The organism is Phycisphaerae bacterium, from assembly GCA_018003015.1.
In the GTDB taxonomy this organism is placed as follows: Bacteria; Planctomycetota; Phycisphaerae; order UBA1845; family PWPN01; genus JAGNEZ01.
Genome location: JAGNEZ010000023.1, coordinates 1 through 91088 on the forward strand (window position 1 = coordinate 1; position 91088 = coordinate 91088).

At 63.0% G+C, this 91088-nt stretch carries 72 protein-coding genes, 1 tRNA gene and 2 pseudogenes; 29 read left to right on the forward strand and 46 right to left on the reverse strand.

The features are described 5' to 3' along the window. The first annotated feature begins 260 nt into the window (after positions 1-260). Positions 261-581, forward strand: a pseudogene (locus KA354_11885) (transposase). A 538-nt stretch (positions 582-1119) separates the two neighbouring features. Further along, entirely contained in the window at positions 1120-3108 is a 1989-nt protein-coding gene (locus KA354_11890) for a hypothetical protein (GenBank protein MBP7935338.1), read from the forward strand. Between the two features lie 515 nt (positions 3109-3623). Here KA354_11890 and KA354_11895 read toward each other — a convergent pair. The 3 genes from KA354_11895 to KA354_11905 all read right to left on the reverse strand — a co-directional run bounded on the left by KA354_11895 (position 3624) and on the right by KA354_11905 (position 5429). Then, positions 3624-3696, reverse strand: a tRNA-Glu gene (locus KA354_11895). Between the two features lie 279 nt (positions 3697-3975). After that, a complete protein-coding gene (gene bioF, locus KA354_11900; GenBank protein ID MBP7935339.1) occupies positions 3976-5148 on the reverse strand; it encodes an 8-amino-7-oxononanoate synthase in 1173 nt (390 codons plus the stop codon). Then, positions 5145-5429 carry a hypothetical protein gene (locus KA354_11905; protein ID MBP7935340.1) on the reverse strand — a complete coding sequence of 95 codons (285 nt, stop codon included), beginning with the start codon at positions 5427-5429 and terminating at the stop codon, positions 5145-5147. The genes bioF and KA354_11905 overlap by 4 nt, the downstream gene beginning before the upstream one ends. Before the next feature lie 194 nt (positions 5430-5623). Here KA354_11905 and KA354_11910 point away from each other — a divergent pair, with 194 nt between their 5' ends. The 4 genes from KA354_11910 (at position 5624) to KA354_11925 (ending at position 8915) form a co-directional block, all read left to right on the forward strand. Then, positions 5624-6544, forward strand: coding sequence for a hypothetical protein (locus KA354_11910; GenBank protein MBP7935341.1), 921 nt, complete (start codon positions 5624-5626; stop codon positions 6542-6544). A 78-nt stretch (positions 6545-6622) separates the two neighbouring features. Continuing rightward, positions 6623-7039 (forward strand): nickel-responsive transcriptional regulator NikR, encoded by a 417-nt coding sequence (nikR, locus tag KA354_11915; GenBank protein MBP7935342.1) that lies wholly within the window; start codon positions 6623-6625, stop codon positions 7037-7039. Between the two features lie 14 nt (positions 7040-7053). Further along, complete coding sequence (locus KA354_11920; protein MBP7935343.1) at positions 7054-8148, forward strand: AI-2E family transporter; 1095 nt, start codon at positions 7054-7056, stop codon at positions 8146-8148. Positions 8149-8165: 17 nt separating this feature from the next. Next, positions 8166-8915 (forward strand): 4'-phosphopantetheinyl transferase superfamily protein, encoded by a 750-nt coding sequence (locus tag KA354_11925; protein ID MBP7935344.1) that lies wholly within the window; start codon positions 8166-8168, stop codon positions 8913-8915. Between the two features lie 487 nt (positions 8916-9402). Here the strand turns inward: KA354_11925 and KA354_11930 are convergent, their stop codons facing one another. The 8 genes from KA354_11930 to KA354_11965 form a co-directional block, all read right to left on the reverse strand. Further along, positions 9403-9630, reverse strand: a complete 228-nt coding sequence (locus tag KA354_11930; protein ID MBP7935345.1) for an MbtH family protein — start codon at positions 9628-9630, stop codon at positions 9403-9405. 31 nt (positions 9631-9661) lie between these two features. After that, complete coding sequence (locus KA354_11935) at positions 9662-10750, reverse strand: efflux RND transporter periplasmic adaptor subunit (GenBank protein MBP7935346.1); 1089 nt, start codon at positions 10748-10750, stop codon at positions 9662-9664. A gap of 109 nt (positions 10751-10859) precedes the next feature. Then, positions 10860-11576, reverse strand: coding sequence for an ABC transporter ATP-binding protein (locus KA354_11940; protein MBP7935347.1), 717 nt, complete (start codon positions 11574-11576; stop codon positions 10860-10862). Positions 11577-11580: 4 nt separating this feature from the next. Beyond that, positions 11581-12717, reverse strand: coding sequence for an ABC transporter permease (locus KA354_11945; GenBank protein ID MBP7935348.1), 1137 nt, complete (start codon positions 12715-12717; stop codon positions 11581-11583). Positions 12718-12825: 108 nt separating this feature from the next. Continuing rightward, entirely contained in the window at positions 12826-15243 is a 2418-nt protein-coding gene (locus KA354_11950; protein MBP7935349.1) for a M6 family metalloprotease domain-containing protein, read from the reverse strand. A 154-nt stretch (positions 15244-15397) separates the two neighbouring features. Next, on the reverse strand, positions 15398-17836 hold the full coding sequence (locus KA354_11955; GenBank protein ID MBP7935350.1) for a hypothetical protein: 2439 nt from the start codon (positions 17834-17836) through the stop codon (positions 15398-15400). Between the two features lie 363 nt (positions 17837-18199). After that, a complete protein-coding gene (locus KA354_11960; GenBank protein MBP7935351.1) occupies positions 18200-19810 on the reverse strand; it encodes a response regulator in 1611 nt (536 codons plus the stop codon). Between the two features lie 192 nt (positions 19811-20002). Then, positions 20003-22798 carry a hypothetical protein gene (locus KA354_11965; protein ID MBP7935352.1) on the reverse strand — a complete coding sequence of 932 codons (2796 nt, stop codon included), beginning with the start codon at positions 22796-22798 and terminating at the stop codon, positions 20003-20005. A gap of 522 nt (positions 22799-23320) precedes the next feature. Here KA354_11965 and KA354_11970 point away from each other — a divergent pair. Then, positions 23321-23521, forward strand: coding sequence for a hypothetical protein (locus KA354_11970; GenBank protein ID MBP7935353.1), 201 nt, complete (start codon positions 23321-23323; stop codon positions 23519-23521). 160 nt (positions 23522-23681) lie between these two features. On the opposite strand, the gene KA354_11975 is transcribed toward KA354_11970, so the two are convergent. The 3 genes from KA354_11975 to KA354_11985 all read right to left on the reverse strand — a co-directional run bounded on the left by KA354_11975 (position 23682) and on the right by KA354_11985 (position 29186). Beyond that, complete coding sequence (locus KA354_11975) at positions 23682-25334, reverse strand: trypsin-like peptidase domain-containing protein (protein MBP7935354.1); 1653 nt, start codon at positions 25332-25334, stop codon at positions 23682-23684. A 142-nt stretch (positions 25335-25476) separates the two neighbouring features. Continuing rightward, the gene (locus KA354_11980; GenBank protein MBP7935355.1) at positions 25477-28266 is read right to left on the reverse strand and encodes a YfhO family protein; all 2790 of its coding nucleotides are present in this window, start codon (positions 28264-28266) and stop codon (positions 25477-25479) included. A 188-nt stretch (positions 28267-28454) separates the two neighbouring features. After that, the gene (locus tag KA354_11985) at positions 28455-29186 is read right to left on the reverse strand and encodes an acetyltransferase (GenBank protein ID MBP7935356.1); all 732 of its coding nucleotides are present in this window, start codon (positions 29184-29186) and stop codon (positions 28455-28457) included. A 278-nt stretch (positions 29187-29464) separates the two neighbouring features. On the opposite strand from KA354_11985, the gene KA354_11990 reads away from it, so the two are divergent. The 4 genes from KA354_11990 (at position 29465) to KA354_12005 (ending at position 38387) form a co-directional block, all read left to right on the forward strand. Then, positions 29465-30289: an exosortase-associated EpsI family protein gene (locus KA354_11990; GenBank protein ID MBP7935357.1), complete on the forward strand. Its 825-nt coding sequence runs from the start codon at positions 29465-29467 to the stop codon at positions 30287-30289. Between the two features lie 32 nt (positions 30290-30321). Beyond that, entirely contained in the window at positions 30322-35730 is a 5409-nt protein-coding gene (locus tag KA354_11995; protein ID MBP7935358.1) for a tetratricopeptide repeat protein, read from the forward strand. 36 nt (positions 35731-35766) lie between these two features. Continuing rightward, a complete protein-coding gene (locus tag KA354_12000) occupies positions 35767-36666 on the forward strand; it encodes a hypothetical protein (protein MBP7935359.1) in 900 nt (299 codons plus the stop codon). A 311-nt stretch (positions 36667-36977) separates the two neighbouring features. Then, on the forward strand, positions 36978-38387 hold the full coding sequence (locus tag KA354_12005) for a hypothetical protein (GenBank protein MBP7935360.1): 1410 nt from the start codon (positions 36978-36980) through the stop codon (positions 38385-38387). A gap of 40 nt (positions 38388-38427) precedes the next feature. On the opposite strand, the gene KA354_12010 is transcribed toward KA354_12005, so the two are convergent. The 6 genes from KA354_12010 to KA354_12035 all read right to left on the reverse strand — a co-directional run bounded on the left by KA354_12010 (position 38428) and on the right by KA354_12035 (position 43905). Next, a complete protein-coding gene (locus KA354_12010) occupies positions 38428-39330 on the reverse strand; it encodes a hypothetical protein (protein ID MBP7935361.1) in 903 nt (300 codons plus the stop codon). Next, the gene (locus KA354_12015) at positions 39327-39641 is read right to left on the reverse strand and encodes a PqqD family protein (GenBank protein ID MBP7935362.1); all 315 of its coding nucleotides are present in this window, start codon (positions 39639-39641) and stop codon (positions 39327-39329) included. Before KA354_12015 ends, KA354_12010 begins: the two co-directional genes overlap by 4 nt. A gap of 2 nt (positions 39642-39643) precedes the next feature. Further along, positions 39644-41002 carry a DsbA family protein gene (locus KA354_12020; GenBank protein ID MBP7935363.1) on the reverse strand — a complete coding sequence of 453 codons (1359 nt, stop codon included), beginning with the start codon at positions 41000-41002 and terminating at the stop codon, positions 39644-39646. 23 nt (positions 41003-41025) lie between these two features. Continuing rightward, on the reverse strand, positions 41026-41364 hold the full coding sequence (locus KA354_12025; GenBank protein ID MBP7935364.1) for a hypothetical protein: 339 nt from the start codon (positions 41362-41364) through the stop codon (positions 41026-41028). 73 nt (positions 41365-41437) lie between these two features. Further along, a complete protein-coding gene (locus KA354_12030) occupies positions 41438-42742 on the reverse strand; it encodes a nucleotidyltransferase family protein (GenBank protein ID MBP7935365.1) in 1305 nt (434 codons plus the stop codon). A gap of 110 nt (positions 42743-42852) precedes the next feature. Further along, positions 42853-43905: an alcohol dehydrogenase catalytic domain-containing protein gene (locus KA354_12035; GenBank protein ID MBP7935366.1), complete on the reverse strand. Its 1053-nt coding sequence runs from the start codon at positions 43903-43905 to the stop codon at positions 42853-42855. Positions 43906-44225: 320 nt separating this feature from the next. On the opposite strand from KA354_12035, the gene KA354_12040 reads away from it, so the two are divergent. Together KA354_12040 and KA354_12045 are read left to right on the forward strand one after the other, a co-directional pair. Beyond that, positions 44226-46031: a hypothetical protein gene (locus tag KA354_12040; protein ID MBP7935367.1), complete on the forward strand. Its 1806-nt coding sequence runs from the start codon at positions 44226-44228 to the stop codon at positions 46029-46031. After that, positions 46028-46981 carry a hypothetical protein gene (locus KA354_12045; GenBank protein ID MBP7935368.1) on the forward strand — a complete coding sequence of 318 codons (954 nt, stop codon included), beginning with the start codon at positions 46028-46030 and terminating at the stop codon, positions 46979-46981. The genes KA354_12040 and KA354_12045 overlap by 4 nt, the downstream gene beginning before the upstream one ends. A gap of 9 nt (positions 46982-46990) precedes the next feature. Here the strand turns inward: KA354_12045 and KA354_12050 are convergent, their stop codons facing one another. The 6 genes from KA354_12050 to KA354_12075 form a co-directional block, all read right to left on the reverse strand. Then, positions 46991-48223, reverse strand: coding sequence for a hypothetical protein (locus KA354_12050; protein MBP7935369.1), 1233 nt, complete (start codon positions 48221-48223; stop codon positions 46991-46993). 14 nt (positions 48224-48237) lie between these two features. Beyond that, positions 48238-49284 carry a phosphotransferase gene (locus KA354_12055; GenBank protein ID MBP7935370.1) on the reverse strand — a complete coding sequence of 349 codons (1047 nt, stop codon included), beginning with the start codon at positions 49282-49284 and terminating at the stop codon, positions 48238-48240. An 11-nt stretch (positions 49285-49295) separates the two neighbouring features. Next, on the reverse strand, positions 49296-50336 hold the full coding sequence (locus KA354_12060; protein ID MBP7935371.1) for an LOG family protein: 1041 nt from the start codon (positions 50334-50336) through the stop codon (positions 49296-49298). Positions 50337-50460: 124 nt separating this feature from the next. After that, complete coding sequence (locus KA354_12065) at positions 50461-52134, reverse strand: hypothetical protein (protein ID MBP7935372.1); 1674 nt, start codon at positions 52132-52134, stop codon at positions 50461-50463. A 108-nt stretch (positions 52135-52242) separates the two neighbouring features. Continuing rightward, a complete protein-coding gene (locus KA354_12070; protein ID MBP7935373.1) occupies positions 52243-52707 on the reverse strand; it encodes a RidA family protein in 465 nt (154 codons plus the stop codon). 10 nt (positions 52708-52717) lie between these two features. Then, positions 52718-53725, reverse strand: a complete 1008-nt coding sequence (locus tag KA354_12075) for a segregation/condensation protein A (protein ID MBP7935374.1) — start codon at positions 53723-53725, stop codon at positions 52718-52720. A gap of 72 nt (positions 53726-53797) precedes the next feature. Here KA354_12075 and KA354_12080 point away from each other — a divergent pair, with 72 nt between their 5' ends. Further along, a complete protein-coding gene (locus KA354_12080; protein ID MBP7935375.1) occupies positions 53798-54577 on the forward strand; it encodes an ABC transporter ATP-binding protein in 780 nt (259 codons plus the stop codon). Positions 54578-54621: 44 nt separating this feature from the next. Here KA354_12080 and KA354_12085 read toward each other — a convergent pair whose 3' ends face one another. Together KA354_12085 and KA354_12090 are read right to left on the reverse strand one after the other, a co-directional pair. Continuing rightward, a complete protein-coding gene (locus tag KA354_12085) occupies positions 54622-55479 on the reverse strand; it encodes a PEP-CTERM sorting domain-containing protein (protein MBP7935376.1) in 858 nt (285 codons plus the stop codon). A gap of 524 nt (positions 55480-56003) precedes the next feature. Then, positions 56004-56348 (reverse strand): hypothetical protein, encoded by a 345-nt coding sequence (locus KA354_12090; protein MBP7935377.1) that lies wholly within the window; start codon positions 56346-56348, stop codon positions 56004-56006. Positions 56349-56896: 548 nt separating this feature from the next. Here KA354_12090 and KA354_12095 point away from each other — a divergent pair. Continuing rightward, on the forward strand, positions 56897-57142 hold the full coding sequence (locus KA354_12095) for a hypothetical protein (GenBank protein ID MBP7935378.1): 246 nt from the start codon (positions 56897-56899) through the stop codon (positions 57140-57142). 447 nt (positions 57143-57589) lie between these two features. On the opposite strand, the gene KA354_12100 is transcribed toward KA354_12095, so the two are convergent. After that, positions 57590-58117 carry a helix-turn-helix transcriptional regulator gene (locus tag KA354_12100; GenBank protein ID MBP7935379.1) on the reverse strand — a complete coding sequence of 176 codons (528 nt, stop codon included), beginning with the start codon at positions 58115-58117 and terminating at the stop codon, positions 57590-57592. Between KA354_12100 and KA354_12105 the strand changes: the two genes are divergently transcribed. The 5 genes from KA354_12105 to KA354_12125 all read left to right on the forward strand — a co-directional run bounded on the left by KA354_12105 (position 58044) and on the right by KA354_12125 (position 62655). Further along, on the forward strand, positions 58044-58343 hold the full coding sequence (locus KA354_12105; GenBank protein MBP7935380.1) for a hypothetical protein: 300 nt from the start codon (positions 58044-58046) through the stop codon (positions 58341-58343). The genes KA354_12100 and KA354_12105 overlap by 74 nt on opposite strands. After that, complete coding sequence (locus KA354_12110) at positions 58328-59101, forward strand: radical SAM protein (GenBank protein ID MBP7935381.1); 774 nt, start codon at positions 58328-58330, stop codon at positions 59099-59101. The genes KA354_12105 and KA354_12110 overlap by 16 nt, the downstream gene beginning before the upstream one ends. A gap of 149 nt (positions 59102-59250) precedes the next feature. Next, positions 59251-60684 carry an adenosylmethionine--8-amino-7-oxononanoate transaminase gene (gene bioA, locus KA354_12115; protein MBP7935382.1) on the forward strand — a complete coding sequence of 478 codons (1434 nt, stop codon included), beginning with the start codon at positions 59251-59253 and terminating at the stop codon, positions 60682-60684. 74 nt (positions 60685-60758) lie between these two features. Beyond that, a complete protein-coding gene (locus KA354_12120) occupies positions 60759-61538 on the forward strand; it encodes a 3-ketoacyl-ACP reductase (protein ID MBP7935383.1) in 780 nt (259 codons plus the stop codon). 16 nt (positions 61539-61554) lie between these two features. Then, positions 61555-62655, forward strand: a complete 1101-nt coding sequence (locus KA354_12125) for a sugar kinase (protein MBP7935384.1) — start codon at positions 61555-61557, stop codon at positions 62653-62655. Between the two features lie 72 nt (positions 62656-62727). Here KA354_12125 and KA354_12130 read toward each other — a convergent pair whose 3' ends face one another. After that, positions 62728-63543 carry a M55 family metallopeptidase gene (locus KA354_12130; protein MBP7935385.1) on the reverse strand — a complete coding sequence of 272 codons (816 nt, stop codon included), beginning with the start codon at positions 63541-63543 and terminating at the stop codon, positions 62728-62730. Positions 63544-63689: 146 nt separating this feature from the next. Here KA354_12130 and KA354_12135 point away from each other — a divergent pair, with 146 nt between their 5' ends. From KA354_12135 to KA354_12145, 3 genes are all read left to right on the forward strand, one after another. Beyond that, on the forward strand, positions 63690-63890 hold the full coding sequence (locus KA354_12135) for a hypothetical protein (GenBank protein ID MBP7935386.1): 201 nt from the start codon (positions 63690-63692) through the stop codon (positions 63888-63890). A gap of 239 nt (positions 63891-64129) precedes the next feature. Beyond that, positions 64130-65143 (forward strand): redoxin domain-containing protein, encoded by a 1014-nt coding sequence (locus tag KA354_12140; GenBank protein MBP7935387.1) that lies wholly within the window; start codon positions 64130-64132, stop codon positions 65141-65143. Positions 65144-65349: 206 nt separating this feature from the next. After that, the gene (locus KA354_12145; protein MBP7935388.1) at positions 65350-66333 is read left to right on the forward strand and encodes a redoxin family protein; all 984 of its coding nucleotides are present in this window, start codon (positions 65350-65352) and stop codon (positions 66331-66333) included. 51 nt (positions 66334-66384) lie between these two features. Here KA354_12145 and KA354_12150 read toward each other — a convergent pair whose 3' ends face one another. The 9 genes from KA354_12150 to KA354_12190 all read right to left on the reverse strand — a co-directional run bounded on the left by KA354_12150 (position 66385) and on the right by KA354_12190 (position 76110). Next, on the reverse strand, positions 66385-67728 hold the full coding sequence (locus tag KA354_12150) for a phenylacetate--CoA ligase (protein ID MBP7935389.1): 1344 nt from the start codon (positions 67726-67728) through the stop codon (positions 66385-66387). 68 nt (positions 67729-67796) lie between these two features. Further along, positions 67797-68231 (reverse strand): amino acid-binding protein, encoded by a 435-nt coding sequence (locus tag KA354_12155; protein MBP7935390.1) that lies wholly within the window; start codon positions 68229-68231, stop codon positions 67797-67799. Between the two features lie 64 nt (positions 68232-68295). After that, entirely contained in the window at positions 68296-69630 is a 1335-nt protein-coding gene (locus KA354_12160; protein MBP7935391.1) for a phenylacetate--CoA ligase, read from the reverse strand. A 39-nt stretch (positions 69631-69669) separates the two neighbouring features. Next, positions 69670-70155, reverse strand: coding sequence for an indolepyruvate oxidoreductase subunit beta (locus tag KA354_12165; protein ID MBP7935392.1), 486 nt, complete (start codon positions 70153-70155; stop codon positions 69670-69672). 17 nt (positions 70156-70172) lie between these two features. Further along, positions 70173-71789: a thiamine pyrophosphate-binding protein gene (locus tag KA354_12170; GenBank protein MBP7935393.1), complete on the reverse strand. Its 1617-nt coding sequence runs from the start codon at positions 71787-71789 to the stop codon at positions 70173-70175. 53 nt (positions 71790-71842) lie between these two features. Beyond that, positions 71843-72172, reverse strand: a complete 330-nt coding sequence (locus tag KA354_12175) for a hypothetical protein (protein ID MBP7935394.1) — start codon at positions 72170-72172, stop codon at positions 71843-71845. 62 nt (positions 72173-72234) lie between these two features. Then, positions 72235-73848 carry a hypothetical protein gene (locus KA354_12180; protein ID MBP7935395.1) on the reverse strand — a complete coding sequence of 538 codons (1614 nt, stop codon included), beginning with the start codon at positions 73846-73848 and terminating at the stop codon, positions 72235-72237. A gap of 68 nt (positions 73849-73916) precedes the next feature. Further along, positions 73917-75830: a sodium:solute symporter family protein gene (locus tag KA354_12185; GenBank protein MBP7935396.1), complete on the reverse strand. Its 1914-nt coding sequence runs from the start codon at positions 75828-75830 to the stop codon at positions 73917-73919. Positions 75831-75939: 109 nt separating this feature from the next. After that, the gene (locus KA354_12190) at positions 75940-76110 is read right to left on the reverse strand and encodes a hypothetical protein (protein ID MBP7935397.1); all 171 of its coding nucleotides are present in this window, start codon (positions 76108-76110) and stop codon (positions 75940-75942) included. Positions 76111-76724: 614 nt separating this feature from the next. On the opposite strand from KA354_12190, the gene KA354_12195 reads away from it, so the two are divergent. The 3 genes from KA354_12195 to KA354_12205 all read left to right on the forward strand — a co-directional run bounded on the left by KA354_12195 (position 76725) and on the right by KA354_12205 (position 80750). Continuing rightward, positions 76725-77771, forward strand: a complete 1047-nt coding sequence (locus tag KA354_12195) for a PKD domain-containing protein (protein MBP7935398.1) — start codon at positions 76725-76727, stop codon at positions 77769-77771. A gap of 178 nt (positions 77772-77949) precedes the next feature. Next, complete coding sequence (locus KA354_12200) at positions 77950-79662, forward strand: glutamine--tRNA ligase/YqeY domain fusion protein (GenBank protein MBP7935399.1); 1713 nt, start codon at positions 77950-77952, stop codon at positions 79660-79662. A gap of 347 nt (positions 79663-80009) precedes the next feature. After that, positions 80010-80750, forward strand: coding sequence for an RluA family pseudouridine synthase (locus KA354_12205; protein MBP7935400.1), 741 nt, complete (start codon positions 80010-80012; stop codon positions 80748-80750). A gap of 76 nt (positions 80751-80826) precedes the next feature. Here the strand turns inward: KA354_12205 and KA354_12210 are convergent, their stop codons facing one another. Next, complete coding sequence (locus tag KA354_12210; protein MBP7935401.1) at positions 80827-82017, reverse strand: M20/M25/M40 family metallo-hydrolase; 1191 nt, start codon at positions 82015-82017, stop codon at positions 80827-80829. 33 nt (positions 82018-82050) lie between these two features. Further along, complete coding sequence (locus tag KA354_12215; protein ID MBP7935402.1) at positions 82051-82530, reverse strand: metallophosphoesterase family protein; 480 nt, start codon at positions 82528-82530, stop codon at positions 82051-82053. A 150-nt stretch (positions 82531-82680) separates the two neighbouring features. Here KA354_12215 and KA354_12220 point away from each other — a divergent pair, with 150 nt between their 5' ends. Both KA354_12220 and KA354_12225 read left to right on the forward strand, forming a co-directional pair. Then, complete coding sequence (locus KA354_12220; GenBank protein ID MBP7935403.1) at positions 82681-83445, forward strand: metallophosphoesterase family protein; 765 nt, start codon at positions 82681-82683, stop codon at positions 83443-83445. Between the two features lie 60 nt (positions 83446-83505). Next, positions 83506-85620 carry a YidC/Oxa1 family insertase periplasmic-domain containing protein gene (locus KA354_12225; GenBank protein MBP7935404.1) on the forward strand — a complete coding sequence of 705 codons (2115 nt, stop codon included), beginning with the start codon at positions 83506-83508 and terminating at the stop codon, positions 85618-85620. A 122-nt stretch (positions 85621-85742) separates the two neighbouring features. Here the strand turns inward: KA354_12225 and KA354_12230 are convergent, their stop codons facing one another. Further along, positions 85743-86462: a hypothetical protein gene (locus KA354_12230; protein MBP7935405.1), complete on the reverse strand. Its 720-nt coding sequence runs from the start codon at positions 86460-86462 to the stop codon at positions 85743-85745. A gap of 127 nt (positions 86463-86589) precedes the next feature. On the opposite strand from KA354_12230, the gene bcp reads away from it, so the two are divergent. Next, positions 86590-87093, forward strand: a complete 504-nt coding sequence (gene bcp, locus KA354_12235; GenBank protein ID MBP7935406.1) for a thioredoxin-dependent thiol peroxidase — start codon at positions 86590-86592, stop codon at positions 87091-87093. A gap of 42 nt (positions 87094-87135) precedes the next feature. Here the strand turns inward: bcp and hisB are convergent, their stop codons facing one another. The 4 genes and pseudogenes from hisB to KA354_12255 form a co-directional block, all read right to left on the reverse strand. Further along, positions 87136-87750: an imidazoleglycerol-phosphate dehydratase HisB gene (gene hisB / locus KA354_12240; GenBank protein ID MBP7935407.1), complete on the reverse strand. Its 615-nt coding sequence runs from the start codon at positions 87748-87750 to the stop codon at positions 87136-87138. Between the two features lie 20 nt (positions 87751-87770). Further along, a complete protein-coding gene (gene hisC / locus KA354_12245; GenBank protein MBP7935408.1) occupies positions 87771-88820 on the reverse strand; it encodes a histidinol-phosphate transaminase in 1050 nt (349 codons plus the stop codon). 24 nt (positions 88821-88844) lie between these two features. Further along, positions 88845-90164, reverse strand: a complete 1320-nt coding sequence (hisD, locus tag KA354_12250) for a histidinol dehydrogenase (GenBank protein MBP7935409.1) — start codon at positions 90162-90164, stop codon at positions 88845-88847. Between the two features lie 90 nt (positions 90165-90254). Continuing rightward, positions 90255-91049, reverse strand: a pseudogene (locus KA354_12255) (DUF342 domain-containing protein). Positions 91050-91088 lie beyond the last annotated feature (39 nt).

A 91088-nucleotide genomic window follows, 5' to 3' on the forward strand; every position in this document is an offset into this window, starting at 1 on the left:
GGGGCTGGGCAGGTGAAATGGAGCCACCTTGAGGGGTACGTGATTCGCGGTAAAGGCTTCCTTGGCCCATGGTGGACGGGAGGGGTAACACATGCAGACGCAGCGGGGGCCCCAAGGCGAGGTTTTTTGACCACACCCCCCGGCGGGTACCTCTGATGCAGGACTGGTCGCGTACCGCGAACTCGATGAAGCCCTGGGACGGACGGCGATGGCGGACGACTTGTTCCGCGATCCTCGCCGAGGCATGAACACCCAGCACGAGTCAGATGGGGCTTTTTGAGACGGAGATTCTGACGTCCCGAAAGAACCTCAAGGCCCTGATGGACCTGCCGGGGATGTGGATTGACCGTGTTCGCGAGCGCCGCGCCCTGGACAAGTTGATCCTTGACCTGGATAGCTCAGTGAGCGAAACCTACGGACGGCAGGAAGGCTCGGCATACAACGGGCACTTCGAGTGCACCTGCTACCATCCGATCTTCTGCTTCAACCACCTGGGCGACCTGGAGCGGGTGTTTTTGCGGAACGGCAACGTGGCCAGTGCCGACGAGTGGCGTGCGGTGCCCGCCCTGGTGCTTTCATGATGGCTGGACAAGCCCCTCAGAATGGCTTCCGTTGCGATGTTCCCTGGGGATGCTCTGCGCCGACCCCAAGAAACGAGACCGAAAAGCCACCCTGGCACGCGTTGGAGGGGGCGTTTCAGCCGTCGGGGCCAGAAAACACTCGAAAAGATGATTGGCGCAACGGGGGGGGGCGCTGGTACAATGGTGGAACACAACCCGGCGGTGTATCCAGGTGGAGGTCAAGTGGGAAATGTCGGTCTACTGAAGAGGATCCCAGAAACGGCAGTGACTAGGTAAGATGGCTACGAGCGGCCCGATGGCGGACGTGATCCGGGCAATCCAGGATCACCGAGCGCGAAAGCCGGGTTGGGACCGATGGCACGCGGGAATTGCCTCCTTTCTTTGTTGTGTATGTGAGCTTGGGGCGCCGACCGGCGCCTCCCGTTCCGCATTGACCCAGCCAGCACCTCCGGCGCGGACCGAGACAATGCTGTCACCTGTTGGCCGGGCCGACGAAGGCACTTCGCAATTCAATGCATCAGCAGAAAGGATGGGTTCAATGAGCAGCAACAGATTCCTCAATCCTGCGGTGATCGTGTGTTTCACCGCGTTGCTCGCAGCGGGCCCGGCCTTCGCTCAAACGCCCGTGGGTACAGCCTTCACGTACCAGGGCCGGCTGACCAATGCAGCGACGGTGGCGAGCGGCCCGTATGACTTCGAGTTCCGCCTGTTTGACGACGTGGCCGCCGGCGTGCAGGCAGGACCAACCCTGACGGTGAATGACGTGACGGTGACCGGCGGCCTGTTCACGGTGACGCTCGACTTCGGCAGCGTCTATAACGGGACCAGACGCTGGCTGGGCATCGCGGTTCGGCCGGGCGAGAGCGTCGAGCCTTACACGCCGCTGACGCCACGCCAGGAGCTGACCGGCACGCCCCATGCGCTGTTCGCGCTGAACGCCCAGGCCGCCGATGGTCTCCGCCTGCCTTTCGGCGCGAGCGCTTCGGCGGGAATCCCGATCTTCTCAATCCACAACACGGGCACGGGCCTGGCGATCTCCGGCACCGCAGTTGGCACAGGCGTCTCGGGGTCATCAACAGCGGCCACCGGGATGACCGAGGGCGGACTGTTCCGCAGCAGCAGCACCTCAGGCCGAGGCGTCTTCGGGATTGCCAGCGCTGCCGCGGGCAACACCAGCGGCGTGTATGGCCAGAGTGACAGCGCCACCGGCCGCGGTGTATTTGGAACAGCCACCGCCACCACGGGAGCGAAGAACTACGGCGGCTGGTTCCAGAGCGACGGCACCGGCGGCGTGGGCGCATTCGGTTGGGCATCCTCGGGGTCGGGCACGACCTACGGCCTCTACGGCCTGAGCGACAGCACGCAAGGAGGTGGGGTTCAGGGGGTGGCGAAACCTGACTCCGGCGAGACCTCCGGCGTGTTCGGCCAGAGTAACAGCACGTCAGGCCGCGGCGTCTACGGAATCGCGGCTGCGTCCACGGGGCAGAGCTATGGCGGATATTTTCAAAGCAAGAGCAGCGAGGGAACGGGCGTCTATGCGTCTGCGGAGACGGGCCGGCCGGCGGTGGTGGCCGATCACATGCTTCACGTCGGCTCGGACACCCGCGAGGGCTGGCTGCGCGTGTACGGCACGGCCTCGAAAGAGTCCCTCGTGAACATTTTCGCGGATCGCGATGGCGGAAATGTGGTTGTCCTCGAGAGTGAGGGTCGCCCCGCGGCGGTGTTGGAGGCGAGTCAGGACCTTTCGGGCGGCCACCTCCGCGTGGATCGCGGGAGCGGCAATCCCGGCTTCGAGGTGCGGGGCAACGCGGGCAGTGAAGAACCCATGGTGCGCATCACCGGCAGTTCGCGTTCGGCCATCTTCAATATGCGGACGACCATTCCAGACGATGACACCGTCATCCTGCCGGAGGGTGCTGTGTGCGCATCGGAGATCGGCGACGAGCCCGGGATTGCCGTCGGCTACGACGCCAGCCACTCATTGACCGAGTCGCTCACCACGCTGCTCTCCGTAGACATCACGGCGCCGGCCGTGGGCTATGTCTTTGCGATCGCGACGGCCAACGCCCGTGTGGAACACGGCATAACCGGGGCCAGCTCGGCTGAATTCGGCTTGAATGACGGGATTTCACCCTCGTACTCGGCCGCCGCGTTCGTGCACGCGGGTCTGCCCGCTGGCCCCTTCCTCATCCCGGTCACGGTTCAGCGTGTCTTTCCAGTGAACGCCGGCCTCACCACCATTTCGGTCATCGGGCGGGAGATCCTTGATGGGTGGACCGCTAAGAACATCAGGCTTACCTTGATCTACTTCCCCACTGCCTACGGCGCCGCGACCGCGAGCGCGTCGGCAAGCATGCCAAAGACCACCGCTGGTCAAGTCGTATCGGCTTCCGGCCAACCCGCACCAACGGCCAAGGCGCCTGCTTCTGACCGCGCCCCCATGGAAAGCGAATTGAAGGAAGTGAAGGCCAGGCTGGCCAGGCTGGAAGCTATGCTGGAGCAGGAACGCAAAGGAGCCGGCCGATGAGAATTGGGTGCCAAGGCGAGCGGATCGCGGCCTTGCTCCAGGTGCGACCGGCGCGGCCCTCGAGTTGGTGTGCCGGGAGCCTTGGCGAAGGGTCAAAGTGCTCGATCTGCCGGACGGTGCCGAGTACCTCGTCAGTAAGCGGTACCGAACGGGCTCTCAAAACCTGCGAACGCAGTTCAAGCGCATACTCGACCGGGCCGGGGTCGATCCGTGGGAGAAGCTGTTTCACAACATGAGGGCGACCCGACAGACCGAGCTGGCAGCAATCTTCCCGCTACACGTGGTCTGCACCTGGCTGGGCAACCGGGCGGCGATCGCGGGGGAGCACTACTTGACCGTCCGGGACTCCGACTTCGCCAAAGCCGTCGGAGAAGCGACGCAAAATCCGACGCAGCAGCCACACGCTGGGTGTCACAATGACTCGCAGGACTCGCTCCCGGAAATGAAAAACCCCGCGAATTGCGGGGCTTTTCGTAAACCTGCGTGGTCTTGCGACTACCCTAACAAAAACCTTATACCCCCAACGGGACTCGAACCCGTGTCTTCAGGATGAGAACCTGATATCCTAGGCCGCTAGACGATGGGGGCCTCGTACCGTGCCGGTCTGGTTCGGCCTCCAACACGATCGCGCCAGATTACCGGCATCGATGGTTGTCGTCAAGCCCGGCTGGAGCCGGAGGAAGGTTCGGCCGCATCGACACGGCGCGGGCTCGCCAGCAGCACCAAGCCGCCAGACGTTTCGGACTCCAAGCTTCGGCCTACACCCTGCGGCGGCTCCGCCTCGCTTCGGTGTTCGGCTTGGCCGGTCAGTGCTTGGCCCCGGCCGTGCTCCCTCAGCCCTGGCGTTGTTGGCCCGCATTGGCCCAATCAACACGCGTCCCGATGACGCTCGAGGGCCTCCACGAGCACGGCGACGTCCTCGGGTTCATGCTCCGCCGACAGGCTGATCCGCAGCCGGGCCCTCCCCGTCGGAACAGTGGGTGGGCGAATCGCGGGAACGAGGATGCCCTCGCTCTCCAAGGCTGCCGACAATCGAAGCGCCCGTTCGGACGAACCGACGATCACCGGCACGATCTGGGTGCACGAGGGACCGGTATCCCAGCCCCGAGATGCCAGCGCACTCCGCACCCGTTCCGCCAGATCGAGCACTTTGACCCTTCGCCAAGGCTCCCGGCACACCAACTCGAGGGCCGCGCCGGCCGCCGCACATGCCGCCGGTGGCAACGCCGTCGTGTAGATGAAAGCACCGGACGTATTGACCAGCCAATCGATCATGAGCCGCGAGCCGGCCACGAATCCACCGAACCCGCCCAACGCCTTGCTCAGCGTGCCGACGGTCACGTCCACTTGGGCCGCGACATTCATCAGTTCGGCCGCGCCCCTTCCCCCCTGGCCGAGCACGCCGGTCGCGTGGGCTTCGTCAATACAGAGGATCGCCTCGTATCGCCGCTTCAATTCGACCAGTCGAGGCAGATCCGCCAAGTCGCCATCCATGCTGAACACGGAGTCGGTTACGATAACCCGCCGGCGGAACGCTCCACCTCGCTCCAGCAGTCTCTGAAGCTTGGCGTAATCACGGTGAGGACAGATCCTGACGACCGCCCCGCTGCCGCGTGCCGCGTCGATGATGCTGGCATGATCGAGCTTGTCGAGGAGTATCACATCGCCCGGTCCGGCCAGTCCCCGAATCGCCGCGAGATTCGCCTGGTAGCCAGTCGAACAAACCAGGGAGGCTTCCGCCGATTCGAAGGCTGCCAGGCGGTCTGCCAGTTCGGCATGGGCGGCGGTGTGTCCGGTGATCAACGCCGACGCGCCGCTCCCCCACCCCCATCGCTCGATCGCCGCCTTGGCCGCCAAGGCGACAGCGGGATGGGCGGCCAAGCCCAGATAATTGTTACTTGAGAAGCAGACCAGCCGCCGGCCGTCAGCGGTCAGATGGCGACCCTGGGCAGATTCGACGGTTCGCAGCGACCGATGCAAACCGCGCGCGGCCAGATCCGCAAGCTGCTCCGCCCAAGGGCTGTCTTCCCTGACGGTCATGACGGCTTGGCCAAATCGGACGCTGACGAGGTCGACGCCGTTCGGCTGTTGGCTAGCCGCGTCGCCCCGGCGACCACATGCTCACGAGGAATAACCGGCCGCGCCCCAAGTTCGGCCAGGTTATCGGGCCGCCGGTCGCGGGCCCCGCACAGACCCCGTCCGCAACACCCGCCCCCCCCCTGCTGCCCCTTCAACCAGCGACGCAGGGCCAGGGCAAGATAGCCTCCGGCGCCTCCAACCAGCAGAACCACGGCGATAGTCTCTCCAACGCTCGCAAGCATCTGGACATTGTTGTCCAGTTCGCCTTTCCAGGCAAGTCGCTCGGTGCTCTGAAATGAGTGGTCTCAGGGCTCCTGCAGGCCTCCGCGGCGGCAAGACAACGTCCGGTATCCGGTTTCAGGTCCACCGGGAGCGGTTATAAGCCGATCATTGGACTGACCGGAGGGTGATGCCTGTTCCTTGCGAGAGGCCTTGCATGACGCTCATCGTACGATCGCCGGCGGTCGCTGCCATCCTGATGGTGTTTCCCCCTTCGCTGCTCGCCCAGGATTCGGGCCAAGTCAGCATCCAGATTCTGAGCAGTGGCCAGAGCAGCATGACCGTGGCTCCAGGCCCGGTGGACCTTCAGCTCGATCTCAAGATGAGCACCACTGTCGGACTTGTTGCCGCGGAGTTCGCCCTCGATTGTTCCTCGCCCGCCCTTTTCGTCTATGCCGAGCCCACGGTCTCCAACGGCTCTCCGTTTACCGAGACCGACCTCAACTTCGTCCCTATTAAGCCACCCGCCAACGATGGGACACCGCTCTCCGACCACCCGAGAATCACTTTCTTTCGACTGGAGGCGGGCAGCTACGAACCGGCGCTCTTTCCCTCGGTAGTGCTAACTTACCACGTGCGCTCGATCGGGACTCTGCCATCTGGAGCCTCCTACACATTCTCCCTGACCGAGGATGATGAACTGCCGCTCTGGATCAGCGATTCAGGCCCAACCGAGCTTCTCAGCGGGAAGATCGCGGTCGGAACGGAGGGCATATTCACCCTTCAAGTCTCCGCTGGCGACAACGGCGGAACGCCCTCCGGCGAAAGTGAAACAACGCCGGGTGATGGGAGCGATACCCCAGACGACGGTGGAACCACTCCCGGCGACGGTGAGACCACCCCGGACGATGGAGGAACGACGCCTGACGACGGCTCGATCACCCCGGGCGACGGCGACGCCACGCCGCACGACGAAGGGACCACCCCGGGTGACGCGCCCAATCAGCCGTCGGAGGGAAGCCCCGCCACGACGCCGACCGGGACCACGGCATTCTGTGGCGCCGGCGTCGGTCCGGCCTCCCTGTCCGCCGTCCTGCTCGGCCTGTGGCTGATCTCCCCCCGACCCCGGCGGCGATAGGGACGAGTGGCTCGGGAGCTGCATTCACGCCTCGACAAGCGGTCGCTTCGGCTGCATAGTATAGGCAGGAGAACCGCAATGCCCGATCTCGTCAGACTGAGTCTCTCCATCGAGAAGCCGCTCTACGAGCGATTGGAGAAGATGGTCAGGCGCTCAGGGTACACCAACCGCTCCGAGTTCGTGCGCGACATGATTCGCCAGCAGCTCGTGGAACGCGAGTGGGATGCCAATGCCGAGGTCGTCGGCACCGTGACGCTGGTCTACGACCACCACCGCCACAACCTGACCGAGAAGCTTACCGACCTCCAGCACGAGCATCACACCGCGGTTCTGGCGACGACTCACGTGCATCTCTCGCACGACTTGTGCGCCGAGATGATCCTGATGCGCTCCAAGGCCAGGCACATTCAGGAACTAGCCGACTCGCTGCGCCAGCAGAAGGGTGTACTGCACGCGGGCCTGACCATGACCAGTACGGGGCATTCACTCGCATGAAGAAAAACGCGGGGATGAAAGAGACCGACGAGGCCCGAGCCGACCGGCCGGTCCAGACTTTCTGTCTGCTGGTGTTGACCCTGATCGCGTCGGGCTTCGCCCTCTACGCGCTCAAGCCGGTGCTGGTGCCTTTCGTGCTGGCCGTCTTCTTCACCTACTGCCTCACTCCAGTGATCGACTTTCAGACCCGCTTGCTGCGGTTTCCGCCTACCGTAGCCCTGGCGGTCACGGGCTTGCTCGGCATGGCCGCTCTGGTGGCCATCGCGTTCCTTGTCGCGGCGGCGGTCGGGGCCATGTCTGACAGCCTTCCAGTCTACCAGGCGCAGTTCAACCGGCTCACGGAGGATCTCGCTCAGCTCGTCCCGCTGGATCGACTCGGGATCAGGGTGGACCCGCAGACCGGTCCGATCATTCGGGTGCCGGAGAACGCCAGCGTCAGGTTCGTCTCGGCCGTGCTGGCCGAGACCACCGCCCTGATCTCGAACGGGGCCATCGTCCTGATCTTCATGATGTTCATTCTGCTGGGCCGCACCGGAACCAGTAAAAACCAGGATGGACTTCTCGCCGAGATCGAAAACCGAGTGAAGCGATACATCAGTCGGACCGTGCTCATGTCCGTTCTAACCGGGGTGCTGATCGCCGCAGTGCTCGCCATCCTGCGTGTACCGTTCGCCAGCGTCTTCGGTTTTCTCGCCTTCCTGCTCAACTTCATCCCCAACATCGGCTCGGTCGTCGCCACGATTCTGCCCCTTCCCGTGGTCCTGCTGAGTCCGGAACTGTCGCCGACCGCCAAAGTGCTGGCCCTGGCCATCCCGGCCGCGATTCAGGTCCTGCTCGGCAGCATCATCCAGCCCAAGCTGCAGGGAAGCGCCCTGAATCTGCATCCTGTCGCAGTCCTCATGTCCCTGATCTTCTTCGGCATGATCTGGGGCATAGTCGGTGCGTTCCTGGCCACGCCCATCGCGGCGGTAATCCGGATCATCTTCGAGCGAATTCCCGCCACGCAACCCCTGGCCGAGCTACTGGCCGGCCGCTTGGACGCGGTGTCCGTCGGCGGCAATACTGGCAAACCCCCGGCTGGCGGCGCCCGCGCCGAATCCGGGCGATAGGAGGCGGTACGCAAACGATGGACGAGCCTTCACAGACACCTGGAACGTCGACCTCGGCATTGGCCAAGGGGAGCATCCACGTCTGGCGGTGGCCACTGACCGTCCCACCCAGGCGGGTAGAGTCCCTGGCTGGCTCGCTGAACGAGATGGAACTGGAGCGCGCCGGCCGCTACCACTTCGAGACCCTTCGCCACAAGTTCATCGTCGCCCACGCCGGTCTGCGAGCCGTCCTCGCCGGCTATACCGGCATCCCGGCCGAACAACTCTCCTTCCGCTTCGGCGTGCAGGGCAAGCCGACGCTCGTGGACCGCGGCGCCGCCCCCGGCCTGGAGTTCAACCTGAGCGACTCCCAGGATATCGCCCTGGCCGCGGTCACGCTGCATCAGCCCATCGGCGTGGACATCGAGCGCGTTCGCGAAATCCCGGAGCTCGATAGCATCACCACGTCCATTCTCGCGCCGGAGGAACTCAGCTTCCTGCGAAGCCACGAAGGACCTGAACGCCTGGCCGCCTTCCTCCGATTCTGGACCTGCAAAGAAGCGATCATCAAGGCCATGGGCGTGGGCCTCTCGGCCAATCTGAAGCGAATCGTGGTCGACGCCCAATCGGCGGCGGCCAGTCGCTGGTTCACCGTCCACGTTCCGGCGTCCGGCCGCACCTGGAGCGTCCGGAGCCTCCCGATCGATGGCGGATACCAGGCCGCCCTGGCCATCGAAGGAAGCGGGGGCGACGTCGACGTGCGCGAGTGGACCTTCCCTATCCCATGACGGCGTTTGCACACTGTGGCAGACGCAGGTCCAACGGGTCCCTCACCATTTCAACATGGGGATGGCTGAGCATCGTGCCGTGGAAGCCGGGTATGCGACGGCCCCCAGACCTCCGCGGCAGAGCCGCCGCCAGTCAACCAGAGGATCGCCCGTGTCATCCCCGGATCCTGCTGAACGGAAGACCGTGATCGGACCGGTGTATTCGGCGGGCCGATCACGATGAAACGCCGGCATGTTGGCATTCAGCACCCGCGGATAGCGGTCCATCTTGTCCATGCCGACATGGTGTGGAATCTGACCGGTCTCGCAGTGAAACAGACCTCGATGGAGTCCGGCAAGTGTGACGGCGAGTTGCCGAACAAGGACGCGCCACCACTCGAATAGGGCAGAGAGAACGCGCGTGTTCTTTCATGAGGGATGACAACAGGAGCGGGCGAGCCAGGGCATCAGCACGTGGGGCCTTGCCGAGGGAAGTGACGAACACGCCTTACGGCTTGTCCTTCGCGGCTTGGTCCATCTGCTTGCGGAGGCTCAGCGGCCGCATGTCCGTCCAGACCTCCTTGATGTAAGCCAGGCACTCCTCTTTCGTGCCGTCCTTGCCCGCGTCCCGCCAGCCCAGAGCATTTTCTCGCTCGATTGGCCAGATAGAGTACTGTTCCTCATGGTTGACCACGACCTTGTAGTGCTTGAAGACGTCTTCCTGTTCCTCGTTCATCGTCCCACCTCGCTCGTACCCTCTCGTTGTTTCACTGCGCTGATGCCCTGCCGGTTGCCGGCCACGTGGCCGTCCGATCGCGAAGAAACCATACCGACATCTGCAACTCCAAAGGCAGATCCCGGCCGTCGTCCAGGGCGATGACCACTTCCAGAATCTTCGTATCGGCTTTTTCTGTGGGTCGATCCGTCCGGAAGTTCTTGCGGCCCAGGGTCTGGGCGATCTGGACCACCATGCCCCCGAACCGCCGCGTGCCGAACGCGTCGCACGTGGCGAAGACCCGCTGGCCCTTCCTGACCTTCGACAGATCCATCTCATCCACGTCAGCCCGGATGTGCAACGTGTCGCGGTTGCCGATCGAGATGATCGGGGCAGGCACGTTCGGGAAGACCGACTCACCGGGCTCGCGAAACCGGTAGATCACCATGCCGTCGATGGAACTGCGGATCCGTGTCTTCTCCAGTTGGGTTCGGGCGACGTTCAGTTGGGCCTCTGCTTCGACGACGGCGGCCCGGGCGACGGCGATCTCCTCGGGCCGGGGACCGGCAGTCGACCGCTCGTAGCGAGCCTGCACGGCCTCAGCCCGGGCCCGGGCGGCGGCCACGTCGTTACGCGTGTCGTTGAGTTCCTTGTCAGAGACGGCCGAGCCGCTCTGAAGTGACTCAAGCCGTCGCAGTTCAAACTCCGCCCGCTGGAGCAAGGCATTGGCCTCATCCCATTGAGCCTTGGCCATCTTCCGATCTTCGGGGCGCTCCCAACTCTCCAGCTTGGCCAGATCGGCCTTCGCCCGAGCCACCTGGGCCTCGGCCCGGGTGACCTCGGCCATCTGCGAGTCGTTCACGAGCTCGAAGAGGAGCTGTCCAGTCCTGATACGATCTCCCGGCTCAACTTCAATCTTGCCGATGGTCCCCGGAAGCTCGCTAAACACCTGGATGGCCCGCGAAGCCGGCTCAGTCACACCCGGGGCGCTGAAGAGCACATCCGGATCGTCGCTCGGCCACTCGACGGCTGCTTCCGCCAGCTGGGTCTGGGCGCTCTGGGTCCGCGAGGCGGCGTATTGTGTATACCCCACCCAGGCGATGCCCGCCAAAACCACGCCGATGATGAGACCTCGTACCAAGCCATCGCTCCTGTACCACCTTCATGATAGCTCGATTGACGCATTCCGCAACGTGGAGACGCATGGCCGCATCATCCTCCGCCCGACGACGGCCCGGCGGAGTGGGCAGTCAGGCCGCTGCACCGTCGTGCCGTTCGACGATGGTCCCGTCCCTCATCCGGACCACGCAATCGGCGTGCTCTTGCAGGCTAAGGTCGTGAGTGACGACAAGGACGGCCCGGTTCTCCTTGTGGGCAAGATGGCGGAGGATATCCACCACCTGGGCGGCTGTCCTGGAATCGAGGTTGCCCGTCGGCTCGTCGGCCAGGATGAGTTCCGCCTGGCTGGCCAGGGCTCGGGCAACGCCCACGCGCTGTTTCTCACCGCCGCTCATCTCGTCGGGCAGGTGGCTCCAGCGATCAGCCAGGCCGACATGGTCGAGCAGGGCCATGGCCTGCTTGCGGGCGGCGCGGCCGTAGACACCCTGGAGTCCGAGCACGACCTCGACGTTCTCGGCGGCGTTCAAGGCCCCTAAGAGGTTGAAGTTCTGGAAGATGAAACCCACGTGCCGACGGCGCAGGGCAGGCAATGCGGACTCATCCAGGCGGGTCACGTCGCGGCCGAGCAGCTCGACCCGGCCGGAGGTCGGCTTCATCAGCAGGCCCATGATGGTCAGGAGGGTGGTCTTGCCTGAACCGCTGGGCCCCATGAGCAGAGTCAGATCGCCGCGGGCAATGCCGAGGTTGACACCATGGAGCACTTCAAGCGCATGTGCGCCTTCGCGGTAGCTCTTGTGCAGATCCCACACGCGAACGGCCGTACCAGAATGGGCTGTCATCTCTGCCATCGGGTCAGCTGCGGAACACCATGGCCGGCTCCAGCCGGAAGACGCGGAGCACGCTGGTGATGCTCGCGCTCACGCAGATTCCCACGGTCACGAAGAACATCGCCCCCACGAGGGCGGGCGGTACATGCAGAGGGACGTTGTAGGCCGGCAGACACTTGCCCATGTAGTAGGACAAGGCACTGGCCATGATGTAGCCGAGTAGACCGGCGATGAGCGATTGACGCAGGATGATCATCCCGAGTGTATAGTTGCCCATGCCCAGCGCCTTGAGCGTGCCATACTCGCGCAGCCGCTCGACCGTGGCGGAGTACATAGTCTGGCTGACGATGACCACGCCGACGATGACGCCTAGGACGGCTCCGAACATGATCCCGATGCCCATACCCGTGCCATACATCCAGTACCAGCGGGTCTTGCGGGAGAACTCGTCGGCGGTGTAGGCCTCGGCCTCAGTGAGTCGTTCGCGAACCCGGTCGCGGAGTTGCTCGGGGGTGACGCCCGGCCTGGCCTTGAGGACCACGTATTTGGTCTGCCGCTGGGTCATGCCGCTGAAATCCAGTCCGCGCTTGTAATCGCAGAACACATAGGGGGAGGTCGTGAAACTCCCTACGCCGCGGCAGAAGCCGACCACGCGGGCGGCCCGGCCGAGGATCTCGGTCTGCTCGTTCAAGGAAAGCGGCAAGCCCTCGTTACCGAAGCGGACGCGTTCCCGTTCGTCGATAATGACGCCGTTCATCGCCCAGATCCGGTCCCGGCTGCCAGCGATCATCTCCCAGGGCAAGTTCAGCCGCGAGTTGGGGTATAGGCCGACGATCTCGACGTTCTCCTGGCGGCCATCAACCAGCTTCCACCGAGTGAACTGCACAATCAGCCGCTCGCCCCAGGCGACCCCGGGCGTGGCCACGGCCTGGTAGTAGCGGCGGTCGAGCATGACATCGCACAGGTCCAGGTTGCGGGTGCTCTTCTGCATGACCCAGACATCGGCCCCGGCGTGATCAATGATCCCGCTGGCGTTGCGCATGGCGCCGATCAGCAGGCCAAGCTGGAGCGTGACCAGGGCGACGGAGAAGACAATCCCCACCAGGGCCATGATCAGCTTGACTTTGTCGTGGAATAGATTGCGTCGAGCGATGGCCGGCATCAGTGATTTCCCTGCCGGTGTTACTCCATGAACCACGGCACGACCATACAGCATGGTAGCGAGGAGAACGGAGTCGGGTCAACCCCGGTGGGATTCGCCTCGAGCGGCTTACGGTATGCAGTCGGCATCGGCCCAGACGCCCGGGCCGCTCAGACACTGACGGAAAAGGAGGAAGTCGTTGCGGTCCACGAAAGGATCGGAGTTCAGCATGGCATCCGCGCAGTCGGGGTCGGCCTGAATCACTCCCATGGGGGTCATGCATCGCTGGAAATGGGCATAGTCCTCCATGTCGACGTCACCGTCGGCATCGTAGTCCACCTTGGCCACGGGACAGCCGTTCGATTCCGCCACTCTCCAACAATGGGACGTGCCAGGACAGGCATCACAGGCGTCGATGACGCCGTCGCCGTCTGCATCCGGCTGCAGTTCGTCCGGCACCCCGTCCTTGTTACAGTCATTGCCCGAGGAAGGGTAAGCGTAAGGGCCGGTTAACTTCAGCTGGAAACTACCCGTCGCGCCGGCGGCTCCAGCCACGCGAATGTAGTAGACCGAACGGGTGGTCACCGAGAGGGTCAGCGTCGACTGCTTGTCACAGCCGTTGTCGTTGCATCCCAGCTGACGATTGTTGCCGGTGCTCGGACAAGCGGAGTGAACGGATACCACGGTGTCATAGCTGGAACCACACAACGAAACGGTCAGCGTACCCGAGGCGTACGGGCTGTATTTGTACCAGACATCGGGCGAGCCACCCGAACTGCCACAGGAGGAGAAGTAGACGTTGGTCATGCCCGCGGTGGAACCGGTGTAGGTCTTCCCCGGACCGACCCACTGGGCATACGCGCAGCTGTCCTGGGCGACGGCATCCGGCGCGACCGGAGCAGGCCGCTGACACTCGTCAGGGATCGCGTCACCGTTGCAGTCCGCACTCGTCCCGTGAGCGATGTCCGTCTCGTCGCCCACGTTGTTCGCGTTGCAGTCCGCGGAATCCAGGTACGTGAAGGTCATGGTCGAACCGGAAACACTGACGTTCTTGAGGTACAACTTGGAGGCCGTTCCGTCCCACCACCGGGTGTTCGGGGAGGAATCGGGGGTGCAGAGCGTGTACGTCGGAGATGACCACAAGTCGTTGGAGTCACCAGAGTTGCGGTTGTTCTCCATGTCCCACAGGCCGTCCGCCTGGACGAGGGTCACCTTGTAGTGAGAAGCGGCGGTCATTTCATTGTTGTCGTTACTGCCGTTCTCGTCGACGTGCCAGATGGCCAGACCGTCATCGGGCAGGCCAACGTCGCGCCCGGTCCGTTGGCGATTCTCGAGCAGAAAGTACTCCTTGGTGCTCGAAGGTCTGGAGTACTTGTAGATCGCGTTGCTGTTCGAGATGAGGGGGAGGTTTGCCTGCGAAGTGAGCAGTTCGGTCACCGTACACCATCCTGCCTTATTCCGCATATAGGCGCATGGCCGGCACGGATTCGTGCTGCTGGTACCGAACGCCATGAGGCAGAAATGGCCCACCCCGGTGGAATCGTAGTCATAGTCATACAGGTCCGGCCAGCCCAGCAGCATGTGCCCGTTCTCGTGACAGAAGGTGCTGATCCTGAGGCTGCTGCCCATGTCGGTGATCTGATAAGGACCGGCGCACACTCCGCCGGCGCAATAGGACATCCAACTGGCGTGCGGCCAAAGCCCCTCGGACCAGGGCGAGTTGCTCGACCCGGCATAGAGGCAGTTCAAGGCATCGATAGTGCCGTCGCTGTTGGTGTCACACTGCCCGAAGTTGAAGCCACTGGCCTTCAGGCGGTCGAGAGCCTCGGTGATGAGCTCCCGAGCCCGAGTACCGTAGTCGATGCTCTGGTCGGTGTAGTACGTCTTGGGATGCTTCGCCCGATGGTAGGCGGTCGGCACGTAGTTGGTGTAGGTCAGCTTCCCGCCGGAGATGTCGTAGAAGTAGTCACGAACCGAGCCGTTGTTGCCGTTGGCCGTGTATCCGATCTTGTTGCAGAAGTCCGCGACCGCGCTTGCGGGAATCGTAGCCACATCGTCCGAGAAGTCCACGATCAGGCAGAGCCCCTTGGGGGAGCCGATGGTGATGCCCTCCTGGGCCAGGCTGCCCTTTTCAGTCGCAAGAAAGGTTGCCTTCTGGGCCTGCTGCAGCTGACGGTTGGCGGCGATCCTGGACTTGGCGGATTCGACAGTGATGCGGATGTGCTGGTCGATGCCGACCGGAGCAGCCTCATTCTGGCCGGCCACGATGCCGGTCGGCTCCAGCCGGGTGCCGTCCGCCGACAACCTGGCGTAACAAGCCGCTCGTGTGGCTGGATCCTCGACCAGCGTGTAACCATCCAGCGTCTCGGCCACAGCGTAGAACTCGTCGCCCCAGACCCGGACCTCGATCACCGTCCCGTCCGGCTGCCGGAACGGCATGGTCTCGCCGACAATCGGATGGGCCCGCGCCGTCGTGGTCAGTCCCAGCAGAGCACCCATCACCAAGAGCAGGGAAACACGCTTCTGGCGGCCGACCGCGAAGACCATCTCGACTTCTCCAGGGAATTCGACTCTAAACCTGGCTCAAGTATACCAGAATCTCCCCCGGATCGGCCAGCCCGGGCGGCCCGCCTCCAGGCCCGATAACCACCCGACCGGGCGGTTTCGGTGCGAGGATCGCAACCGCTGATTCTGGCGATCGTTAGCCAGGCTTCTCACCGACGAGGTACGCGTCGCTGATCTCGAGTACATTGTCCTCGCTCTCGGTGTTCAAGCCAAACGAGACGGAGTGAATCTGGTCCGCGTCAAGCCGGCCATTCCCATCGGGTGAGCTGGCGAGTGAATCCACATCGCGGAGCGGTATCAAGACCACGTGCCAGCGGCCGTCGGCCGGGATCAGCGGGCGACGGGATAGGTAACCGGCCTGACTGTCCTCCCAGGCGATGAAACGAACCGACGCCGGCTTGTCGCATTTGGCCCGCAGGAGCAGGTACTTGGCGCGCCCCCATTTCACGTCTTCGCCCAGCCTGAGCTTCGGGTAAACCCATCGATCCCCCGCTCCGAAGTGAACTTCCAGCCGCCACCCCCCCTCCTTCGTCTTGGACATGGTCATGCGCCCCCGACTGGCAACATTCTCCTGCCAGGCCTCCAGCTGGGCGATGGGTAGCGCCATCCTGACCGGAAAGCGAGCCAGGTGGGCGTCCACCGTCTTCTCCACGAACACATCCACAGCCAGCGGACTGATCCACGGGGCCATGGTGCCCCTGGCCACCACCTGGATGGTCAGCGGCTGGCCGTCCGAACCCCCCTGCCTCACATCGACTTCCCACGCAACTTCAGTGCAGCCCCGAGGGGCAAGTTCAAGGCTTCTGGGCTCGATCGCGACGGGAGAGGCCACCCCCCTGATCGATGGCGTCAGGTCGACTCTCCCAGCCTGATCAGCCAGATTGTGGACGACCACGCGAAAAGGAAAACGCGCCGCAGTCTCATGGGTCACGTGATAGCCCTTACAGGTGAAGTCGCCTATCGAGGGGTCCCACGCATGCCGCAGGATGACCGGGGATGGAGCCGGTCGCGAGGGCGGAGGTCGCCTGCTCACGGAGTACATTCCGGCGGCTGGAGTGTCCTTGACCACGGCATCGGCCATCGAGCCGGCATCAAGCCATACGTAGGTGAGACCGTCGGGAACGGGAAGACCGCCCGCAGTATCCGCCCTGAGCGTGCGACCGTCGATACCCTCCAATCGCCCCCCGGGCACGCCCAGCCTGACTCTCGCGTCCCGATTCACCGACCCCGTATACAACACCGCCACCGTCCCGCCGGTGCCCATGAACACCCTGGCCCGCTTGACGGCCGGATCCAAGGTCTTCAAATCTCCAACGTATGCCTTGTTCGCCAACGCCCTCACCATCTGGGCATAGGCGGCCATCGAACGAAGCGGGGTGACTTCCCGCCCCATCATCCCGAAGTTGTTCTGGTTCTCCTCGTAGTACACGCAGACGAAGGCGAAATACGCAGCCACCCCACAGGCCTTCGACTCAATGGCCTTCATCACGATGTCCAGGGCGCTGACCGCGTCTTCGCTCATGGCCGGCCGCGGCTCCCCCTTGGGCCAGGGCCGTCCACTCTCGGTAATCCACAGGGGCATGGACTCCTTGCCATAGGCCTTGAGCCAAGCTCGGTACCGCTTCACCATGTCCTCAACAGTCGTAGCCTGCTGATAGGTGTGGAAGCTGATCGCGTCGACCTGATCGAGCAGGCCGTTCTCGGCGCATGCCCGACGGTATTCGTCCGGAGCAATGTCGGTGAGAACACCGCCGACCAGCGGGACCGCCGGCAGGTGGTGGCGGAGCCCCCAGGCCGCGGCCTTGGCGAGGGGCACATACTGGTCGGCCGGAAGGTGGGCACCGAACTGGACGTCGGGCTCGTTCCAGATCTCCAGCCCGCCCCATGTGCTCCCCCAGCGACGGCCGAGATCGCCGATCGATCGTGCGGCTAGAAGCAGGTTTGTGGGATACGGGTTGGCGTCCGTCCGGCCCAGCCATGTCGGACTATCATGGAACATCTCCAGAACCTTGACCCCGCGCCGAGCGTACGTGCGGCGGAGGGTCTCAAACTGACAATCACCCTCCCAATCCCACACGTCCTCGGACTTGTTGACCACATTCCAGCGGAGCCGCTCGCGCGATTGGCCGATGCCAAGCCGTTTGAGCACCCTGGCGAGTCCGTCGCGGATGTCCTCCCGCTTCTCGAGCCAGGAAAGAGCGCTGTCGATACAGAAGAACGCGTCCTCAGGCCCGGCGTGTTCCGGCAGCACGACGATACCGCTGCGGTGACCGAGTTGCGGCAGGGCCACTTCGTAGAAGCCCCCAGGCAAGTTGACCGAGATTGAGATGGCCCCGTCCCGATCGGCGACAGCCTCACCCGTGGCCACCTCGCGAGCCCAGTAGTCGGAAATGACGTAGCCCAGATCCGACCGGCGGGCGGGCGGATCTGCCCTCCATGCCAGACGCGCCGGCCGCTCAGGCGGAATGAAAAACCCCTCGCAGTCGGCCGAGCGAACCTCGCCCAGGCACCCGGCCGCACCGACAAAAACCTCGATGACCCCCAGAAATAACGATCGGAAACGGGTATCAGACATCTTCACTTCTCCCGCAATACCCCCCTCTGAACCGTCCAAAGCAGGAAGGAACCGCCAGGTGTCAGGAACTCAAAGACAGCGAGGAGTATAGAAAGGGCCGCGTCATTCCGCCATCGGACGATCCGGGGAAGCCACGAGCCTCAGGAAAAGACCGGGGGCGGGCGGGATCACCGAACGCGAGAGCGCTGTTTGGAGGCCAGGAACCCCAGGGGGGTGCACTTATCCATCAGCACGCTGCCCCGGACCGGCTTGACGAGGAAGCCGCTCCAATTACCGGCCGGCGCGAGACAGACGTTCAATGGCGAGCTGTCGGCCAAGGCGACGATCTTCCCAGCGCGCGGGCGACGAGCGGACCACAACCCATCACGACGGGGCGGCCTCGGCCGTCCGGCTCCTGGGAAACGATCGACCGTGCCACTTGTGCAGTGTCGCCAAGAGGGTAAGACGATCGATCGGCTTGGCGACATAGTCGTCGCACCCGACTCGCAGGCACTTCTCCCGGTCGCCGGCCATGGCGTGTGCGGTCAGGGCCACAATCGGCTCTGCATATCCTTGCTCGCGCAGCCGGGTCGTGGCTGTGTAGCCGTCCATGGTGGGCATCTGCATATCCATCAGTATCAGATCGAACGGATGACCCGCCCTCTGAGCCTCCAGGGCGAGTTCCACCGCCTTGCCGCCGTTGTCGGCCAGCGTCACTTCGGCCCCCGCTTTCTTGAGGACGAAGGAAATGAGTCGTTGATTGTCGATCCCATCCTCGGCCAACAGCACGCGCGCATCAAGCGGCTTCTCCTCCATGTTCACCGTCGCTTCGACGAACTCAGGCTCATCCTCGGCGATGATCCGCTCGGTCGGTCCTTCAGTCATCTCCACCCCATCCAGCGGACCGGTGGCGATGACCAGCCGGAACGTCGTCCCCTGATCCGGAACGCTGTCCACGCTGAGGTCACCCCCCAGCAGGCTGGCCAGGCGCTTGCAGATCGTGAGACCGAGCCCGGTACCGCCAAACTGTGGAGCCTCGGGTCCTGAGGAGTTGGAGAACGGATCGAACAACACGGCTATCTGACCTTCCGTCATGCCGACCCCGGTGTCAATCACCTCGAACTGCAGAACCGGCTCCAGGCCGGAGTCGGAGAAATGCACGGCAAGTCGTACGCCGCCAACCTGAGTGAAGCGGATCGCGTTTCCAACCAGCTTGCTGAGGATCTGGGCAAGCCTGGCCGGGTCGGTCTGAATCGTCTCAGGCACCTGGCCGACGAAATCGACGGACAGATCAAGTCCCTTCCGGCTCGCGACACACTTGGCCGCGGAAAGGATCTCGCTCACGATCTGGAGTGGCGAACAGACGGCGTGCCGGATTTCGAGACGTCCGGTTTCAAGGTAGGCGATATCCAGGAGGCTGCACAGGTTGGTCATCAGTTCCTGGCCATTCCGCTTGATGGTCTCAAGGGCTCGCTCCCGGTCATCGCTGGTCATGACCGGATCAGACAGGTTCTCGGCGAATCCGATGATCGGCGTCATCAAGGTGCGGGCTCGATGGCTGAAACCAGCGAGAAACTCATACTTGCTGTGCGAGGCCACCTCCGCAGCAACTTCGCTGCGGTCCGCGCGCTCGGTGGCGTCCTCCAGTTCCTGGCAGACCCGCCGGAGCTGCTCGTTGGCGTCCTCGTACTGATGGCGTATCACCTCGCCCGCCGCGCTCACCTCGGTGAGGGCAGACTCCGCCTCCAGGCGGGCGGCCGCTTCCTCGCGAATTCGGAGCTGACAATCACTGAGCTCCTGCTCGCAGCGACCAGCATCGGCCCGCCAGCGTCGGGTGAAGGCCAGCAGAGATCCCAGACCCGTCAGAACGATCAGCGTCGTCAGAAGAGGGTAGCTGCCCAGAGCCATCGCCCCTGCCGCCGCCACGGAAGCGGCGCACAGGGCGACGAGAACCCACGGGCCGGCTTGGTGTCTACGGTCTGTCGATATGGTCATCGCGACTATGCCCGTCGGTTAGAAAGCCATGGACATCCACGACTCTGAATCGGCTAGTCGGAGCGCCGACATAAGCGCGGAACCGGGACGGCCGACAGATCAGGACGACGGGTCGGACTTGAGGAAAGTCCTCGTGGATACCCGGGAGCGAACGGTTTATCGGTCGCCAGCCCCGCTACGAACCGGAACGAACTAGTTCTCGGGCTTGATACCGGTCGAGGCTCCGAGCTTCGTGTAGCGGCGATTGCCGATGGCGGCCTGCGGAGCACCCTCCGGCCAGACCGAGAGGCCAAGGCTCAGATCGTCGGCCTGCTCGTCCACGGCAAACGTCAGGGCGGCATACCACCGGGGGAACTTGCGAACCACAGTAACCTCGAGCTGATCCAGCTTGCCCCGCTCGATGTCATAGAAGGCCCTCAGGGCCAGACGATGCTTGGCGTTGAGCTCATAGTTGGCCCCCCCACCGATCAGGTTCGAGTCGGTGGGCTCGATCCGCCGGTACCCCACGAAATAGGACAGACGAGGAGATCGCTCGACCGCATAGGACAAGTTGAACAGATCGAGGCTGCCATCGCTCAAGTCCCAATTGGCGTCGGAGAGAACCGAGGTCGTGTCGCTGATGCGATATTGGAAGTCGGAGCGCACGTGGTTGCGGGCAACGCTGTTCTCCGGTCGGGCGTTGTCGTAACGTCCGATCGGCAGCTCCTGCTCGGGATGGTCGCCAAAAAGGTTGAGTTCCACATCAAACAGGATCCAGTCCACCACCCGCCAGCCTCCCGGCAAGCCGCGCTTCGTCTGCCAGCGCTGGCGGACGGCCAGCGAGGCCCCGTAGAAATCGTCGATATCCTCGACGCCCGGGCTGAACGGGTGCAGCTCCAGGCTGTTCGTGTTGGTGGTACTCATCCAGGCGGTGGCTTCCGGTCGAATCACGTGCCGCACGCCGTGTACGTCCAGCAACTCCGAGTTCATCGTGTCGAACAGTCGCCAGACCTCGGTGCCGGTGCGCACACCCGCCATGCCGAAGAGCCGGTCACGCGAGCCGCCCGCCGCGGAACCATCCCAGTATCCCGCCCGTCCGGTCGCGAACGGCACAATGTTCGCGCTGCCCAACTTAATCGGCACATCGAACTCGTTCCGGGTTTCGCTCTGGAAAGTCATGTCGCTCGCCCCGGTGTTGTCCACAACCCATTTCCGATCCCACAGTCGACGCGAATCAGGACGATACCGGGCCATTCCGAGGTGCGATTCGCTGTAAAAACTGGCGATTTCGGCGAGTGGTTCGCCGGCCAGGTAGTATGCCAGCTCCGGGAAGTGCTCCGTTTGGGTCAGAAAATCGAGAACCCGGGCCTGCACCAGACCTGTCACCGCCCAGTTGTCCTTCTGCTTCTTCAGGTAGGCGAGCGTCTCCTGCTCCTTGCCTTCGTCGTACTCACCCTCGAAGTACTGCTCCATGAACGTCGGATCGCTCAGGTAGGACCCCTCGAGAGTTAATTCCCACCCCTGACCTAGAATCTCCCGATGCCGCCAGGTGAGCCGCCCCCGGTTCTCGGTATCCGGGTCATTGTCCCGAAACGAGCCGAGGCTGTCCCGGCCGGTGTCATGAATGTAGTACCCGCGAAACACGCCGAACGAATTCTCGGTCTCATAGTCCACGTCCGTACCCACACCCGGGCCGTGCTCGCTGAAATAGTCCAACCGCAACGTACCGTCCACACCCTTGGGCTTCTCCAGCCCCAGAAGATTGAACAAATACCATTTCGATTCCAGGGTGACGCCGTACTTCTCACTGTAGCCCGTCCGGACGCTGCGAATGGAACTCTCACCCTCCTTGAGATCCCCAGTGACGTACGGCCAGTAGGCCAACGGCACGCCCTCGACATTCAAGGTCGCGTCACGTACCTGGTAACGTCCGGCCTGAAGCCCCGCCACCTGCCCCGACTCGTCCCTGGGCGTGGCATCAATCAACCGAACCTGCTCGGCCCCGATGTGCACGTGAGGCGTGTGAAACTCACTGGTCGTGACTATGGCCTTGTGAGCCAAGTACTCCGTGGTCGACAATTGACGCACCTGCTGAGCGCGAACATAAATAGGGAGTTCACCCCCTGGAGCCAGAGCCCGCATCACCACATCAAGAATCAAGGCGCGATCATTCTCGAAATCGTAGTACAGCTCGGATGCCCGAATCATCCGCTCACCACGGGTTAGAACCACATCGCCCTGGAGGTAAACACCTGATACTCCCTCGCCAACGCTGGCACCCAGACTACCGACTCCGGCCACACCGGCGTCCGTCTCCCGGCTCTCACCCTCCGCCCGTTCCGGCGGAAACGCCTGGGTCTCAGCGGAGGGGCTGACCGAGGAAGCGGATGATGCTTCCTTCGGTCTACGGCTCAGAAAGATGACGGCGGCATCCGCCCGAATCTCCAGAAAGTCGCCACTGTCAACCAGTCCCTGAGACACATACACCTTGCCAATGGCCGTGACGGTCCCCCGCCCCTCGTCGATCGACGTCTGGTTTCCATGGTAATGGACCAACGGACGGGCCTCGGGCCGCGGCTTGAGCTCAGGCTGCTCCAGATCCACAATCTCCACGCCCCCAGGCTGCGTTGTCGGCCCCGTCCTGGCCAACACAACCTGCCTGATCTTCACGGCTTCGGCATACAGCGGCGTCTCTGCCGAGGATTCACGTGTCGTCACGTCCGCCTGGAGAACCGGAGGATCCTTGGTGTTGAAGGTCACGAAAAGCACCGGACCCGTCGTCACCGTCCCCCCAGCATCCTGAACCCTGGCCTGCTGAGAGAGGAACACCTCGAAATGGTAGTAGGCCTGCCCCTGCCAACGGCACTGCTGCATCCAGGTAACTGCCTCTCGGGCGGAAAGCCGTCGATCACCCAGATGGACCGCCAGATCCCCGTAGTACTGGACAACCTCACAGCCGTCAGGAAGAGCCCAGACATGGGCATAGTCTCCGAAAAACTCTGGGGCCACACGACTCACCTCAACCGGCAGCATCGGGTTGGTGGTTTCAGGATCGTCCAGGGGGACAAGGGAAGCGCCCCGCGCGGAGAGGCAGACACAATACAAAAAGACGGCCGCGAGCCGGCCGGAGGCAAAAACACGTGCTATACTTCTCACGAAGCTCAAGATGTCCCGGCCTTTCGCCCAGAAGAGACGCGGCCCTCCGGGATCCGCCACCTTCCGGCCCGCGTCGGCCGAATATCGGCACGGAAGCCCTTGACGAGGTAACGGCTGGCATTATATTGTTGAGCCAGTCCAAGTCAACGCACGGGGCTGTGGGCACAAACAGACCGGACGCGCGACCCGAGGATAGCCGAGCAGCCGCCTCCAGCTGCCAACGGATGAAGGAAGCGACCCGGCCGAGCGAGGACCCGAGAACAAATCGGGAATCAGGGAGCCCGGAATAAAACGCCGAGCACCCCTGTGGATTCATATTTCTGTTTCGGTTCTGCACCGTGTACGCCACGGCGCGCAAGAGAGGAGATTGTAGTTATGTCAGAAAAGCCAAAAAGATCATATTACCTCCCCGGGAAGCTCGTCACTACATTCGACAAGGAGTGCGCGAAGTCCGGTTACGTGAAAGAGAAGGTCGTCGCCGCGGCGATGCTGGCCTTCCTCGATGCCGGAGCTGAGTCCCGAAGCAAGATGTTCGAGCGACTCGACCTCTTCCTCCACGGCAAAGCCAAGAAGTAACCGCTCAGCCGGCCCTGTCGGTTGAACGATTCAATGCAAACGGATGGCCGGTCGTTGAAACCGGCCATCCGTTTGCGTCTTGGACCGCCTGTACCTCCGACCGCCGGCAAGCTGCGACCTGGGCACTCGGCAACAGCTGTCGGCCGGCAGGCCGCCATCCTCATTGCGGCAGTTGTTCGAACAGCGATCGTGACCGGCCCGTTCGGACCGACTTCACCCGCAAACGAACGCCTTTCTCAAGGTTCTCCTTGCTCAGGGCCTTCTGCAAGGCCCTGCCGGTTGTCACTTTCTCCCCCTGAACGCTCAAGATCGCATCGCCGACTTCGATCCCCATGCCCGCTGCCCCTTCCCCCAGCGTCTCAACGCTGGTCACCAGCAGGCAACCTTCCACTTCCTTGGGATCCGACCAGCCGAGCTTCTTTGCCAGAGAGGGTGCCGCCGGCTGAACCGAAATGGCCAACGCCTCAATCTCCGCTTCACCTTCAGCACCCTCATTCTCGGCGTCACGCTCGGCGCCTTTCTGTCGCCAGCCGCCATCCTGGGCGAAGAACTGCTTGGGCTGCTTCTCGATCACCACCGGAATGGTGATCTCCTTCTTGTCGCGCCAGACCCTCAACTCCATCTTCGTGCCCGGCGAGGTGCGCGCCACCTTGGACTGCAAGGCCTGCACCGACTTCACCGACTCACCGGCCAGCGTGAGGATCACGTCGTCGGCCTTGAGGCCCGCCTTGGCTGCCGGGGTACCACTCATCACCTCTTCGACCACTACGCCCTTCTCTTCCTCAAGCCCAAACGTCTTGGCATAGCCCGGAGGAGCGGTGTCAAAGCCCTGTATGGCCACTCCAAGATAGCCACGAACAATCTCCTTGCCTTCCTGCAAGTAAGGAAGCAGTTCTTTGACCGTCTGACTCGGGATGGCGAAGCCGACGCCGGCGTAGGCGGCCACCATACCACGAGTGACAATCGCGGTGTTGATGCCGATGACCTCGCCACGCATGTTCACGAGCGGACCCCCGCTGTTGCCCGGATTGATGGCCGCATCCGTCTGAATGAAGTCCTCATATCCTTCCACAATTCGAGGATTCCGACCTTTGGCCGAAATGATGCCCTGAGTCACGGTCTGGTCCAGGTTGAAAGGGGCACCAATGGCCATGACGAAGTCGCCGACCTCCACCTTGGAGCTGTCTCCCAAGGGCAAAGCCTGCAAACGGTCACCCTTGATCTGGATCAGGGCGAGGTCAGTCTTGGGATCCTTGCCCACGATCTGGCCAAGAAAGCGGCGCCCGTCCGCCAGTCGAACATCGATCCGCCCCGTGTCCTTGTCCTTCTCGATGCCTTCGACCACGTGATTGTTGGTGATGATGTAGCCTTTCTCCGCATCAATGATAACCCCGCTCCCACTGCCAATCTGCGGTTGAGGCTGAACCTCCTCAGGCAATCGGAACTGGAACCTCGGACCTCGCTGCCCGTCTTCCCGGTCCTCGAAGAATTTCCGCAGGGCCTCCGGCAAATCACTGGGATCAACGCTCCGCGGAGACTTCTCCCGGTCGACCTTCTTGGGCTCTACCCGGGAGTAAATGTGGACAACCGCAGGACTGGCTCGCCTGGAAACCTGACGAAATACGTCGGAGATCGCCTCAACGTTGATCATCCCCTGGCTGGAAGCGCCACCGGGCTTCTCGGCCACAGCCTGATCGGCAGCAAACACTTGTCCCACAAAGAGTTCCGATTGGACTAGTCCCCCAGCCCCCAGGCCAAACAGGAGACCGAGTCCCAACCGAATCACGCGTACACGCATCGCTTCTGTTCTCATCTTGAGCATCTCCCTCATAACATCGAGCTGACTGTCTTCCGACACCCATTCAATTCAATGACGCCTAGATCGGCCAGTTCCTGTCATCTTCATCATGGTCGCCGCAGCCACCCGGCTATTTCACAACCGGAAACCAACCGGTTCACGGCCGGGAGCCAACTGCAGCCTCCCGCTCCGAACAAGCACCCCCGTACTTGTATGTCCCGGGGCGCCCTGCAGTCGCGGCGGCCAGACCGAGCAGCAGGATAGCGGCCGTCACGCTCAGGACACAGGCTTTCTCGAAACCTGGGGGACGATAGACAAAACGGACTTCGTGCCGCCCCGAGGGTACTGGCACGGCCTGTGCCACGGCGTTCGCTCGATAAATCGGCGTTTCCCGGCCGTCGATCGAGGCCCGCCACCCGAGATCATAGGTCTGATTGAAGACCAGCAAGCCGCCACCAGCCGATTCCGCCTGGACGCGCCACTCCTGACCGGACACCTGCTGCCAGGCGAGTGGCCCGGACGTACAGGTCGCAACCAGGTCGCTTCCCGGCCTGCCTTCAAGCACTGTGGCAGTCGTCTGCCGGATTGACAGGCTCTGAAGCCGATCCACCGCCTCCAGCAGGCTGGACACAATCTCCACACTCGGCGACCAGTACCAGAGCGGACGGGAGCCGGGCAGTTCGTAGAGTGAAACGCCGCCCGGCAAGTCCGCTCGATGGACAAAGGGCGAATGCGAGGCGAACGCTTCAGCAGCGGACGAATCGGTCGCCGCTGCCGCCAGGCCAAACGCCGCTCTGCCGAGCCACAGAGCGTGCCCCATATCCGCCTTGATGCGAAGGTAGGCGCGACCGGGAGCTACGTCGCTGTAGAAGTGGAAACGGAGCCGTCGAGGGCCTGCGGCCAAGTCCACCGGGTCGATGGACGGCATCGGACCGATGCTCCTGGCAGGGGATGTCTCCAAACGGACAAACCAGCGACTCAAAGAACCCGCGACCGGAGTGGCGTCAACCTCAAGAAGGTAGAGTCCGGGCCGATCCACGGTCACCGGCCATAGGACGTCGCGGCCGCGACGCACCTGTCTCGGCTTGCCCGTCGATTCGGGGATTTCGTGAAGCTGTAAGGGCCGGGCAGAAGGAAGCAAGGCGTTGCCAAGCATCGCGCGCTCCTGGTCCGACCGGACGACTATGAACCGGATCCCCAGGGCCTGACAGAGGTTCACGTTGCGCAGGAGAGCCACAATCTCCTCGCTGGAACCCCAGGGCATGAACCGGAGCAGCAACCGATTGGCCACCGGCCAAAGCGGACCGTAGCCCTGGAATGTCGCAATGCCCTGAGCCACATTCGTCTGCGGCCACAGCACTTCTAGAGGACGCTGGTAGTCCGAGGAGTATCGCGGCACGAGCAGACGATCGCCCGGGCCGGGTTTCAACCTGCCGATGGCCTCCGCCAGGGGCGGAGGTCTTTCAAAGTCGGCTCGGGAGTAAGTGCGTGTATCGACGTCCACGAACGCGGCAACACTCGCCAGATCAACCAGAAACACGAGGAACAGCAATGTGAGTCGCAACGGCCGGCGGTCGGCCACCCATCGCAGCAGACACCATCCCGTCACCGCAGCCAGAAGAACAGGCCACCAGATCGCGGGATTGGCAGGATGTAGGGCTCGCTGGGCCCCCGCCCAAACCGGATCATACTCGGCACTGGTAAACCGCGTTGCCAGTCTGGCGGCGGAGAACCTGAGCACCACCATGGCTAGCAGGACGATCCCCCCCATCACCGGCAGCACGCGACCCATCGCCCAGCGTACCCAAACGCCCATCGCTCGAGCGGGTTCCTTGCCCTTCAGAATCACAGACATGACCAGGGATGCCAGCACGGGCATCGCGAATGACCAGACCAGGATCCACCGGGCCGGGACGCGCAGACTGTTGTACAGGGGCACCTGAACGAGCAACCTGCTGACCGGCGTCAGTCTGCCTAAGGCAATGACCAGCGCTACGCCGCAGGCCAGCCACCAGAAGATGGTCTCCCGCCTTCGCCCCCGGGCCGCTCCGACCGAGGCCATGGCTAGAACCAACACCAGAATGGAGGCGTAGGCCGATTGCTCGCAAAAATGCGATGGTCCCCACCAAGGCTGGTCCCAGAGGTTCGGCGTCCGAGTTCCAAAAACCATCGGAAAGAGCATCATGGCCGCCGAACTGGGAAGCCAGGAGTTCTCGACAAACAGGTAGAATGCAGGGGCACCGCGGATACTGCCCGCGAACTGCATCCAGGTCGGTACCAGTTGGATGGCGGACAGCATCGCTCCTGACGCCATCCCGGCCGGGTACTGCCACCACAGGGACCGCCGCCCAGGCCAGAGCACGATCACCGCGTAGGCGGAGAGCAGAGTCCCGCCGATGATCGATACCTGCACGTGTTGAACCAGCATCTGCATGCCGAAGAAGAGAGCCGCTGCCGACCAGTGCTGGACGCGACCCGTATCGGCAAATCGGCGCCAGGCATAGAACATCCACGGCAACCAGGCCGCGGCATGATGGATGGTCAGGTGAGCCCGATGGGCAACCAGAAAGCCGGAGAACTCGAAGGCGATCGCGGCCAGCAGAGCGGCACGCCAATCGTGCCGACACGCCCGCAGGAAACGGTACATGCCGCCCCCCGCCAGAGCGAAATGCAACACGAGCGTCAGAGGATAAGCAACCAGCGGCGGAAGCAGTGCAAAGAGCCACGTCGGCGGATACCAGAGCCCGGCCTGCGGGTCTGTGGCAACCGAGGTACCCATGGCAACCCAGGGATTCCACACAGGCCATTCGCCTGCTCGGATCCGCTCGCCAATATACTGCCTGGCCGGCAGATAAAAAAGAAGATCATCCTCAAGAGCGGAGACACCACCCAGACGCCATGCACCTGCGAGGATGACTACCGGCAAGCCAAGCAAGAGGCTGCTCACCAACATCCTCCGACGACGGCATACGCCTCTGTCTCCGGATGCGCCTTCCTGACCCATGAGCGGTGATGATCCGGTTGACACCGGTGGCCGTCAAGCGTCTGCGACGATGACGATGAGCCTGCCTGCAGACGACGTGGAGGATCACCAAACAGTCTGACGGCGGAGATGCGGCGGGCGGAGCGCGGCAGCTACTTGGTCGTGGTCAGAGCCGGCTTCCGAAGCCCAGGAGGGGTCAGCAGATCTGCAAAGTCGTCATAGCCAGGTGCGGCATGGACGACCCGAGCCGGCACACCGACGACCGTGGTCATGGGTTCGACATCGTTGATCACCACGGCTCCCCCGCCGATGACGGCCTCACACCCGATTCGCAGGCACTGCAGAACGGTCGAGCCGATACCCACAAAGGCGCCAGCCTCGACAGTCACACGCCCCGCGAGCCTTGCCCCCGGGCAAACGTGGACCGCGGTGCCTATCATGGATTCATGGTCGACGATGCACCCGGTGTTCAGGACCACAGAATCGCCGATCTGGCAATGAGCCGAGACCAGGGCACCGGCGGCAACGACGACGTTCCGCCCGATCCGCACGTTGCGAGCCAGGTGGGCCGTGGGATGTACAGCATTGATCAACTCGACGCCGGCCTGCTCGATCCGCTCGGCAAACGAGCGGCGAGCCCCATTGTCACCGATCGCGACGATGGCCCCGCCAAGCCCCTGGGCACGAAGATCGGCCAGCGAGGATAGGTCCCCAAGCACCGGAAAACCGTCCATGTGTCGGCCGTGAAGCGCCGGATTGGAGTCAAGAAAGCCGATGACACGGTACTGCCGGGCGGAAAGCAGGATGTCGAGCACAACACGTCCATGCCCGCCCGCGCCAACAATCACGCAGTCCAACGGCTTGGGTGTGCCAGGTGTCAGCATATCGTCACTCCCTCTTATCGGACAGGCCAGCACCGGAGTGAACTTTTTCGCCTCAGATACGGTAAGTACTGCTGACGGGCCCCCGTCGGGGCGGTCTCCTGGCATCGGGAATGGCGTCTTCAGCCCAGTTTGGCGACCGGCAAGCTGTCCTGCCACGCCGGGACGGTCGATGATATTTGACCGGGCCTGCCGTGGGCTTATAGTGGCCGTCAAGATGGGTAAGTCCCTGTACGTTGGGCTGCCACCGGGTTACTGCTGACGAGTGGAAGGATTCGATCATGACGACGCCGGCCGGTAGCGCGGCCAAGCCAGTCCATCCCCCCAGCCGATCCCTGACCAGCGTCTTCAGGAACGGGTGGTTCGTTGCCTGCCTGGGGTTGCTGCTGACCTTCGCGGCCACCTTCCAGCTCATGGCGTACGCCTTCGCCTGGCAGACCCGCAAGCTGCCGGTTCCCCTGCGTAAGCCACTGGATGGCCTCGATCAGACCAAGCTCCACGGCTACAAGTTTCACCACAACTACATGATCAAGCCGGAGGTTCTCGAGAAGCTGGGAACGAAAGAGTACATTCAGTGGGTGTTTCAGGATGTCTCCCCGACAGCCTCCAAGGGCCCAGAGGACTTCGTCAGTCTGTTCGTCACCTACTACACCGGACAACCGGACCAGGTGCCCCACGTGCCCGAGGAGTGCTACAGCGGGGGCGGCTACGAGATCCAACGAGAGGACATCCTGGAGGTCCCCGTCACTCACCAAGGAAAAACGACCAAGGTCCCGTTCAAGATCCTGACCATGGATGCCCGTTCGGATCTGCGCGAGAAACGCACGGTCATCTACACCTTCCATGCCAACGGGCAGTTCTGCGCCGACCGGAACGCGGTGCGAACCGTCGTCGCAGACCCTGCCGAGAAATACGCGTACTTCAGCAAGCTGGAGTTGACCTTCGGAGTCAACGATGCCCTGCCCACTCGGGAGGCGGCCATCGAGTCTGGCAGGCGATTTATCCAGCAGGTTGTCCCGCTGCTGCTGGATGAGCACTGGCCGGATTGGCAGCAAGTCAAGCAGGCCGAACAAGCTGCGTCGGCGAAGACGCCGGCGAAGAACTGACAGGCACACAGAGAAGGAACCGAGATTCAACCATGGCAAAACGACTCAATAAGAAGCTCGTAGTAGGAATGACCGTCGTCGGCATGTTCCTGACGATCCTGGCCGCGTTCCTGGCGGTAACGCGATTCTTGCCGAAACAAGATCCCACGCCGGCAGTCGATAACGCCGAGAGGGCGGCGAGGCTCGGAACCCTGGAGGGGTACAAGGAGGCCGCCAGGCAGTACCATGTGGCGGCCAATCGAGCGAAGGCCCTGGCGGATTCCTCCGGCACTGACGCGACATACGAGGAGAAGAGCAAAAAGTACCGGCTGCTGGCGGGCGACATGGCCCTCAAAGCCGGCGATCCGAAAACGGCAGTCGAGCAGTGGAACCGGGTGATTCTGGCGGATCCGAAGTACGGACCGGCCTACGAGAGAAAGCTCGATCTGGTGTTTGAATACCCCGATTTCCGCTTCTTCGGGGGAAAAGACATCGAGGACTTCGCCTCCAACCTCCTGAAAGCCCAAACCGAGAGCAACAAAGCCCGTCATGCGCTCGGATTCGCCCTGCTGGTGCAAGCCGAAGCCCGACGAGAGAATCTCGCCGCTGGCGAGTACTTCCTCCGCCAGGCCGTCGAGCGGGAGAAGTCCAACGCGGACTACGTGGACAGCCTCGCCCGGCATTTGCTGCAGCAGAGCCTGTCCGACGAATGGACGAAGCGATACGACGAGAGCATGGAGAAGAGCCTGGCAGCACTGGCCCAATCGACCGAATCCTGGGCCGCGCAAGTCCCCAGGGACTTCTGGAAACCCCGAACCGGCTCGGACCTCGCCAAAGAGGCCGACCAGATGTTTGAGGACCTGACCCGCGATCACCCCGTTCCCGCGACACCATCGATTTCGCCAGCCGCAAGCCCAGCCTCCGAAGAAGAAAAGGACAAGGAGAGACAGAGACTCATCGCCGCCGTCGAGGCGTGGAGGAAACGAGGCATCTACTGCACCACCAAGGCGGGACTCTTGAGTCGGGAATGGGCCTCGCTGCGCCTGAAGCGGGCCTCGCCGGAGGAACTGACGGAGGCCTTGACCGCCATCAAGGAGACGAACCAGAAGGCCCTCGAGTGTCTTGAGACTGCCAGGAAGATTGCCGGACAATTGGAGCCCAGCGATCCCGCGAGGATCGATAGCCTGATCGCCCTGGCCAAGTACTACCGGAGCATGTTTCCCAGCCAGCCCGAAGACCCCAAGGCCATTCAGAGCGAACAGCAGTCGAACAACCAGGTTGCTCGTCAGTTCTACGAGGAGGCTATCAAGAGCGATGTATATGGCTTTGATGCCTATCGCCAGATCGCGGACCTGTTGCGAACGAACCGCGACCCGGAGGGAGCCATGCGTTATCTGGCCCAGCGTTATGCCCTGGGCATCAAGCGGATCGGCATGGAGGCGATTCGCAACCGGCAAGCGATGAGCGACCTTCGGGATGATCTTTTTAACTGCCTCTACTATCTACCGGGCAACGCGGGGAAACAGCCCATCAAGAGCAGCATGGACCTTCTAACCCGCTTTTCGCTGAAAGATGTAGACGGACAAGATGCCAAGACCCCCGACGGCCGTCCGATCATCGTTCCCTCGCTCGAGGAGCTCCGCAAGGACCAGGCCGCCGATCTGGGCGAGGACGCCCCTTCCGTCCTGGTGATGAAGGCGCTAATCGCGATGATCCAGGGTAATCATGCCCTCGCTGTCCGCTCCTTGGAGGAAGCCTCAAAGAAGGTCAACCTGGACACCCCGCGCGAGGAGTGGGAAAAGAGACTGGCTCTCAAGATAGCCACACTGCTGGCGGAAGAGTACCGTGTCAGCAATACCCCTAACCTCGCGATAAACATGCTTCGACAGGCCAGGAAACTGTCTCCTGCCCATACCGGGATACTGGTTACTCTCGCGGAGCGGATTCTCGCCGAAGGCACCAACTCCGCCGGCCAGATCGATGAGAAGGCCGCTTCAGAGGCTCTGCCCATCGCGGAACAGGTGCTCCTGTATGACCCCGACAACCAGCAAGGATACGTGCCTCGCGCCCTCCCGGTCCTTGCCACAATCTACCAATCCCAGAAGAACTGGGATCGACTGAAGGAGATCCAGGATCTTGCGGCAAAGTACCGGACAGCCGTCGATGCGGACCAGGCCGCCCTCACGGAAAAGCTCCAGAAGGCACTGCTCTTCACCATGCGGGCCGAAAGCAGCACGCCGCCCGACGCGGAGCTGCAGGCCCAGGCCGAGAAGCTGTTCCTGGAAGTCCTCGAGGCGAGACCATTCGATGACGCGGCCGTCCGGAACCTGGTTCGAGTCTATTCCCAAAGCCAACAGGCGGAAAAGTTGACTCAGCTCCTCGAAAGGCAGAAAACCCTGGCGAATGAGAAGCTCGCCGCCTTGGCCGCCGCCACCCAACCCGCAGAAACTGACCAGAAAAAGGCGTACCAGCAGTACATCACGCAGCTCGACCGGTGGGCGGTGCTCGCCGACCCGCGATTACCCGAGAGCGACAAGGACAAGAAGATGGAAGAGATGATCCTGGCCGACCTTGAGGCCAGCGCCAACGACACGGATCGGTTGCGAGCCACGATGGATCTCTATCGCCTCAAGATGGCTGCCGCACGCCGGGCTGCACAACCGGAGGATGCGGATCGACTGGCTAGCGAAGGCTGGAACCGCCTCCGGCAGGCTCTCGATTTGGCTCCAACGAACAAGCAACTGGTCGATGAGTTCTTCAACCTCGCCCTGACACGCGAAGACTGGAAGACCGCCGAGGAAATGGTCGGCAAGGCCGTCGAGATAGGCCTGGATCCCTGCAAAGGCTGTTTCTTCCGCGGGCGGCTGTACCTCAAACAGGGGATCACCGAGAACAAGCCCGAGCTGTTCCAGAAGGCGGCCAAGGAACTGGAGAGCGGGCTGAAGGAGTATCCGAGTTTCCCAACCGGCCGCATTGACTACGCGTCGGCTTTGCTGAAACTCAACAAGCTCACCGAAGCCGCACGAGAGTACGAGAAGGCCCTCGAGCTGGACGCTCGGAATTCGGAGGCGGCTCTCCAGCTAGCCCGCTTGGCGAGCCTGCGGAAGGATGACCAAGCGGAAGCGGACAAGACTCGGTACCTCGAGCTCTGCAAACGGCTGATTCCCAACCATCCCTGGGTCCGCGAACAACTGCAAGGCCTCGCCGACGCCCAAGACCCTCAAGCCGGCATCGTGCGGCGAGAAAGCCTGCGAGCGTCAAACCCCAAGGATCTCCTCAATCTAGTCGCCCTCGCCAAGCTCTACCAGAAGGTGGGAGAGGCGGCCAAGGCAGACGCCGTCCACCAGGACATGCTCAAGACCGACCCGAAGGACGCGGGGCTCACCGTCGACCCCTGGGAATGGAAGGCTGAGTGCCTCAATGACTACGCGATGTTCATCCGCACAAGCAAGCCCGAGGATTCAGCTCGGGTGAAGGCTCTCCTGGAGGAACTGCGAGATCAGGTCCAGAAGCAGCCGGCGCCGATCCAGGCCAAGGTTCAGATGGTCTACGCCAGCCACCTCGCGGGAATGGCGACGATGTCTTCTCCCCTCCCCGACAAGCCAACGCTTCAGCAGGTCGACGACGCCTACGAGAAAGCCGCATCGCTCGTCAACTCCCCGGTGTCCTGCATGAGGCTGTGTCTTCACTACCAGGCCACCGCCCGACAGGGGGCTCAAGACGACCAGTCGGTGGCGATTCGGCTGGCCAAAGCCGAGGAGTGGGCACGCAAAGCGGTCGAACTCGCGGAAACCCAGAAATCGCCGGAGGGCAGCACCCCGGCACGCCGAATTCTCATCGAGTTGCTGCTGACTTCACCGGAGTTGAACGAGGCCGTCGTGCGGAAGGAGATCGAAGCCTACCGGGCTACCCAGGTGGGTGACAGCTGGGAACTCCTCGTCGAGAGCAACCTCCTGGTCCGCATTGGCCAGCTCGACCAGGCCCTGGCGACGCTGAAGAAGTACATTGCTCAGAACCCCAAAGAAGCGGCTGCAGCTTATCTGACCCGCTCGGAGATCTTCTCCATGCGCGGCCAGTGGCTCGAGGCCGCGGATGAGCTTCGCCAGGTCAAGGCCACCAATCCCAAGGGGTATGACTACATGCACCGCCTGCGGCTGGCTCGTTGCCTGCTGAACAGCGAACAGTCAGAGCTGGCCGTCGCCGAACTGAACAGCATCCTGGCGGACGATCCGGGCAATGAGCTGGCCGTCCGCATGCTGATGCGAATCTACAACGAGAAGGAAGCTTGGCCCGCCGCGGAGACAATGCTCCTTTCGCTCCGGGAAAAGGATCCCCGCAACCATCTCTGGCCCCTGTATCTGTCCGAAATGTACGTGACCCGCGGAAACGGCGAAGCGGCCATGCAGTACGGCACCGACGCCATCCGGCTGAGCGACTACAACGACGCGGTGGTCGAGGAGGTCCTCCGCGGAGGCGTGAAGGTCAGGCAGAACGACCGCGTCTATCGCATCATTGCCGAGATGCTGCCAGACAGAATCAAGAACCGGCCCCAGTTCCTTGCCCTCGCGGGCAGCGCCCTGGCGGACAAGGGCGAGCGAGAGGCCGCGATCAAGCTGTACAACCAGGCCCTCGATGCTGCCGGCGACGCGGTCGAGCTGTTCGCCTTCATCGCCCTCGATGCCAGGACCCGGCTCGGCGACGACACCGCCGCCGAGATGGTCCGCCAGCGATTGACCACGAATCCGCAGCATGCCGCGGCCAGATACGTCCAGTCCCTGGCCAAGCAGCGAGCCGGAGACATGGACGGTTTCATCAAGGACCTGGAGGACATTCTTCAAAGTCTGCCCAAAGGGGACCCCAATTTCCTGATGAACCGACTGGGCGTGCTGCAGTCTCTGGCCTCCTGCTACTACAGGAGGGAGTTGCTCGACAAGGCCAAGGAGAAATACGAGGAGCTCATCGAGCTGACCCGAAGCTACAAGTCAGCCCCGGGCCTGGCCAAGTACCACGTGTTCGGACTCAACAACTTGGCGTATCTGCTCATCGACAAGCAGAAAGATCCCAAGAGTGCTTTCCCTTATTCAGCCGAGGCCGCGAGCATCCAGGCTGACCCGAACGTCGTCGACACGCTGGCATGGAACTACGTCCTGCTTGGCCAACATGACAAGGCGGTTCATCTGCTCCGCCAGGTCGTCAAGAACGACGAAGGGCGCACGCCGGCGATTCTCTACCACCTCGCCGAAGCACTGCATCGCAAGGCACAGCAGCTGCCCGAGGGCGAGCAGAAGGAAAGTACCCTGAAGGACGCCAAGGCGTGCTGCACCGAAGCATACACGTTCATCGACAAGAAGAAAGCCGACGTCGACAACGTCCTGGGCGACCTCATGGTGCTCGGGGAGAAACTGGGACTCAAGTTCGAGAAACTGAATCTCGGCCAGCCGGGCGCCCAGGGGCCCTCCTGAGCTGGCCGATCCCCTGCACTCGGACAAGGAGAGGCCATGCGTCGGCGCGCAACACCGCGTCCGTCTCGCCCAGGGCTCTTCGGCGGATCGCGCGGCATCCAGTACGCGGGCGCTTTTACCCTCCTGGTCATCGCCCTGACCGGGAGCCGGTGCGACCGCTCAGACACGCCGGGCGACAAGCCCAGGCCACAGCCGCGGGCCGTCGGCGATCGGGCGCCATCCGCGACCAGCTCAGGGCCGGCCAAACCCCCAGATCGCCTGTCGAAACCCAACACCACGCTCCCGGGCATCACCATCCAGGCCCGAAACCGGGAGATCTTGCTGGACGGGCGAATCTGCATCGAGTCCGGCATTCTGGAGTACCTGGCGGTCAGTCGAGGCGGCAAAACCTACGAAAGCCTCTTCGAGCTGGACTGCCAACCTCGCCATCTGCACGCTGGCTTGCTGATCGCCGGCTACACCGCCGGCACGCTGGCACCCGAGTTCCAGGGCGACTTCGCGCCCCAGGCAACAGCCAGCCGGCCGGAGGGGGCCCCGACCATCCCGGCACCCCCCGATGGCCCGCTCGGCAAGGGCGGCAATCCACCCTCCTATCTCGCGATCGAGGTTGAACTCAAACAGGCCGACGGATCCTGGCAGCGGCAGCCCCTGGAGAACCTCCTCGTCAACCGAAGTACCGGCAAGCCGCCCGGGCGGCTTCGCTGGGCGTTCACCGGCTCGTTCTTCCGCCGCAACGAGGACACCGGCGAGGAGTACTTCATCGCTGACGTCGAGAAATCGCTTGCGGCCTTGTGGTTCGATCCCACCGCCCTGATCAACCTGGCCGCCGATATGGGTAATCCCTACCGCAGCGACGACGGCGGACTGGAGGTCGCCAAGACAGACCATTTGCTTCAGGGAACACCTGTTCGCCTCGTGCTCCGCCCCGCGAAGTAACCTCTCCCACAGCCCAGGACGTGTCCGCGCGACGATCGAGGCACCCCATCCGGTCGGCAAAGATCAGGCAAGGACACTCCGACGGCCAAACACCCCACCGGTGTCCGCTGACGCACCCTGTCTCAGGGATGCGGCAGCTCCATCTTCGCGTTCGCGGGATACAGGGGCAACAGAGTCTCCAATCACTCGGACTTGGACTCATTCGATGATGCCGTTAGGATGCCACTCGCGTGCCGGCTCGGACGGCGGCGTGGGCCGAGTCAGATTTCGGTTCCAGGTTCGAGCATGTTGAACACGAGGAGTGCGATCAAGTGCGTCATCAGCCTGCTGTATCCATGATTCCGATGGCTTTGGCTTCACTGATTGGCGGATGTCTCCCCACCGGCCTTCCTGATCCGCCTGCCCCCCCGGGCGGACTGGAATCAGACGACTTCATGCTCGTCAGCCAGGGAGGCTTCGACTGGCTGGACGACTTCTTCGACAAGAACGACTATGCCTGGGGAATGGAGTCGTTCAAAGGCGACGAACAGAGCACAGGGTACATCTACGTGGCAACAGGAAATGCCATGGTGTCGTTGATGTCCCAGGGTATGGGTGCAATGGTGGGAGGCGCGGCCCTGGGCGAGATCACTGCCCGGCCGCCGGAAATGCGACGATATCGCCCGGATCTCGGCCAGAAGGTATGGGAACGGGTGCTTGACTACCGGAACATCGAGAACGACCCGGACTTCGAGACCATCGGGTTCCGACACATGAAGGTCTATCGAGCCCGCAGCAATGGGGCAAACTACCTTTATGCCGCCACCTTCGGCAAGAACGCCACACTCTGGCGATCACGCACCGGCGATCCGATGAACTGGGAGTTGACCTGGCAATCGGGTGAGATGGGCTCGGTCCGCATGATGGCTGAGCACAACGGCCTTCTCTACCTGGCCCTGGCCAACGATACACCGGTCGCCGGCCGGATCGGCAAGATCTGGGCAACCGACGGCCAGCAGTTCTGGTCGGTGATTGAAGACGGCTTCGGTAACCCCAACAACGTCGGCATCATGAGCCTGATCTCCTACAACGGCTGGCTCTACGCCGGAACGATGAACACCACCGAGGGGTATCAGGTCTGGAAGTTGGAGGGCCCCGAGGGTAGCACCGGACCGAACCTGGTTGTCGACCACGGCGGCTCGTCTCCATCCAACGAGTCGGCCGTCACTCCGTGCATATTCCAGGACCGGCTCTACTGGGGAGCAATGATCTACATGCTCAACATGCTGGATTTCAAGGGAGCCGACATCATACGGATCAACGCCGATGATACTTGGGAAACCGTCGTAGGCACGAACTCCATCTCCAGTTACGGACCCGGCTTCGGTCACTGGCCGAATACATACGTCTGGTCCATGACCGTCTACGATGGATGGCTCTACGCTGGCACCTACGATATGGCCAGTTCACTCACCCACATGATCCCGTCCCTCACCCTTGCGAATCTGCCGGGGCGCCTGACCTCTCGTCCACCCAACCTCCTCGACTTCCTCCTCCAATCCGGCGCGGACCTGTACAAGACCCAAAATGGGATAACCTGGTATCCGGTCACGCTCAACGGCCTGAACAACGGCGAGAACTACGGCTTTCGCACGCTGCTGGCGGCCGATGACGGGCTCTACGTCGGAACCGCCAACCCATTCACTGGGCTACAGATCTGGAAGGGGACGGTCCCAGAGTGAGAACAAGGTGACGAGCCTCAGGCAGAGACCTGCGGATGAATCAGGCGTCGATCAGATGCTCCAGTTCGTCGCAGGTTGCATGGATGGGACCCGAATCGAGAGCGTAGCATCGAGCACCACGAGCCAGGTCCGACAGGATCGACGCCGCGCGCGCCCCGTGGACATTGCGATTCAGGGCATGGCGGGCAAGCTCAAAAGCGGCTTGAGCCCTCGAAATGGGATAGAGCCGCGGCCGGGCGTTCTCCGCATATCGGGGAAACACGATCAATCGCACCGCGCAGGCTTTGGCTGCCACCGCTCTGCCGCCGGCGAGGGGATTCACATAGCCGACCTCACCCTTCAATGCCTTGACGTAGTGCCGCCGCCGCCAAACAGGCAACCCCAGCCGCTCCATCACTGGAAACGAACCATTCTTGACACACAAGGCTTTCGGAAACGGATGGATCCGCAAATCGTCCGGGGCAATCAGTGCAAATTCATCGCTAAGGTACTGCCAGCCACGGGCCAGCAAGCCGGCCGCCAGCGTCGTCTTGCCGAAGCCGGACTCGGCCGCCATGATGAGACCGTGGCCACCTCGAGCCAGCGCCGCAGCGTGGATCTGCAGGTACTCCGGCCGGGTCGCGATGACGCGCCAGTTGATGCCCCACTCGACGTAGGGCAGTACCTCGTTGGTCTGACGCGTGGTCCAGAGTCCGTGGCCGTCGCCGGAAATCGCGTACTCGCGTCGGGCCAGGAGTGAGCGCCGGCGGGCCTCAACGGTAATGCTCACCTCGCGACGACGGGGCTCGGCGGGCCGCCGGCACGCGGCATCCGAGTAGATCGATGCGAGATCATCGAGCACGTCGGGCAGATCGCTCCTCACCGTCACGTCAACCACACCGATCCGCAGGTCAACACGATCGCGGGCCACGCGCGCCGAGATGGCATCCCCGCAAGCGATCATGCCTTGAGTGCCTCGAACAGACCGGCCTCAGCCAGAAGGACGAGCATCTGCTCCACGTGATCGAGGGCCGTGTCCGCATCGATCTGGTAGGTCGCGGTCATGCTCTCGGCGATCTGTCGCGTTGAGGTCCGGCCGTCGCACTGTCTCCAGATGGCCAAAGCAGTCTGGTTCAGACGATGGGTATGCCCGCTGGCGGGATCGGAGAGCAGGGCCTCGCCGTCGAGCTCCTCGACCAGCACGTCCGCTCGCCTGGCAGGAGCAACGACCTCGGTGGCACACGAAACCCAGGAAGGGGGCTGCATTTCGTACACGGTCACTCCTCCGTCGAATCAAGCGACATGACCACGGACAGATCCGGTGTGGCCGACCGCAGGACATGCTGCATACCCGACGGACCTACCCATGCTTCCGCCATCGCTTGCCAGAATGTCGGCCCTCCAAAAACCAGATTCACCGGCCGGCCGTTCAGGAACAGGGTCGGCGTGCCGACCACGCCGGCCCGCTTGCCGGCTTCGATGTCCTCGCTGATCACTTGCCGAACGGCGGGGCTGTCCATGTCCGCCACCAGGCGATCGGCATCAAGGCCCAGTTGACCGGCAAGGCGGCGATACAGGTCCACGCCAAGCCGATCCACGTTGGCGTGCAGCAGTTCGTGCATCCGCCAGAAGGTCCCGTCGCCACCCTGAAGACGAGCCGCCTCCGCCGCTTGGGCTGCTTCGCACGCCTTGGCGTGAAACTCGGAGACAACGTTCGGATTGCAGGTTTGGCACAACGGATACTGGCGCACGATGACATCCAGACGACCGTCGAACGCCCGGATCGCCTGCTGGATAGACGCCGAACTCACCCAAGCACACTTGGGACACTGGTAGTCGTTGAAGACGACCAGCTGAGCACGCCCGCCCCGCGCCGGCTGGCGTTGACGCCCAGGGATGTCCACCGGGTCCTTTGCGAAGTGCTCGCGCCGCAGGAACGCGGGGTCCTCCCGCATGGACTTGACGACCTGCTTGAACGGAAGCACCTTCCGCAGATGGTCATGCATCGCCAGCTGGTCGGACCGATAGACCCACAGGCCGCCGAGCAGCACGAGCGACACCGCCACAGCCCCAACCGCCTCACGATGGGTCACCGGCGCCCAGACCGCAGCACCACAGCTCAAACGCCAAATGCACAGAACCATGGCCAGGTTCACGATGTGCGTCGCCAGGCACCACACACACCAGGGAGCCTGCCCCACCACCATCAGCCCGACGAGAAACACCGAAGCCAGACCACCGGCCCCGGCCGCCGCGAGAGGAATATACCTCCAAGGATAACTCGCCTCCCGTGGACCGCCAACCAGCCCGAACCACACAACCATCGAAACGAAGTAGGCCAGCCCCAGGAACGCCACCGGCACACGAGCCGGCCGGATCACCAGACCCTGGTATCGCGAAGGGCGAGGAACAGGCACCGCTATCTCCGACCAGCCGCCTTTGGTCGACTCAGCACACCCGAAGCCGGCCTTCTCGGCCACGTGGCAGACGGTAAAGAAAAAGCTCGTTCGCCCTCCTGAATCCGCCCACACACCGGCATGCTGCTTCACCAGCTGCCCGCTGATCCAGGCACCAGTCATGCCCAGCGCGAGCACTACCGCAAGCAGCAATCCTGGATAGAGCCGAGTCTTCGACATACCCAACACGCGCTCCACCTCGTTCAGTAGTTCTCGCACAACATGGTCGTCTCGCTGCACCGCAAGGGATTGTTGTTCATGTCCACGGGGCAGCAGTCCTTCTGCGTTCCATCCGTCGCACACGGCGAACCCACCGTATGCTGTAGAGCCGAGCCGCAGACGAAACCCGACGCCATCGCTTGCTGGGCGGTGAGCGTCAGGATCCCCGGGGTGATGTACAGCGTCTTCCTGCCTGCCCCTCCGAGAAAACCCCGGCGGGTCGTCAGGCCTTCCCCGTGCGCCTGAGGCTCCGTCGACGGCGACTGGATCGCTTCCACGGATGCCTTGGCTTCGCCGTCCGGCGTTGTTTCACATTGGCTCAAATCGGCTTCTCCTCAACTTGCCTGCTTCCCATTACCACCAGGTCGGTCCGTTGCGCGGACACCGGGCCGCTGATCAGGCCACGCCTGCCTGGACACCTCCCGGCGGCTTCCGGCAGGAACACGCGTCCGGACCGTAGTCGATGGTAATCTCCTGGCCGGCGACGATCGGCTTCAGAGCAACCAGATCGAAGCCGTCGAGCTTCGCATTTGGTCGACAGGAGTGATTCAGGAACCTCAGCTTGCCTGTGACCTCGTAGTACCGCCGGCAATCTCCCTGTTTCTCCTGTCGCCCAACGTAGGGCCCCTTCTTCTCCGCCGGCTGCCCATGATAGCGGGTGATGATCTTCCCGGCAGCGATGTCTCGAACCGCGAAGACACCCGTGCCGTGAATCGCGCTCTTCCCGGTGCGAATTCCCGAAAAGCGATACCAGACCGGAACAACCCTGCGAAGCATCGGCCACAGCATCCGCAAGCCATGGGCACAGGGAAGCCACAACCGGTGGTGCCGCCCGTACCAGCCCTCCATGTGCGCGGCGTCGGGAAACACGACCGCACGAAGGTAAGCCAGCAAAAACCGTAACCCCGGGGTACACAGAGCGTCCACCACGACATGGCTCACCGGATGGCACATGTCCCGCGGAGCCTGCCACAGAACCAACCGGCCGCGCCAACCCACGTGCACACGGTCAAGCTGACGGAGCACCTGCGGAGGACAAAGCGGACCCGATTCCGCCTCGATGCGGCGGAGGGCACGACGAAGCGGCAAAACGAGATCCCACGCTCGAGCGGTCGCCACGACTCGGTCCCAGTCGATGCTCGATTCAAAGGCCTCCACGAACCGCCCGACGTCCATCCGCCATTGCGGTCGAGAATCACCATGAACCTCAGCATGAACCGCCAAGTGAATCAACATGTCGCCGGCTTCGGGCACAAGCACGGTTGATCGGCCGATGGGAACCGCAACCGCGCGTTCCCAAAAGGCCGCGTCGGGCACGGTGTGCGAATACCGAAGCGGACGGAAGGGCCGGACGTGCAGGTCGATCTTCACCGGGCAGATCCGGCCATAGCTGTAGGCCATTTCATAGTGAAAACGAGGAAAGAAGTCCTCGCGAACCAGTTCCTCCCCACGAAGACAGCCGGCCTCGATCAACAACGCCTGAGCCCTCGCAACATCCCGCGGGCGCACCAGCAAATCCAGATCGTCCATCGGCCGCTCGTCCGGCCGACGGTACAACAGGAGCTGCAGGGCGCCTCCCTTCAGCACGATCAGCGGCACCCCGGCCTCGTTGAACCGGGCGGCAAGCCGCTCCAAAACGTGCATCAATCGGACATTGCGCAAGGTCGTGACCATGTACCGATAACCAGAATCCTTACTCATATGATCGGACGTTGGCGGAGAAACTTGAGTTGCCCGGCGCCGGCAGCGGACGAAAGACGGAGGACCGATAATCGGCGGCCTCCCAGGATCCCAGGCTGGGGAAGCGCTCCTTACGCTTCCATGTCAAACACGACCTTGAGGCCGATCCGCTCGCTCGCCACGCGGAATGCTCCCTCATGATCGGCTAGGCCGAAGCGGGCGGTGATCAGCGGCGAGGGATCGACGTAACCCGCGGCTACGAGCGACAAGGCCTCGGCAAAATCGCAGCGACGCGATTCCGAGGCCCCAAAGACCCGGATCTGCTTGTAGTGAATCATGTTCGGATCGATCATCGATGCCGAACCGACCGGGTATCCCGAGAACAAGCTCAAACGGCCGCAAGGACGCAGGGCTTTCAGGGCGATTGGGACGAGTTCCGGCACATCCACCGCGAGGATCACGGCATCGAACGCATTGCTGCCATCAAACTCACTCGGCAGAATGACCTTCTCCGCACCCAACGAGCCAGCCAAACGCCGCCGATGCTCCAGCGGTTCGATCATCGTGACCCTGACGCCTGGAACGCGAGCCCGTGCCAGCAACATATGCAGCATCCCGATGGGCCCGGCCCCAAAGATCGCCAGCGACAAGGGCCTTCCAGCCGGGTTAGACCCACCATCCCCGAGTCCCATTTCATGCTGGCCGTTCAGACAGCAACCCATCGGCTCGAGCATCGGGGCCACGTCCAGCTCAATGCTCTCGGGCAGCTTGAACAGGTTGCCGCGGCGAATCGCCTGGGCGGGGATGAGCAGATAATCGGCGAACGAGCCGTCGGTGTGATACCCAATCGTCCGCCGTGACGCGCACAGGTTCTCATGGTTGGCATGACAGAACTCGCACTCGCCGCAAGACACGACGACGCAGATGGCCACCCGCTCGCCCCGTGCATAACCCGTCACGCCCGGCCCCACGACCGCGATCGTCCCCGCCGCCTCATGACCAATCGGGCAACCGATCCGAACATCGCGAGCCTTCGTACCGCGAACGATCCTGATATCGGTACCACAAATGGCCGTCCAGCAAACCCGAACCAGAACCTCGCCTTCCCCCGGTACGGGGCGGGGAAGCCGGCTGAGAACCTGACGCCCAGGAGCCTCGAAAACCAGAGCACGCATCGTGGACATGGTTGACATACCCGCATGGTAGCCGCCCGGTCCCGGCAGAGGCAACCAGGGGGCGACAAGCCCGGGAACGACCCACCAGCGGTTGCTTTCCCCGGGGCATCAGGCCCAGCCCGAATCCTCTCCCCTCACCGACAGGCGATCCGAAAACACCATCCCGTTGATATTCCGAGGTTTCACGCCCTCTTGCGCCTCGCCCGCTTTTGGCCAGGGAACCGCGTTGCGACACCCCCGTCGAATCCGTAGAATACACTCTTCCGCAGGCGAGACACCCAGCGAGCCGCAGGGCAGGAGATCGGCCACAGGAGGAGATGGAAGCCGGCATGAACATGTCCCTGGAGACGCTATCCTGCTCGGACTTGTTCGCCTTCGAGCCTTCGGAAGGCGCTCGCTTTGCCTCGCTCAGGATCCACCGAATTGTCACCTTGACACCCATCGGCGAGAAGGACCTGCTCCGTCTGGTCAGCAGAATCCAGTGGCCCATTGGCTCTCCACTTGCCCAGACCATCGCCGCCGCCCTGCGGGAACGCGACATCCCGCCATCACCTCCCGAGAAACCAGCCAATAACGGCAGCGGCCATTGGCACCCGATTCCCGGCCAGGGCATCGATGGAAGTATCGACGATTTCGACGTGCTGCTGGGCACGGAGCAGTTCATAGAGGACGCAGGTATTCCCATCGCGGAGCCCGCCCGGGCCGCTCTGGCCGACCATCACCGGAACCACTGGGCATCGATCCTGATCGCTGCTTTCCACCACGTCGGAACCCCCAAGGAGATCCGCCGGTCATTGCTGGGGGTGCTCGCCGTCGGGCACGAGGCCCATCCTGAAGTTCTTTCGGATGTCCCCTGCATCGCCGCGCAGGTTGATGCCGACTCGACCTCCAGGGGTGTCGAAGAGCCATGCCCCGAGATCCCCGCGAAAAGTCCCTCCCAAAACGGCAATCAGGACGAATCGGCGAGACAGCCCGGTGCGCCATCCACCCTCACTGCCGAAGAACAGTCCGCGCTCATCCATCAGGTCTCCACGGGCACCGACACCGTAAAACCCCTCGCGACGACTGCTCCGCGGATACACGGAAGATACTCGATCCGGCCGAGGCTTACGCTCAAAAACAGGCACTCTCGACAAGCCGCAATCCTGCTTTGCTTGGCATGCCTGTCCGCCATCGCCGGTATGGCCGCATCGTGTCTCAGCGTGAACACCGACGAGGCCGTCATCGTGCAGCGATTCGGCCACATCGTTGCCGTCTGCGGACCTGGCCTTCACTTCCGACCACTGTGGCCGGTCGAGAAGCTCACTTGGCTTCAACCCGGGTTGATACGAGAGGTCCAGATCGGCTCGCCGACCACTGACCGAGAACCCGCCTCGGCGATAACGGGCGAACGAGTCTCCAGCCTCTTCTTGACCTCGGACGCCGCCGTGCGTGTCTCCGGCCGAGTTGAGTACGCTGTCAATGATCTGGAGACTTTTGTACTCACGGTTGAGGATCCAGATCGTCTGGTCGCCGCAACGGCCGAGGCAGCGCTGGTCGAAAGCCTGGCTGGCTGCTCAATGCTGTGGGCACTCGGCCCAGAACGAGGTGTCTTCTCCACCCGCCTCAAGGACACCCTGCAGCAACGGCTGAACGCACTCGCCGCCGGCATTCGCATCCACGGGCTGATTCTGGACGAGCTGGCCCCGCCGAGAGGAACGACGTCTATCAGTATCACGGACACTTTCCATCGCCTGGCCCTGGCCGAAGCCGACAAGGCCGCCGCCATCCAGAAATCCCTGGCCGAGAAGGAGCGAACCATCGCCGATACCAAGGCCCAAGCGGCAGATCTGGTCAATGCTGCTGAAAGCGAGCGAACGAGGACAGTGGCGGCGGCCAAGGCGCTGGCTCAACGAGTCCAACTTCACCTCCGGGCCTTTCGAGACAATCCCTCCGAAGTTCGCGAGCAGCTGATTCTCAACCTGCTGATCAAGAATGCGTCCGGACGACCGAAGGTTCTGGTCGACCCGGCGCTGAGCGGCAGAATCCAGTTCATGGTCGGAAACAGCGAACCGGCGAACACCCTCGCGCCGCCTTCCCTTCCGGCCGAGACCCAGCCTGCCGCCGCCTCACAACCCCCGGGAGGCAGACCATGACCCCGACGCGACGGCGGAGGCTTCGACTCGCGGCCATGTCGGTAGCGGCGGCCGTCGCGATCTGCCTGCTGGCCCGCACGAGCTTCTTCGCGATTCAGGCAGATCAGGCCGCGGTCGTGTTTCGCTTTGGTTACCCAACCGGACCGTCCGCCCGCGGACCCGGCATCCACGCCAAATGGCCCTGGGAGCAAGTGAAGATCCTCGACCGGCGGGTGCACCTCCTCGTGCTCGAACCGGCCGAGAGATACACCGCTCGACTCGAGCCGATTCTCGTGCAGCCGATCATCTGCTGGCGGGTGGCCGAAGATGCAACCGACACGTTCCTGCGAACCGTGGGAAACGAGGATTCTGCCCGGCAGCGACTGGCCGACCTCGTGTGGGCGAGCCTCGACGCGGAACTGCCCGCCCGGCCACTCAGCCACTGGATGCGAGCCGGCAACCAAGCCCATGCGTCCACCGAGTCAGCCCTGACCCAGACGGTTCAGCAGATCGGCCAAGCCGTCCAGTCGAAAGCACACCATCTCCTCGGCCTCGATGTGCTGGACGTACGACTCCGTCGCATGGCCCAGCAGGACCGTGCAGCCGAGTCGCTGTACCGGCAGGCTAAAGCCACTATCGAGAGCGAAACGGATCGCATTCGACTCACAACCCACTTGTGCCTGGCCGAGATCAAGGCGACGGCCAGAGCCGAGAGCGAACAGATTATCGCCCAGGCCGAATCCAGAGCCGCCGCGATTCGCGAGCAGGGTCACGCCGAGGCCGACAGAATCCACTCGGACGCCCGACGCATGAACCCCGAACTGACCGATCTGATGCGCAAAATCGAAAGCTACCGCAAACTGGTCAACGACCATACGACAATCATCATGACCGGCGATGAGAGCCTCTTCGGCAGGTCACCGGCGGCGTCAGCGCCGGCGAGTACGCAACCGGTTCAGCCCCCTCGCTGACGAGCCATCTCACGGGACCACGCCAGGACCTGATGGCGAGGGAGCGGCAGTGTCGACATCGTTCCCGTACAGACGCTGACCGAGCGGGTCGCGCGGAAGTACCGATGTCTCACCGGTCTTCTCGCGCCACCACCCGGCAAACCTGACCCTGGCCTCGGCCATGTCGGCCGGATTCATCAGGTTCACCGGCCGGCGCCCCAGCGTCACACTCAAAACCTCTTGCTGGATCGACCTGGCTCCGATCAGCAGAGATGCCCCCGGCTTGAGCCGCGAACAGAGATTCTCCCAGCTGTCGCCGTCAAGGATGGGCAAGATACCCCCCTGCCCGACCACATCGCCGCCCGGAGAAGGCAGGGAGTACGCGGCCTCCACCAGCACATCCATCGGCTTCAAGCCGGCGGCGGCGGCCGGTGAGTCGGCGGCCACCTCGGTCACCATCAAACCACCCTGAATCTGGCTGATGGTCAGGGGCGACGCGCCCAGCATGACTCCGGGTACGGGCAGGAAGCTCGCTCCCTCCAACGTCTTGGCAGGTTCCGCCTTGATGGTCAACTGCAGCTTTCGCTCCGGGAGACACCGCAGCAGACGAATCCTCGCCGTCGTCCCCGCCCCACGCCGCTTCACATGCCAGGTGAACCGCTCGATCTTCTCAGTCGGCACCCCGACCGGCTGAACCGCCACGGGCGGAACAACCGCCGGAAGTCCCCCCCCAACGCCGGCAACCTGGGCAGGAGCCCCACCTGCAAGAAACCACGCAACCGGCTTGCCGTCGAACTCGACGATCAGATCGCCGTCACGAACACCCGCCTTCTCCGCCGGTTGCCCCTTGAGAGCCTCGTTGACGTAAACGCAATCACCACTGCGGCCAGTGGCAGGATCCACCACGCCGCTGACCGCCATCAATCTGATTCCCAGAAAGGCCTCTTCCCCAGCCTGCAGTCGAGTCAGGTACATCTGCTCGATCACATGCCGCAAACGGAGCTTCTTCTCGTGCCCATGGATCTGACGGTACTTGGCTACCAGCGCGTCGAGCACGGAAGCGTCGAGCCGGGCCAGCTGAACAGTGGTCCGATCACGAACCGCATAGCTCGGATGGTCCAGTCGGTCAATGAGCGAGGAGAGAACGGAGGCAGAAACCGCGGGAGCCGATGAGGTCGCGGGCCGGGACGCCGGCACGCCAGGCGAGTCGCCTACCCCTCCGTTGGCCGCCAAGAGAAGCCAGAAGACCAGCCACGCCGTCATGAGCGATCCGCCCCTCAAGCCCGGGCCAGCTCGATCAGCCGCTCGGCGTTCGTCCGTAGCCAAGCCACTTTCCGGCCGATCATCCGCAAGAACCGGAAACCCTCGATCCGCCCAAAGGAACCCGTAGCCGCGATCGGCATGACCGCTTCGGCGATGAGGGCTTCGATCATCAGCCACGGGACCGCCTCGTACTGGACCATCGCCCCGTCGCAGGTTCTCTCGTAGCCATGGCGGAATTGACGGAATCGGCTTTCATCCAGCTCCGGAGGCCATTGCCGCGGATCAACGGGCCCGCCAATGATCGAGAACTGAAGCAGACCGTTCGCCAGGTCGGTCACCGACGGCAGGAGGTGCAGAGAATCATAGTCGATCACCGCCGCCACACGGCCCTCGGCGAACAACATGTTGCCCGGATGCCAATCGGCGTGAACGATCTGCACCGGCCAAGAGTAGAAGCCCGAATCATTCACCCGCTGGGCGGCATCCTCGTAAGCGTCGAACAATTGCCCAACGGTGGACAGAAGCTCCGATTCCCGACCGACCACGCTGTCATCCTTGCCGACGCTGGCCGGAACACCATTCAGGTTGCTGCGAACCAGATTGGAGTCGTGATACCCGCGCCGGGCGGGCTCCCAATCCGAGTGGTAGTCCGCCAACAGATTGTGAAACTCGCCCAGTAGCCGACCGGCGTCGGCCGTACAGTGCCGCGAATGGTCGTAAGGACCGCCAGGCACATAGGCGAAGAGCTCGTAAATGAGCTCGTCGAGAATGACCATCGTGCCCGAACCGTCCTTGACCGGCACCAGGGCCGGAACGGGAAACCCCCGCTCCGCCAGGAAGCGCTGCACCGAATGGGCAAAGGCCACCTTGAGCGGATGATCCCGCCCCCGAGCCCGCCGCTTGAGCAGGAAACGACCGTGGTCCGCGGTGATGATCACCTTGGGCGAGCGACGGGAACCCTTGAGCTGCTTGTCGAGCCGGGTGATCGTGCCCAGGTCGTAGCGGGATAAGACCGCCGACAGCTCCTCGGGCTGAAAATCCGCACGCAACCGACTTGGCACACCCGCCTCCCTCAGGCCCTGTTGACCTCGTTGATCAGCAGCCGCAACCGGCCCACGCTTTTGCGGTCAAACGCCAGCGCAAGCCGGGCTTTGTCCGGCAACTCGTCGTTTTCGCCTTCGATCGGGCCAGCATGCTGCTCGATCCGGCCGCCCGTCATGATCCCGCTGAAGGTGTCATTGAGCCGCTCAAGAGCGTCCGCGGACAAAGGCGAGTTCAAACGCATCACGAAGAGGTCGTTGACGTACCGCGATGAATGGTAACGCCGGTAGAACTGGATGATCTCCTGCACCGCCGTGCCCGCATCGTCGGTCAGCTTGAACAGGTTCATATCCTCGGGTGAAATCATGTTGGTGCGCAACAGCTCCGCGGCCACATACGTCCGCCAGTGCTGCCAGTAGAAGCCACCCGGGGCATCGATCATGACGATCGGAATCGGTGCGCTCTTGCCGGTCTGGACCAGCGTCAAAGCCTCGAAGCCCTCGTCCTGCGTGCCGAATCCGCCAGGAAACAAGACGACGGCGGAAGCCTCTTTCATGAACACCAGCTTGCGAGTGAAAAAGTACTTGAAGTTCACCAGCTTGGCATCGTCGGCGATCACCGGGTTGGTCTTCTGCTCAAACGGCAGGCGAATGGCTACCCCGAAACTGGCATCCCGACCGGCCCCGTCGTGGCCGGCACGCATGATGCCATCCCCCGCACCGGTAATCACCATCCAGTCGTTCTCCCGCATCCCGCGCGCAAATCTGTCCGCCTGGAGGTACTCAGGATGATCCGGCGGCGTGCGGCTCGAACCGAAAATCGTCACCTTGCGGATCTGAGCGTACGGGGCAAAGATCTTGAACGCATAACGCAGCTCCTTGACCGCACTGTTCAGCAACTTCAACTCGCCGCGCCCCGTGCCGTCCGCCGCAAGCCGGCATATCGTCACCATCATGTCGGCGAGAAGATCCTGGTCCGGACTGTCCGCGAACTGCTTGAGAAACGCCTCGATCGCCCGCTGCCGTTCGGGATGACCGGTCGTCTTCAATGATCGACTATGCGTGTCCGCCATACACTCCTCTGCCTTCACGACACGGCTGAACCACGAGTATACCACGGCCATGGCGCGATAACCACAATCGGAGGAAAGCCGACACCGAAATAATCTGAGCGGCAGGCCATCGGGCGCGGAGAGGTCAACGGTTCTCAAGAGCCTCGATCAGAGCCCGGGCTCCGGCCAAGTGGTCCCGATACCAGTCCGGCCCCAGCTGGCCAGCCACCGGATCGACGGCAGCCCGGGCAAACGCTTCTTGATGCCCGGTGTCGCGCGCCTCATTGAGCCATAGCAGAGAAAAACTCAAGACGCCCGCGTATAGAAAGCTGGCCGCGACGACGGGAAGAAACGCACGGCTCACCACAGCGAGGCTAAACCGCCCCTGCCGGTACCGTCGTATGTTCAGTAGAATCCATAAAGTTGCTAAAAGAATTAAAAAGAGGGAGACCATAAGCCCGGCGGCACGAAACTCGCGCACCCACAGGGGCGGCCGCCATGGAGCACCCCCACCGACGATGCCGCGAACCAGCAACAGGGCCAGCAGCAAAACCACACCCACAACGTACACCCCCTTCAGCGACCATCCGTACCGGCGCTCCTCCTCCACCACGCCGGCAGAGACGTACGCGACCATACCGAGGAGAATCACCGTCAGCCCGGGAAACAGAGCCACACCAACCACCGAGGGGGCGGACAACAGCCAGGAAAAGTCGATCTCCGCAAGCGACAGAAACAGCAACATCGCCAGCAGCGGCAGAACCGGCAGGGCGGCCACACGCCAGCACCTCCATCGGCCGCCCGGCCACTTCAACTCGACGTCCGGCGGCATCCGCGTGGCAGCGACCACAATACCGACTAGAACGAGCAGCACCAGAAGGGTCAGACAACACGCCAGCGCCAACACAGAAGAAACCAGCGAAACCATGACCCGATGATGCTCACATCGGGCCAGCAGGACATGCATGGACGCTCCCATCCAGGGCAGCATGCCCACCCCGCCCGTGTCCACAACCTCGTGCCACGCGTCACCCAGAGCGGCCGCTTTGACCGCCTCCACATCGCAACGTCGTGCGTCCATGACCGGCGGCAACGGGCGATCCAGTGTTCCGCCCGCCGGGCCTGAGCCTGTCCCGGCCGCCGCACGATCCCGGGCTAGTTCCCGGCACGCCGAGGCGGTCAGCTCCGACGCCAGCAGCAACGTGCCCGGCGACGGCGAATCCAGCGCCACGTCGGTCGCTAGCCGAACAAGGACTGCATGGGCGCGAACCGCATCGGCCGCGCGCCCGGTCTCACGCCAGGCCGAAGCCCTGGCAATCAGCAACCGGGCCAGCTCCCGAAATACCCTGTCGTGAAACTGCTGAAGCCACGTGCAACTCTCCCAAGCCACAACCGCCGCCCGCCGCCGCGACACGCCTTCCCGTCCAAGAGCCTCCTCAACAACCTGACGCTGACGGAGAACATGGAGGCGGACAGGAGACGCCGAGGAGACTCTCGAGAGCCCCGCCAGCAAGGTCTCGTCGCTCCCCTGTCCCGACCGCAGCAGAAGAAGCAGGTCCAGATAATCGTACAGGCCGTTGTCCGCATCACTTCGACGGAAGCTGTCCAGCGTCGACGGCGTGCCGCCACGCAGGCTCACCTCCTCGAACGCCCGTCGAACCGCGTTGATCTCAGGCCGCCGTGCGATAGCGCTGGCAATGGTGCCAGGAGGAATCCGGTCGGCGTACTTCGCCATCCAGGGAACCGCCGCTTCAAGCCCCGGCACCATCTCGACAACCTGCCTGCAAATGATCTCGACGGCCGGCAGACAGCAAAGCAACAGGAAGACGCCTATCCCCCCACACACCCAAGGCGAACGGGAGAAACGTCTCCCGGTAGGACGTGCTGCAGAAGACTCCTTCTTGTGGCGCTTGCCGTGGCTGATGGGTTATCCCCGCACTTGTGCGATCAGTTCAATCTCCACCGCCGCATCGAGGGGAAGCTCGGCGGCCCCGACCGCGGCCCGGACATGCCGACCGGCCTCGCCGAAAACCGCCACCAGGAAGTCGCTCGCTCCGTTGGCAACCTTCGCCTGATCAGTGAAGCCCGGCCCGCTGTTCACGAATACACCGAGCCGAACGATGCGAACCATGTTGTCCAGCCCACCCAGGGCGGCCGCAATCTGAGCCAGCCCGTTCAGTGCGGCAACCTTGGCTCCTTCCGCCGCCTCCTCGATGGTCACGGCCGTGCCCACTTTGCCTCGGGCAACCAAAGTGCCCGCTCGCGTCGGGAGCTGCCCACTGACGAAAACCAGATCGCCGGCTCGCACGCAGGGAACATAGGAGCCCACCGGCTTGGGAGCCTCAGGCAAAGTCAGTCCCAGTTCCCTCAATCGCTCGTTGACGTTGCCCACCGTTCACTCCTCACAGCTCGGCCTGGGGTTCATCACCCTCGGATTCCTCGTCCGGCTCTTCCACATCGTCGGCCCGCCCCAGCTTCACCTCGCCGATCTCAATCGCCTGAATCCGACGAGCGAACTCGTCCTGATCTTCTTCCTCATCCGCCAGGCCCGGGGCGGGGACGTTCCCGTCGCCTGCCTCGACCGCCAGCCCTGCATCCGCAAAGGACGCCTCTCCACCTTCCTGCCCGCCCCCGCCACCCGCTGAGCTCTCCTCCTGCTCAACCAGGCGGTCCGGATCGGTGATCGGCGTCGCGTCCACGAGGTGAACCAGGATCGGCCCAAACCGGTCATTCTGTTCGATTCGCACCCGCTTCTGCCGGATCAGCTCGAGCAGAGCTAGGAACAAGCCGATCATCTCGCTTCGCGTACGGCCCTCGAAGATCTGCTCGAAATAAAGCGACTTCCCTTCCCGCAACAGTCGATCGGCGATGTCCACCGCGTGAAGCGCAATCGGCGTATCGTCGTACTTGACCTCGTGGAACGTCCGTTGACTGCCAACCGAGGTCATCAGCTTGTTGAAGGCCGCCAGCAGGTCCCAGACCTGAACGTCCTCAATGTCAACCTGCTGCTCCTCGCCAGGCAACTCGACCGGCGGCCGACCGAATCGCCGGGCATGGAACTCCGCCCGCTGCGACAGGGCACCCGCCGCATCACGGAAACAACGATAGGCCAGCAACTGCCTGACCAGATCGGCCCGCGGATCCAGCGCCTCGTCGCCCTCAGCCTCCTCGGGCAATACCCGCGGCAGCAGCATCCGCGACTTGATCTCCATCAGCGTCGCCGCCAAGACCAGAAACTCCCCCACGGCCTCCGGGTCCAGGACCTCCAGGACCCGTACGTACTCCAGGTACTGCTCCAAGATCCGCGCAATCGGAATATCGTAGATGTCCACCTCTTCGCGGCGAATGAGATACAGGAGCAGATCCATCGGGCCGCTGTAGGTGTCCAGTTGTACTCGGTAGTCCTCCATCGGGACACATTCTAACGACCAGGTCGCCACCATGCCATGGATGACTCGCGGCCAACGGGTTAGCATGTGCCCATGCCAGTCCTGAGACTCAGTAACATCGGCTTCCGTCGCGGCGAGCGGCAAATCCTCTCCAGCGTCTCCTGGACGATCGAGCCCGGCCAGCACTGGGCCCTGTTGGGCGCGAACGGCTCCGGTAAAACCACCCTCCTCAAGATCGTCACCGGCTACGAATGGGTCAGCGAGGGCTCCGTCGAGGCCCTCGGGCAGCTCTTCGGCGAATGCGATCTCCGCACCCTTCGCAAGTCCATTGGATGGGTCAGCTCGGCCCTGGTCCACACCTTCCCAGGCAGAGACACCGCCGAAAGCGTGGTTCTCTCCGGTCTGGAAGCATCGATCGGACTGTACCGGGATTTCACCGCGGAGGAATCCAACCGGGCCCGCCATACCCTCGCCCTCATGGGCGCCGAGCACCTGGCCGAACAGCCCTACGAACTGATGTCACAAGGCGAGCAACAGCGGGTCCTCATCGCTCGAGCCCTGGTCAACCAGCCCACCCTGCTGATCCTCGACGAGCCCTGCGCCGGCCTCGACCCGGCCGCCCGCAACCACTTCCTGTTCGATGTCGGCCAGCTCGCCCAGCGTCCTCAGGCCCCTACCCTGATCGTCGTCACCCACCACATCGAGGAGATCCACCCCTGGATCACCCATGTGCTCGTCCTCAAGGAGGGCCGGGTCCTCGCCACCGGGCCGAAAGAGACCGTCCTCACCTCCGCTCATCTCTCCACAGCCTTCAGCTTCGATTGCCATGTCCGCCAGGACGGGAGACTGTTCTACCTTGCCGGGCCGGCGTAAGAGCACCGGGGGCGCATGCATGATCCGCCCTCTTCGCCAGCCTGTCACCGCCTTCGCCTTCCCCATAGCATGACCAGCCCGGCGGCGAGAGCCATCACCGAGGCCGGCTCGGGCACGGCATGGGTCGAGGCCAAGGCCTGGATGCCGGTGGAGCCGGCGATGCCGAAGCGGCGGTGCTCCGTGCCGTCACGCCCATAGACAATGACCTGCTTGTAGTCCCGCGACACGTGAAGGCTGACGTAGGTCTCCTCGCCGATCGCGGCCAGCCCCTTTGCGGCATAGACGGCATCGGCATCCTCCATGCTGAATCGATCTCGAATGACGCCTGTCAGAGGATCAAGTCCGAGAATCTGGGTCTGAGCGAAAGAACCGACGGGGTGGGCAATGGCCAGCAGCCGATTCCTGGGCCCGAACTCGCCCAAGTCGGCGTCGATCATGAGGTTCGACTCGGCGGGATTGGCCTTGTGGAAATCAATCGCCCGCACAAAGGCCCCGGTTGCCAGATCGTACACCTCGATGTCGTTGTGACTCGAACGCCAATCGTTGGTGTAAAGACAGTCGCCCATCGTCGCCAGGCCGGAGCGATAGGGATTGTCGGGCAGATGGTACTGGCCGACGACGGCGCCGGTGTCCGGGTTCAGCTTGTAGACCGTGCTGTACACAGCCGAGGGACCGGGCAAGTAATACAGATGGCTCCCATCAAAGGCCAGCCCGGCGTTCTGGTTCGGCGAGGCGGGAGGGGCATAGGAGTTCAACACCGCACCGGTCTGCGGATCGAGCTCTGTGATCTTCGAAGAACCCCAGATGCTGCAATGCGTGGCGAAGAGACGGTCGCCCCCGCGGCTCTCCGCCGAGGCAACGAACAAAACCCCCGCCCATATGACGAGACTGAGCCTTCGCATATCGAACCTCGCGATGATCGGGACAGCACGGACACCCCCCCAGGAATCCAGCAGCCAGGATGGCGCCGCGAGTTGGCCTGACCATCGCAAGATACCCGATCCCGCCGGCCCAGGCAAGCGTCGGCTATTGCATCCTGATCGTGGCTTGTCCCACAATGACCAGAACAGGACGACCCGAGACGGGATCGAGCACCACAACCTGGCTTGACTGGCCTCGACAAGCTCGACCTACCGCCTTGGACGGCCACCGATCCCGAAAGAACCGAGGGCAACTCGCCGAAATACGAGACCCGAATGTGGCAGATTGGAGGTACAAACCATTGTAGGCGAAACGCGTCACAGCTAGCCGGGTGCCGTGCGCAGAGGGGTCAGGAAGTCCAACAGACTGCCGCCCGCACCGTGGCGCAGACGGCATTCGATCCCTCGCGGGTCCTGTGGCGGCTCCAACGCGTTGCCTGCCACTCAGAGCCCCCGGCCGCTTCCCAGGCTTCCACAGCGCGCCAACCGCCGGACCGACCATCACGCTACTCGCCCGCGAACGCATGCCGGGCAATGACATGATCCTGGTAGGGCTCTTCCAGCTCGCAGAAGTACCCACTCCAACCCCACACGCGAACAATCAGGTCTCGGTGTCGCTCAGGATGGCTTTTCGCATCGCGAAGCGTCGCAGCGCTCACCGTGTTCAACTGCAGTTGCTGGCAACCCAGTTCGGCTGCGACGTGAACGAGCAAGGCGACCTTCTCGATCGAGTCGGGACTGCGAAAGACCGCATCCGCAAGCTCCAGCGTGATCGGGCCGCCGTTGCAGATCCGTCGGTAGTCGATCTTGCCGAAGCTCTGAAGAACACTGATCGGCCCACGGATGGCCACCCCTTGCGATGGAGCCAGATTCGCCCCGAAATACTCGCCAGCTCGCCGACCGTCAGCGGTCGCACCCACCACCGGCTCGGGCATCCCCTCGTGACCCGTGGCCAGCCAAACGTAGTACATGGCCGAACCAGTGCCCGGCCTAACCTTCCCGCCCCGCCCGTTGCCGGATAGCGATTCGCAGGCGTCGGCCAGACGATCGAACAAAACGACCAGCATGCGGTCGGCCCGGTCGTCGTGGTTGCCCACCTTCGGCCCTTCACCCGCGAGCTTGGCCCGCAGTGGCTCGTCATCCAGGTCAGCGGGTTGGCCGCGTCAGAGCCGTCTCGCTTCACGCCGCCAAGCATCAGCGACTGACCGTTGTCACCCTGCTGGACGCCGGGATATAGATCCGAATCACGGTTCAGCGAGATAAAGAACTCCTCGAGCAGTGCCTCGGCCGCCCCGCCATCCAACACGCCGGTCTTGAGGTCTGCCTCCAGGTAGGGCCATAGGTACTGATCCAGCCGGCCCAGACCCACATGGTAATGCCCGCTCAGCCAAACCACCGCATGCAGCAACCGAAGTGCCTGCAGCGCCTCGTGGAACGTCCGCGGCGGATTCGCCGGAACCCATTCCAGCAGCTCGGCAACATCCCGCCGGCCGAGATCACGCGCCGCCAGAGCATATCGGCCGGCCAAGGCCAGCACACCGTCGATCGCCTCGACGGCCGCATCGAGAAACTCCACCGCCTCGCCATCCCCGGCCCGGATCACCCGGTCCCGGATCACCAGAGCCAGCCGCCGCCGCCCCAGTAACCCCTCGGACAGAACCATGCCCCAGTCGGCGCAGATATTGCTGATCGGACCTAGCTCGTGAAGCGTGTGCCCCGAAATCAGCCGCTGCCAGTCCTCCGGCTGGTAAACCGGCGGAATCCGCGGCGTCGTTCGCGTAAAGACAATTCGCTGGTCCGACTCGATGACCGGATGTTGCGCCTCACACATCCGACGGGTCAGTCGAGCTGAACGCCGCATCCACGACAGCCCCTCGGCATCGCATTCGGAAACCAGGTCCGGCAGCTGGGCTTGGCGATGACCGGTTTGTTGACGCTCGCGCACCTGATCGCGCATCCGCAGCAGTCGTGCGTCCATGGTCGCTCCCTATCCGCCGACAAACCCCGTTCAGAACAGAACCTGACCCGACGGCCTTCCACAGCCTCTCGCAGTTCGCTGACCCGCTGCTCAGCCGGACCCTCCTCTAGTCTATCAGCCCGGACCCAACAAGGAATTGAGCCCCTGCGTATTCTTCTTGAGATTCTTTGCGCTCTCCGTCGTCGCTTGGCGGCGATAGCCACACGGCGTCTGGCCCGTCAGTCGCTTGAAAAGCACACTCATATACTCCGGATGCACGAAACCGGCGAGTCGTGCGATCGCCGCCAGGGAGAGATCCGTCTCGGCCAGCAGTTGCTTCACCCGCTTTAGCCGGACGAGCCGGATCTCCGCCTGGGGCGACCGGCCAAGGTACCTTCGGAACCCCCGTTCCAGCAGGCTTCGAGAAACCGCAATGTGCCGCAGAACCTGCTCAACCCGCAGACCACCGCAGGCCCGCTCGCGAATGAAACTCACTGCGGCCGCCACGTCCGGATCGTCAATCCGCAATACGTCGGTCGACTGGCGAGTGATAACCCCAAGAGGCTCGATCCGTCGCTCCTGAACGGCCATGGTCAGCGCGATCGCCCTCTTCACCGACGCCCTGCTGAAGTGGGAACCCGGTAAGGTGAAGATCGTGGCCATGGACGCCCTGCCCGCCCAGCTACCCTACGTTCGCAAGGGCGTCGTCGCACGGCTCTTCGCTCAGCAAACGTATCAGTGGGGCTACCGCTCCATCGAGATCCTGACCGACAAGGTCGTGCTCCACAAGGACCCTCCGTCGGCCATCGAGTACTCCCCGCTCCTGCCGGTGGACAAGAACAACGCCGAGCAGTTCGAGACAAACTGGAAGAAATGGCTCCGCCAATGAGCAGCGTACGCACCGGCAGGGTGTTCGACATCCGGGAGTTCACCATCCATGATGGCCCGGGCATTCGCACCACCGTCTTCCTCAAGAGCTGCCCGCTACGGTGCACGTGGTGCCACAACCCCGAGGGGCTCTCCCCCGAACCGCAGGTGCTGCGCAGCCCGGCCGGAGAGCGCGAAGTGGGCCAGATGTACCGCTCGACCGATCTCGCGGAACGGCTCAACCGCCAGGCACCGGTGCTCCGCGATCACGGCGGCGTGACGTTCTCCGGAGGCGAGCCGCTGGCTCAGGCCGCATTCGTCGCCGAGGTCATCGACGCACTCGATCGGCTTCATGTCGTCCTGGACACGTCCGGTTACGCGAACCGAGAGGATTTCCGCCTCGTGGCCGCCAGGTGCAATCTGGTCCTTTTCGACCTGAAGCTGATCGATGGCGCCCGACATGCCCGCTGGACCGGCGCCGGCAACGAAGTCATTCTCGACAACCTCCGGATCTTGAGCGGCATGGGCATTCCGTACATCATCCGCGTCCCCCTGGTCCCCGGCGTGACCGACACGGAAGATAACCTGTCCAGCATTGCCCGACACGTCAGCGGATTGCCCGGACTCCTCCGCGCGGAACTGCTTCCCTATAACCGGGCTGCGGGTGGCAAGTACGCCGCATGCGGCATGCGGTTCTGTCCCGGGTTCGACGAGTCTCAGGAACCCAGGTCCACCACCGCGTGCTTCGAGGCCGCAGGCGTCGAGGCGCGAGTCCTGTAGAGCAGCCTCCTTCCGGCGAGCAAGCCCCAGGCGGCGAATGCGGCACAAACCCGCTTGTGCCCGCCCCTTCGGTTCAGCAGGGAAAACGAGGGCTCATCGGGATGCCGCGCCTTTGCCTGCCGCCGCTGACAGCTCTAACATGCTCAGGTATGGCCAAGGCCGGAGATCCACGTCCACTCTCCCAACAGGACAAACATCGTCTCATCGACTGGGACCGACGGTTTGTCTGGCATCCGTTCACCCAGCACAGCCTCTGGAATGCCGTGGACCCGCTCGTCATCATCGCAGCCGACGGAGATTACGTCATCGATACCGACGGGAACCGCTACCTCGACGGACACTCGAGCCTGTGGTGCAACATCCACGGGCACCGTCGGGCGGAGATCGACCGGGCCATCATCGAGCAGGTGGGCAGGGTCGCCCATTCCACCCAGCTAGGCCTCGCATCCCCACCGGCCATCGAACTCGCCAAACGCCTCGTGGACATCGCTCCGATAGGACTCACCAAGGTCTTCTACTCCGATGACGGCTCCACCAGCCTGGAGGTCGCCTGCAAGCTCGCCTTCGCCTACTGGCAGCATCGTGACCGGCCGGAACGCCGGCTGTTCATCGCCCTGAAAGAGGCTTATCACGGCGACACCATCGGCTCGGTGAGCCTGGGCGGCATCGACCTGTTCCACCGCGCCTACCAACCCCTGCTGTTCCAGACCCTCTTCGCCCCCTCACCCTACTGCTACCGCTGTCCACTGGGCAGGTCGCACGAGACCTGCGGCTTGGCTTGTGCCGACGTCGTGGGGACCATGCTGGAGGAGTATCCCGGCCAGGTCGCGGCCGTGGTGATCGAGCCGCTCGTCCAGTGCGCCGGCGGCATCATCACCGCGCCGCCAGGCTTCCTCACCCAGATCCACAACCTGTGCCGCAAGCACGGCACTCTACTGATCGCCGATGAAGTGGCCACCGGCTTTGGCCGGACAGGCCGCATGTTCGCCGTGCAACATGAGCAGGTGACCCCGGACTTGATGTGCCTGTCCAAGGGACTCACCGGTGGCTACCTGCCCCTGGGCGCAACGCTGGCGACCGAGGAGATCTACCAGACCTTTCTCGGCCCCATCGACTCGGGCCGGACCTTCTACCACGGACACACGTTCACGGGTAACCCCCTGGGCTGCGCCGCCGCTCTGGCCTCGCTGAACCTCTTCGAATCCGATGAAACGCTGCAGCGACTCAAACTCAGGATCGCCTGCATCGCCTCACACCTGGCCCGGCTGGCAGACAACCCGCATGTCGGCGACGTCCGCCAGCGCGGCATGATCGCCGGCGTGGAACTCGTCCGCGACAAGACCACCCGCGAGAGCTACCCCTACGGCCTGCAGGTCGGCGCCCACGTCTGCCTCCACGCCCGGCAATACGGCGTCATTCTCCGGCCCTTGGCCGATACGATCGTCATCTTGCCTCCCTTGGCCATCTCCCTCCCCAACCTCGAACACCTGCTGCTCACGATCGAGCGATGCATCGACGAGACTGTCCCCCGCATCCGGAACGGCGCTCGCCCAGACGGCCCCGGTAGCGACGGGCTGGAATGAGCCCTTGGCATCAACGAGCCACCCGCGTACATTGATGGACGTCCGAATCGAAAGGACAGAAGGAGTTCCCAGTCATGCCTGAAAAGAAGCGCGTCGCCCTGGTCACGGGCGGGTCGAGGGGAATCGGCCGAGGCATCTGCCTGGCCCTGGCCCAGGACGGATTCGCCGTCGTCGTCAACTACAACAGCAACAGTGACGCCGCTCTCCACACCAAGCATATGATCGAGCAGATGGGCGGCACAGCCGAGATCTGCCAGGCGGATATCACAACCGTCGAACACCGCGAATTGCTGGTCGATCACTGCATGGAAACATTCGGCCGCCTCGACGTCCTGGTCAACAACGCGGGCATCGCCCCGCCTGAGCGACGCGACCTGCTGGAAATGACCGAGGCGAGTTACGACCTGGTCATGGCCACCAATCTCCGGGCCCCTTTCTTCCTCGCCCAACGGGTCGCCCGCCTCATGATCGAACAGAGAAAGAACCGCTCCATCCCCGCCGCCTCGATCATCAATGTCTCCTCGGTCAGCGCCTACGCCGCCAGCATCAACCGGGGCGAGTACTGCATCAGCAAGGCAGGCCTCTCCATGATCACCACCCTCCTGGCCGTCCGACTGGCCGAAGAAGGAATCAACGTCTACGAGATCCGCCCAGGCATCATCGCCACGGACATGACCGCAGGTGTCAAGGAAAAGTACGACCGCCTGATCAGAGAGGGCTTCACGCCAATCCGCCGGTGGGGCCAGCCCGCCGATGTCGGCAAGGCCGTGGCCATGCTCGCTCGAGGCGACCTGCCCTTCTCGACCGGCGAGGTGATCAACGTCGACGGCGGCTACGCCTTGCGGTACTTCTGACGAAAGGAGGCGGGCCATTTCCACCCTGAACATCAAACCCGCCCCATCCTGCCGATGGGACGCAGTCGCGCTGGGCGAAATCATGCTTCGGCTCGATCCGGGCGAAGAACGCATTCGCACCACACGCCAATTCCGAATCTGGGAAGGAGGCGGCGAGTACAACGTGGCCCGCGGACTCCGGCGATGCTTCGGACTGAGAACGGCCGTGGTGACGGCCATCGCCGATAACGAGGTCGGACGGTTGCTGGAAGACTGCATCCTCCAGGGCGGCGTGGACATGTCCCACGTCAAGTGGGTGAAATTCGACGGAGTCGGACGAAAAGTCCGCAACGGACTCAACTTCACCGAGCGGGGGTTCGGTGTCCGGGCGGCAAAGGGCTGCTCGGACCGCGGCCATACCGCCGCCTCACAGCTCAAGGTCGGCGACATCGACTTCAAGAGCATCTTCGTACAGGAGGGAGCCCGCTGGCTCCATTGCGGCGGCATCTTCGCCGCACTATCCGAGACGACCCAAGCCGTGGCCAAAGAGGCAATGATCGCGGCCAAGGAGGCCGGTACCATCGTCTCCTACGATCTCAACTACCGCCCGTCGCTTTGGCAGGACATCGGCGGAAAGGCCAGGGCCCAGCAGGTCAATCAGGAACTGGCCAGGTATGTCGACGTCATGATCGGTAACGAGGAAGACTTCAGCGCCGCACTGGGTTTCGAAGTACCAGGCCTGGACGAGCAACTCGCGGAACTCGATCCTCGTCACTTCAAGACCATGATCACCAAGGCGGTCGCCAAGTATCCGAACTTCAAAGCAGTCGCCACCACCCTGCGCCACGCCAGAACGGCCACCATCAACGACTGGGGCGCGATTCTGTTCCTCGACGGCAAATTCTACGAGGCCCCCCAACGCCCTAATCTCGAAATCCTCGACCGGGTGGGCGGCGGCGACAGCTTCGCCAGCGGACTGATCTACGGCTTCCTGGCCGGCAAATCACCCGAACAGTGTGTCAACTGCGGGGCAGCCCACGGAGCCCTGGCCATGACCACGCCGGGAGACACCAGCATGGCAACACTCGACGAGGTCGAGAGGGTCATGAAAGGCGGGACCGCTCGGGTAGCCCGTTAGCAGATCACCAGAGGCTCCAAACGCCGTCGATGAGGCCGCTTGAACCCCCTCCGGCCCCAGGTCCCGTTCGAGTCAGGTGTTGGCCAGGCGGTGAAGCGTGGCAAAGTACTTCTGAGCCTCGAGGGCGTCTGCCACCCGACACTCAAACGTCTGCGGATCCACTCTCCGAACATGCGGCACCGCTTCACAAGCGTGCAAACCTTCCCAGTTGCGAAACCGAATCCTCAGCGCGGCCGGAAAACCGGGCTTGAGGGGCGGGATCGACTCAGCGTCAAGCACCGCTTTGGCCGCCGTGCGGCGAATCTCGTCTCGAACCTGCTGTATCGGACGCATGCGGGCGGCATTGGGACCCCAGCCCGTCTTCGTCATCACCGTGTACACGCCCTGGGGAAGCTCCTCCTTGACCTGGGCCACAAGCTTGTCGTCGCCGGTCACCATGACGACGGGAACGCCAAAATGACCGGCAAAGGTCGCAGCCCACCCGGTCTCGCCCAGGGGCTTGTCGTTGACCTCCAGGGCCATCACATTGCTCGACCAGGTGTGAGCCAGCGTCCCCCCGGCCGTCGTCGCCCGCGCGTGGTAGCCGATGAGCAATACAACGTCGAAGGTCTCGTCGATCCCTTCAACCATGCTCCGGAGAGGTCCCCATCCACTGATCAGCTCCGCGAAAGGATGAAGCCGCTCCAATTCAATATTCGTACCCGCACCATGGGAGTCCTTGACCACAATCCGCTTGGCCCCCGCTTCAACCGCCCCTTCGACGGCCGCGTTCACCTCTTCCACCATCCAGCCACATGCTCGCTTGTAGTCCGCACCATCCGCGGACCAATGGGTCTGGGCCATCACCCCACAAATGCCCTCAATATCAGCCGAAATGAACACGTTCACAGCCAATCTCCTGCCGGAACAACCATCCCATCCAACCGCGATCCGGGCCCGTAAGACTACTGAGCCGCCCCGCCAGGGTCAACCTCGCCCCGGGCGTACCCCCAAGCCCACCACAGGTCTAAAATAGGATGTCAAGGAGGTGTCCCATGCGGATCGAACTCACCGCCGCCGAATGTGACGTCCTGTCCGATCTGGTGGAGCAGAAGATCTCCGCACTCGGACCCGAGATCCACCACACCAGTACCAGCCGATTCCGGGAGTACCTCAAGGAGTACCGGCAACGACTGGAAGGGCTGCTTCCACGCCTGCGAAACGAGGAACTCGCCGAGACCACGGCGCCGCCCTGATCGGCCTCTCCTCGCGGCACGAAGACGCCACCCTCGGATGCTCAGACGCAACCCCGTGCGTCCGATGGGAAAATGCTGCAGAGCGGGCCGTCGGTAAACCCGCCCCCGCGCCAGCTTCCTGCGAGATGCCGACCGGGCGAGCAGCCCCGTTGTTCGAGCCGACGTGTTCCCGCTACAATGCTCCACCTGGGGGCCACCCGAGTGTGACCTCGCTCCAAACGCCTTTCATGGGAGTCCATATGCGCTTACGTTCGACGCTGATGATCCTGATCCTCGCCGCAACGCCGGCAGCTTCGCCCGTCCTCGGACTCGATGTGGGCGACCCGGCCCCCCCCCTGCAGATCACGGAGTGGGTGGCCGGCAAGGCCGTCGACCTCAAGACCGGCAAGGGCAAAACCGTCTATGTCCTCGAGTTCTGGGCCACTTGGTGCGGCCCGTGCAAGATGAGCATCCCGCATCTCACCCAACTGCAAGCCAAATACAAGGACAAGGAGGTGGTCATTATCGGAATCAGCGACGAGCCGCCCGGTACCATCAGGCCTTTCATGAAGAACATGGGCGACAAGATGGTCTACACCGTCGCTGCCGACAAGGCCGGCACAACCATGCGGACCTACCTGGGAGGCTTTGGCGTTAACGGCATCCCCTACGCATGCATCGTCGACAAAAGTGGCACAATCGTGTGGCACGGTTCGCCTTTCGAGGAACTCGACGACACACTGGAACAGGTGGTCAACGGTAAGTTCGACGTGGAGGCCGCGAAACGCAGCGCCAAGGCAGTCAAGATGCTCGACACCTACTTCGGTACCCTCATCAAGGCTTCCGAGACCTCAAACACCAAGGACAAGGACAAACTGGCCTCGGACGCACGCAAGACGGGCGACGAAATCCTCAAGCTGGCCGACAAGAACCCCAAGGTGCTCTCGATCCTCGCCCTCAACATCCTCCTGCACCCGCAGCTCAAGATCCGCGATCGCGAACTGGCCCTCAAGGCCGCGAGTACCGCCAAAGATCTGGCAGGCGGAAAGGACTTCGCCATCCTCGATGCCTACGCCCGCGTCCTGTGGGAGACAGGGAAACGAAACGAAGCCGTCAAACACCAGAAGGACGCCGTCGCCCTGGCCAAGGACCCGACGATCAGGCAGCAGCTGACCGCGACGCTCAAGGAATATGAGCAGAGCCTGGACGGCGACAAGCCCACCGCAAGCCAACCCCCAGCTACCCCCGCCACAAAGGACAAGCCGGCCAAATGACCCACCCGGCCAGGCCCCCGCCCCAGCCGTCACGCCCCACTCCGCCCGGGCCGCAGCCCGAGGACCAGGCCCAACCCCCGGCCGCCGTTGTCCCCGACGCTTCACCGCCAGATGATTGCCGGTCATCCGCTTTCCCGGTAGGATACCCATCTTGAGGCTTGTATGGCTTTCGTCCCGATTCTGACTTGACGGATAGGAGTAGATCCATGCGATCCCGCTTCGCCCTCCTCGCCTTCGCCCTGACCGGCCTTGTCACCACCACCTCCACCTTCGCACTTGACCTGGGCAGTCCCGCTCCCGCCCTGCAGATCAGCGAATGGGCCAAGGGAAACGCTCAGAGCCTCAGGGCCGGCAAGGGCAAAAACGTCTTCGTCGTGGAATTCTGGGCAACCTGGTGCGGCCCGTGCAAGATGAGCATCCCGCACCTCACCGAGATGCAGGCCAAGTACAAGGACAAGGGCCTCGTGGTCATCGGCATCACCGACGAACAACCCGGCGTCGTCAAGGAGTTCCTCCAGAAGATGGGCGACAAGATGCAGTACACCGTGGCCATCGACAAGGCCCACGCCACCACCAAAGCCTATATGGGCGGCTTCGGCGCCCGTGGCATCCCCTTCGCATGCGTCGTGGACAAGGCCGGGCTGATCATCTGGAACGGCAACCCGCTCGACGGACTGGACGAGGTGATCGACCAGGTGATGGAGGGCAAGTACGACCTCGAGGCCGCCAAGCAAGGCCGGAAAGCCGAGAAGCGAGCCGATGTCTACTTCTCCCTGATCCCGCGAGCCGACGCCGCCAAGACCGCCGATGGCAAGGCCAAGATGCTGAAGGACGCCCGACGAATTGGCGATGAAGTCGTCACCCTTGCCGCCAAAAGCCCCAACGTGCTCAACAGCTTCGCTTGGACGATTCTCACCGACGAGAAGTTCAAGAACCGGGATGTCGAACTCGCCCTCAAGGCCGCCCAGAAGGCCGTCGAACTGACCGAGAACAAGAACCCCAACATCCTCGACACCTATGCCCGGGCACTCTGGGACAGTAACCGCAAGGAGGAGGCCCTCAAGATTCAGCGGCAAGCCGTCGAACTCGAGAAAACGCCCGCCGGCAAGGCCGCCCTCAAAAAGACACTCCAGACATACGAGCGCGAACTGAAGAGCGCCGAGACACCGGCCGCTAAGCCCGCCAAGTGAGCGGCGACCACGGCCCGTGACCGCCGACAGGTCAGGTGTGCCGCAATTGCATCAACCGGGCGACGAACCGTCAGACATGCGAACCTGCCGGTGGTCAATTACCCGCTTGGCCTTCCCAACAGTCCGCTCCAGGCTGTGCGGCTCGACCAACTCGACCTCGATGTGAATGCCGGTAATGATCCCGATCTCTCGCTCGATCCGGCCTTTCAAGGCCCGCAGCTCGCTGATCCGATCCGAAAAGTCCTGCGGCCGGATCTCAACCTTGACCTTGGCCTCATCCATGGCACCCGGACGATCCAGCTCGATGACGTAGTGCGGAGCAGTCCCTTCGACACGCAGCAGGGCTTCCTCGATCTGAGACGGGAAAACGTTCACGCCGCGAATGATCAGCATGTCATCTGAGCGGCCCACCACCCGGCTCATTCGCACCGTCGTCCGCCCGCAGGGACAGGGAGAGGAGTCCAGCCAAGCGATGTCCCGCGTGCGGTATCGCAGCACCGGCATCGCCTCTTTCGTCAACGTCGTGATCACCAGCTCACCCTTCTCGCCCACCGGAACCGGTTCAAGAGTGTCAGGATTCAGGCATTCGACGAGGAAATGATCCTCCTGCAGGTGCATGCCGTTCTGAACAGCGCACTCCCCGCTGACGCCGGGACCCATGACCTCGCTCAGGCCGTAGTTGTTGAACGCATGGATGCCCAGCTCGGCCTCAATCCGCACACGCATGTCCTCTGTCCAGGGCTCGCCACCAAAGTGACCGTACCGGAGCTTCAGGTCACCAGGGCTCAGCCCCTGCTCGCGACCAACCTCCGCAATGTTGAGGGCGTAGCTGGGCGTACAGATGAGAACGTCGGCCTTGAGGTCCTGTAGGAGCAGAATCTGGCGATTCGTGTTACCCGCCGCCGCCGGAACAATCGCGGCTCCAACCCGCTCCACGCCCTGGTGAAGACCGAACCCGCCGGTAAACAAGCCATACCCGAAAGCAATGTGCACCATGTGCTCCGGGCGCAGCCCGCCAGCCACCAGGAACCGAGCGCAAAGATCCGACCAGAGAACCATGTCAGCGGCGTTGTAGGCCACGAACACCGGCTTGCCCGTCGTCCCGGAGGAACCGTGGATCCGAACCACCTGCTCCCGGGGAACGGCCAGCAGGCCCAGCGGGTAATGACGCCGAAAGTCCTCCTTGGTGGTGACGGGCAGCCGGCGGATGTCATCCAGCGTCCGGATCGACTCCGGCCCAACACCCAGCCGGGCCAGGGCCTCCTTGTAGAAAGGCACCGCCGAAACGCGGGCCACACAAGACCGCAACCGCTCGAGCTGGCACGCCCGCAACTGGTCGCGGGACATGGTCTCCTCGGCATCCCAGACCCGGTTCTCGACTTTGAACTCTGGCATGAATCGTTTCCATCCGGTTCATGGACACCCGCAGCCCGGCTCCGCCCGACAGGAAGACCACCGCCGGATCAGTCCTTCGTCAGTTGCTCGAGTTCGGTGATCACGCCCACTCGCTTGGCGGTCAACGTCTTCAATGCCTGGTCGGGATTGTCGAAACGGAACACCATGACCGCACGGTCACCCCTGCGGGCAGTGAACGAGTACACGTACTCGATGTTCAGTTCGCTCTGCTCGATGACCGCCAGGACGCCGTCGAGACCACCCGGCCGGTCGGGAACCTCAACCGCAATGACCTCGGTCAGATTGACGACGCATCCGGCCTTCTCCAGGACCGCCTTGGCTTTGGGGGCGTCCTGCACAATCAGGCGGAGAATGCCGAACTGCTCGGTATCCGCCAGTGACATCGTGAGAATGTTGATGCCGGCATCGGCCAGCACCTTCGTGGGCACTCGCAGCGTGCGCGGCTTGTTCTCGAGAAACAGTGACAACTGCTGGATTTTCATGGCTCACCTCGATCCTTTCCCGGGAACTCCGCCCGGATGACTGACCGGCCCGATCATCTCACCCTCACATGTTCCTCTTGTCGATCACCCGTTTGGCCTTGCCCTGACTCCGCTCGATGGTGTGAGGCTCAACCAGACGAATCTTGACTCGAATACCGAGGGTGCGCTCGACCGCGTGAGCCAGCTTGCCCTGAACCTGCTCCATGGCCTTGACTTTGTCGCTGAAGATCTCCGCGGTAACCTCAACCTGCACCTCAACCTGGTCGAGCCCCTTGTCCCGGGTCAGGATAATCTGATAGTGCGGCAACGTGCCCTCCACACTCAGCAGCGCGGCCTCGATCTGCGACGGGAACACGTTCACCCCCCGGATGATGAACATGTCGTCGCTGCGCCGGCCGATCCGCCGAATCCGGCAAAGGGTCCGCCCACACTTCGACGGCCCGGACAAGAACGCGGTAATGTCATGCGTGCGGTACCGGATAACCGGCATGGCCCGCTTACTCAACGTGGTCAGAACTAGCTCACCCTCCTCACCCTCGGGCAGCGGCTCGCCGGTCTGAGGATCGACAATCTCCGGATAGAAGTGGTCCTCAAAGATGAACAGCCCATCCTGACCTTCCGCTTCCGAGGCCACCCCGGGACCAATGATCTCCGACAGGCCGTAAATGTCGTAAGCCTTGATGCCCGATCCCGCTTCGATGTGCTTGCGCATCTGCTCCGTCCAGGGCTCGGCGCCAAAAATGCCCGCCCGCAACGGAAGATCGTGCATGTCGATGCCCATCTCGCCGGCTCGCTCGATCAGATGGATGAAGTAGCTCGGCGTAGAGCAGATCGCGGTAACGCCAAAATCCTTCATGACCATGATCTGCCGGTCACTGTTGCCGCCGGAAATCGGAATCACCGTCGCACCCAGAGCCTCCGCACCATAGTGGGCACCCAGGCCACCGGTGAACAAGCCGTACCCGTACGCGTTCTGGATGATGTCCCCACGATGCAGGCCACAGGCCGCAAACGTCCGCACCATGACGCTGGCCCAGACCTCAATGTCCTCCTTCGTGTAGGACACAACAATCGGCTTGCCGGTCGTGCCGCTCGAGGCATGCAGCCGCACAATCTCCGACATCGGACTGGCAAACAGGCCAAACGGATAGGTGTCTCGCAGATCGGTCTTCTGCGAAAACGGCAGCTTCACAATGTCGTTCAGGCTGCGGATATCGGCCGGGTTCAAACCCCGTTCCTTCATCCGGCTGCGGAAGAGCCCCACGTTGTCGAAGGCTCTCTGAACAACGGCCGTCAGCCGCCGAAACTGCAGATCGCGCATCTGCGGCTTCGGCAAAAAGTCCATGGCGCTGGCCGGATGAAAACCGCCGGGCAAATCATTCCACTGTTCAATCGTCATCGAAGAGCCCTCCCGCTTGAATACGGCCCGACGCGGGCACTACACCTTCTTCCCAGACTCCCGCCCCAGGGCGAAAGCCTGATCGTTCATCTCATGCAGCTTCTCGGGCAGATTGGCCCGCACCACCTTCAGCCACGCCTCGACCTCAAAAGGAAAATGGGCACTCAACACGCCCAGGAGAGCAATGTTCAGACACTTGCTGCTCGGCAGCCGATCCGCCGGAACGGCGTCCGGCGCAACCAACACCCCGCCAGGACGTAAATGCCGCTTGCTGTTCTCCAACTCCTCGGGCGCAAGAACGACCAGGTAGTCCGCCTGACCCTCCGGAACCATCGGGCTGAAAACCTCCTGGCCGAACCGGACATCGCTCGTCACCGAACCGCCTCGCTGGCTCATCCCGTGAAGCTCACTCTTCTTGACCGCAAGCCCCTGCTCAAAGGCAACTTCCGCCAGGATGTCCGAGGCCTTGATCACACCCTGCCCGCCAAGCCCGGCGAAAACCACGTTGGTGACTCTGCCCACCATCACATGACTCCCCTGCTTCAAGACGCGGACGAACACGCCGCTGCGGCCCCCGCCTGTCGCTCGTATTCCTTGATCTTGCCGGCCGCCAGCAGGCACGGACGCCGAGCCACGATCACCCACAACCCGCCGTCACCCAACACCCGCCGAAGCAAAGCCTCGAAACCCTCGGGGTCGCCCACCGGGTCCGTCACCACCACGTTCGGAATCCCCAACGACCGCGCCAGATCCTCGATCCTGACCTTGCCCGTACTCTTGTGGTCCAGCGTACGCCCCGTGGCCGGGTGCTCCTGCAAGCCGGTCATCGCCGTCGTACCATTGTCCAGGATCACGACCACGTGCCCCGTCGGCGGCGGATTGTACACCATCTCCACCAGCCCGGTGATCCCGCTGTGCATGAAGGTGCTGTCCCCGATAACGCTGATCACCCGGCGGGCTTGCTCCTCCGGGAGCACATGCCGCAGCCCCAGACCCGCACCAATGCTCGCCCCCATGCAAACACAGCTGTCCATCGCCTCGAACGGCGGAAGCACACCGAGCGTGTAACAGCCAATGTCACCGGCCACGATGCAGTTGAGCTTGGCGAATGTCGTGAACCCGGTCCGGTGCGGGCAGGCATTGCACAATTGCGGCGGCTTGCCCCGAGGCGGCGGAGCCTCCGGAGAAGTGTCGTTGGCCAGGATCCGCTGCACCCGGGCGACATTCAGCTCCCCAAACCGATACATCTCCGACTTGCCCTCGACGTTCAAACCCGCCGCGCGCAGCGCGTCAACCAGGTAGGGATCCCCCTCCTCAATAACCACGCAACGGTCAATCGTGTCCACGAACCTGCGAACCATCTCCACCGGCAGCGGATAAGTCATCCCCAGCTTGAGGAAACTCGCCTCCGGCGCCGCTTCACGGGCATGCATGTACGAAATACCCGAGGTGATAATGCCCAGCGTGCCGTCGCCGCTGTACACAATCCCGTTAGGGCCGGAAGTCTCGTTCCAGGCGGTGATCTCGGCCAGCTTCTGCCGCAGCCGACGATGGGCCGGACGGGCATAGGCAGGTATCATCACCCGACTCGGAATGTCTCTCTGGAAGCTCGGGCCCGACTTGGGCCGGGCCAGCTCACGCCGAACCACGGCCGTCTTGGCATGGCAAACCCGCGTGGTCATTCGGAATAGCACGGGAATCCGCCAACGTTCCGAGATCTCGATCGCCAACGCGGCGAAATCGTAAGCTTCCTGCGAATCGGAGGGCTCGAGCATGGGCACGCCGGCGGCAACGGCAAACCGGCGGTTGTCCTGCTCGTTCTGGCTCGAGGCCATCCCCGGATCATCCGCCGAAACCACCACCAGGGCCCCGGTCACCCCCGTATAGGCCACAGTGAACAAGGGATCGGCGGCCACGTTCAGGCCGACGTGCTTCATCGTCACCAGCGCCCGGGCCCCACCGAACGCCGCCCCAATACCCACCTCGAGCGCCACCTTCTCATTCGGCGACCACCGCGACCGTCCACCCAGAGAACTAAAGTGTTCCAGAATCTCGGTCGAGGGCGTGCCGGGATAGCCAGTACCAAGCGCAACCCCAGCATCAATAGCAGCCTGGGCAACCGCTTCATCGCCGGTCAGCAGATAGCGATTCCGCTCCATCCCGTCGCCTCCAAGCACCGACGGCGCCTCCGCCCTCGGCAAACCTCAAGCCTTCACCAAAGCCGACAACCACGCGCGAGGCCGAGTCGGCCGGCCGCACCGGCAACCGCGCGAACCGTGCACCCGCGAACCCCGCACCGGCCACCAACACCCTGTGTGACTCGGACATCGAACCGCAGCCTCGCCCGGCCGGACATCGCTGCGGACGCGGTCACGCGCAGGACATCATCGTATCGCGCCCGCCCTGAGTATTCCACATCGGATTCAACCAGCGGCAGATAAACCCCCCGATGCTCCATGTCCGCGCAGGAAACCCCACCAGCCCCAAGCAGTTCGGTGCGCCCGCACTCAAACCCCTCCAGGGCCCGCAAGTTGTATAACATACCCCTCGGGTTCGTTTCGCCGTAACGAACCCGAAGAAGGAGGGTATGCTTGATAGGCCCGCTCACCACGTGAAAACAAACTCAACACGCACAAACGTGCCCACGTCGTTGCTGGCATCCTTGTAGTAGCTGCCGGGGAAGAAGAACTCCGGCATCACCCGCGCAAACATGTGGTTGTTGAACGCGTACTTGAAGTACGGCACCAGCAGCTGCCCTCGGAAGTCGCCGCCAGCGAAGATGAGGTTCTGCGGGTTGAGATCGTATACAGTGTTCTCATCCGCAAACAGGAAGTTGTAGTAGAGCCCCACGTCGATCGCGGACGTCGGCGAGGCTTTCCAGCCCGGCCCGAAACGATGCAAGTTCCCCAGATCGAACACCCGCGACTCGGCAGCATACGCGAAGCCATACCCCTCCGTCCATCGTGGATAGCGACCCCACAGCACGTCAAACGCCTCGTACGTGCCGTCCACCTGATAGCGATGCGAACGATCACCCGACAGGTACTCGTAATCGAAGTAAACTTCGTTCTTCCACTTGTCATTGAACAGATACGACAGGCGGTTGTTCGTCGCCCAGGCGCAGATGTTCTGGTTGTTGGGAATCCCTGTCGGGGCATCGCGGCTCCCAAACTGACCCGCCACGTTGGCACTATACTTCCAGTTCTTGCCGACCGTGCCGGCAACACGGGTACCGAAGGTGTAAATGTCAGCGTCCGTCCCGCTTCGTCTGCTGGTCGACGGTTCCTCATGCCGGTTCTGCTTGTACATGAAATACGGTTCAATCGACATGTTGGGGATTGACCGGTTGGTCACGTACAGGATGGCCCCCATCTCGTCCTGTTCCGTTTCATACATGGGCCAGTCAGTCTTGCGCATCATGGGCAACCACGCGTCACCCTGGGCATCGATCTGGAACCACATGGCATCAACCGTGGTCTTGATGTCCTTCAGGTTGGTCGTGGTCCGGATACCATCAAAGTAGAACGTCCGCGATCCGTCCAGCGGCGTGCCGTCCATGACCAGCCACCCTTCCCCAAGGATGATATCCTGCCGCCCAGCCGTCACCGTGATTGGCAGGCCGCCGATGTCGGTCAGCTTGACGTACAGGTTGTCGAAGAGAACCTGGTCCCGCTCGCTGATCCACCCTCGGGAAAGCGCCGGCCGCTGCTCCCAAGCCTCCAGACGAGCGTTGCTCGGGTCAGGCAGCCGGTCCGGGGCACAGTAGTTCCAGCCTTCCCAGGTCAACCGGACATAAAACTCGACATTCTTGACCGGCGTGACCGTGGCCCACCATCGTGTCCGATAGCGCTGGTAGTCTACCTCGTGGTTCAATGCGTCCTTGTTCAAAATCATCACGTTGCCGCGACGGTCGGTCGAGCGAACCCCACCCAGGTTGTTGACAAACTCGTTTCGAGCCCGGATGTCCGCCCCCCAATTCAACCAGGGAAACGGATTCTTGGTCGCCTTGATAAACGACTCAATCTCGTTGTCCGCTCCCTGGGCTGCGTCGGCCGGCTTGAGAGCCACCGCAGGCTCTTTCTCGGCCGCCTTCACCGCGGACGCCGCATCCTGACCACTGGGTTGAGTCGCCTGGGCCATCGCACCGGCCGACATCCATGCCCATGCGACAGCCGCGGCCGCCGTTGCCAGCACCCAAATCTTCGTGTCCTGCCTCATGCCTGTGACACTCCTTTCAACGCCTTGTGTCCAAAGACCTGGCCCAAGTCGACGCGGGCAATAGAACGTCACTCACTCGACGAGCCAGCCCCTGACCCGAAACATCTCCTCACATGATCCGCCCCCGGTGGGCGAGTCAATAGACTGACCACGACCGCCGCCACGATCGACAGCGGCAACGCCACCACGATCGGCTCCACGACCGGCCAGTTGGGGTGGGCCGACAAGATGCTGGCCCGCTTCGGATCACCGGTCACCCACTGCACCAAACCAATGGAGCCCGCCTCACTCCCCTTCACCAGCAAAACCCAGAACAGCGACACCGCAAAGCCAACAAACATCGAAACGATCGCCGCCGCCTTGGTCATGCACCGGAAAAATAAACCGCCGACGAAGCTCGGCAGGAACGCCGCAGCACACAGCCCGAAGAAGATCGCCGTCGCCCGAGCGACGATGTATCCGCCGCGAGCGTAAAACGCGAAGATGACCGCCAGAATGATGCCCAGGATCATGCCCAGGCGAACAATGTGCGTGCTGCCGTGGCCGCCACCCGGATCGCCGCCACTTCCACGAACCTGCTCAAATACATCACGGCCAATGGCCGTCCCCGCAGTGTGGAACTGGCTCGAAATCGTACTCATCGCGGCCGCCAACAGAGTCAACAGGAAAATGACCTCAAACCACCGCGGCATGCAACTGGTCACGAAGGTCGGAATAATGCTGTCCACATTGAACATCCAGTCCTCACCCTTGCGAACCAGCGCCCGCGTGAAACTGGTGGCCCGGGGACACACCTCCACCCTCCCATCGCCCAGATCACGGATCTCCGCCTTCGGCATCAGGGCCGCAGCCTTGCCAAGCCCTTCCTTCACCAGGTGCACATCCTCCTGCTCATCTCCGTCCACATCGAGGTGGATCAGCGCACAGGGCACACGAACCTCCGCCGTGGCCTCCTTCTTGGCAATCACCTTGGCCTCGTCGGTCGTCCGAACAATCCGGCCCACGATCTTCTCATGCTTGTAGAAGTAAGCGTTACTGAGCGCCCCCACAGTGAACGCAACTCCAGTCATCATGATGATGAACACGCTCCCCGTCGGAACCGCCCGGTTCAGCTCCCGCTTCGACTTGACCGTCATGAACCGCACCACAAGCTGCGGCTGAGCCAAGACCCCAATGCCCACGCCCAAGACCATACTGCTGACCACAATCCACCACATGTCAAAGGGAGACGGTTTTCCGGCAGCCGGGTCGATCCCACCCCATCCAAAGCCGAACTTCGGCATCGCCGTCCAGCCTTGATGACCGATCGCTTTGAAGCCCGCAAACGCCTGCCCAGCCATCGCGGTTAACTCGCGGTGAGCCTCGGTCACGCCGCCCAGCGTCCAATACGTGCCCACTAGCAGCGTGGCCATCCCCAGGAACATGATCACGCCCTGCAACGCATCGGTGTACATCACGCCCTTGAGCCCGCCGGCCAAGACATAAACCGCCACGATCGCGCTCAGCGACAGGAGGGCCACGTTGTACGGGATGGCGAAGGCCGACGAGATGAACTCGGTCCCTCCAATGATCACCGCCGATGCATAAATGGGCATGAACAGGAAAATGATCAGGCCGGCAAAGACCTGAATGAACTTGCTGTTGTACCGCCGCCCTAGCAACTCCGGAAAAGTGTGAGCGTCTAGCCGATGCCCCATCCGCCGCGTCGGCCCGCCCAGGAATACAAATGCGACGAAGATCCCCACGAAGATGTTGAAGACCGTCAGCCACAGCACGCTCATGCCGAACAGACCGGCCACACCGCCAAATCCCACAATCGCACTGGTGGAGATGAACGTGGAGCCATAGCTCATCGCCATGACGAATGGATGCGCCTTCCGGCCGGCAATCAGGTAGTCCGTGGCCGATTGCGTCCTGCGGTAACCCAGCCAACCCAGATACGCCACCACCGCCAGGTAGGCCACAACACAGGTGAGTTCCATCAATCCCACGGACTGCGCCAGCACCACGGGATCTCCTTCCACTCGGCGTCCGCAGCACACGCGCCACGCTCAATACATCCGGGCCACGGGAACGCCTTGCCCGACAACCTTACGTCTCTTCTTCAGTCTTCTTCTCGCGCGCTTCCCAGTGCCGGTCCTCAACGCTCACCGGATCATCACTCTTGTTCCACGTGAACAGACCGTAAATGACACACAAAACCACGCTCGCGATCGAAAGAACATACGCCAGCCAGACGAAGGGATCATCTATTCCGAACATGGAGCAGGACTCCCGCTCTGCAACCGCTTGATCTTGAACCCGCCGATCCGATGATCGGACGTCCGGCTATTTACCTGGACTTGATTGCGCCAGGCACCTTTATAACCCCTCGCGCCACAAGAGGAAAGGCGCCAGCACCAAAAAAAACGCCTAATCTGCTTTACAGTAAAACTGCAAAGCACAACCCCTCCCGCTCCGCCTAGACCAACCCCGCCGCACTACAGGACGGTCCCAATAACACCCAGTATCGACCGGTCCATCCGGTACTGATGAGCGAATCAGCGCCCGGCCGCACCCACCCCACGCCCAACCGAGGCCTCAACCGGCCACGTCGGCTCACCCCTGGCCACACCCGCACAAGCCTCAAGCCACCAACTCCACACGCCACTCAACCGCGAACCCCACACCGGACGCTCCACCCACCCGACCCCGGAGCCGACCGGATGACACCTCATGGTGTCCGCAGGCAATCATCGAGAGGGGGGAGACCCGCCCGCGAAGCGTCTTCGGCCATCCTCGACACGATTGACTCTTGCCCCAGCAGCCCGATAATCGGTCCCACCCTCCTGCTCCGGCTCAACGGAGACAGCGACGGCAACGTGGGAGATTGCGTCTTGCCAGTCACGCTTTCGGCACGGCACGTGTGCATCCATGGGCTCTCCGTCATCCTTCTCGGCCTCGCGACGGGCTGCCCGGTTGTCCAGAACCTGCCTTCCCCCGGTAGGGTCGTGAAGGAGCGGGAGCCGGAATCCCAACGCCCCTACTCCCTTTACGTGCCCGCCAACTACACCAATACGCGGCGATGGCCTCTGGTCATCACCTGCCACGGCACACCGCCCTATGACACGGCCACCGCCCAGTTCAACGAGTGGCGCGGACTCGCAGAGCGACGGGGTTTCCTGCTGGCCGCGCCTGACCTGGTCGGAACGCGGGGCGATCTCACACCGCCCCCGGCCGAGCAGATCCGCCGCCAGATGCAGGACGAGCAGGCCATCCTGGGGCTGGTCAGGACCATTCAGGCAGCCTATACCGTCGATGACAGCCGAATCTTCCTCACCGGCTGGTCGGCCGGTAGCTACGCCGTCTTGTTCACCGGTCTTCGGCATCCGGAGATCTTCCGGGCCATCTCCGTTCGACAGGGCAATTTCGACCCCGCTTTCGTCGAACCCTGCGTGCCTTTCCTCGATCGCTATCAGCCCATCCAGGTCATGTTCGGCTCCGAGGATGTGCTCCTGGGCATGCAGCCGGCCAACTGCATCGCTTGGCTGCGGAGCCATGACCTGGAGCCCACCGTGCTCGAGCGACCGGGTTTCCACCGCCGCGAACCGACACCGGTGGTAGCTTTCTTCAGCGACACGGCCACCCACCGGCCATGGATCCGGGTCGGTGTCAAGGACGACCCCACCACCCCCATGAAGCTCACCTTCAGCGTCCGCTCCACTTTCGAGCCAACTCGCTACCTGTGGGACTTCGGCGACCAAACCGAGACATCGCCGCTGCCCAGCCCCACCCACACCTACGAGAAGAACGGCTCCTATGTCGTCCGGGTCGCCCTGTGGCCGACCAAGGGCAACCCCCACGTGCGCCGCGTCCAGGTGCAGGTCCCCCGCTTTCGTCTGGGCCACAACCCAGCTTCGACCACCAAAACCGCCCAGGACTGAACCCGGCTCGACTCCCGGACAGCAAGACTCCGGGCTATAATCCGCCTCCAGTGCCGCCCGATCACGCGATGAGGAAACTCGAAGGACGCACAGTCGAGCCACAGTACCACAGATCAACGGGCCGGAAGCCCGCCCCCCATCGCGTCGACAGGGCACCCAGCAAAGGAAAACACCCGACATGGCCGACAACGAGACGAAACCGTCCACCAGTTTCATCCACGACATCATTGAAGAGGATCTGCGCACGAACAAGTACGGGGGGCGGGTCGTGACCCGCTTCCCGCCCGAACCCAACGGTTACCTCCACATCGGCCATGCCAAGAGCATCTGCCTGAACTTCGGCTTGGCCCAGGACTACAAGGACAAGGCCCCCGCCGGCGCTCGCTGCCACTTGCGCTTCGATGACACCAACCCGGTCAAGGAAGAGCAGGAGTACATCGACTCGATCAAGGAGGATATCCGCTGGCTGGGCTTCGACTGGAGCAACCATGAGTACTACGCCTCGGAGTACTTCGACCAGCTCTACACCTGGGCCATCCAGATGATCAAGGCAGGCAAGGCATACGTCTGCGACCTGGACGGCGAACAGGTCCGCCTCTACCGCGGTACCCTGACCCAGCCGGGAAAGGACAGCCCCTACCGCAACCGCTCCACAGAGGAAAACCTGGATCTCTTCGAACGCATGAGAAAAGGCGAATTCCCCGACGGCTCACGAACCCTCCGAGCCAAGATCGACATGGCCTCGCCCAACCTCAACATGCGCGACCCGGTCATGTACCGCATCCTGCACGCCAGCCACCCCCATGTGGGCGACAAATGGTGCATCTACCCGATGTACGACTTCACCCACGGGCAGTCCGACTCCATCGAACAAATCACCCACTCGATTTGTACCCTCGAGTTCGAGAACCACCGGCCGCTCTACGACTGGTTCATCAAGGAACTGGGTATCTACGCCCCGCAACAAATCGAGTTCGCCCGGCTGAACCTCAACTACACCGTGATGAGCAAGCGGCGGCTCCTCGAACTGGTCAAAAACGGCTACGTGGACGGGTGGGACGACCCGCGAATGCCAACCCTCTCCGGTCTGCGGCGGCGAGGCTACACGCCGGAAGCCATCCGGGAGTTCTGCCGGCGAATCGGCGTCAACCGCATGGACAGCGTCGTAGACATCGCCCTGCTGGAACACTGCCTCCGCGACGACCTCAACCGGCGGGCCCCGCGCGCCATGGCCGTGCTCCGCCCCCTCAAGGTCGTGATCGACAACTACCCCGACGACCAGGTCGAGAATCTCGACGCCGTCAACAACCCCGAGGACCCGGCCGCCGGCACACGCAAAGTGCCCTTCTCCAAGGTGCTTTACATCGAACAAGACGACTTCCGCGAGATCCCCCCACCCAAGTTCTACCGCCTCTCGGTCGGCAAGGAAGTCCGCTTCCGATACGCCTACTTCCTCACCTGCCGGAACGCGATCAAGGATCCGGCCACCGGCCAAGTGATCGAGCTGCACTGCACCTACGACCCCCAAACCCGCGGCGGCGACTCGCCCGACGGCCGTAAGGTCAAGGCCACCATCCACTGGGTGTCCGCCACCCACGCGGTCGACGCCGAGCTGAGACTCTACGACCACCTCTTCACCCGGCCCGATCCCGACGACGTACCCCAGGGCCAGGACTACAAGGCCAACCTCAACCCCAAGTCGCTCGAAACACTCAGGGGCTGCAAGCTGGAACCCAGCCTGGCCAACGCCTCCCCTGGCAGCAAATACCAGTTCGAACGCCAGGGATACTTCTGCGTGGACAAGGACTCCAGTCCAGGTGCACTGGTCTTCAACCGGACGGTGTCGCTCAAGGACTCCTGGGCGAAAGTCGAAAAGGCACGGTCCAGCTGATCCACGCGAACCGATACCCCCCTCCTGGCCCACGTCGTCCCTGGCACGCGAGCGGGCCAACAGTCAACGCGCAAGCTGCACTTCCGCCGGGGCTCCCTCAGGCGTCCGCCAGCGACGGCCTGCAAAGCACCCCTGCGACTGCTCACGGAATACGTTACTGAGTCATGGCCCAACGAAATGGCCGCCCGACCATTCAAAAGGCCTGCGAGCCCACGTGCAACCCACACCCTTCGATGCTATCTTGTCGCAGGACTCATGGCCGGGACACTCGTCCCAGTCGATGCGAACACGAGACACGAAAGCGGCTACAATGCCACCCGATGGAGGCCGGCCCAGGAAAACAAGGAATGCCCCACAAGCACCCTAAAGGCCCAGTACCCACCATCCTGCACATCGACGACCACCTGCTGGTCATCGACAAGCCCGCAGGCATCGTGTCCGTCCCCGGCCGGGAAAAAGAAAACTGCTTGCCCGCCTTGCTCCGCTCGAGCGGGCTGGTACCGCTCGACGAACCCTGCCATACCGTTCACCGCCTGGACCGCGACGCCAGCGGCACGATCGTCTTCGCCCGAACACCACAGGCCCAGCGCGCACTCACCGAGCAATTCATGAACCGAACCATCGACAAGGTCTATCTCGCCCTCGTCCAGGGACACGTCATGGCCGACGGCGAAATCAACCTGCCCATCCTGACCGACCCCAGCGGAACCCGAGCCGAGGTCAGGGCCCTCGGTGGCAAACCCTCACGTACCCTCTTCCGCGTCGTCGAACGCGTGGCAGGTAACACCCTCCTGGAATGTCAACCACTGACCGGACGGATGCACCAGATCCGCGTCCACATGGCCGCGATCGGCCATCCCCTGTCCGTCGACCCCCTCTACGGCCACACGACCGGCCTGATGCTGTCATCGCTCAAGACAGACTACCATCCCAGCACCCGCCACGAAGAAAGACCACTCATCGGGCGACTGTCGCTCCACGCCGCCCGGATCAGGTTCATCCATCCGGCAAACGGAGAGCCGGTCACCTTCGAGGCTCCACTCCCGAAGGATTTTCGAACAACCCTGAACCAGTTGCGCCGGCTGTGAGAAACCGTCGATCCGGCCACGGCGGCCACCCCCCCCATCCGACCGGTCGGGATCCACCCACGATGGAAAGCTGCCCTCATGACTCCGCGAGTATCGACCGCCCCGCGTTCTGCGTCAGTAGGGTGAGCATGATTTCCGTGGCTTGGTAGAGCTGATCGAGATCCAGATACTCGTCGGCGGTATGAGCCTGGGCAATGTCGCCCGGGCCGATCAGTACCGAGGGAATGCCAGCGCTGCTGAACGGACCGCTGTCCGCAAAGTAGTTCACCCCTCGCGGCCCCTCCTGACCGTTGGCTTCGCGACACAGATCCAGCAGCCGGCGCGCCAAGGGCCCATCGACCGGGGTGTCCAGCGGGGCGAGCGTACGGACGCTCTCAATCGCGAAACACCGCTCGTCGCCCACATACGCAGCCAACATCCGTTCAAAATCCGCCAGCAGCTCCGACGAGGCCTTCCAGGGAATCAGCCGGCTGTCGATGAAGGCCCGACATCGGGCCGGAATGATGTTGCCCTTCGCCCCTCCCTGGATGAGCGTAACCTGGGCCGTTGAACGACCAAGCAGCGGATGGCTGACCTGCCGGATGTACTCCAGCCACGGACCATGCGTGAACTCAACCACCCTGGCCATCAGATCGATGGCGTTCACCCCACGGTCGGGCACAGAGGCGTGACAGGAACGGCCGCGGGTCTCAACCTCCATCCATAACGGACCTTTGTGGCAGGTCACCAGTTCACACCCCGTCGGCTCGCCAACGATCGCCGCGTCAGCCCGAAATCCGTAGTCCATCAGGGCCGCCGCCCCGTCACACCCCGTCTCCTCGCTCATGCTCGCCACAAAGTAGATCTGGTCGGCCGGCAACATGTCCCCATGGTAGGCCAACTCCAGTGCAGTCAGGAAGGCGGCCATCGAACCCTTGGTGTCGCATGTCCCCCGACCGTACATCCGCCCGTCACGCACCTCGGCGGCAAAAGGCTCTACCGTCATCCCCTCGACGGTCACCGTGTCCAGATGAGCCTCGAGCACCAGCCGCTTACCCGTGACCCTCTCCCGCCAGTGGGCAATCAGGTTGGGCCGACCCGGGAAAACCTCCTGACGCGCGACGGTCATGCCCATACGCCGAAGACGGTCGCTCACGAAATCGGCAATCCGCTCCTCAGTTCGGTCCCGGTTGGCCTGCTCCGTCGAGGTGACCGCACTGTCAATCCGCACCAAATCGGCCAGCAGCCCCCGGACCCGATCCTTCTCCATCTCGCTGAGACGTTCCATACCCGGCGATTGTACCGGTGAACCCGGCTCTCGTCAGCGACCCGGGTCAGGAACCTCGAGAAATGCCAGATCATCCCTGCCTAGGTCAAGCAGGGCCACCGTGGGTACCGACACCCGGTGCAGCGCGCCCGGATTGATGATCCGCAGGGTACCCCGCCGATAGTCGTCACGCTGGTGGGTGTGACCGTGAAACAGGTAGTCGTGACGACCAGAATCGGCCGCCGCCTGGATCCCGGGTTCATGGCCATGGAAAACCGCCACCTTCCTGCCGGCAAGAGTCAGACTCAACGGCCCGTCCGGCCAGGGCAGACCCAAAGCCCTCACATGATGCTCCCAACTCGGCCAGGGACGGTCGGTATTGCCCCAGACGAACCAGCATCGCCAACCCAGCAATTCATCAAGGACTTCAAGCCCGCCAACGTCCCCGCAGTGCACGACGCCCTGCGCCCCCGCCACCTTCAAAACCGCCAGGGCCTGGCGCACCAGGGCCACCCGACCATGGCTGTCAGACATGATCCCCAGCCTCATTCGCACTCCCCATGGCTCATTTGCCTGCGGGCAGGATTGCCCGTAGCATATCCCCTTTCGCCGTCGGGCTTAAGGCCAGATCGGCAATCCGCCGGCCAGGAGCGGTCCGGCACGGACGCATGGGGTAATGAACGCATGTTCGCCATTATCAGCGACATTCACAGCAACATCGAGGCCCTGAACGCGGTCCTGGCCGACATCGAGACCCGCGGCGTCGATAAGATCGTCTGCCTCGGCGACATCGTGGGATACGGCCCCAACCCCTGCGAGTGCGTCGACCTCGTCATCGAACGCTGCGAATTCGCCATCTGCGGCAACCACGACCATGCCGTGTTCTACGAGCCCTATAATTTCAACGTCGGAGCGGAACGAGCCTGCTACTGGACCCGGCAAATCCTCGAGGACGAACCCAAGAAGGCCCTTCGAGACCGGAGATGGGAATTCCTCGGCAAACTACCCGTTCGGGCGGTCTATGAGGATATGCTCTTCGTCCACGGCTCGCCCCGCCGACCAGTCAACGAGTACCTTTTCGCCGACGACGTCTACTCCAACCCCCACAAGCTCATGGCCAACTTCGAACGCCTGCAGAACATCGCATGCTTCATCGGGCACACCCATGTCCCGGGCGTTTTTGTTGACGACCCCTATTTCGAATCACCCGAAGAATTGGCCGAACCGGGCGTCTACGAATTAGCCGAGGATGACAAGGTCATCATCAACATCGGCAGCGTCGGTCAGCCCCGGGACCGGGACCCGCGGGCTGCCTACGGGTTGGTCGATGACGACGGCCGGGTGGAGTTCCTCCGCGTCGAATACGACATCGAGAAGGTGGTTCACAAGATCCTGAACACCCCGGAATTGGACGACTTCCTCGGACACCGGCTGCTTGAAGGCCGCTAGCCGGTATCCATGCGGGCCCCCGGCAAGAATCGATAGCCCTGCACGACTGAGAAGGTGACGATGCAATCCCGAAGAACGATTTATGCCCTCTTCGCCTCTGTGGCGGTCTTCTATCTCTGGATGCTCATCGCCCAGAAATACTTCATCAAGCCCCAGCCGCCCTCAGCCACCCAGCCCGCCGCCACCCAGACGGCAACTACCCAGGTCTCCGAACCGTTCGCCACCACCAGACCGGCCGGCACTACCCCAACCAGCGCCGAAGCCTCCATCGCGGCCACCACCGAGCCAGCCACCCCCTCGACCGGCCAGGTCCAGGTCGTCGGCGGCGAGGACCAGACACCTGTCGTCCTCGGCAGCACCCGGCCGGGCGGCCCGTTCCCCATGGCCGTCCAGATCCTGCCACGCGGCGCAGCCATCAGCACCGTCGAGCTTCGTGACCACGACAAGAGCATCGAACACAAGGCCCCCTACCCGCTACTGTCACCCCTGGTCGCCTCAGACCCCATGGGCCGTGAACAGGCCCTCCCTTCCTTTGTCACCCCCAAGGTGCGATTCGAAAACCTCGGCCTCGATGTGGATCTCGATCGCATCACCTGGAAGGTGGAATCGACCACCACGAATGAAGTCGTCTTGTCCGCCCGCGTCCAGAGACCGGATCGCAAACCGATCGCCCGACTGGTGAAAACCTACTCCCTCGCCAACCAGCTGCCCAACCCCGACGTGCCCGCGAACCGGACCTACGATCTGGGCCTGTCCCTCAAGATCGAGAACCTCAGCGAGAGCAACCTTGAAGCTATCATCGTCCAGCAAGGACCACTCGGGATGCGCAAGGAAAACTCACGCGCCGAAGACCGCAGCCTTCTCGCAGTCTATTGGGAACAGGGCAAGCTGGTCAACAAGAGCTGCGTTCGCTCCGATGTGATCAGCAAAAAGCTCACCCTCCTGGCCAAGGATAGCGATGCCGGCGGTACCCGCGTCGCCTGGACCGCCCAGAGCAATATGTACTTCACCTGCATCGTGGCCCCCCGCGACCGAACTTCGCCCGAGGATCGGCCCCGCTTCGCCTCCGTCGAGGCGGCTGCGCTCACCCCCGATGCCGTCAACCGCGTCGAGGACCTGACCTTCCGCTACATCACCACACCAATCAGCATCGCCAAGGGCGGCAGCCAGGAAGTGAATTTCGACTGCTACATGGGACCCAAATCAAAGGAAGCCTTCGAGAAAAACGCAACCTACCGCCAGCGAGACTACTACCAGGTCATCGCCCAGGCCTTCTACTTCTGCGCCCCCGCAAGCCTGGTCAGCCTGATGATGAACCTGCTCAACGTGTTCCACAAAATCCCCCCCCACAACTACGGTATCGCCATCATCGTGCTCGTCCTGGTCGTGCGGGCAGTGCTCCACCCCATCACCAAGAAGAGCCAGGTCAATATGTTCAAGATGCAGAAACAGCAGGCCACCCTCCAGCCCAAGATAGCCGCCCTTCGCGAGAAGTACGGCAACGACAAGGCCAAGCTGCAGCAGGCCACCATGCAGGTGTATAGCGAGGCGGGCATCAACCCCGCTGGCACCATCCTCTCCTGCCTGCCCCTGATGCTGCAGATCCCCATCTGGGGCGCCCTCTGGACCGCCCTCGCCTGCACCGTGGACATGCGCCACGCCCCCTTCGACGGCTGGTGGATCAAGGACCTCGCCGGCGCCGATGCCATCTACACCTTCAGCAAGCCAATCGAGATCCCGCTCCTCTCCTATCTCATGGGCGGCCCCATGGAGTCCATCAATATCCTGCCCATCCTGCTGGGAATCTCCCAAATCCTCCAAACCAAATACATGCCCCACAGCAGTACGCCCCAACAGAAGGGGGCTGCTCATGACCAGATGGAGCAGCAGCGCAAGATGATGATGTTCATGAGCGTCTTCTTCATCTTCCTGCTCTACAACGCTCCATCCGGCCTCAACCTGTACATCGCGTCAAGCAACTTCTTCGGCATCATCGAGCAGTGGCGGATCCGCAAGCACCTCGCCGTCCTCGAAAACCGGCATGCTCAGGAACAAGCCCTCCGCAAGACCGACGACCAGCCACGCCCGAAAAGCTGGCTGCAGCAGAAATGGGACCGCCTGTCCAAGGAAATCGAGGACGCCAAAAAAATCGAGAGCACGCGAAAAAAGAAATGAAGAGGCTCGGCACACACCTCGCGGCCAGCCCGCGGCCACCGGTGACAGGCCCGCAGGCACCCCCTCCTATGCCCGCCCCGACCACGACTCTCCCGAAACCCAACACAATCCGCCAGCCCAACTCACGGCTTGCGGCCACCGGCGGTCAGCTCAAGCGATGACTCCAGCTGGCCATCACCGTACAGCTCCATCTTCAGCATGCCAAACACCGGCGCTTCCGAACTCACCCACGTCCGCCGGACATAGTCAACACCCTCGTCGACCCACCGGTCTTCGTAAAACACCGCATCCCAGGTCCGCCCGGCCAGTTCGACCGCCAACTCACCCCACCCCCGCCTCGCCTTGACCGCGCCAACCGCTACCGCAACCGGATCCATGTTCCTGAAATCCTCCCGCAAAGCCGGCAACCCCAAAGGCTTGCCCCCCTGGAACACCGTGACCCGCATCGTCACCGTCGCCGCCCGAACATCCGTCACCTCGTACAGCACCTCCCGCCCCCCCATCGCCGCCAGCCGAGCCCATTCCCCCGCCACGGCATCGCTCAACGGCTCGAACCCCGGCACCCCACCGGCGGCTGGCTCACTCGCCGACCCTGCCAACGCCATCGCGGCTTGCCCGACCGCGGGGGCACTCCCAACCTCGCGCCCATCGACAGGACACGACACCGCATGGGACGGTGCAACCGCAACCCCCGGAAGCGCAGAGCTCAGACCGGTCTTGGCCGAGACCGACGGCTCAGACCCGGGCTGCCCACCACCATCACAACCCCCCGACAGAGCGGCCGCAAACAGAATCACGACCAGGCCGCCACAAACCTCCTGCCATGGCTCAAGGTTGCCCATGAACAGACCTTCTAACCCCTCGGCAACACCCCCGCAAGAGACCGGCCAACCCTTGCCTTCGCCCAAATCACGCCTATTCTCCCAATGAGGACGAAGTGACTTCAGCCGCAATGGGTGAGGCAACGCCATGGCAAAAGCAAAAAACACCACCACCAGCTACCCCCAGGTTGGCAAGAAAGCCCCCGCCTTCTCGGCACCAGCTTCCAACGGCAAGACAATCAGGCTGGCCGATCTCAAGGGCAACGTCGTCGCCCTGTACTTCTATCCCAAGGACAATACGCCCGGCTGCACAACCGAGGCTTGCGGCTTTCGAGATGCCTATACCCACCTTGCCAAGGCGGAAATCACCGTCCTCGGCGTCTCTCCAGACTCCTTGGACTCACACCGCAAATTCATCGCCAAATTCAACCTGCCGTTCCCCCTGCTTGCGGATACCGACCAGGCCATCTGCAAGGCCTACGGCGTGTGGCAGACAAAGTCAATGTACGGCAGAGAGTACATGGGCGTCGCCCGAACCACGTTCGTGATCGACCGAAACGGAACCATCGCCCACGTGTTCGAGAAGGTCAAGCCCGACGGCCACGAGACCGAAGTGCTCGACTGGATCAGCAAAAACCTGAAACGCCCCTGACAACCAGGGCCACATGACGGATCCAGGCCCCGCCATCCTCACTCAGAGGATGCCCTTGGTCGAGGGAACGGCCGTCTCCCGCGGGTCAACCTCGCATGCCTGACGAAGCGCCTTGCCAAAGGCCTTGAAGACGGCCTCCGCCATGTGGTGATTGTTCGTGCCGTAGGGAACCTCGACGTGAAGGTTCATCTTCGCGCTGCGGGCAACAGCAACGAGAAACTCCTCGACCAGCTGGACGTCAAACGTGCCAATCTTCGAGCCGCGGTACTTCACCCGATGTGCAACCGCCACCCGGCCGGAAAGGTCCACCGCCACCCGGGCCAGCGATTCCTCCATGGGCAAAATGAAAAAGCCGTACCGGCGAATGCCCCGCTTGCCACCCAGGGCTTCGTTCAGCGCCTCCCCCAGGCAAATGCCAACATCCTCCACCGTGTGGTGATCGTCGACATGCAGGTCGCCTTCCGCCTTGACGGTCAGATCAAAGAGCCCATGCCGGGCCACGTGGTGGAGCATGTGATCGAAGAAACCAATGCCCGTGTCAATCGTCGCCTGACCACTGCCGTCGAGATCGATGGTCAGCTCAATACGGGTCTCTTTCGTGGACCGCCGCACCGTGGCAGTCCGCCGGCCAACGCCGCTGCGTGCGGCCTTCCCCACCCTCGCAGTCGCTTTCTTGCTCACGCGCTCAGCTCCTTGACAGCGGCAATCAGGGCATCATTCTGCTCCGGCGTGCCAATGCTGATTCGCAGCTTGTCATCGAGACCCGGAATGTTAAAGTATCGGACGAGAATCCGTCGGGCCTTGAGCGATTCATACAGCTGCCGGGCGGGAGGCCTCCTGGCGGTGGTGAGCAGGAAATTCGATTGGCTCGGCAATGACGAGAGCCCAAGCCCCGCCAGAGCGTCAGCCAGCCGGCCACGTTCCGTGATCACCTTCTGACGAGTCCGCTCGCGGTAGGCCTGATCGTCCAACGCGGCCGACGCCGCGGCGATGGCCACCGCGTCGACGTTGTAGCTGTCCTTCACCTTCATCAGGCCGTCGATCAGTCCCCGATCACCCACGGCGAAGCCAAACCGAAGACCGGCCAGTGAATACCCTTTGCTCATCGTCCGCATGACCAGCACATTCTTGCGCGTCTTGGCCAGCTCCATGCAGTTGTCGTAGGCAAAGTCCGCATAGGCCTCGTCAACGCAGAGAACACCATCAATCGCGTCGGCCAGCCGGGCAACGTCCGCGACCGGCACAAACGTCGAGGTCGGAGAGTTCGGGTTCGCGAGGTAGATCACCTGCCCCCGGGCCGCCACCAGCTGGTCAATCGGCAGCGAGTAATCCTCCGGCCAGGCCACCTCACGCACGATCGACGCCTGGATGCTGGCCAATACACTGTACAACGTGTACGTCGGCGTCGGATAGACCAGGGCCGCGTCCGGCCCGCTCAAGGCCCGAACACCAAGATTCAGAATATCATCCATCCCGTTGCCGCAGATCACCATGTCACGGGTCACACCGAACACCCTGGCCGCAGTGTCCCGGAACAGGTTGCCCAGCGGATTGGGATACCGGCGAAGCTGGTCGGGGCCGATCGCCGCAATAGCCTGCATGACCCTCGCCGAGGGCGGATAAGGGTTCTCATTGGTGTTAAGCTTGATCACCAAGGGATCGCTCGGCTGCTCACCGGGCACGTATCCTTCAAGCGCGGCAATGCTCTTTCGGAAGTAGCTCGTCATCGTCTGCATCAACCTGGATCGTGGTCACTTGTCCTGAACACGGATCGTCGCCGACCGGGCGTGGGCCTCAAGACACTCCGCTCTCGCGAGCGCGTCGATGGCGGCCGCGTCCCGAGCCAGCCCCTCAGCGGTGTACTCGATGAGACTGGTGCGTCGAAGGAACCCCAGCGCCGAGACCCCGCTCCAGAAACGGGCGGTCCCCCCGGTCGGCAGCACGTGCGACGGACCGGCCACGTAGTCGCCCGCCGACTCCGGCGTGAAATGACCAAGGAAAATCGCACCCGCCGAGTCAATACGCTCGCCAAGCACCCCCGGGTTGCGCGTCGCAATCTCGAGGTGCTCCGGGGCAATGTCGTTGGCCAGAACAACCGCTTCGTCCATGTCGCGAATCACCACCATCGCCCCATACTTCGCCAAACAGCGAATCGCACCCTGCGGACGGGCAAGCTCGACCAGCTGGGCGTCCAACTCCACCATCACCCGGTCCGCCAGCCGACGCTCATCAGTCAGCAGAATCGCGCAGCCGGGATCGTGCTCCGCCTGGGCAAGCATATCGGCGGCTACATAGTCCGGCCGGGCAGACGAGTCCGCGATGATCAGCACCTCGCTCGGCCCGGCAAACATGTCAATGTCCACCACCCCGAAAAGGAAACGCTTCGCCAACTGACCGTAAACGTTGCCTGGCCCGACAATCTTGTCCACCCGGGCAACCCGCTCGGTACCCATGGCCATGGCGGCAATCGCCTGGGCCCCGCCCATCCGGTATACCTCGGTCACACCCAATTCACCAGCCACCGCCAGAATCGCCGGATGAACGTCGTTGTTGTGCCGCGGCGGAGCGGCGATGGCAATCTCCTGCACGCCGGCCACTTGGGCAGGCACCACGCTGTGGATGGCGGAAGACAACAGCGGCGCCGAGGCGCCGGGCACGCAAACCCCGACACGCCGCACCGGACGGCTGCGAACCGACAGCGTCCGCCCGTGAAGAGCCAGCGAGTCCGTGCGGGCCGTGAGGAGATGCTCTTGAAACTGGCTCACCGCCCGAATGGCGTGGCGGGCGGCTTCCATCAGTCCCCGCGAAGCCTCCGCTTGAGCCCGGACAACCCGCTCGACCGGAACACGCACGGCATCCGGCGGAACATCGGCTGCGTCAACCCGGGCAGTGATCTCGGATACCGCCGTGTCACCCCGGTGCCGAACGTCGGCAATGATGTCCCGGACCACTTCCGTCTCAGGCGGCGTGTCCAGGACTAGCCCGTCCAGCAGCAGCGGCCTGCGAATCTCCCGCAACGCGGCGGCGACGGCATTCACCGTCTGACCCTCAATCAAGCGCATCTCAGGCATCGTCGTCAACTCCCCCTCTACCCCGACAGGGGGCGAGGGAAGCCCCATTATAAGATGAAGCAGGAATGCTGGCTATTGGCAGGGCAAAGGTCAGGCCAGATGCGCCTTCTCGGCCGCACTGTCCTGAAGCTGGAATTCGTATCCCGGCATGGTGGTCACCGAGCCGGAAATCTGATCGACAACACAGATCTCCTCGACACGGTTCACCAGACGACGTTCCACTTTGAGCGGGCCCCGGCGCTCGTTACGGAAGATGGTCATCTTGTCTCCAAGCACGACTTTCACGCCCGGATAGACGGTGTGCTTGACTAACAGGCATACCTTGCGGTTCGGACTGCAGGTCGCGATCGCTTCCTGCTTCTTGCGCTCGGTCTCGAGAATCTCGGCCTCCATCTGGTCAGCTTCGTACATCAGCTCCGTGGCCCGCTCGCGCTGCTGCGGGTTCAAACGCTTCAACTGGGCCATCAGCGGCTGAATCTTCTCCCGGATCTTGACGATGGCTTCTCGTTTCTTCTTCACCACCTCGTCAGTCTGCGCGGACGTGGCAAGCACGACCGGATCAATACCGATCGCAATCTCGGTCGCCCGATCGGCTTCGTTCCCCAGCACCTCGATCTCAGCCCCCTCACGAGCGTAAGCGTACCCGCCTACCAGCTTCCCGCTGGGTATCATCAGCCTGCCCAGGGCGTGAAGCCGGCTGTTGATGCACTCCGAGATGATCACAATGTCCCCGCCCGCACGCAGGTTGGCCTCCTCACAGAACTTGCTGGTGATCTGCCCGCCCGCCGTCACCTTGCCTTGACCTCGACCAGCCACCCCCCCGCTGACCTGGATGTCCGTCCCCGCTTCGACCACCGCCGCCTCAATCGCCCCCCGAACCGCCACACCCGCCCCCTATCCACCTCTCCGAACCCCCGACACCAG

Coding starts and splice junctions, on each gene's coding strand:
- KA354_11920 (MBP7935343.1), top strand. CDS start 7,054: ATGAAAGAGACCGACGAGGCCCGAGCCGACCGGCCGGTCCAGACTTTC.
- KA354_12155 (MBP7935390.1), bottom strand. CDS start 68,231: ATGAAAATCCAGCAGTTGTCACTGTTTCTCGAGAACAAGCCGCGCACG.
- KA354_12060 (MBP7935371.1), bottom strand. CDS start 50,336: ATGGCGGACACGCATAGTCGATCATTGAAGACGACCGGTCATCCCGAA.
- KA354_12175 (MBP7935394.1), bottom strand. CDS start 72,172: ATGTTATACAACTTGCGGGCCCTGGAGGGGTTTGAGTGCGGGCGCACC.
- KA354_12030 (MBP7935365.1), bottom strand. CDS start 42,742: ATGAGTAAGGATTCTGGTTATCGGTACATGGTCACGACCTTGCGCAAT.
- KA354_11890 (MBP7935338.1), top strand. CDS start 1,120: ATGAGCAGCAACAGATTCCTCAATCCTGCGGTGATCGTGTGTTTCACC.
- KA354_12120 (MBP7935383.1), top strand. CDS start 60,759: ATGCCTGAAAAGAAGCGCGTCGCCCTGGTCACGGGCGGGTCGAGGGGA.
- KA354_11910 (MBP7935341.1), top strand. CDS start 5,624: ATGACGCTCATCGTACGATCGCCGGCGGTCGCTGCCATCCTGATGGTG.
- KA354_11930 (MBP7935345.1), bottom strand. CDS start 9,630: ATGAACGAGGAACAGGAAGACGTCTTCAAGCACTACAAGGTCGTGGTC.
- KA354_12215 (MBP7935402.1), bottom strand. CDS start 82,530: ATGTCTGACAGCCATGGTCGGGTGGCCCTGGTGCGCCAGGCCCTGGCG.
- KA354_12100 (MBP7935379.1), bottom strand. CDS start 58,117: ATGGCCACGATCTTCACCTTACCGGGTTCCCACTTCAGCAGGGCGTCG.
- KA354_12210 (MBP7935401.1), bottom strand. CDS start 82,017: ATGGAACGTCTCAGCGAGATGGAGAAGGATCGGGTCCGGGGGCTGCTG.
- bcp (MBP7935406.1), top strand. CDS start 86,590: ATGGCAAAAGCAAAAAACACCACCACCAGCTACCCCCAGGTTGGCAAG.
- KA354_11995 (MBP7935358.1), top strand. CDS start 30,322: ATGGCAAAACGACTCAATAAGAAGCTCGTAGTAGGAATGACCGTCGTC.
- KA354_12160 (MBP7935391.1), bottom strand. CDS start 69,630: ATGACGATTGAACAGTGGAATGATTTGCCCGGCGGTTTTCATCCGGCC.
- KA354_12035 (MBP7935366.1), bottom strand. CDS start 43,905: ATGTCCACGATGCGTGCTCTGGTTTTCGAGGCTCCTGGGCGTCAGGTT.
- KA354_12150 (MBP7935389.1), bottom strand. CDS start 67,728: ATGCCAGAGTTCAAAGTCGAGAACCGGGTCTGGGATGCCGAGGAGACC.
- KA354_12135 (MBP7935386.1), top strand. CDS start 63,690: ATGCGGATCGAACTCACCGCCGCCGAATGTGACGTCCTGTCCGATCTG.
- KA354_11955 (MBP7935350.1), bottom strand. CDS start 17,836: ATGTCTGATACCCGTTTCCGATCGTTATTTCTGGGGGTCATCGAGGTT.
- KA354_12040 (MBP7935367.1), top strand. CDS start 44,226: ATGAACATGTCCCTGGAGACGCTATCCTGCTCGGACTTGTTCGCCTTC.
- KA354_12220 (MBP7935403.1), top strand. CDS start 82,681: ATGTTCGCCATTATCAGCGACATTCACAGCAACATCGAGGCCCTGAAC.
- KA354_11905 (MBP7935340.1), bottom strand. CDS start 5,429: ATGCTTGCGAGCGTTGGAGAGACTATCGCCGTGGTTCTGCTGGTTGGA.
- KA354_12110 (MBP7935381.1), top strand. CDS start 58,328: ATGGCTCCGCCAATGAGCAGCGTACGCACCGGCAGGGTGTTCGACATC.
- KA354_12230 (MBP7935405.1), bottom strand. CDS start 86,462: ATGGGCAACCTTGAGCCATGGCAGGAGGTTTGTGGCGGCCTGGTCGTG.
- KA354_12050 (MBP7935369.1), bottom strand. CDS start 48,223: ATGACGGCGTGGCTGGTCTTCTGGCTTCTCTTGGCGGCCAACGGAGGG.
- KA354_12145 (MBP7935388.1), top strand. CDS start 65,350: ATGCGATCCCGCTTCGCCCTCCTCGCCTTCGCCCTGACCGGCCTTGTC.
- hisC (MBP7935408.1), bottom strand. CDS start 88,820: ATGACGAGCTACTTCCGAAAGAGCATTGCCGCGCTTGAAGGATACGTG.
- KA354_12140 (MBP7935387.1), top strand. CDS start 64,130: ATGCGCTTACGTTCGACGCTGATGATCCTGATCCTCGCCGCAACGCCG.
- KA354_12190 (MBP7935397.1), bottom strand. CDS start 76,110: ATGTTCGGAATAGATGATCCCTTCGTCTGGCTGGCGTATGTTCTTTCG.
- KA354_12080 (MBP7935375.1), top strand. CDS start 53,798: ATGCCAGTCCTGAGACTCAGTAACATCGGCTTCCGTCGCGGCGAGCGG.
- KA354_12170 (MBP7935393.1), bottom strand. CDS start 71,789: ATGGAGCGGAATCGCTATCTGCTGACCGGCGATGAAGCGGTTGCCCAG.
- bioF (MBP7935339.1), bottom strand. CDS start 5,148: ATGACCGTCAGGGAAGACAGCCCTTGGGCGGAGCAGCTTGCGGATCTG.
- KA354_12200 (MBP7935399.1), top strand. CDS start 77,950: ATGGCCGACAACGAGACGAAACCGTCCACCAGTTTCATCCACGACATC.
- KA354_11975 (MBP7935354.1), bottom strand. CDS start 25,334: ATGAGAACAGAAGCGATGCGTGTACGCGTGATTCGGTTGGGACTCGGT.
- KA354_11950 (MBP7935349.1), bottom strand. CDS start 15,243: ATGGTCTTCGCGGTCGGCCGCCAGAAGCGTGTTTCCCTGCTCTTGGTG.
- KA354_12000 (MBP7935359.1), top strand. CDS start 35,767: ATGCGTCGGCGCGCAACACCGCGTCCGTCTCGCCCAGGGCTCTTCGGC.
- KA354_11960 (MBP7935351.1), bottom strand. CDS start 19,810: ATGACCATATCGACAGACCGTAGACACCAAGCCGGCCCGTGGGTTCTC.
- KA354_12085 (MBP7935376.1), bottom strand. CDS start 55,479: ATGCGAAGGCTCAGTCTCGTCATATGGGCGGGGGTTTTGTTCGTTGCC.
- KA354_12180 (MBP7935395.1), bottom strand. CDS start 73,848: ATGAGGCAGGACACGAAGATTTGGGTGCTGGCAACGGCGGCCGCGGCT.
- KA354_11940 (MBP7935347.1), bottom strand. CDS start 11,576: ATGGCAGAGATGACAGCCCATTCTGGTACGGCCGTTCGCGTGTGGGAT.
- KA354_12205 (MBP7935400.1), top strand. CDS start 80,010: ATGCCCCACAAGCACCCTAAAGGCCCAGTACCCACCATCCTGCACATC.
- KA354_12075 (MBP7935374.1), bottom strand. CDS start 53,725: ATGGAGGACTACCGAGTACAACTGGACACCTACAGCGGCCCGATGGAT.
- KA354_12020 (MBP7935363.1), bottom strand. CDS start 41,002: ATGTCGAAGACTCGGCTCTATCCAGGATTGCTGCTTGCGGTAGTGCTC.
- KA354_12095 (MBP7935378.1), top strand. CDS start 56,897: ATGCAGCAACCGAAGTGCCTGCAGCGCCTCGTGGAACGTCCGCGGCGG.
- KA354_12045 (MBP7935368.1), top strand. CDS start 46,028: ATGACCCCGACGCGACGGCGGAGGCTTCGACTCGCGGCCATGTCGGTA.
- KA354_11985 (MBP7935356.1), bottom strand. CDS start 29,186: ATGCTGACACCTGGCACACCCAAGCCGTTGGACTGCGTGATTGTTGGC.
- KA354_11945 (MBP7935348.1), bottom strand. CDS start 12,717: ATGCCGGCCATCGCTCGACGCAATCTATTCCACGACAAAGTCAAGCTG.
- KA354_12225 (MBP7935404.1), top strand. CDS start 83,506: ATGCAATCCCGAAGAACGATTTATGCCCTCTTCGCCTCTGTGGCGGTC.
- KA354_12165 (MBP7935392.1), bottom strand. CDS start 70,155: ATGGTGGGCAGAGTCACCAACGTGGTTTTCGCCGGGCTTGGCGGGCAG.
- hisD (MBP7935409.1), bottom strand. CDS start 90,164: ATGCCTGAGATGCGCTTGATTGAGGGTCAGACGGTGAATGCCGTCGCC.
- nikR (MBP7935342.1), top strand. CDS start 6,623: ATGCCCGATCTCGTCAGACTGAGTCTCTCCATCGAGAAGCCGCTCTAC.
- bioA (MBP7935382.1), top strand. CDS start 59,251: ATGGCCAAGGCCGGAGATCCACGTCCACTCTCCCAACAGGACAAACAT.
- KA354_12105 (MBP7935380.1), top strand. CDS start 58,044: ATGGTCAGCGCGATCGCCCTCTTCACCGACGCCCTGCTGAAGTGGGAA.
- KA354_11925 (MBP7935344.1), top strand. CDS start 8,166: ATGGACGAGCCTTCACAGACACCTGGAACGTCGACCTCGGCATTGGCC.
- KA354_12010 (MBP7935361.1), bottom strand. CDS start 39,330: ATGATCGCTTGCGGGGATGCCATCTCGGCGCGCGTGGCCCGCGATCGT.
- KA354_12185 (MBP7935396.1), bottom strand. CDS start 75,830: ATGGAACTCACCTGTGTTGTGGCCTACCTGGCGGTGGTGGCGTATCTG.
- KA354_11990 (MBP7935357.1), top strand. CDS start 29,465: ATGACGACGCCGGCCGGTAGCGCGGCCAAGCCAGTCCATCCCCCCAGC.
- KA354_11970 (MBP7935353.1), top strand. CDS start 23,321: ATGTCAGAAAAGCCAAAAAGATCATATTACCTCCCCGGGAAGCTCGTC.